Source organism: Kocuria sp. APC 4018 (genome assembly GCF_030407675.1).
Lineage (GTDB): Bacteria > Actinomycetota > Actinomycetes > Actinomycetales > Micrococcaceae > Kocuria > Kocuria rhizophila.
The window spans coordinates 17,122-113,067 of the sequence record NZ_JASDCY010000001.1 but is presented as its reverse complement, the minus strand read 5'-3'; the positions used below and the strand labels follow the sequence as shown (position 1 = coordinate 113,067).

The 95,946-nt window shown below is 68.6% G+C and carries 82 protein-coding genes and 2 pseudogenes; 40 read left to right on the top strand and 44 right to left on the bottom strand.

Annotation, left to right across the window (positions count from 1 at the left end):
- Window positions 1-8 precede the first annotated feature (8 nt).
- A complete protein-coding gene (locus QL985_RS00500) occupies window positions 9-500 on the bottom strand; it encodes a hypothetical protein (RefSeq protein WP_259905134.1) in 492 nt (163 codons plus the stop codon).
- A 492-nt stretch (window positions 501-992) separates the two neighbouring features.
- Between QL985_RS00500 and QL985_RS00495 the strand changes: the two genes are divergently transcribed.
- Window positions 993-1,751, top strand: coding sequence for an SDR family NAD(P)-dependent oxidoreductase (locus tag QL985_RS00495; protein ID WP_259905133.1), 759 nt, complete (start codon window positions 993-995; stop codon window positions 1,749-1,751).
- A 209-nt stretch (window positions 1,752-1,960) separates the two neighbouring features.
- Here the strand turns inward: QL985_RS00495 and QL985_RS00490 are convergent, their stop codons facing one another.
- The 3 genes from QL985_RS00490 to QL985_RS00480 form a co-directional block, all read right to left on the bottom strand.
- Window positions 1,961-2,881, bottom strand: coding sequence for an NADP-dependent oxidoreductase (locus QL985_RS00490; RefSeq protein WP_181950992.1), 921 nt, complete (start codon window positions 2,879-2,881; stop codon window positions 1,961-1,963).
- Window positions 2,882-3,072: 191 nt separating this feature from the next.
- Window positions 3,073-3,708 carry a DMT family transporter gene (locus QL985_RS00485; protein ID WP_223110055.1) on the bottom strand — a complete coding sequence of 212 codons (636 nt, stop codon included), beginning with the start codon at window positions 3,706-3,708 and terminating at the stop codon, window positions 3,073-3,075.
- Between the two features lie 101 nt (window positions 3,709-3,809).
- Window positions 3,810-4,403 (bottom strand): TetR family transcriptional regulator, encoded by a 594-nt coding sequence (locus tag QL985_RS00480; RefSeq protein ID WP_039102154.1) that lies wholly within the window; start codon window positions 4,401-4,403, stop codon window positions 3,810-3,812.
- A gap of 96 nt (window positions 4,404-4,499) precedes the next feature.
- On the opposite strand from QL985_RS00480, the gene QL985_RS00475 reads away from it, so the two are divergent.
- The 6 genes from QL985_RS00475 (at window position 4,500) to QL985_RS00450 (ending at window position 10,256) form a co-directional block, all read left to right on the top strand.
- Entirely contained in the window at window positions 4,500-5,732 is a 1,233-nt protein-coding gene (locus QL985_RS00475) for a multidrug effflux MFS transporter (protein ID WP_039102155.1), read from the top strand.
- Between the two features lie 236 nt (window positions 5,733-5,968).
- Window positions 5,969-6,811, top strand: coding sequence for a type II CAAX endopeptidase family protein (locus QL985_RS00470; RefSeq protein WP_019309816.1), 843 nt, complete (start codon window positions 5,969-5,971; stop codon window positions 6,809-6,811).
- A 179-nt stretch (window positions 6,812-6,990) separates the two neighbouring features.
- The gene (locus QL985_RS00465; protein ID WP_191550884.1) at window positions 6,991-8,361 is read left to right on the top strand and encodes an agmatine deiminase family protein; all 1,371 of its coding nucleotides are present in this window, start codon (window positions 6,991-6,993) and stop codon (window positions 8,359-8,361) included.
- 6 nt (window positions 8,362-8,367) lie between these two features.
- Complete coding sequence (locus QL985_RS00460) at window positions 8,368-8,991, top strand: thymidine kinase (protein WP_039102157.1); 624 nt, start codon at window positions 8,368-8,370, stop codon at window positions 8,989-8,991.
- A gap of 52 nt (window positions 8,992-9,043) precedes the next feature.
- Complete coding sequence (gene pyrE / locus QL985_RS00455) at window positions 9,044-9,625, top strand: orotate phosphoribosyltransferase (RefSeq protein ID WP_039102158.1); 582 nt, start codon at window positions 9,044-9,046, stop codon at window positions 9,623-9,625.
- The gene (locus QL985_RS00450) at window positions 9,618-10,256 is read left to right on the top strand and encodes an RNA methyltransferase (RefSeq protein ID WP_019309823.1); all 639 of its coding nucleotides are present in this window, start codon (window positions 9,618-9,620) and stop codon (window positions 10,254-10,256) included. Before pyrE ends, QL985_RS00450 begins: the two co-directional genes overlap by 8 nt.
- Here the strand turns inward: QL985_RS00450 and QL985_RS00445 are convergent.
- Window positions 10,241-11,149: a LysR family transcriptional regulator gene (locus QL985_RS00445; protein ID WP_019309824.1), complete on the bottom strand. Its 909-nt coding sequence runs from the start codon at window positions 11,147-11,149 to the stop codon at window positions 10,241-10,243. The genes QL985_RS00450 and QL985_RS00445 overlap by 16 nt on opposite strands.
- Window positions 11,150-11,296: 147 nt before the next feature.
- Window positions 11,297-12,433 (bottom strand): diaminopropionate ammonia-lyase, encoded by a 1,137-nt coding sequence (locus QL985_RS00440; protein ID WP_019309825.1) that lies wholly within the window; start codon window positions 12,431-12,433, stop codon window positions 11,297-11,299.
- Between the two features lie 343 nt (window positions 12,434-12,776).
- Between QL985_RS00440 and QL985_RS00435 the strand changes: the two genes are divergently transcribed.
- The 4 genes from QL985_RS00435 (at window position 12,777) to ald (ending at window position 17,180) form a co-directional block, all read left to right on the top strand.
- Window positions 12,777-14,093, top strand: coding sequence for a lipase family protein (locus QL985_RS00435; protein ID WP_019309826.1), 1,317 nt, complete (start codon window positions 12,777-12,779; stop codon window positions 14,091-14,093).
- A gap of 223 nt (window positions 14,094-14,316) precedes the next feature.
- Entirely contained in the window at window positions 14,317-15,339 is a 1,023-nt protein-coding gene (gene fbaA, locus QL985_RS00430) for a class II fructose-bisphosphate aldolase (protein ID WP_019309827.1), read from the top strand.
- Window positions 15,340-15,467: 128 nt separating this feature from the next.
- On the top strand, window positions 15,468-15,890 hold the full coding sequence (locus QL985_RS00425) for a DUF3151 domain-containing protein (protein ID WP_029603171.1): 423 nt from the start codon (window positions 15,468-15,470) through the stop codon (window positions 15,888-15,890).
- 201 nt (window positions 15,891-16,091) lie between these two features.
- Window positions 16,092-17,180 carry an alanine dehydrogenase gene (gene ald / locus QL985_RS00420; protein WP_019309829.1) on the top strand — a complete coding sequence of 363 codons (1,089 nt, stop codon included), beginning with the start codon at window positions 16,092-16,094 and terminating at the stop codon, window positions 17,178-17,180.
- 207 nt (window positions 17,181-17,387) lie between these two features.
- On the opposite strand, the gene QL985_RS00415 is transcribed toward ald, so the two are convergent.
- The gene (locus QL985_RS00415) at window positions 17,388-18,860 is read right to left on the bottom strand and encodes an amino acid permease (RefSeq protein ID WP_019309830.1); all 1,473 of its coding nucleotides are present in this window, start codon (window positions 18,858-18,860) and stop codon (window positions 17,388-17,390) included.
- Window positions 18,861-19,118: 258 nt separating this feature from the next.
- On the opposite strand from QL985_RS00415, the gene QL985_RS00410 reads away from it, so the two are divergent.
- Window positions 19,119-20,297 carry a polysaccharide pyruvyl transferase family protein gene (locus tag QL985_RS00410; protein WP_019309831.1) on the top strand — a complete coding sequence of 393 codons (1,179 nt, stop codon included), beginning with the start codon at window positions 19,119-19,121 and terminating at the stop codon, window positions 20,295-20,297.
- Window positions 20,298-20,469: 172 nt separating this feature from the next.
- Here QL985_RS00410 and QL985_RS00405 read toward each other — a convergent pair whose 3' ends face one another.
- The gene (locus tag QL985_RS00405) at window positions 20,470-24,330 is read right to left on the bottom strand and encodes a S8 family serine peptidase (protein WP_259906365.1); all 3,861 of its coding nucleotides are present in this window, start codon (window positions 24,328-24,330) and stop codon (window positions 20,470-20,472) included.
- A 263-nt stretch (window positions 24,331-24,593) separates the two neighbouring features.
- On the opposite strand from QL985_RS00405, the gene QL985_RS00400 reads away from it, so the two are divergent.
- On the top strand, window positions 24,594-25,883 hold the full coding sequence (locus tag QL985_RS00400; RefSeq protein WP_070637049.1) for an adenylosuccinate synthase: 1,290 nt from the start codon (window positions 24,594-24,596) through the stop codon (window positions 25,881-25,883).
- Window positions 25,884-26,054: 171 nt separating this feature from the next.
- On the opposite strand, the gene QL985_RS00395 is transcribed toward QL985_RS00400, so the two are convergent.
- The 3 genes from QL985_RS00395 to QL985_RS00385 form a co-directional block, all read right to left on the bottom strand.
- The gene (locus QL985_RS00395; protein WP_259906366.1) at window positions 26,055-27,446 is read right to left on the bottom strand and encodes an amino acid permease; all 1,392 of its coding nucleotides are present in this window, start codon (window positions 27,444-27,446) and stop codon (window positions 26,055-26,057) included.
- A 279-nt stretch (window positions 27,447-27,725) separates the two neighbouring features.
- The gene (locus tag QL985_RS00390) at window positions 27,726-28,067 is read right to left on the bottom strand and encodes a DUF202 domain-containing protein (RefSeq protein ID WP_249494118.1); all 342 of its coding nucleotides are present in this window, start codon (window positions 28,065-28,067) and stop codon (window positions 27,726-27,728) included.
- Window positions 28,064-28,456 (bottom strand): DUF202 domain-containing protein, encoded by a 393-nt coding sequence (locus QL985_RS00385; RefSeq protein ID WP_070637043.1) that lies wholly within the window; start codon window positions 28,454-28,456, stop codon window positions 28,064-28,066. The genes QL985_RS00390 and QL985_RS00385 overlap by 4 nt, the downstream gene beginning before the upstream one ends.
- A 150-nt stretch (window positions 28,457-28,606) precedes the next feature.
- On the opposite strand from QL985_RS00385, the gene QL985_RS00380 reads away from it, so the two are divergent.
- Window positions 28,607-29,062 (top strand): DUF4190 domain-containing protein, encoded by a 456-nt coding sequence (locus QL985_RS00380; protein WP_249494117.1) that lies wholly within the window; start codon window positions 28,607-28,609, stop codon window positions 29,060-29,062.
- A 196-nt stretch (window positions 29,063-29,258) separates the two neighbouring features.
- On the opposite strand, the gene QL985_RS00375 is transcribed toward QL985_RS00380, so the two are convergent.
- From QL985_RS00375 to paaA, 8 genes are all read right to left on the bottom strand, one after another.
- Window positions 29,259-31,253, bottom strand: a complete 1,995-nt coding sequence (locus tag QL985_RS00375; protein ID WP_259906170.1) for a M13-type metalloendopeptidase — start codon at window positions 31,251-31,253, stop codon at window positions 29,259-29,261.
- Between the two features lie 80 nt (window positions 31,254-31,333).
- Window positions 31,334-32,185: a formate/nitrite transporter family protein gene (locus QL985_RS00370; protein WP_259906171.1), complete on the bottom strand. Its 852-nt coding sequence runs from the start codon at window positions 32,183-32,185 to the stop codon at window positions 31,334-31,336.
- Between the two features lie 146 nt (window positions 32,186-32,331).
- Window positions 32,332-33,105 (bottom strand): enoyl-CoA hydratase-related protein, encoded by a 774-nt coding sequence (locus tag QL985_RS00365; protein ID WP_259906172.1) that lies wholly within the window; start codon window positions 33,103-33,105, stop codon window positions 32,332-32,334.
- A gap of 107 nt (window positions 33,106-33,212) precedes the next feature.
- The gene (paaE, locus tag QL985_RS00360; protein ID WP_047978396.1) at window positions 33,213-34,412 is read right to left on the bottom strand and encodes a 1,2-phenylacetyl-CoA epoxidase subunit PaaE; all 1,200 of its coding nucleotides are present in this window, start codon (window positions 34,410-34,412) and stop codon (window positions 33,213-33,215) included.
- A gap of 2 nt (window positions 34,413-34,414) precedes the next feature.
- Window positions 34,415-34,930, bottom strand: a complete 516-nt coding sequence (paaD, locus tag QL985_RS00355) for a 1,2-phenylacetyl-CoA epoxidase subunit PaaD (RefSeq protein WP_039101673.1) — start codon at window positions 34,928-34,930, stop codon at window positions 34,415-34,417.
- Between the two features lie 71 nt (window positions 34,931-35,001).
- Complete coding sequence (gene paaC, locus QL985_RS00350) at window positions 35,002-35,838, bottom strand: 1,2-phenylacetyl-CoA epoxidase subunit PaaC (RefSeq protein WP_012397287.1); 837 nt, start codon at window positions 35,836-35,838, stop codon at window positions 35,002-35,004.
- Window positions 35,835-36,131 carry a 1,2-phenylacetyl-CoA epoxidase subunit PaaB gene (paaB, locus tag QL985_RS00345; RefSeq protein WP_012397288.1) on the bottom strand — a complete coding sequence of 99 codons (297 nt, stop codon included), beginning with the start codon at window positions 36,129-36,131 and terminating at the stop codon, window positions 35,835-35,837. The genes paaC and paaB overlap by 4 nt, the downstream gene beginning before the upstream one ends.
- A 2-nt stretch (window positions 36,132-36,133) precedes the next feature.
- Window positions 36,134-37,186 (bottom strand): 1,2-phenylacetyl-CoA epoxidase subunit PaaA, encoded by a 1,053-nt coding sequence (paaA, locus tag QL985_RS00340; protein WP_070637033.1) that lies wholly within the window; start codon window positions 37,184-37,186, stop codon window positions 36,134-36,136.
- A gap of 244 nt (window positions 37,187-37,430) precedes the next feature.
- Here paaA and QL985_RS00335 point away from each other — a divergent pair, with 244 nt between their 5' ends.
- The 3 genes from QL985_RS00335 to QL985_RS00325 all read left to right on the top strand — a co-directional run bounded on the left by QL985_RS00335 (window position 37,431) and on the right by QL985_RS00325 (window position 39,908).
- Entirely contained in the window at window positions 37,431-37,841 is a 411-nt protein-coding gene (locus QL985_RS00335; RefSeq protein WP_144802046.1) for a hotdog fold thioesterase, read from the top strand.
- 5 nt (window positions 37,842-37,846) lie between these two features.
- On the top strand, window positions 37,847-39,184 hold the full coding sequence (locus QL985_RS00330; protein WP_259906173.1) for an AMP-binding protein: 1,338 nt from the start codon (window positions 37,847-37,849) through the stop codon (window positions 39,182-39,184).
- Window positions 39,185-39,281: 97 nt separating this feature from the next.
- On the top strand, window positions 39,282-39,908 hold the full coding sequence (locus QL985_RS00325) for a TetR/AcrR family transcriptional regulator (protein ID WP_047979482.1): 627 nt from the start codon (window positions 39,282-39,284) through the stop codon (window positions 39,906-39,908).
- Between the two features lie 355 nt (window positions 39,909-40,263).
- Here the strand turns inward: QL985_RS00325 and QL985_RS00320 are convergent, their stop codons facing one another.
- Window positions 40,264-41,601 (bottom strand): HEPN domain-containing protein, encoded by a 1,338-nt coding sequence (locus QL985_RS00320; RefSeq protein ID WP_186319711.1) that lies wholly within the window; start codon window positions 41,599-41,601, stop codon window positions 40,264-40,266.
- Window positions 41,602-41,871: 270 nt separating this feature from the next.
- Between QL985_RS00320 and QL985_RS00315 the strand changes: the two genes are divergently transcribed.
- Window positions 41,872-42,285, top strand: coding sequence for a GNAT family N-acetyltransferase (locus QL985_RS00315; RefSeq protein WP_144802043.1), 414 nt, complete (start codon window positions 41,872-41,874; stop codon window positions 42,283-42,285).
- A gap of 139 nt (window positions 42,286-42,424) precedes the next feature.
- Here the strand turns inward: QL985_RS00315 and paaZ are convergent, their stop codons facing one another.
- Window positions 42,425-44,539 (bottom strand): phenylacetic acid degradation bifunctional protein PaaZ, encoded by a 2,115-nt coding sequence (gene paaZ / locus QL985_RS00310; protein WP_144802040.1) that lies wholly within the window; start codon window positions 44,537-44,539, stop codon window positions 42,425-42,427.
- Window positions 44,540-44,796: 257 nt separating this feature from the next.
- On the opposite strand from paaZ, the gene QL985_RS00305 reads away from it, so the two are divergent.
- Window positions 44,797-45,282, top strand: coding sequence for a hotdog fold thioesterase (locus QL985_RS00305; protein WP_199717481.1), 486 nt, complete (start codon window positions 44,797-44,799; stop codon window positions 45,280-45,282).
- A 287-nt stretch (window positions 45,283-45,569) separates the two neighbouring features.
- On the opposite strand, the gene aceA is transcribed toward QL985_RS00305, so the two are convergent.
- On the bottom strand, window positions 45,570-46,856 hold the full coding sequence (aceA, locus tag QL985_RS00300) for an isocitrate lyase (protein WP_102614021.1): 1,287 nt from the start codon (window positions 46,854-46,856) through the stop codon (window positions 45,570-45,572).
- 161 nt (window positions 46,857-47,017) lie between these two features.
- Between aceA and QL985_RS00295 the strand changes: the two genes are divergently transcribed.
- Window positions 47,018-48,775, top strand: a complete 1,758-nt coding sequence (locus QL985_RS00295) for a helix-turn-helix domain-containing protein (protein ID WP_223246185.1) — start codon at window positions 47,018-47,020, stop codon at window positions 48,773-48,775.
- A 146-nt stretch (window positions 48,776-48,921) separates the two neighbouring features.
- Window positions 48,922-49,389 (top strand): ribonuclease E activity regulator RraA, encoded by a 468-nt coding sequence (gene rraA / locus QL985_RS00290; RefSeq protein WP_019309855.1) that lies wholly within the window; start codon window positions 48,922-48,924, stop codon window positions 49,387-49,389.
- A 129-nt stretch (window positions 49,390-49,518) separates the two neighbouring features.
- Here the strand turns inward: rraA and QL985_RS00285 are convergent, their stop codons facing one another.
- The 5 genes from QL985_RS00285 to QL985_RS00265 all read right to left on the bottom strand — a co-directional run bounded on the left by QL985_RS00285 (window position 49,519) and on the right by QL985_RS00265 (window position 55,493).
- Window positions 49,519-50,292, bottom strand: a complete 774-nt coding sequence (locus tag QL985_RS00285; RefSeq protein ID WP_259906371.1) for a hypothetical protein — start codon at window positions 50,290-50,292, stop codon at window positions 49,519-49,521.
- Between the two features lie 536 nt (window positions 50,293-50,828).
- Entirely contained in the window at window positions 50,829-51,695 is an 867-nt protein-coding gene (locus tag QL985_RS00280; protein WP_259906372.1) for a 3-hydroxyacyl-CoA dehydrogenase family protein, read from the bottom strand.
- Window positions 51,692-52,642, bottom strand: coding sequence for an enoyl-CoA hydratase/isomerase family protein (locus QL985_RS00275; protein ID WP_259273893.1), 951 nt, complete (start codon window positions 52,640-52,642; stop codon window positions 51,692-51,694). Before QL985_RS00275 ends, QL985_RS00280 begins: the two co-directional genes overlap by 4 nt.
- A 7-nt stretch (window positions 52,643-52,649) precedes the next feature.
- Window positions 52,650-53,873, bottom strand: coding sequence for a thiolase family protein (locus QL985_RS00270; RefSeq protein WP_039101615.1), 1,224 nt, complete (start codon window positions 53,871-53,873; stop codon window positions 52,650-52,652).
- 204 nt (window positions 53,874-54,077) lie between these two features.
- Window positions 54,078-55,493 (bottom strand): MFS transporter, encoded by a 1,416-nt coding sequence (locus QL985_RS00265; protein ID WP_124109744.1) that lies wholly within the window; start codon window positions 55,491-55,493, stop codon window positions 54,078-54,080.
- 282 nt (window positions 55,494-55,775) lie between these two features.
- On the opposite strand from QL985_RS00265, the gene QL985_RS00260 reads away from it, so the two are divergent.
- The 8 genes from QL985_RS00260 (at window position 55,776) to QL985_RS00225 (ending at window position 64,709) form a co-directional block, all read left to right on the top strand.
- A complete protein-coding gene (locus QL985_RS00260; protein WP_259905697.1) occupies window positions 55,776-56,528 on the top strand; it encodes a 3-hydroxybutyrate dehydrogenase in 753 nt (250 codons plus the stop codon).
- Window positions 56,529-56,637: 109 nt separating this feature from the next.
- Window positions 56,638-57,378 (top strand): CoA transferase subunit A, encoded by a 741-nt coding sequence (locus tag QL985_RS00255; protein ID WP_102614027.1) that lies wholly within the window; start codon window positions 56,638-56,640, stop codon window positions 57,376-57,378.
- On the top strand, window positions 57,375-58,052 hold the full coding sequence (locus QL985_RS00250) for a CoA transferase subunit B (protein ID WP_102614028.1): 678 nt from the start codon (window positions 57,375-57,377) through the stop codon (window positions 58,050-58,052). The genes QL985_RS00255 and QL985_RS00250 overlap by 4 nt, the downstream gene beginning before the upstream one ends.
- Window positions 58,049-59,239 carry an acetyl-CoA C-acetyltransferase gene (locus QL985_RS00245; protein WP_259905699.1) on the top strand — a complete coding sequence of 397 codons (1,191 nt, stop codon included), beginning with the start codon at window positions 58,049-58,051 and terminating at the stop codon, window positions 59,237-59,239. The genes QL985_RS00250 and QL985_RS00245 overlap by 4 nt, the downstream gene beginning before the upstream one ends.
- Before the next feature lie 347 nt (window positions 59,240-59,586).
- Window positions 59,587-60,081 (top strand): DUF2243 domain-containing protein, encoded by a 495-nt coding sequence (locus tag QL985_RS00240; RefSeq protein ID WP_259905701.1) that lies wholly within the window; start codon window positions 59,587-59,589, stop codon window positions 60,079-60,081.
- Window positions 60,081-61,019, top strand: coding sequence for a cytochrome c oxidase assembly protein (locus QL985_RS00235; protein ID WP_259905705.1), 939 nt, complete (start codon window positions 60,081-60,083; stop codon window positions 61,017-61,019). Before QL985_RS00240 ends, QL985_RS00235 begins: the two co-directional genes overlap by 1 nt.
- A gap of 205 nt (window positions 61,020-61,224) precedes the next feature.
- Entirely contained in the window at window positions 61,225-62,619 is a 1,395-nt protein-coding gene (locus tag QL985_RS00230; RefSeq protein ID WP_047979325.1) for a TIGR00366 family protein, read from the top strand.
- Window positions 62,620-62,915: 296 nt separating this feature from the next.
- Window positions 62,916-64,709, top strand: coding sequence for a DUF262 domain-containing protein (locus QL985_RS00225; RefSeq protein ID WP_144802023.1), 1,794 nt, complete (start codon window positions 62,916-62,918; stop codon window positions 64,707-64,709).
- 787 nt (window positions 64,710-65,496) lie between these two features.
- Here the strand turns inward: QL985_RS00225 and QL985_RS00220 are convergent.
- Both QL985_RS00220 and QL985_RS00215 read right to left on the bottom strand, forming a co-directional pair.
- Window positions 65,497-65,991 (bottom strand): GNAT family N-acetyltransferase, encoded by a 495-nt coding sequence (locus QL985_RS00220; protein WP_144802020.1) that lies wholly within the window; start codon window positions 65,989-65,991, stop codon window positions 65,497-65,499.
- A 193-nt stretch (window positions 65,992-66,184) separates the two neighbouring features.
- Complete coding sequence (locus QL985_RS00215; protein WP_144802017.1) at window positions 66,185-66,712, bottom strand: TetR family transcriptional regulator; 528 nt, start codon at window positions 66,710-66,712, stop codon at window positions 66,185-66,187.
- A gap of 263 nt (window positions 66,713-66,975) precedes the next feature.
- On the opposite strand from QL985_RS00215, the gene bioB reads away from it, so the two are divergent.
- The 4 genes from bioB to bioD all read left to right on the top strand — a co-directional run bounded on the left by bioB (window position 66,976) and on the right by bioD (window position 71,778).
- Entirely contained in the window at window positions 66,976-68,391 is a 1,416-nt protein-coding gene (bioB, locus tag QL985_RS00210) for a biotin synthase BioB (protein ID WP_135010703.1), read from the top strand.
- Window positions 68,384-69,745, top strand: a complete 1,362-nt coding sequence (gene bioA / locus QL985_RS00205; RefSeq protein WP_145000124.1) for an adenosylmethionine--8-amino-7-oxononanoate transaminase — start codon at window positions 68,384-68,386, stop codon at window positions 69,743-69,745. Before bioB ends, bioA begins: the two co-directional genes overlap by 8 nt.
- A complete protein-coding gene (locus tag QL985_RS00200) occupies window positions 69,742-70,920 on the top strand; it encodes an 8-amino-7-oxononanoate synthase (RefSeq protein WP_183085948.1) in 1,179 nt (392 codons plus the stop codon). Before bioA ends, QL985_RS00200 begins: the two co-directional genes overlap by 4 nt.
- Window positions 70,921-71,058: 138 nt before the next feature.
- On the top strand, window positions 71,059-71,778 hold the full coding sequence (gene bioD, locus QL985_RS00195) for a dethiobiotin synthase (RefSeq protein ID WP_102613974.1): 720 nt from the start codon (window positions 71,059-71,061) through the stop codon (window positions 71,776-71,778).
- 38 nt (window positions 71,779-71,816) lie between these two features.
- On the opposite strand, the gene QL985_RS00190 is transcribed toward bioD, so the two are convergent.
- A complete protein-coding gene (locus QL985_RS00190) occupies window positions 71,817-73,343 on the bottom strand; it encodes a gluconokinase (protein WP_259905710.1) in 1,527 nt (508 codons plus the stop codon).
- Between the two features lie 479 nt (window positions 73,344-73,822).
- Between QL985_RS00190 and ilvD the strand changes: the two genes are divergently transcribed.
- Together ilvD and QL985_RS00180 are read left to right on the top strand one after the other, a co-directional pair.
- Window positions 73,823-75,661 carry a dihydroxy-acid dehydratase gene (gene ilvD, locus QL985_RS00185; RefSeq protein ID WP_259905711.1) on the top strand — a complete coding sequence of 613 codons (1,839 nt, stop codon included), beginning with the start codon at window positions 73,823-73,825 and terminating at the stop codon, window positions 75,659-75,661.
- 154 nt (window positions 75,662-75,815) lie between these two features.
- Window positions 75,816-77,303 (top strand): alanine/glycine:cation symporter family protein, encoded by a 1,488-nt coding sequence (locus QL985_RS00180; RefSeq protein WP_191550905.1) that lies wholly within the window; start codon window positions 75,816-75,818, stop codon window positions 77,301-77,303.
- 159 nt (window positions 77,304-77,462) lie between these two features.
- On the opposite strand, the gene QL985_RS00175 is transcribed toward QL985_RS00180, so the two are convergent.
- Complete coding sequence (locus QL985_RS00175) at window positions 77,463-78,713, bottom strand: hypothetical protein (protein ID WP_191550906.1); 1,251 nt, start codon at window positions 78,711-78,713, stop codon at window positions 77,463-77,465.
- A gap of 222 nt (window positions 78,714-78,935) precedes the next feature.
- On the opposite strand from QL985_RS00175, the gene QL985_RS00170 reads away from it, so the two are divergent.
- The gene (locus tag QL985_RS00170; RefSeq protein WP_191550907.1) at window positions 78,936-79,175 is read left to right on the top strand and encodes a hypothetical protein; all 240 of its coding nucleotides are present in this window, start codon (window positions 78,936-78,938) and stop codon (window positions 79,173-79,175) included.
- Between the two features lie 3 nt (window positions 79,176-79,178).
- Here QL985_RS00170 and QL985_RS00165 read toward each other — a convergent pair.
- The 6 genes and pseudogenes from QL985_RS00165 to QL985_RS00140 form a co-directional block, all read right to left on the bottom strand.
- Window positions 79,179-80,088 (bottom strand): annotated as a pseudogene (locus tag QL985_RS00165) (leucine zipper domain-containing protein).
- 211 nt (window positions 80,089-80,299) lie between these two features.
- Window positions 80,300-80,971, bottom strand: coding sequence for an RNA ligase family protein (locus QL985_RS00160; protein WP_290147083.1), 672 nt, complete (start codon window positions 80,969-80,971; stop codon window positions 80,300-80,302).
- Window positions 80,968-81,486 carry a hypothetical protein gene (locus QL985_RS00155; RefSeq protein WP_191550909.1) on the bottom strand — a complete coding sequence of 173 codons (519 nt, stop codon included), beginning with the start codon at window positions 81,484-81,486 and terminating at the stop codon, window positions 80,968-80,970. Before QL985_RS00155 ends, QL985_RS00160 begins: the two co-directional genes overlap by 4 nt.
- A gap of 1 nt (window position 81,487) precedes the next feature.
- Window positions 81,488-82,855: a DUF3696 domain-containing protein gene (locus QL985_RS00150; RefSeq protein ID WP_191550910.1), complete on the bottom strand. Its 1,368-nt coding sequence runs from the start codon at window positions 82,853-82,855 to the stop codon at window positions 81,488-81,490.
- Between the two features lie 162 nt (window positions 82,856-83,017).
- Window positions 83,018-83,746 (bottom strand): succinate dehydrogenase/fumarate reductase iron-sulfur subunit, encoded by a 729-nt coding sequence (locus QL985_RS00145; protein WP_191550911.1) that lies wholly within the window; start codon window positions 83,744-83,746, stop codon window positions 83,018-83,020.
- Window positions 83,746-84,573 carry a hypothetical protein gene (locus tag QL985_RS00140; protein ID WP_290147081.1) on the bottom strand — a complete coding sequence of 276 codons (828 nt, stop codon included), beginning with the start codon at window positions 84,571-84,573 and terminating at the stop codon, window positions 83,746-83,748. Before QL985_RS00140 ends, QL985_RS00145 begins: the two co-directional genes overlap by 1 nt.
- Before the next feature lie 323 nt (window positions 84,574-84,896).
- On the opposite strand from QL985_RS00140, the gene QL985_RS00135 reads away from it, so the two are divergent.
- Entirely contained in the window at window positions 84,897-85,577 is a 681-nt protein-coding gene (locus QL985_RS00135) for a class I SAM-dependent methyltransferase (RefSeq protein WP_191550912.1), read from the top strand.
- 37 nt (window positions 85,578-85,614) lie between these two features.
- Window positions 85,615-86,061 (top strand): hypothetical protein, encoded by a 447-nt coding sequence (locus QL985_RS00130; protein ID WP_263596208.1) that lies wholly within the window; start codon window positions 85,615-85,617, stop codon window positions 86,059-86,061.
- Window positions 86,062-86,164: 103 nt separating this feature from the next.
- Here the strand turns inward: QL985_RS00130 and QL985_RS00125 are convergent, their stop codons facing one another.
- On the bottom strand, window positions 86,165-86,710 hold the full coding sequence (locus tag QL985_RS00125) for a DinB family protein (protein ID WP_259905713.1): 546 nt from the start codon (window positions 86,708-86,710) through the stop codon (window positions 86,165-86,167).
- Window positions 86,711-86,973: 263 nt separating this feature from the next.
- Between QL985_RS00125 and QL985_RS00120 the strand changes: the two genes are divergently transcribed.
- Complete coding sequence (locus tag QL985_RS00120; RefSeq protein ID WP_259905715.1) at window positions 86,974-88,038, top strand: alcohol dehydrogenase; 1,065 nt, start codon at window positions 86,974-86,976, stop codon at window positions 88,036-88,038.
- Window positions 88,039-88,278: 240 nt separating this feature from the next.
- Here QL985_RS00120 and cls read toward each other — a convergent pair whose 3' ends face one another.
- The 6 genes from cls to QL985_RS00090 all read right to left on the bottom strand — a co-directional run bounded on the left by cls (window position 88,279) and on the right by QL985_RS00090 (window position 95,411).
- Window positions 88,279-89,769, bottom strand: coding sequence for a cardiolipin synthase (cls, locus tag QL985_RS00115; RefSeq protein ID WP_259905609.1), 1,491 nt, complete (start codon window positions 89,767-89,769; stop codon window positions 88,279-88,281).
- 9 nt (window positions 89,770-89,778) lie between these two features.
- On the bottom strand, window positions 89,779-90,294 hold the full coding sequence (locus tag QL985_RS00110; RefSeq protein WP_052239310.1) for a GNAT family N-acetyltransferase: 516 nt from the start codon (window positions 90,292-90,294) through the stop codon (window positions 89,779-89,781).
- A gap of 47 nt (window positions 90,295-90,341) precedes the next feature.
- Window positions 90,342-92,639, bottom strand: coding sequence for a phosphoribosylformylglycinamidine synthase subunit PurL (gene purL / locus QL985_RS00105; RefSeq protein ID WP_101888247.1), 2,298 nt, complete (start codon window positions 92,637-92,639; stop codon window positions 90,342-90,344).
- Window positions 92,640-92,813: 174 nt separating this feature from the next.
- Window positions 92,814-93,605: a phosphoribosylformylglycinamidine synthase subunit PurQ gene (gene purQ, locus QL985_RS00100; RefSeq protein WP_259897447.1), complete on the bottom strand. Its 792-nt coding sequence runs from the start codon at window positions 93,603-93,605 to the stop codon at window positions 92,814-92,816.
- 2 nt (window positions 93,606-93,607) lie between these two features.
- On the bottom strand, window positions 93,608-93,865 hold the full coding sequence (gene purS / locus QL985_RS00095; RefSeq protein WP_019309891.1) for a phosphoribosylformylglycinamidine synthase subunit PurS: 258 nt from the start codon (window positions 93,863-93,865) through the stop codon (window positions 93,608-93,610).
- Between the two features lie 160 nt (window positions 93,866-94,025).
- Window positions 94,026-95,411, bottom strand: coding sequence for an SLC13 family permease (locus tag QL985_RS00090; RefSeq protein WP_070637009.1), 1,386 nt, complete (start codon window positions 95,409-95,411; stop codon window positions 94,026-94,028).
- Window positions 95,412-95,584: 173 nt separating this feature from the next.
- Between QL985_RS00090 and QL985_RS00085 the strand changes: the two are divergent.
- A pseudogene (locus QL985_RS00085) lies at window positions 95,585-95,946 on the top strand (histidine kinase); the annotation flags it as partial.

Genomic DNA, 95,946 nt, shown 5'->3' with positions numbered 1-95,946 from the left:
TGCGAGCCTCAGGTGCGCGTGTGCTCGGGGTGGCGGTCGTCGCTTGGGGCTGCTGAGCCTTGGGCGATGACGGCCATGAGAGAGACCCATACGGTCAAGGACAGCAGCGTCCCGCACCACAGGGCTGTGGCCGGTGGGTAGCTGACTGCCGCAGTGGCGAAACCTTGTGAGGCATCGGTGATGAAATGCAGGTAAGTCACAGCAATCGAGGCGACAACGGATACTGCGGCGATGAAGGCTGCGCCAGTGAGGGATATTCCCTGGACGGGGGTGTGGTGGTGTGAATCTTTTAGGTGCGATGACTCAAGGACAAGCAAAACCGCCCCGATGCCCAGCGCGCTCACCGACACCATCATCAGGAGCAGTCCTAACCCTATAGCTGTGCTCGTGGTGCGGCTGGCGACCCAGCTCAACCACAGGGAAATCCCGGTGGCACTAATGAGCAGATACCCGAAGACAACTCGGAACATTATCAAGGACTTGGGTGTCTGGGTGTGCATTCTAGGTGTTCTTTCCTGAGCCCTTATAGAACTTTCAGCCGACCGCACGAACTACTCCGTAAGATTGTGTGGCAATCTTACCGCACGCGGTTCTGCGAATGGCCACGTTGGGGTAGGCGCGGTTGCAGGTGACAACCGGTTGCCCGAACAGCAATGCGTCACAGTTCGTTTCCCACAACGGCCAAACGGCCAGACTTCGATGGTTCCCGGCACCTGAATACCGGGAACCATCACAACATGAGGAGGTAGGGGCTGTGAGCGCCGCTGGTCTCGGCGCCGGGTGGATCACGTACGGGGTGGGTGGAGGGCAGGTCCGCCCGCCACGGGCGGCTCGGTCCGGGTGGTTCCACCGCGGCCGGGAGTGTGACACGCCCCGACCCCACGAGCCCCGGAGCGGGTGTGACGTGAACTACCCCGCCCGGGCCCGTACGATCGGCCGGGACAGCAACCGGGCGGCGTCGTGCGCCGCGCACCACAACGGCAGGAGCGGACATGGACATCACGGGTACTTCGGCGATCGTCACGGGGGCGGCCTCGGGGCTGGGGGCGGCCACCGCCGCGCAGCTCATCGAGCGCGGGGCGAAGGTCGTGGGCATCGACCTGCCGGGCGGGATCGAGAAGGCGCCCCAGGTCGAGGGGCTCACCTACGTGGCTGCGGACGTGACCAACGAGGAGCAGGTGCGCGCCGCCGTCGCCACAGCTACGGAGATTGCCCCGCTGCGCACCGTGGTGAACTGCGCCGGCATCGGCCCGTCCGCGCGCGTGGTGGGCCGCAACGGCGTGCACGACCTCGCCCTGTTCGACCGCGTGGTGCGCATCAACCTGGTGGGAACGTTCACCGTGCTCGCGCTCGCGGCCGAGGTGATGACCGCGCAGGAGCCGGTGGACGAGGCGGGCCAGCGCGGCCTCGTGATCAACACCGCGTCCGTGGCGGCGTTCGAGGGCCAGATCGGGCAGGCGGCGTACGCGGCGTCCAAGGGCGGCGTGCACTCGCTGACCATCGCGGCCGCGCGCGACCTCTCCTCCCGCGGCGTGCGCGTCATGACCATCGCCCCCGGCATCGTGGACACCCCCATGCTCGGCAGCGTGGGTGAGGACTACCGCTCCGCCCTCGCCGAGTCCGTGCCGTTCCCGCACCGCCTGGCCCAGCCCGCGGAGTTCGCGCAGCTGGCCGGGATGATCGTGGAGCACGACTACCTCAACGGAGAGACCATCCGCATGGACGGTGCCCTGCGCATGGCGCCGCGCTGATCCTCGCTGCCGCGCGCCCGTCCCGTCCCGGCCACGCAGTCCCGGGCGACGACGCCGCACGGCCCCGCACATGACGATGCCTCGTCACGGTCCACCCGTGACGAGGCATCGTCATGAGGTGGCCGGAGCTGCGAGGCCCCGGCCTGCGCGGAAAACCCCGGGGGTCGTGCCGCTGAGGTCGGCGCGGCCCCCGGGGAGCACAGTGCGGATCAGTCGACCGTCAGCACCATCTTGCCCACGGCGTGGCCCTCCTGGCTGGCCGTGAACGCGTCCGGCAGCTGCTCGAGCGGGAAGGTGCGGTCCACGCGGACGGTGAGCTTGCCGTCGTCGGCCAGGCGGGCGAGCTCCGTGAGCTGCTCCGCGTCCGGGGAGACCCACATGTAGTGCCCGCCGTGCTTCTCCACCTCGGGGTCCGCGATGGAGCCGTGCTGGCCGCCGTCCGCGAGCACGGCCACGGTGTCCTCCACCACGCCGCCCACGAAGTCCGCGACGATGTCCACCCCGTTCGGCGCGAGTTCCTTCACGCGCTTCACGAGGCCGTCCCCGTACTCCACGGGCTCGGCGCCGAGCTCACGCACGTAGTCGTGGTTCTTGGCCGACGCGGTGCCGATCACCCGCGCGCCGAAGGCCTTGGCGATCTGCACGCCCATGCTCCCCACACCACCGGAGGCGGCGTGGATCAGCACGGTCTTGCCCTCCGCGAGACCCAGCCGGGTGAGCACCTGGTACGCGGTGAGTCCCGCGAGCGGCAGCCCGCCGGCCTGCTCCCAGCTCAGCGCCGCGGGCTTGGGGGCCAGTGTGCGCACCGGCACGGAGACGTACTGGGCGAACGTGCCGCCGTGGATCCAGTCCTTGCGGGCGTAGGCGATCACCTCGTCCCCCTCGGAGACGCCGGGGGTGTCGAAGCCCTTGCCCACGACGACGCCCGCGACGTCCCAGCCGGGGATCGCCGGGAACTGGGCGTTCATCATGGGATCGAGCCCGCCGGACATGACCTTCCAGTCCACCGGGTTGATGCCCGCGGCCTTGACCTGCACCAGGACCTCGCCGGGGCCCACCTTGGGCATGGGCTGGTCGGTGAGCTCCAGCACGGAGGTGTTGCCGTACTGCTGATATGTCTGCGCCTTCATCGTGGTCATGTCCGGTTCAACGGGACCGGGCGGGGGTCTTATTCCATGCCGCGGCAAGTTTTTTCGTGCGTGGGACGCGGTCCGCCTGACGACGCCGCACGGTCGTCCCGGTCTCGGTCCTTACGGCCCGTCCCGCCGCCGCCCGGCCCGCGCCGGTTCCGTCAGGGCGCGAAGACCCTGCCCTGTCCGGCTCACGCGCTGATCAGCGCAATGCCCGTGAGCACCGCGGCGCAGCCGATGAGCCTGGGCACCAGGCGGTTCTCCTTGTAGATCCACCACGCGAGCAGCGAGCCCACCACAATGCTCGACTCCCGCAGGGGAGCCACCAGCGCCACCGGGGTGGACTGCATGGCGAACAGCACCAGGATGTACGCGAGCGGGGACAGCAGGCCCACCGCGACGATCCGGTTGCGGTCCACGGCCCACGAGTGCGCCATCTCCTGCCGCTGCCGCCACGCCTTGGGGGTCAGGGTGAGCACCAGGACCACCGAGGTCAGCGCGAAGTACAGCACGGGCGGCAGGTCCAGGGTGGCCATGGAGTGGTCGTCCCACAGGGTGTAGCCCGCGATGCACGCGCCCACGGCGGCACCCCACAGCACGCCGGTCAGTGCGGAACCGCGGGTGGGCCCGGCGTCGTCCCGGGTGGAGGTGGGCGTGCCGAACGTGGCGACCACGGCCACGCCCACGAGCACGGCGATCGCCCCGGCGGCGGCCGTGAGGGAGAGCTGCTCGCCCAGGAACAGGACCGCCACCAGCATGGTGATCATGGGTCCGGTGCCGCGCGCCACGGCGGCCAGCAGGATCAGGGACACGCTGAGAGTGGACATCACCGTCCATTGGAGCGCACGCGGGGACGCGCGGGCGAATCGGAGGGCGCACTGTGTCGCCGCAGCACGCCCACCGCCCGGCGCGGAGAATCCGGGGCGGCTCAACCCCTCCGGTACGCGAGCAGCTCCGCCATGGCCGCCACGGTCTCCCGGGCGATGCCCGTGCGGTTCTCCACGTGCAGCTTGAACATGACGCCTTCGCCCAGGGAGATCACCAGTTCGGCGGGGACCCTCGTGTACCCGCTGAGCCGCAGCAGCTCGCGTGCCTGACCCTCGAGCCGTATGCGCTCCTCGGCCAGCACGGTGGCCAGCTCCGCGTTCTCCCGGGTGGTGTCCACGAGCCAGCACAGGGTGCCGCGCAGCTCCGCGTCCTCCAGCCCCCGGCCGGTGATGACCCGGAGCATGCGCTGCGCCGTGACCTCCGGGCCCGGGCGGGCGGAGTCCTCGGCCGCCTCGGCCAGCACTCGCCGGGCCTCGGCGTCCCGGCGGGACTCGATGTCCTCCACGCACGCCGTGAGCAGGGCGTCCCGCGTGGCGAAGTAGTAGCGGATGGATCCGTTGGGGACACCGGCCTTCTCGGCCACCTGGCGGTGGGTCACGGCGGCCGTCCCCCCGCGCGCCAGCAGCTCGCACGCCGCTGCGAGGATGTCGGCTCGGCGCTCCACGGCGCGGGCCTGTGTGCCTGCGATGACCATCACTCCTCAAAACTAGTACACGCGTACAACTATGCTATATCCTCGTCCAGTGCCACCCGCCGTGCGGGCAGAGACAGCAAGAAGGCAAGCTCAGCCATGACAGCAACCCTCAACACCTCCGAGGTGACGCCGGCCCCCGCGGGCCCGCCCCGTTCCTTCCTCCTCTCCCTGGCCGCCGTGCTGGGTGTGGGGCCCTTCGCGATCGACATGTACCTCGCGTCCCTGCCCGAGATCGGCGCCGACTTCGCCGCGCCGTCCTGGATGGTGCAGCTCACCCTCACCGGCTACCTCATCATGCTCGGTGCGGGGCAGCTGGTTGCGGGACCCGTCACGGACGCGTTCGGGCGGCGCCGCCCGCTGCTGCTGGGACTCACCATCTTCATCGCGGCCTGCCTGCTCGCCGCCGCGGCGCCCTCCATGGCAGTGCTCGTGGTGGCCCGCATGCTCCAGGGGGCGGGGGCGGCCATGGCGTTCGTGGTGATCAACAGCGCCGTGCGGGACCGTGTCTCCGGCGACGCCGCCACCCGCGCGTTCGCCGTGCTCGTCACCGTGACCTCGGTGATCCCCATGATCTCCCCGGCCGTGGGCGGCTGGGTGGGCGAGCTCTTCGGGTGGCGCCCGGTGTTCCTGGTGCTCGCGCTGATCGGGGCCGTGTCCCTGGGCATCGTGTTCCGCTGGCTGCCCGAGTCCCTGCCCGCGGAGCGGCGGGTCCCGCTGGCCTTCGCACCCGTGCTGCGCGCCTACGCCGGGCACCTGCGCTCCCGCCGGATGCTGGTGCCCCTGGGGGCGCTCGCGGGCACCTTCGTGTACCTCTTCTGCTACCTGGGTGGCGCGTCCTACGTGTACCAGGACCACTACGGCGTGGGGCAGGCGGACTTCGGCATGATCTTCGGTGTGACCGGCCTGGCCTCGGTGGGCGGCGCGGTCATGGGCCACCGTCTCGCGCACCGCATGACCACCGGCCAGCTGGGGGTCTTCGGCATGGCCGTCATGGTTGCCGGCGGTGTCCTGGCCACGTGCGCGGCCGTCTTCACGGACTCCCTGTTCCTGCTGGCACTGAGCGTGGGATTCGGCCTCCTGGGGTTGGGTGCGTGCGAGCCGGCGTTCATGTCCCTGTGCATGTCCTCGGCCACCAGCAACGTGGGGGCGGCCTCCGCACTGCTCGGCGCCACCCAGTTCCTCTCCGGCGCGCTCACGACGGCGCTGATCGCCTTCCCCGCGTCCCTCGCCCCGTGGGCGTGGGCCGCCACGATGCTCGGTGTTGCGGTGGTGTCCCTGGGGTTCGCCCTGGTGGCACTGCGCTGGACCGCCGCGGCGCAGCGGGTCTGAGGTCCCGTCCGCGCGGGAGCCGGGCGGGCGGCGTCGTCGGCCCACGCAGGACGGGGACGGCGCGCACGGCCGCAGCGAGCCGCGGGGTGGGCACGGTGCGGGGCAGCGTCTAGCGTGTGCGGAGGACCCGGGGCACCACCGCCCACCGGGCCTGGACACCGAGGAGCCCCGTGCCCGCACACCACCCCACTCCGGCACCCAGAAGCACGCCGGCTTCAGCTCACGCGCTGGACGGGATGGTGGAGGCCCGGCGCCCCACCGGACCCGTGCTGGGGATCATCGTCGCCCTGCTCATCATGGGGCTGGGTCAGCTCCCCGTGGCGCCCCTCGCCCTGATGCTGCCCACGGACTCCTTCGGGGGTCAGCTGCTGCTGACGGTCAGCTTCATCCTCCCCATGCTGCTGTTCTTCGCGTGGGTGCGGTTCAAGGAGAAGCGCCCCGTGGCGTCCCTCGGGTTCCGCGGGGGTGCCGGGCGGCACATCCTGATCGGAGCCGTCCTGGCGGTGGTCATGACCACCGTCACGGTGGGGCTCAACGTGGTGCTGGGCACCGCCTCCCTGGGTTCACCCACGTGGGGCATGCTGCCCCTGGCGCTCGTGCTGCTGATCGGCTTCGCCGTCCAGTCCTCCACCGAGGAGATCGCGGACCGCGGCTACCTGATGCAGGCCGTCTCGCCCCGCTGGGGGTTCGTGGCCGCCATGGTGGTCCAGACGATCGTCTTCGCCGCGCTGCACGGCGCCAACGGCGGCCTCACGTGGGTGGCCTGGGCGAACCTGTGCGGCGTGGCGGTCTTCCTGGGCCTGTGGGTGTGGGTCTCCGGGAGCCTGTGGGGTGCCTGTGCGTTCCACACGTTCTGGAACTGGAGCCAGGGCAACCTGTGGGGCGCTCCCGTGTCCCACACGACCATGGGCACCTCAGTGGGTCACTACACCCCCGGTGAGGGCAGTTCCGCGCTGCTCACGGGCGGATCCTTCGGGCTCGAGGGCTCCGTGATCCCGCTGGTCATGTTCGTCGTCGGATCAGCGGTCCTCGTGGTTCTGGGGCGGCGGCGTCGCGCCGTGGCGGGGCGCGTCCGCTGAGGGGCCGCAGCACTTCCGTGCGGCCTGGTGAGGTCGAGCCCTGGCCCCGCAGGGCGGCTTCCCTTCGGGCACGCGGAGGATCCCCAGCCTGCTGACGCTAGGGTGAAGGGTGCGCAGCACGCGGCCGGGGCAGGGGCCGTGACCTCCCAACGTCTGCCGGCATGGAAAGGCGCTCTCCCGTGAAGAAACGACTCGTCGCCGAATGGGAGCCCGCGCTCGGGGCCTTCGTCACGTGGCCCGCGGCCCTGCCGGGAGCCCTGCTGCGGGACCTCGCGCTGGACGAGCACCTCTGGGTCCTCGTCACGGACGCCGCCTCGGAGAACGACGCCGCCTCGTGGTTCGCGTCCCAGGGCGTCTCCCCGGACAGGGTCACGTTCGTGCGCGCCCCGCAGGGAGACGACGCCGTGTGGGTGCGCGACTGGGGTCCGCACCCCGTGATGGACGAGCACGGTCAGCTGTGGTGCGTGGGCCCGCGGTACGTCTACGCCACCCCGTTCACGGCCCACGAACCGGGCGCGCCTCTGGAGACCGCGGACCGTGAGCCCCTCGCCGCACTCGAGTACGAGCCCGTGGACCAGCGGGCCCAGCCCGCTCTCGCCCGGGCGCTGGGGCTGCCGTTCGAGAGGCTCCCGCACGCTTTCACCGGGGGCAACGTGCTCTCGGACGGCCACGACCTGCTCATCAGCACCCAGGTGCTCGTGGCGGAGAACGCGTTCGACGGCGCCACGTGGGACGAGGTGCGCCAGGACGCCTCCGCGGCCACGGGCATGAGTGAGCACGTGGTGCTGCCCGACTACGAGAACTGGGGCATCCAGCACGCGGACTGCCTGCTCAAGGTCCTGGACGAGGAGCGGCTGCTGGTGCTGCGCCCGCCCGCCGACCATCCCCTGCGGGAGCGCTATGACGCGATCGTCACGGAGCACCTGGAACCGCTGCTGACCCGCTGGGGACGGCCCTTCGAGATCCTGCGCATGGACACCGGCATCAGTCCCCACGGTGGGCTGGCGCCGTACGTGAACTCGGTGGTGCTCAACAAGGTGGTCTACGTGCCGCGCTACGGCATCCCCGAGGACGAGACCGCCCTGGAGCAGTGGCGCGCGGCCATGCCGGGCTACGAGGTCCGCGGGTACACGTTCTCCTTCGACAAGGAGCCCCACGCGGTGCGCAACCCCCGCAACACGGGCCCCACCGGCTGGCGGGACGGGGACGTGCTGCACTGCCGCGTCCGCGGGGTGTTCGATCCGAGGATGATGCACGTGTCCGTGCGCCGCCCCGGCCCGGAGGACCCCTCCCTGGTGCGCGTGCGCGCGGAGGGCTGCGGCGGCACCCGGGTGAAGGCGGTGACCCTGCTGAGCCGGCAGCCGGACGATGCGGAGACCACCCGCACGCCCATGCGGGAGACCGCGCTGAACGGCGAGTACACGGCCCACCTGCCTCAGGGCCCGGGCTCCGGGGAGATCGAGTACGCGGTGGAGGCCGTGTCCGAGGAGGGCCGGGTGCAGCGCTGGCCACGCCCGTCGAAGGCGTGGCTGCGGGCCTCGATAGACTGACCGACCGTGGCCAAGCTCTACTTCCGCTACGGCGCGATGAACTCCGGGAAATCCACGGCGCTGCTCCAGGCCGCCTACAACTACGAGGAGCGCGGGCAGCGTGTGCTGCTCGCCAAACCTCGCGTGGACACCAAGGGCGAGGACCAGATCCTCTCCCGCCTGGGCGTCACCCGGTCCGTGGACTTCCTCATCCCGCCGGGGGAGAGCGTCATGGGGCTGTTCAAGCGCCACGCTCTGGGCGACGACCCGGACGCTCTGCTCGAGCACGTGGAGGCCCAGCCCGTGGCGTGCCTGCTGGTGGACGAGGCGCAGTTCCTGGAGACCGAGCAGGTGGACGACCTGCTGCGCATCGCGGTGCTCTCCGAGGTTCCCGTGATGGCCTACGGGATCCGCACCGACTTCCGCACCCGTTCCTTCCCCGGCTCCGAGCGGCTCATGGAGCTCGCCCACTCGCTCGAGGAGCTCAAAACCATCTGCCGCTGCGGCCGCAAGGCGGTCTTCAACACGCGCAAGGTGGGGGAGGACTTCGTGTTCGAGGGGGACCAGGTGGCCATCGACGGCGTGGCCGTGACCTACGAGTCCCTGTGCGCGGCGTGCTACCTGCGCGAGTCCGGCGGCCGGCTGGGGTGACCGGGCGCCGTCGTCCCCGCTGCCGCGCCGCCCGGGCCCGTAAGCTGGGCGCATGAGTACCGACTTCTCTCCCGTGGACCTGGACACCGCCCGCGAGCGCCTGCGCGACCTCATCAAGGACCTCGCCGTGGTGCGGGGCAAGGTCACGCTGGCCAGCGGCATCGAGGCGGACTACTACGTGGACCTGCGGCGGGTGACGCTGCACCACGAGGCCTCCCGCTACGTGGGCCAGGTGATGCTGGGTCTGCTGGACGAGGCGGGCATCGAGTTCGACGCCGCCGGCGGCCTCACCATGGGCGCTGACCCGGTGGGCCACGCGATCATGCGCACCGCCGGGGACCAGGACCGCGCGATCGACACGTTCGTGGTGCGCAAGGCCCAGAAATCCTACGGCATGGGCCGCCAGGTGGAGGGCCCCAGCGTGAAGGGTCGCAACGTGGTGGTCGTGGAGGACACCTCCACGACCGGTGGCTCCGCGCTGACCGCGGTGGAGGCCCTGCAGAAGGCGGGCGCGAACGTGGTGGCCGTGGCCGTGATCGTGGACCGCCGCACCGGCGCCAAGGAGCGCATCGAGGAGACCGCGGGCGTGCCGTGCCTGTACGCCTATTCCAAGGACGAGCTGGGGCTTGACTGAGCCGGAGCTTCCCGCTGACCGCGTGGTCGGCGTGGGCCCCTGGCCCGGCGAGTGGCCCACTGGAGACCACTGGGACCCCGAGCTGCTGCGCAACGGCGACCGTCGCAACGTGGCGGACCCGTACCGCTACTGGCGCATGGACGCGATCATCGCGGACCTGGACTCCAGGCGCCACGCCTTCCACGTGGCGGTGGAGAACTGGGAGCACGACTTCAACATCGGCTCCGTGGTGCGCACCGCCAACGCGTTCCTGGCGCGCGAGGTCCACATCATCGGACGACGCCGCTGGAACCGTCGCGGGGCCATGGTCACCGACCGCTACCAGCACGTGCGCCATCACGCGAGCGTCGCGGAGTTCGTGGAGTGGGCGCGCGGCGAGGGGCTCGCGGTGCTGGCCATCGACAACGTCCCCGGCTCGCAGCTGATCGAGACGTTCGAGCTGCCCGAGCGCTGCGTCCTGGTGTTCGGCCAGGAGGGCCCGGGGGTCTCCGAGGAGCTCGTCGACCAGGCGGACGCGGTGCTGGCCATCGAGCAGTTCGGCTCCACGCGCTCGATCAACGCGGGGGCCGCGGCCGCGGTAACAATGCACGCCTGGATCCGCCGGCACGTGTTCGGTCAGCGGGTCGGCTGAACAACCTTCCCCAGCGCCTCCAGCACCGCCTGCGCCGCTCTGTGGTTCCGCGCGCTCTCCCGCCACGCCGCGGTGATCGTGCGGCACGGTGGGGGATAACCCAGGGGTAGGGTCACGATCCCCTCGGGAGCGGAGCCCAGTGCCAGTTCAGGCAGCACCGCCACCGCGTGCCCGCCCGCCACGAACGCCGCCTGCACCGAGAGGTCCTCGGAGACGCACGTGACGCGCGGTTCGAAGCCGCGGCGTCGGCACTGCTCACCCAGCCACGCGCGCGGCGGGGTGTGCTGCGGTTCGCCGGCCCACGCGGCGTCGGCCAGCTGGGCCAGGACGTCCTGGCCCGGGTCCAGCAGGGCCGCCCGCTCCGCGCTCATGGCCACCCGCAGCGGATCCTCGAGCAGCGGCACCAGCACCACCCCGGGCGTGGGCGGCGTGACCGCGCCGGGGTAGCTCTCAGCGATGACCACGTCCACGCCCGCTCCGGGCAGTGCGGCCAGGGCCTCGTCGGTCTCGCCCAGCCGGAAGACCACCTCGACCCCGGGGTGCTCGCGGCGCAGGATGCCCAGCGCGGCCGGCACCAGGGTGGTTGCGACCGTCTGGAACGCCGCCACCGTGACCGTGCCGCGCGGCTCGCTCGCGGCGGCGAGCACGTCCGCCTCCGCGCGCTCCAGGTCCGCGAGGATCGTGCGGGCGTGCCCGGCCAGGATGGTGCCCTGATCGGTCAGCACGAGCCGCCGCCCCACCCGTTCCACGAGCGCCGCACCCACGTCCTTCTCCAGCTGGTGCAACTGCTGGGACACCGCCGACGTGCTGTACGAGAGGGTCTCGGCCACCGCCGTGAGCGTGCCCAGGCGGCTGAGCTCGGCCAGGATCCTGAGCCGGTCCACGTTCAGCACGGGGTCTCCTCTCGGGCGGGTCCGGTCGGTACGGCGCTTCGGTGCGACGGCAGGGCGCGGGGTGACGACGCTGGGGCGTCGCCGTGCGCGCTACGCCCCCGTCAGAGGCGCTGCGGGGCCGAGGCCCCTGTCTCGTGGCTCAGTGTGTCACGCGGCGGGCAACGGGTTGGCGCCGAGCCCCTCCGTGCTGATGAGCAGCACCACGGAGTCCTTGTCCAGCCCCAGCTCGTCGCGCGCTCCCGGCGCGCCCAGCAGCTCGCGCACCCCGGCCAACGACGCCGCTCCGCACGGTCCCGAGTCCTGCCCCAGTCCCTGCAGGTCGCCCACCGCGCGGCGGCACTCGTCCTCGGTCACGGAGACGGCGGCGCTCACGCCGTCCCGGATGGTGGGCCACCCGATCCCGGACGGGGTGCCGCAGTTGAGTCCGGCCATCATGGTGGGGGCAGAGGTGTCCACGGTGACGGGCTCACCGGCCCGCAAGGACTGGGCCACGCAGTCCGCGGTGCGCGGTTCCACCGTGAGCAGGGCCGCCGTGCTGCGGGCCACGCCCCGGTAGTGGTCCACCATGGCGTGGGCCAGGGCGCCGACCCCCACGGGGCAGGCCACGAGGTCCGGGCCGTGGGCGCCCGCGGCGGCAAGCTGCTCGTCGGCCTCGGCGAACAGGGTCATGTAGCCCTCCACGATCCAGCGCGGCACCTCCTCGTATCCCGGCCACGAGGTGTCCTGGACCAGCAGCTCGTCCGGACCGGCGGCCGAGCGCGCGGCGGTGGCCACGGCGTCGTCGTAGGAGGGGCCGCCGAAGACGACCGGGGCGCCCTCGGCCTCGATGGCCCGCACGGCGGTGTCACCCACACCGCCCGGGATGTAGACGCGGGCGCGCAGGCCCAGCAGGGCGGCCATGCGGGCGACGGCGCGGCCGTGGTTGCCGTCCGTGGCGGTGACGATCGTGAGCTGGGGGGAGCCCGCAGCGCGCAGACCGTCCCGCAGGCTCTCCACGGTGATGTTCTCGGCGGGCAGCCCGATCCGCTGGGCCACGGTGCGGCACACGGCCCACGAGGCACCGAGGATCTTGAAGGCGGGCAGGCCCAGGCGGTCCGACTCGTCCTTGACGAACACCCGGCCCACGCCGAGCTCCGCGGCCAGGGCGGGCAGCTCGCGCAGGGCGGTGGGGGCGTAGCCGGTCATGCTGCGGTGCAGCTCGTGGGCAGAGGCCCGCCCGGGGGTGGTGCGCCACTGGGCGGCGCGGACGTTGAGATACGGGGAGGCGGTGTGTGAGGTGGTCATGTCTCCATGCTCCCGGCGTCTGATGCATAAGAAAAGCAGTAGTTTCTACACGTAATTTTCCTGTGCTGCTTCAAATTGACCGGAGGGTGCGACCCCCTCGGGTGGTCGGCACCGTGGTGTCTGAACGGGTGTGCTGCCCTCGAGGGCGGGAGTGGATGGCCCATACAAGCCCATGTCATTGCATGCAAATGAGGGGCAACACGTGGTCTTTCGGACCCTGGCCGGGGTTTCCAAGTTGCCGTACAGTTACGTGAGTCACGTCACATCACGGGAGGTTCACATGGCTCCCACTTCAACGACTGCACGGCCCATGCCCCTCCGACGCTCAGCGGGTGCTCTTGCCTTGGGGATCGGCCTGCTGCTGACGGGTCTGCAGTCCGCACATGCGGAGACTCCGGCGAGTCCGCCGCCGGTCGGGGGCTTCTCGGAGCTGCCACGCTCCGCCCAGGGCCAGGCACTGCAGGAGGAGGGTCTCACGTGGGAGGACGTGGCTCGGGGGCAGGCGCTGCAGAAGCTCTCCGCCACCACGGGCGGCGCGTTCTACGAGACCCCGGCCCAGTTGCCGGCCACGGACGGGGACGTGGTGCGCTCGGAGGCGTCCACGTTCTACCTGGACCCCGTCAAGCTGATCAAGCCCAACGCGTCCTCCACGCGCATCATGTACAAGACCACCAACAGCAAGAACCAGGCCGTGCCCACCACGGGCACCGTGCTGGAGTCCAAAGCGGCGTGGAAGAAGGCCAGCCCGCGCCCGCTCGTGGTGCTGTCTCCGGGCACGCAGGGCATGGGTGACCCGTGCGCCCCCTCCCGCCAGCTGGCCATGGGCATGAACTACGAGGGCACCAGCCTGGCCGGGCTGGTCAACGCCGGCTACAACGTGGTGGTTCCGGACTACATCGGCCTGGGCACCGAGGGCACCCACACCTACATGAACCGCGTGGACCAGGGCCACGCCGTGCTGGACGCGGTGCGTGCCGCGCAGCGCCTCGGCGTGAAAGGCATGGACGCCACCACGCCCGTGGCCGCCGTGGGCTACTCGCAGGGTGGCGGAGCCACCGCCTCCGCCGTGGAGATGGCACCCCAGTACGCCCCCGAGCTGAAGATCAAGAGCGCGTGGGTGGGCGCCCCGCCCGCGGACCTCGTGGCCACGGGCAAGAAGATCGACTCCAGCCTGTTCACGGGCCTGTCCTTCTACGTGATGGGCGCCGCCCAGGACTCCGGGGTGGACGTGCGGAGCAAGCTCAACGTGGAGGGACAGAAGCGCTACGACAAGGCCCAGGAGAGCTGCGTCATCGGGGGTGTCCTGGGTGAAGCCCTGGTGCCCTCCACGACCCTCACGGCGGACGGTCGCTCGTTCTCCCAGCTGCTCGAGGACCCTGAGCTGAAGGAGTATCTCAAGGCTCAGGACAACGGTGCCGCGGGCCGCCACCCCGCCGTGCCGGTGCGGGTCGCGCACGGGCTCGCGGACGACGTCGTGCCCTACCAGGCGGGGCGCAACCTCGCCAAGAGCTGGTGCACCTCCGGGACGAACGTGTCCCTGCAGACACTGGTGACTCCCACCCACCTGGGCGGCTACGTGGAGGGCATCCCCTCGATGCTCGCCTACCTGGACGCCCGCTTCAACGGCATCCCGCAGACCAGCTCGTGCTGGCGGCTGTAAGGCCGTGAGCTGAGCTGCCGCGCCCCGGTACCGCAAACACGCGGGACCGGGGCGCGGTGCTGGCGCGGCGGCGTCGTGCCCGCCGCGGACCTGCGAAAAGCATGTGACGGCGGCCGAATCATGATCCGCGCCACAGGAGCCAGGCCCCCGGTCGCCTAGACTGGGAACAGGCCTCAGGCCGCGGTCCAACCGTGCATCGGGAACCCAGAAGAAGGAGCACTCCATGCCCATCGCAACCCCTGACGTTTACTCCGAGATGATCGACCGGGCCAAGGAGAAGGGCTTCGCGTACCCGGCCATCAACGTGACCTCCTCGCAGACGCTGAACGCCGCGATCCGCGGTTTCGCCGAGGCCGGTTCGGACGGCATCATCCAGGCCTCCACCGGCGGTGCGGCGTACTGGTCCGGCTCCTCCGTGAAGGACATGGTCACGGGTTCGCTGGCCATGGCTGCGTTCGCCCGGGAGGTGGCCAAGAAGTACGACGTCAACATTGCCCTGCACACCGACCACTGCCCGCAGGACAAGCTCGAGGGCTTCGTGCTCCCGCTGCTCGCCGAGTCCGAGAAGGCCGTGGCACGCGGTGAGGACCCCATCTTCCAGTCGCACATGTGGGACGGCTCCGCGATCGCCCTGGACGAGAACCTGAAGATCGCCCAGGAGCTGCTGGAGCGCACCCACAAGGCGCACATCATCCTGGAGGTCGAGATCGGCGCCGTGGGCGGCGAGGAGGACGGCGTGGTCGGCGAGATCAACGACTCCCTCTACACCACCGTGGCGGACGGCATGAAGACCATCGAGGCGCTCGGCGCCGGCGAGAAGGGCCGCTACATCACCGCCCTGACCTTCGGCAACGTCCACGGCGTCTACAAGCCCGGCAACGTGCGTCTGCGCCCCGAGCTGCTCAAGGAGATCCAGGACGAGGTCGGGAAGAAGATCGGCAAGGACCGCCCGTTCGACCTCGTGTTCCACGGCGGCTCCGGCTCCACCGCCCAGGAGATCGCGGACGCCGTCTCCTACGGCGTGATCAAGATGAACGTGGACACCGACACCCAGTACGCGTTCACCCGCCCCGTGGCCGGCTTCATGCTGAGCAACTACGACGGCGTCCTGAAGATCGACGGCGAGGTCGGCAACAAGAAGAAGTACGACCCCCGAGTGTGGGGCGCCGAGGCCGAGACCGGCATGGCCGCCCGCGTGGTGGAGGCCTGCCAGAACCTCGGTTCCGCGGGCACGTCCATCAAGTAGCGCCACCCGCACGTTCCTCTCCGGCGCCCCGCACGTTCGCGTGCGGGGCGCCGCTGTGCTGTGGAGCGGCGTCGTGAACCGTGCGTACAGTGGCAGCGAACCCCGCACGACCGTGGAAAGGAACCACCGTGGCACTGCTCGGCAAGAACCTGCTGGACGAACCGGCGCCCACGCACCTGGAGGAGAACGAGGCGATGACCGCGCGCTTCGAGGCCGGTGACGAGGCCGAGGACCTCGCCGCCGCGTTCCCCAAGGAGCAGCTGCCGTGGGCGATCCTCGCGGAGGAGGCGCTCGCGGACGGGCGCACCCTGGAGGGCTACGCGTACGCCCGCGTGGGCTACCACCGCGGCCTGGACTCGCTGCGCGCCCACGGCTGGAAGGGCCACGGCGCGGTGCCGTACGCGCACGAGCCCAACCGCGGGTTCCTGCGGGCGCTCGCCGCGCTCGGCCAGGCCGCCGCGCAGATCGGTGAGTCGGACGAGGCCGCCCGGATCGAGAAGTTCCTGAACGACTCGGACCCCGAGGCGGCCGCGCAGATCCAGGCACGCTGACCTCTGTCTCCGCCGCGCCGTGCGGCTCCCGAGCGCCCGTTCCCGTGTGGGGGCGGGCGCTCGGTCACATTCGGGAGGGCCCCTGCTCCCTGTCAGTCCCGTGGGACACAATGGGGACACATCAGGGGCTCAGCGCGGAGTCCGAGCACATCCCCTCGTGCTGCGCGCCGCCCATGGACTTCCCACGAGGAGCGTGCCGTCATGAGAATCTCCGTCCCCCGCGAGATCAAGCCCGAAGAAGCCCGTGTGGGCCTCACCCCCACCATGGTCACCTCGCTGACCGCCCAGGGCCACGAGGTCTTCGTGGAGGAGGGCGCCGGTCTTGGGGCCGGGTTCTCCGACGACGACTACCGCGAGGCGGGCGCGCAGCTCACCTCCCAGGAAGAGGCGTGGGCCCAGGCCGAGCTGCTCGTGAAGGTCAAGGAGCCGATCCCCGCGGAGTACGGGTTCCTGCGCTCCGACCTCACCGTGTTCACGTACCTGCACCTCGCGGCCAGCCGTGAGCTGACCGAGGCCATGCTGGACAGCGGTGTCACCGGCATCGCCTACGAGACCGTGCGCGTGGGCAGGACCCTCCCGCTGCTGCGTCCGATGTCCGAGATCGCGGGGCGCCTGGCGATCGCCAACGCCGCGCACCACCTGCAGTTCCACGCCGGCGGTTCGGGCATCCTGCTGGGCCGCGTGCCCGGTGTGGTCCCCTCCACCGTGCTGGTGATCGGCGGCGGCACCGTGGGCGAGCACGCCGCACGCGCCGCCGTGGGCGCCGGCGCTGACGTCACCATCCTCGAGGCCAACGGGGACCGCATCCGCCAGCTGGACGCCCTGTTCCCCCACGCCCGCGTCCTGATGAGCGACGCCCACCGGATCGAGGAGGAGCTGCCCCGCGCGGACGTGGTGGTCGGCTCCGTGCTGATCCCGGGTGCCGCCGCCCCCAAGCTCGTGCGCCGCGAGCACCTGTCCCTGCTCAAGCCGCACGCCCTCATGGTGGACGTGGCCGTGGACCAGGGCGGCTGCTTCGAGACCACCCACCCCACCTCCTACCACGACCCCGTGTACGAGGTGGACGGCATCCGCCACTACTGCGTGGCCAACCTCCCGGGCGCGGTGCCCGTCACCGCCACTCAGGGCCTCACTCACGCCACCACGCCGTACGTCATGCGCCTCGCCGGCGGCATCGACGCCGCCCTGGAGTCCGACGCCGCTCTGGCCACCGGGCTCTCCACGCGTGACGGCAAGCTCCACACGCCGGGCGTGGCGGAGACCTTCCCGGACCTGCCCTCGGCGGTCTGAGGGCTGCAGTTCACAGCGCACCACGTGCGCGACGCCGCGCCGCGCACGACGCCGCACCGGCACCGGACGCCGCAGGGAACGTTCCCCGCGGCGGCCGGTGCCGTCGTCGTGAATGGGTCCGCGGTCGCGTCCGCCGCCTCTGCCACTGGTGGAGGCCGGTGCGGTGGTCGTAAGGGCTCGCCCCCTGGACAGGTTCCCGCGCCGCGGTCAGGAGGTGGGTGCGGGAGCGGGCCGGGCGTCGTCGTTGCGGATGAAGAGTTTGCACGCGAGGGCGATCAGGCAGACCAGCACGAACGTGGCGATGAACTGGATGCGCACGGCCGGGTCCAGCAGTCCGATGACCACGATGGCCGCGAGCAGGGCCAGCGCGAAGTAGGAGAGCCACGGGAAGGCCCACATCCGCAGCGGCGAGGACTCCCCGGCGCGGTCCATGCGCCGGCGCAGGATGATCTGCGAGACCAGGGCGATGCCCCACACCACCAGGCAGGTGGAACCCAGCAGGTTGAGCATCACGTTCAGCACGGTCTCCGGCCAGAGGTAGTTCAGCACCACCGCGATGAAGCCGAAGACCACCGAGGCGACGACCGCCGCACGCGGCACACCGCGCGGCGTCGTGTTCGCCAGCGCGCGCGGGGCCGAACCGCGGCGGGCCAGGGAGAACAGCATGCGGGAGCTGCCGTAGATGTTGGCGTTCAGCGCGGACAGCAGGGCCAGCACGATCACGATGTTCATGAGCACGTCCGCGCCGGGGATCCCGGCCTCGGTGAGCACGGCCACGAACGGGCTGGAGGACAGGCCCTCGTTGTCCCACGGCAGGACCAGCACCATGACGGACACGGAACCCACGTAGAAGATCAGGATCCGGATCAGGATGGTGCGGATGGCATCGGCCACGTTCTTCTGGGGGTCCTCGGTCTCGGCCGCGGCGATCGTGACCAGCTCGGTGCCACCGAAGGCGAAGACCACCACCAGCAGGGCGGAGGCCACACCCGTGAGGCCGTTGGGCATGAAGCCGCCGTGCTCGGTGAGGTTGGACAGTCCCGGGCTCGGCACGTCCAGGGCGCCGATCAGCAGCAGCACACCCACCACCAGGAACCCGACCACGGCCGCCACCTTCAGCAGTGCGAACCAGAACTCGGCCTCGCCCAGGGTCCCCACGCGCACCAGGTTGATCACCGTGAACACGGCCATGAAGATCAGCGCCCACGCCCACTGTGGCAGGGAGGGCCACATCTCGGTGACCAGCTGCGCGGCGGCGGTGGCCTCCGCGGCCACGACCACCACGATCTGCGCCCACCACAGCCAGCCGAGCGCGCGACCCATGGTGGGCCCGAGCGCCTTGCCGGCGTACGTGGAGAACGCCCCGGAGGAGGGGTCCGCCGCGGCCATCTCACCGAGGGCCCGCATCACGAGCACCAGCAGTGTGCACGCCACCAGGTAGGAGATCAGCACAGCGGGACCGGCCGTCTGGATCGCGGCACCCGTGCCCACGAACAGCCCCGTGCCAATGGCTGATCCGAGCGCCATCATCACCAGGTGGCGGGGCTTGAGGTAGCTGCCGTGCTCAGGGCCCGAGGGCACGTGCGGGGTGTGCTCCCGGTTGCCGCCGTGGATCACACTGCCCGAGCCGGTTCCCGGGGACTCGGCGGGAGAATCGTGGGGAGCGCGCGGGGAGGTCATGGGAGAAAAGATTACCCGGACGCCCAGGGGGCCGTTGTCGGCCACCGGCGGGGGCAGGGCGGAGGTGCCGACGCCGGTGGGGACAGCGTCGTCGGCACGACGGGCGGCGCACAGCCGCGGCCCGTTGACCGCGGCGGTGCCCCGGTTCTGGGGCGCCCGCGGGAGCCCCTGGCGCAGCCCTCTGCCCCGCCACCACTGCCGCCGGTCACACCGCCCTGACGTCGAGTGGAGGTGCCGGGCCGTCGGTAGTCTGCGGTCATGCGCAATCTTCTGCAGGACCACCGTCGCGTACCACCCGCCCGCAAACCCCCGATCTACCTGATCTCCTGGGCCGGGTACCCGAACTTCGGGGATGAACTCATCGCCGCGGCCTGGGTCAACCACCTCGCGAAGGTCGCGCCCACCACGGACGTGTGGCTGGACGTGCGCGAACCGGGGACCGTCACCGCTCTGCTCCGGGGCCTCCATCCGCGTCTGCACGTGGTCAACACCGTGTTCCGCGCCATGCACGAGAGGTTCCACGGTCTGGACCGCTCCATGCGCAGCCTGATCGAGGACCTCGGCTCCCCGAAGTACGACGCCGGTCTGCTCGCGCTGCGGGAAGCGGGCACGGTGCACCTGCTGGGTGGCGGGGTGCTGCACGCGAACTGGCCGGAGAACTTCCAGGTGGTCGAAGCCATGCGCACGGTCCGCGAACTCTCCGGAGCACGGCTGTTCGCCACGGGGCAGGGGCTGATGCCCTTCGCCGGTGACCCCCTCTCCGATCTTGACCACCTCAGCGTGCGGGACCGCCCCAGCGCCGAGGCCGCGGGCGTGCCCGTGGGATTCGACGATGCCTTCCTCCTCGCGGGGGACCCACGGCACGCACGAGCCCTCGGCCTCCTGGCCGACCAGCGCGGGGACGGAGCGGGAGCCGGATCGGGTGGCCCTTATGCGCCGCGGGAAGTGGTGGTGTGCATCCAGTCCGACACCCTGGCCGAGGGGTCCTTCGAGAAGATGCTGGACCACGCCCGGGCCCAGCTGCAGCGGTGGGGCCTGCCCCGCGAGTCCGTGCGCTACCTGGAGGCCATCCCCGGTGACGACTACCAGGGGTTCGACCGGTTGCGGGACGTGGTGGCACCGGACGGGTTCATCCCCTTCCAAGCCGCGTGGGACGGGGACTTCACCTTCGGCCCGCACCAGGTGTGGCTCACCACGCGGTTCCACCACCACCTGATCGCCGCGCTGCACGGGGCCAGGGGAGTCGCACTCAACGGCAAACCCGGGTACTACGACGTCAAGCACCAGTCCGTGGTGGAAGCAGGTTCCAACTGGACCGTGCGGCACGCCGACGGGCAGCTGGACACCGTGGGACTCGACGAACTCGCCGCGCCCGCAGGCTTTGCCGAGGCGGTCCGGGCCAAGCGGAACGAGGCCGCCCAGCTCTACGGGCGGTAGGCGGAGGTCATGGGGCCTGGGACCGGGGCGGGCTCCTGACCTTCGGGCGGCGTACACCCGCTGCGCACCTGGTGCCACTGCCACGCCAAGGGCCCCGTGACCTCCAGGAGTGGAGGTCACGGGGCCCTTGGCGTGCGGGGGGTTGGAGAGATCCCGACCCCGCTCCTCGCGGCTACTTCTGCTGGTCGTAGCGGTAGAGGAAGGCAGCCATCTGATCGCGCTTGACCGGCTGGTAGGGACGGAAGGTCCCATCAGGCCAGCCCTTGGCGATGCCCTGGCTGTTCATCCAGGCAATCTCCTTGTAGAAGACGTGGTTGGTGGGCACGTCCTTGAAGGGGGAAGCCTTCGGAGCCGTGTAGGCGGGGGATCCCGCCATGCGGTAGAAGAAGGCCGCCATCTGATCGCGGTTGATCTGCTGGGTCGGGCGGAAGGTTCCGTCAGGCCAGCCCTTGGTGATGCCCTGCTCGCTCATCCAGGCGATCTCCTTGTAGAAGACGTGGTTGGTGGGCACGTCCTTGAACGGAGACTTGGTGGGCGGGGTGTACTGCGGGGAACCGGCCATCCGGTACAGGAAGGCGGCCATCTGGTCGCGGTTCACGGACTGGGCCGGGCGGAAGGTGCCGTCCGGCCAACCCTTGGTGATGCCCTTGTTGGCCAGCCAGGAGATCTCGGAGTAGAACACGTGGCTCTTCGGGACGTCCTTGAACATCGGGTTCTGGGTCTCCGGCGGCGCCGCCGGAGACTGCACGGTCTTCACCTCGGCCTTGGAGCCGTCCTGACCGGCCTTGATCCCGGAGAGGTCCCCGGTGCCGTTGTGCAGGTGCAGGAACAGGGCCTCACCCTTGGTCGAGCTGGACGCGCGGTGCGCGGTCAGCTTCTTGCCGGGCTGGTCGTTGAACAGCGACGCGTTGAACTTCTCACCGCGGAAGGAGACCTTCGGGTTGACCGGGTTGTAGGTGATGGCACCTGAGCGGTCCACCGCGCCGTTGACGTTCGCGGAGTAGGTGTTCACCTGGTAGGTCAGCTTGGTGTCGGCCTTGGCGGGATCAATGCCCATCTTGGCGGCGCTGACCGGCATCACCATGGCGTTCGTGTCGAACGTGTTGGTGTCCACGTCACCCCAGGAACCGTTCAGCGGCTGGCTGTCGATCACCGTGAGTTCACCGTTGACGTAGCCGTACAGATTCACCACGGGGTAGTCCAGACCGTCCACGCGGCTCAGCGCCGCGTAGTAGTCGGGGCGGCCGTCACCGGAGGTGTCGATGGGGATCTCCACCTCCACGTCGGGTTTGATGGTGGAGGCGTTGCCCCAGCTGGAGATGCCGAAGTTGATGAGGCCGTCCTTGGCCACATCACCCTTCTCGGCCTTCAGCTGCGGGATGTTGGAGGACGTTCCCACGTACTGCAGGTCCGCGAACTGGGAGTTGCCGCCGGCAAGGTCGGTGGCGTCCATCCGAGCGGACTTCGCACCCAGCTCGAAGGCACCCACGGCCGACTTCCAGCCGCCCTGGTCCAGGCCGGTGCCGGCCAGGGAGACGCTGCTCGTGTTGTTCTTGTCCCACTGGTCCAGCTTGGCGTTGTCCACGCGCATGTCCGCGGACGGCTTCGGCGCGATCGACATGGGCAGGCGCATGTCCTTGCCGTTCTCGCTCAGCACCAGGCGGCCCGACTCGGTGGCCAGGAACTGACGCGCCTCTCCCAGCTGGGTCACGGCCTCCGAGGGGTCGTGGGTCTTCTTCATCTGGGCCCGGTCCACGGTGGCGGTCACCTTGATGGTGGCCTTGCCGCCCTTGGGGACGGTCACGGAGCTCGGAGCGGAGATGGTCACACCCGGAACGTCGGTGGAGGCGTCGAAGCGCACCTTGTAGGTGTGCGCGGCGCCGCCGGCGTTGTCCAGGACCAGCTCACGGGAGAAGCTCTGCTTGCCGTCCTTGATCTCGGTGACGCCGAAGGTCGAGGAGACCAGTGCGGGATCAGCCTTGTCGTAGACCATCACGTCCTGGTTCACGGCGCGCAGTGCATCCACACGGCCCGAACCCACGCGGTCCACCGCGGAGGTCGCACCGTTCGCGGCGTGCACGTCGTGGACGGCGGTGTTCATGATGGCGGACTTGAGCAGCTGCGGGCTGTAGTTCTGGTGCTTCTGCTGCACCAGAGCGGCGATGCCCGCCACGTGCGGGGTGGCCATCGAGGTGCCGGTCATGACCGCCACGCCGTTGCCCTGGGCCACACCGGCCGAGCCGATCGCGGTGCCGGGCGCGGCGACGTCGGGCTTGATGACGCCGTTGCTACCGTGCTGGCCGCGGGACGTGGAGTCGTTGACCTGGTCCTTGTGGCCGGTCTGCGCCTTGGCGGCACCGATCCACTCCGGGGACATCTTGATCTTGGCGCCGCCGGCCTGGGCCGCGGGCTTGATCTTGGCCACGGACTCCTTGCTCATGAGCAGACCGGGGATCTTGGCGTTGCCCGCAATGGCGGAGGGGTCCACCGAGTAGTCGGACTCCAGGACCACGCCCTTGCCGCCGGCAGCGGCCACGTTGTCGAAGCGGACCTTCGAGCCGCACGGGAACGGGCCGTTGTCCTCCCAGTCGAGCATGACCCACTTGCCCGCGAAGTCCTGCGAGAAGGGGCTGCAGCCGAACTTGTTGTCCTGAGGCGCCACGACCACGTTGCCCTCGAGCTGCTCGGGCTTGGCACCCGCGTAGTTGAAGCTGCCGCTGTACGAGCCGATCAGCTCACCCTTGGCGCTGTCCGGGGACAGGCCCTCGGCCTTGTCCTGCACGGCGGTGCTGCCCTGTGAGTTGGCCACGGTCAGGGCGGAACGCGCGCTGCCCGGTGAACCGGAGATCTCGTGGGAGTCGCCGGCGTTGCCCGCCGCGATGACGGAGAGGATGCCCTGTCGGGACAGGGCGTCGATCAGGTCGTTCTGGGGATCGTCGGCCGGGCCGAAGTCGGAGCCCAGGGACATGTTGATGATGTCCGCCTTGTCCGAGAAGTCCCCGTCCATGTTGGGATCGAGAGCACGGTCCATGGCGTCGATGACCAGGTTGGTGGAGCCCTCGCAGCCGAAGACCCGCAGACCGATCAGCTCGGCCCCGGGGGCGGTGCCCGGACCGATCCTCATCTTGCCCACCTGGTCCTTGGTGAGCTTGGTGTGGTCGCCCCGGAAGGTCTTGCCGTCCTCGCCCACACCGTAGCCGGCGGTGGTGCCGGAGACGTGCGTACCGTGACCGCCTGCTTCGCAGTCCAGCGGGTTGTTGTCCGGCTTTGCCACGCTGGTGGGGATCCGGGCGTCGTAGTCGTCACCGGCGAGGTCGTAGCCCCCCACGAACTTCTTGGGGTCGTAGAGCCCCGAGTCCTTGGACGGCAGGTCGTTCGACGCCTTGGCCTTCGCATAGGCCTCGGCGGTGCCCGGTCCGCCGAAGTCTGCGTGGGTGTAGTCGATGCCCGAGTCGATGATCGCGACCTTGACGCCCTTGCCGGTCTGCCCCGTCTGGGTCCAGGAGTCCAGGGTGGCGGTGTCCACGACCGAGCCCGCGTTGTTGCGGAACTTGGGGACGATTTTGGAGACCTTCACGACGTCGGAGCGCTTGGCGAGCTCGCGCAGCTTGGCGGCATCGCCCTGGAGGGCCACGCCCCGCATGGCGTTGGCCGTGGTGTAGAGCACCTCGGAGCCGGACTCGGAGGCCAGGGTGGTGCTGGCCTTGTCCACGGACTGGCGGATGGCCTGGACCTGGGCGGCGGCCTGGACCGGGTTCTGCCCCCCGGTGCGCACGCCTGCTGGCTGCGTGGCCTCGAAGGCGCTCTGGCCCTTGAGCTGGACGAAGACGGCTACCTGACCCTCGGCCTTCTTCAGCTCGGAGCTGATGAGGTTGTCGGGGTTCTGGGTGTTGAGGTCATCCGATTTGGGTGCCGGGGTCATGTCCACGGCGCTGGCGGGCAGCACCGTTCCCAGGGCCAGCGACAGGCCCAGGGCTGTAGCCAGGCAGGTCTTGGCGGCTCTGCCGCGACCTGCTCGTGTTTCGTGATTCATGTCTCGTCCTTTGACATTGGGGGCGATGCCGTGAGATGCATCACAGTGCCCCCAGGGTGCGCTGTTCTGCAGTGAAAAGCAACGATTTCGTAAAAATCACCTGTGTTACACCTGAAAATGAGCTGGGTACTGCGCGGTAGTAGCATCCCCGGCGCCGATCGGGTCGCGGCGCCCCGCCCACACGGGCCTCCCGGGCGCTCCGGGTAGACTGGGCCGTTGGTTCCTCCGGCCCCCGGGGCCGCACCCGCACAGAGAGTGATTCCATGCCAGCAATCGTGATCGTCGGCGCCCAGTGGGGCGATGAGGGCAAGGGTAAGGCCACGGATCTGCTCGGTGGTCGCGTGGACTACGTGGTCAAGCCGAACGGCGGCAACAACGCCGGGCACACCGTGGTGGTGGGCGGCGAGAAGTTCGAGCTCAAGCTCCTCCCCGCAGGCATCCTGAGCCCCAATGCCACGTCCGTGATCGGCAACGGCGTGGTGATCAACCCCCAGGCGCTCTTCGAGGAGATCGACGGTCTCGAGGCGCGCGGCGCGGACACCTCGCACCTGCGGATCTCCGCGAACGCGCACCTCGTGGCGCCGTACCACCAGACGCTGGACCAGGTCAGCGAGCGGTTCCTGGGCAAGCGCGCGATCGGCACCACCGGGCGCGGCATCGGCCCCACCTACATGGACAAGGTCGGGCGCCTGGGCATCCGGGTGCAGGACGTGCTGGACGAATCCATCCTGCGGCAGAAGATCGAGGGTGCGCTGCGTCAGAAGAACGAGCTGCTGGTCAAGCTCTACAACCGGCGGGCGTTCGAGGTGGACGAGATCGCGGAGTACTTCATGGGTTTCGCGGAGCGACTGTCCCCCATGATCGTGGACTCCACCCGGCTGCTCAACGAGGCCCTGGACCGCGACGAGGTGGTCCTGATGGAGGGTGGGCAGGCCACCTACCTGGACGTCGACCACGGAACCTACCCGTTCGTCACCTCCTCCAACCCCACGGCCGGCGGCGCCTCCGTGGGTTCAGGTGTGGGCCCCACGCGCATCGCCCGCGTGATCGGAATCCAGAAGGCCTACACCACCCGGGTGGGGGCAGGCCCGTTCCCCACCGAGCTTTTCGACGAGATGGGAGAGCGGCTGCGCACCACGGGCGGGGAGTTCGGCGTGAACACCGGCCGTCCCCGCCGCACCGGGTGGTACGACGCCGTCATGGCCCGCCAGGCCGCGCGGATCAACGGCTTCACGGACCTGTTCATCACCAAGCTGGACGTGCTCACCGGGATCACGGAGATCCCCGTGTGCGTCGCCTACGAGGTGGACGGTCAGCGCTTCGACGAGATGCCCATGACGCAGTCCGACTTCCACCACGCCAAGCCGGTCTACGAGACGTTCCCCGGGTGGACCGAGGACATCACGGGAGCACGGTCGCTCGAGGACCTGCCGAAGAACGCGCAGGACTACGTCCACGCGCTCGAGGCCATGTCCGGCTGCCGGATCTCGGCCATCGGCGTGGGGCCGGACCGCGACGACACCATCGTGGTGCGGGACCTGATCGCGGACTGACCCGTCCGCCCGCAGACACGGAACCGCCCCGCTCTCTCCAGAGAACGGGGCGGTTTTCCCGTTGCGGGACGGTTCCCGCGGGGCGGGTGGCCGGCCTGGGCGAGCGCGCGGGCGGCGTCGTACGACGACGCCCGCGCACCGAGCCGCGCCACGGAGCGCTGGGTGCCGAGGTCAGTGCCCGGGGGTCACGTCCGCAGTGCGCAGGTCCACCGGCTTGTCCTTGGTGACCAGCTTGTGGCCGAGCCACAGGGCCAGGAACACCGGCAGGCCCAGGTAGGAGGACAGCAGGCTCAGGGGGTTGACGTCCCCGGAGGTGAAGATGCTGTACCCCTGTCCCACGATCACGATGGCGCACATGACCAGTGCCACGATGGGCCCGATCGGGAAGAAGCGCGCCCGGTACGTGAGGTCCTTGGGATCTCCGCCCTGCAGGACGTAGGCCTTGCGGAACCGGTAGTGGCTCCACGCGATGCCCATCCACACGATGAACCCGGCCAGACCGGAGGCGTTGATCAGCCACACGTACGCCTCTCCCTCGCCGATCAGAGTGGTGAGGAAGCAGAACATGCCGATGAGCGTGGTGGCCAGCAGCGCGTACATGGGCACGCCGCGGCGGTTGACCGTGGCGAGGAAGCGCGGGGCCTTGCCGCTCTTCGCCAGGGCGTAGAGCATGCGCGTGGACGCATAGAGGCCGGAGTTGCCGGCCGAGAGGATCGCGGTGAGGATGACCGCGTTCATCACGGAGGCCGCGGCCAGAACACCCGCGTGCTCGAACACCAGCGTGAACGGGGAGATGGAGACGTCCTCCACGTCGCTCGCCAGCAGGCTGGGATCGGTGTAGGGGATCAGGAAGCCGATCACGGTGATCGCGCCGATGTAGAAGAGCAGGATGCGCAGGAACACCGTGCGGATGGCCTTGGGGACCGTCTCGCCGGGGTTCTCCGCCTCGCCGGCGGCCACGCCCACGAGCTCGGTGCCCTGGAAGGAGAAGCCGGCCACCATGAAGATGGACATGATGCCCGTGAACCCGTTCACGAAGGGCGCCTCGCCCGCGGTCCAGTTGTGGAACCCGGGGGAGGGGCCGCCCAGGATCCCCAGGATCATGAGGACGCCCAGGATCAGGAAGATCACCACGGTGATCACCTTCACCAGGGAGAACCAGAACTCGCCCTCGCCGTACGCGCGTGCGCTCAGGGCGTTGAGTGCGAACAGGATGACCAGGAAGACGGCGGACCAGATCCACGCGGGAACGTCCGGGAACCAGTAGCGCATCACCAGCGCGGCGGCCACGAGCTCTGCGGCCACCGTGATGGCCCAGTTGTACCAGTAGTTCCAGCCGATGGCGAAGCCGAACGAGCGGCTGATGTAGCGGGTGGAGTACTCCTCGAAAGAGCCTGCCACCGGCAGGTGCGTGGCCATCTCGCCCAGGGACTGCATGAGCAGGAACACCATCAGGCCGATGGCCGCGTACGCCACCAGCGCGCCGCCGGGGCCCGCGGTGTTGATGGAGTTGCCCGAGGCCACGAACAGGCCGGTGCCGATGGCACCGCCCATGGCGATCATGGTCAGGTGGCGGGACTTCAGGGTGCGCTGCAGCGAGCCGTCAGCGGGATCTCCCTGGCCGGGCTGCTGCGGATCGGGCTGGCGGTTGACAGTGGCGTGGGGTGGCGTGGTGGCCGCCCCGGCGTGTCCGCCGCCGGATGAAGATGAAGACACTGGGTCCTCCCAGGGATTGTGGATCCGGGGTCGCGCAGCGGTTCTGCGGCTGTCCGCCATTATGCGCGGCCCGTCCGGCTCGCGGGGCATTCCCACGCCCGGACCCGCCTAAGTGGTGACAACTCCTCAGAAAAACAGGATGGCCACGATACCCAGCAGTCCCAGGAGCACGCAGGCCGCGGCGGTCAGGAGGACAGAGGCGGCGTCGGGGGTGATCTCGTCAGTGGCAATACCGGTGACGGAGCGGCGATAGCGCATGCGCTGAGTGGCATAGATACCGGCCGCGAGGCTCAGGGCCACGATGAGCAGGCTGAGGACGAAGGCGCCGTGCGTCGCGAGCCACCGCAGGTGCAGAGCGGTCGCACCGCACAGTGACAGCAGCGTGCGGCCCCAGGACAGCACGGTGCGTTCGGGCTGCAGCCCCGGGTCGTCGTGCCCGCACACGTTCGCGGCCGGTGGGGAGGTCATCGCGCCAGGACCACGGCCACCAGGACGCCGGAGGCAATGGCCCCGCCGATTGCCACGAACGGGGCGATCAGCGGGAGCGGCAGGGGGGTCTTGTGCCGCATCGACCGCTCCACCTTGATCCACCGCACGGCGGCTCCGGCGCTGAGCAGCATGCCGAGCAGCAGCAGCACGATGGACAGCACCTTCCGCAGTGCCAGGTCGAAGATGTCGCCCGTGAACGCCTCCACGGCGATGCCCCCGGCCAGGAAGGCCAGGGAGGTGCGGATCCAGGCCAGGAAGGTCCGCTCGTTGGCCAGCGTGAACCGGGGGTCCGGCTCTGTCCCGCCGCGCAGCAGGCGGCGGCTCACGGGGTCACGACGGCGCGCGTCCGGGTCTTCGGGATGGCTCACGGTCCTCCTCGGGGTGCTCCTCCCCCGATGGTATGCCGTACGGCGGATCCGGAGCGGACGACCGGTGCCCAGTCCCGGCTCCTTGTTCCTGGGAGCAACCCGGGAGAGGATGGTCGCACTCGCAAATACCTACGTCCTGGAGGACGCACCATGAGTTCGAGCAACCAGCCGACCCGGGAACCCCGGAACCACGAGGACGTCCCTCGCGGCCCGCAGCGACACCACGGTTCCGTGGATCCGCAGGAAGCTCGGGGCGTGCCCGTGGACACCAACCAGTACCACCCCTACGCCCAGCCGGCGGGGCGCTGGGAGTACGTTCCCGGCTGCCCCCAGGACGCGCAGCGCTACGCGGAGGCCACCAGGAGCACGGACATGTCCCTGGTGCTCGGCATCCTGTCCGTCACCGTCCTCCCTCTCCTCGCGCCGTTCGCGCTGTGGCAGGCGAACAAGGCTGAGAAGCTGGGCGGCCGAGCCACCGCGGGCAAGGTGCTGGGCTGGGTGGGGCTGGTCATGCTGGTGCTCGTGATCCTCTGGCTCGTGTTCATCCTGGTGATGTGGGGAGTGTTCATCACCCAGATGCCGAGCGTGGCGGACTCCTCGGTCTGACGTTCCAGGGCGGAGCGCTGGGCAGGTTCGCGGCACCGCCGCACACACCCTGTCACTCGGCACCCACCCGTGAGGTGCCCCGCCTCCCGCCCGGGCGGTTTCGTGGGACACCGCAGGCCGGCTCCACGAGTCCGTGACGACGACGGCCGGTCCCCTCGAGCGCGAGGGAACCGGCCGTCGTCGTACCCGGGGAGGGTCACCAGATGGTGACGCGCTCCTCCTCGGGCAGCCACATGCCGTCGCCCTCCGTGACGTCGAACGCCTCGTAGAACGCGTCCACGTTGCGCGGGGTCTGCCCGGCGCGGAACTCGGCGGGGGAGTGGGGGTCCGTGGCGATGCGCGTGCGCAGGGCCTCGTCCCGGGACTTCTCCTGCCAGACGTAGCCCCACGAGATGAACAGCCGCTGCGCGGGGGTGTAGCCGTCGATGCTCTCCGTGTCCGGCGTCGGCCTCTTCTCCTGGGCGCGCTTCCATGCCTTGTAGGCGATGGACAGGCCCCCCAGGTCTCCGATGTTCTCGCCCAGGGTGAGCTCGCCGTTGACGTGCGGCGCGGCGTCGTCGTCACCGAACTGGGCGGGGGTGAGAGCCGCGTACTGGCCCACGAGGCGGGCGGTGCGCTCCTCGAAGGCCGCGCGGTCCTCGTCGGTCCACCAGTTGCGCAGCCGGCCCTCGCCGTCGCACGTGGAGCCCTTGTCGTCGAAGCCGTGCCCGATCTCGTGGCCGATCACCGAGCCGATGCCGCCGTAGTTCACGGCGTCGTCTGCGGTCTCGTCGAAGAACGGGGGCTGCAGGATGGCGGCGGGGAACACGATCTCGTTGCGCAGCGGGTGGTAGTAGGCGTTGACCGTCTGCGGGGTCATGAGCCACTCGTGCTTCTCCACGGGCTGCCCGGCCTTGCGCGCGAGCTCGTCCACCGCGAACTGGGTGGTGCGCACCACGTTGCCCACGAGGTCGTCCCCGCGGATCTCCAGGGCGGAGTAGTCCTTCCACTTCTCCGGGAAGCCGATCTTGGGGGTGAACCCGGAGAGCTTCTTGAGCGCCTCCGCGCGCGTGCCCTCGGTCATCCACTCGAGGTTCTCGATGGAGTCCCGGTACGCGTCCAGTAGGTTGGCCACCAGCTCGTCCATGCGGGCCTTAGCCGTGGGGGAGAAGTGCTCCGCCACGTAGAGCTTGCCCACGGCCTCGCCCAGCGCGCCGTTCACCAGCCCGACGCCGCGCTTCCACCGCTCGCGCAGCTGCGGGGTCCCGGACAGCACCGTGCCGTAGAACGCGAAGTTCCGGGCCACGAACGCCTCCGAGAGGTACGCGGCGCGGGAGGAGACCACGTGCCAGCGGGCCCAGGACTTCCACGCGTCCAGCTCGTCCGGGGTGAGCAGCTCGTCCAGGCCCGTGAAGAAGCTCGGCTGGGCGTTGACCACCGTGGCCAGGTGCTCCGGCGTGAGACCCATGCCCTCGAGGACCGCGTTCCAGTCGAGGTTCCGCGTCTGGCCCGTGAGCTCCTCGAAGCTCATGGGGTTGTACATCTTGGTGAGGTCCCGGACCGTGACCTTGTCCCAATGGTGGGAGGCGATGCGCGTCTCCAGGTCCACGACCGCGCGAGCCTGCCGTGCGGCGTCGTCGAACCCGGCGAGCTCGAGCATGGTCTGGACGTGCGTCACGTACTGCTCACGGATCTGCGCGTACTGCTCCTCGCGGTAGTACTCCTCGTCCGGCAGGCCCAGCCCGGACTGGCCCACGAACACGAGGTTGCGCTGCGGGTCCCCGGGGTCCGAGTCGAGGTCGATGTCCAGCGCTGCGCCGATGCCCCGCCGCATGGCCGTGCCGAACCAGCGGGACAGCGCGCGCGGCGAGTCGATCGCGGCCACGGCGTCGAGGTCCTCGCGCAGCGGTTCGGCGCCGAGCTGCTCGATGTGCTCGGTGTCCATGAAGGAGCGGTACAGCAGCGCGATCTTGGTCTCCGCGCTCTGCTCCGCCGCTGACGCAGCGTGCTCACCGTCCGCGCTCGCGCCCGTGATGATCTCGCGCACCGCCTGCTCGGCCTGGTCCCGCAGCTCCACGAAGGCACCGGTGCTGGCCTTGTCGTCCGGGATCTGTGCGGTGCGCAGCCACGTGCCGTTGACGTGGCGGAAGAGGTCGTCCTGGGGGCGGACCGAGCGGTCGAAGGCGTCGAGGTCGAACACAGAAGTCGTCATGGTCACACGCTAACCACCAGCGCTGTGCGGCTCCACGGGCGGCGGGGTGAATCTGCGGACGGCTAAACCCGTCCGGCCCGTCAGTCCTCCGTGGGCTCCGCGTCCGAGATCTTCTCGCCGCGTCGCTCGGCCATGAGCAGCTCCCACGTGCGGACCAGGCGGGGCAGGGAGATGATCACGAGTCCGCCCAGCATGTTGAACGGGATGACCCACGCGAACCACCCGAGCCAGTCCAGGTAGGAGTAGTTCCACCCGGCGTGCATGGCTCCGAAGATCACGATGGAGTTCAGTGCTCCGTGGAGCATGCCGAGGCCCACCACCAGGAAACCGCCGATCAGGGAGATGACGGCGGTCATCATGTCGCTGTTGGTGCCCTGCTGCATTCGCGTCATCAGGGTGATGGTGGAACCGGCCAGCAGGGCGAGGCACACGGTCTCCGTGCCGAACCCGTCCGAGACGTACCCGGTGGCCACCTCCACGAGCGTGGCGGAGAAGTCGGGGAACGCGGCAACCACCACCCACATGAACGCCCACCCGCCCACCAGGTTGGTCACCAGGGTCACGACCCACAGCCGCAGCAGCGCCCACCACGAGCCGTGACCGGCCACCACCGCGTTGATGGGCAGCAGGAAGTCCTCCGTGAACAGCTCCGAGTGGGCCAGGCGCAGGGCCAGCAGACCGATCCCGAACGCCGTTCCGGCCAGCAGCTTGGAGCCGGTGGCGTCCATGACGGCGAGCATGGCCATGATCCCGAGCCCCACGTCGATCCCGCCGAACAGCCCCGTGACGACCAGCGCCCGCCATGTGCGGTGCAACCGGTCCGTGCCCTCCTGGACGGTGTTCTTGAACTCCTCGACCAGCTCGTCCTCGAGGGGCTGGTCCGTGCGCCCCGAGGAACGCCGTGCGGTCTCACTGTCTCGGGTGGCGGCCATGGGGTTCAGCGTAGGGCACGGGGAAGACCCCGGTGCGCGCGCCCGCGCCACCGCGCACGGCGTGCATTAGCGGAGCAAACGCAGTATGGGCGCCGGATTTGTGCACTAGCGGAGCAAATGCAGCAGGGCGTCCACGGGTGCCCTGCTCAGCCCCTGCCGGTGAACTCGGGCTTTCGCTTCTCCTGGAACGCCTTGAAGCCCTCGCGGTAGTCGGACGTGGCGCACAGCGCGGTCTGCGCGGCGTTCTCCGCGGCCATGGACTCCCACAGCCCGATCCGCTGGTCCCGGATCTGTGCCACGAGTTCCTTGGACGCCACGAACGCCTGCGTGGCCCCGGCGGCGGCACGGCGCACCCGCGTGAGCGTGAAGTCCATGAGCTCCTCCGCGGGCACCGCGCGGGAGAACAGCCCGGACGCCACGGCCTCCGCGCCGCTCATGAGCTCCGCGGTGTAGATGAGGTCCAGCGTGCGGTGGGCGCCGAGCCGCTCGGTGAACAGTGCGTGCCCGCCGGAGTCCAGCGTGGCCCCCAGGTTCGCGAAAGGTGAGCCGATCTTGGCGTTCTCCGCCACGTAGACCACGTCCGTGGCGATCGCCAGACCCAGCCCCACGCCCAGGCACGCCCCCTGCACCGCCGCGAACGTGGGGGCGGGGAACGCGGACATCCGCTGCAGCAGCGGCTGGAGGGTCCCGGTGAGGTAGCCCTCGGTGTCGTCCGTGGCCGGATCCACCCCGGAGATGTCCCGGCCCGCGCAGAAGCCCCTGCCCTCACCCGTGAGCAGCAGCGCCCGCACACCGGCCGCCTCCGCCTCGGTGTAGGCATCCGTCAGCTCGTGCAGGGCGGACTCGTCCAGCGAGTTCATCTTCTGGGGTGCGTTGAGCACCACGTGGGCGATCTCGTCCTCGATGGTCAGGTGGATCACGGTGTTCTCCTGGGCGTTCTCGGGGTTCCCCACGCGTGGCGCGAGCTGGCAGGTACGGCGACGACGCCGCCTGGGGCCCAGCGCGGCGTCGTCGTCAGGGGAGCGGGTCAGGCGTCGAAGTCCACGCGCAGCTCGTCCGAGGTGGGGCGGGTCTGGCACGTGAGCACGTAGCCGGCGTCCACCTCGTCCTTCTCGAGCGCGAAGTTCTCCTCCATCTCGAACTCGCCCTTGGTGACCTTGGCGCGGCACGTGCCGCACACGCCGCCGGCGCACGCGAAGGGGACGTCCGGGCGCACCCGCAGCGCGGCGTTGAGCACGGTCTCCGCGGCGGACTTGGGGGACTCCACCTGGGCGGAGGTGCCGTCCAGGTTGAAGACGATTCTGTAGTTCTCGCCCTTGGGGTCGGCCACGACGGGGCGGCCCTGCTGGCCCTGAGGAGCGGTGGGCTTGCCCGTGGTGAACAGCTCGAAGCGCACGCGGGACTCGTCCACGCCGCGCTCCTTGAGGACGTCCCGGCACAGCTGCACGAGCTCGAACGGGCCGCACAGGAACCACTCGTCCGCAGAGTCCACCTGGATCACGCGGTCCAGCAGCTCCTCGAGCTTGTCGTGGTCGATCCGCCCGGACATCAGCGGCGAGATCCGCTGCTCGCGGGACAGCACGTGGTGCACGGCCAGGCGCGCGGGGTACTTGTCCTTGAGGTCGCCCAGCTCCTCGGCGAACATCACGTCCATGGAGGAGCGGTTCGCGTAGATCACGTCCATCTGGGCGGTGTCCGAGGCGCGCAGCAGGGCGCGGGCGATCGCCATGATGGGGGTGATCCCGGAACCGGCGGCGAAGGCCACCAGGTGCACGTTGCGCTTCTTGGTCACCTCCTTCTCGGCCAGCTTCTCGGGATCGTTCATGGAGGTGATGTTGACCTTGGAGGTGAACGCGCCCTGCGGGTTCATCACGTCCAGGGTGTCACCGGCGGCCAGCTGCTCGTTGGCCCACGTGGAGAACACGCCGCCCATGTCCTTCTTGATGGCCACGCGGATCTCCCCGGGGGTGGGGTCGGCGCAGATGGAGTAGGACCGGCGCACCTCGTGGCCGTTGATCTGCGCGCGGATGGCCACGTACTGACCCGGCAGGTAGTCGTAGTCCGCCACGAGGTCCTCGGGCACGTCGAACGTGACCTCCACGGAGTCGGAGGTCAGCTTGCGCACCTCGGACACCGTGAGGGTGTTGAACACGGCACGGCGCTTGCCGCCGCCCGCGCTGGCTTCGGTGGCTTCCTCCAGCGTGGAGGTGTCCGCGGTTTCGCTCATGATCAGTGCACCTTGAAGTAGTCGAAGGGTTCTTTGCAGTCGTCGCAGACCCACAGGGCCTTGCAGGACGTGGACCCGAAGCGGGTCATCTCGTGGGTGCGCAGGGACTCGCAGCGCGGGCACTTCACGGCCAGGCTCAACCGCACGGGCCCGGAGTTGTGACCGGCGGCGGTGCGCCCGGTGGGCGGTGCGATGCCGTACTCGTTGAGCTTGGCGCGGCCCTCGGCGGACATCCAGTCCGTGGTCCACGCCGGGCGCAGCACCTGCACCACGCGCACGTTCTCGTAGCCGGCGGCGGTCACGGCCGCCTCGAGGTCCGCGGCCATGGTGTCCATGGCGGGGCACCCGGAGTAGGTGGGGGTGATGACCACCACCGTCTCGTCCTCCCCGGCCACGGCGTCCCGCAGCACCCCGAGGTCCTCGAGCGTGAGCACGGGGATCTCGGGGTCGCACACGGTGGCCGCGACGTCCCACAGGGCGGCGTCGGCCGGGTCGTCCGGGCGCCGCGAGGGCCCCAGGGGGACTTCACGGGGCGCCACGCCACCGGTGGGCGGCAGGGAACGGGGCGGAACGCGGGAGAACACGGAACTCACCACGTGGCGCCGGGATGCTGGCGGGCGAGCCACTGCATCTCGGCGAGGATGTACCCGCGGTACTCGGAGTAGGCGCCGTCGCGGGGCTCCGCGGACAGCCGGGCCTGGGCCACGTTGGGGACCTCGAGCTCGGCCTCGGCCAGCAGCGCGGTCACGCGGTCCATGGTCCGCTCGCGCAGCGTGGAGGGGCGCACGGCCACGCCCTCGAGCTCGTCGTGCAGCGGCTCGTCCGCGAACAGCTCGTCCAGGTAGGGCCACATGTAGTAGAGCCCGTCCTGGATGCGCCGCTTGGACTCCTCGGTGCCGAGGCCCAGGCGGAGGATCCACTGGGCCGCGTGGTCCTGGTGGTACTCCACCTCCTTGAGGGCCTTGTCCGCGATCGCGGCCAGGGTCTGGTCCGTGGAGGACTGCAGCGCGGAGTAGAGCTCGTACTGGTAGAAGGAGAACAGCAGCTGACGCGCGATGGTCTGGCCGAAGTCCCCGTTCTCCTGCTCCACGAGGCGCACGGAGCGGAACTCCTCCTCGTTGCGGAAGTACGCGAGCTCGTCCTCGGTCTTGCCCCACGCGGAGCCCGCGTAGGTCAGCAGGAAGCGCGCGTGGCCGATGAGGTCCAGGGCGATGTTGCCCAGCGCGATGTCCTCCTCGAGCTCGGGTGCCCGCGAGATCCACCAGCCCAGACGCTGGGACAGCATCAGGGCGTCGTCGCCGAGCCGCAGCGCGTACTGGGCCACGGCCTCGGGAGCCCTGCCGCCGGTCTCCGCAATGTCCTCGGCGGTGATGGCGACGCCCGCGGACTGCTTGGTGGCGGAGTCGTGGGAGGCGAAGGCGCTCACAGGTGCTTCACCCCTTCGCTCTTGGTGTAGTACGTGGCGTGGCGGTAGCTCTTGCCCTGCGCGGACTCGAAGTAGCCGCCCTTGGAGTCCGGGTCCGAGGCGGTGATGGCGTCTGCGGGGACCACCCACACGCTCGTGCCCTCGTTGCGCCGGGTGTAGAGGTCACGCGCGTTGCGCACGGCCATGGTGGCGTCCGGGGCGTGCAGCGAGCCCGCGTGCACGTGGGACAGCCCGCGCGAGGAGCGCACGAAGACCTCCCACAGGGGCCAGTTGCCGTTCTGGTTCTCGCTCATGCTCACGCTCCGATCAGCTCGGCGGAGCCGCGCCCCGCCATGACGGTGAAGTCCTCGTTCGCCTCGGCCGACGACGCCGCTGCCGCAGCCTCCGCGGTCTCGCGGGCCTGCCGCTGGGCGTAGGCCTCGGCGGCCTCGCGCACCCACGCGCCGTTGGCGTGCGCCTCGCGGCGGCGCTTCATGCGCTGGACGTTGCAGGGCCCGGAGCCCTTGATCACAGACATGAACTCGTTCCAGTCCAGCTGGCCGTAGTCGTAGTGCCCGCGCTCCTCGTTCCACTTCAGGTCCGGGTCCGGCAGGGTCAGGCCCAGGGCCTCGGCCTGCGGGACGATCATGTCCACGAAGCGCTGGCGCAGCTCGTCGTTGGAGAAGCGCTTGATGTTCCACTCCATGGACTGCTGGGAGTTGGGGGAGTCGGCGTCCGGGGGGCCGAACATCTGGAGAGCGGGGCCGTAGAAGCGGTTCACGGCGTCCTGCGCCATCTGCTTCTGGGCCTCGGTGCCGTGGGAGAGCTCGTAGAGGATCTCCCAGCCCTGGCGCTGGTGGAAGGACTCCTCCTTGCAGATGCGCACCATCGCGCGGCCGTACGGCCCATAGGAGGCGCGGCACAGCGGGACCTGGTTGCAGATCGCGGCGCCGTCCACGAGCCAGCCGATCGCACCCATGTCGGCCCACGTGCGGGCCGGGTAGTTGAAGATCGAGGAGTACTTGGCCTTGCCGCTGAGCAGCTGCTCGTTGAGCACGGAGCGCGGGGTGCCCAGGGTCTCCGCGGCGGAGTAGAGGTACAGCCCGTGGCCGGCCTCGTCCTGGACCTTGGCCATCAGCACGGCCTTGCGCTTGAGGCTCGGGGCGCGGGTGATCCAGTTGGCCTCCGGCTGCATGCCGATGATCTCGGAGTGCGCGTGCTGGGAGACCTGGCGGGTCAGGCTCTTCCGGTAGGCCTCGGGCATCCAGTCGCGGGGCTCCACGCGGGAGTCCTCGCTGATGAGGTGGTCGAAGTGCTGCTGCTCGGCGGTGGTGGCCGCCTGGTCCGCAGTGGTGGTCTGCTCAGTCATGGTGTGTCCTCGGTTCACGGGTGAGATGGGAGCGGAGGATGAACTCTGTACGCTGCCGACGATAATAACTGACCGCTCGTTCAGAATATAGACCCCCGGTGTGGCCGTCAACACATTTTCCGCCTCCGGCCAGGGGGTGCGTCAACGGTCGAGGTGCTGCAACGAAGCGGGAACTTGTTGACACACGTCACATTTCGCGATTGTCTACTGACCGATCGTTCTGAAAATCGGAAGGAGCTCCCCCGTGCCACATCATCCGGTGCTCACGGGAGATCGTGCCTCCGAGTGGCTGGGCATCACCGTGCAGCGCGCCGACCCTGGCCACTGTGTGATCTCCATGCTCGTGCGTGACGAGATGCGCAACGGCTTCGGGATCGCCCACGGCGGCATGATCTTTGCCCTGGCCGACACGTGCTTCGCCATGACCTGCAACGACCCCACCCCGGACGGTACCTCCATGACGGTGGCACAGGGCGTGGACATCAACTTCCTCAGTTCCGCTCAACCCGGTCAGACCCTGGTGGCGGAGGGCCGCCAGATCGCCAGCACCGGGCGCAGCGGCCTGTGCGACATCACCGTCACCACCCAGGACGGGGACGTGATCGCCCAGTTCCGCGGCCGCAGCCGCACCGTGCCCCTTCGCCAGAAAGCGTGAATCCCATGACGTCGTGCTCCGTTGCCAACCCGTACCGCCCCGAGGCTTCGCAGGATCCGTCCCAGCCGGATGCCGAGGAGCTGATGAGCCGGGACCAGATCGAGGCCCTGCAGACCGAGCGGCTGAACTGGACCCTGCACTACGCGTACGAGAACGTCCCGTCCTACAAGGAGCTCTTCGACGAGCACGGAGTGCACCCGGACGACTTCCGGGAGCTCGAGGACCTCGCCAAGTTCCCGTACACGGACAAGGAGTTCCTGCGGAAGGCCTACCCGTTCAAGTCCTTCGCCACGCCCATGTCCGAGATCCGCCGGATCCACGCGTCCTCGGGCACCACCGGCCAGCCCACCGTGGTGGCCTACACCGAGGAGGACCTCCTCACGTGGGGTTCCCTGGTGGCCCGCTGCTTCCGGATGTCCGGGATCACGCCCGGGGACAAGGTGCACAACGCGTACGGCTACGGCCTGTTCACCGGCGGCCTGGGCGCCCACTACGGCGCCGAGCGCCTGGGGTGCGCCGTGATCCCGGTGTCCGGCGGGCAGACCGAGAAACAGGTGCAGCTGATCCGGGACTTCGAGCCCGAGGCGATCCTCTCCACGCCCACCTACCTGCTCACGATCGCGGACGGGTTCCGCAAGCTGGGCCTCGACCCGCGGGAGACCTCGCTCAAGCACGCCGTGCTGGGGGCGGAGCCGTGGACCGAGGAGATGCGCCACGAGATCGAGAAGACCTTCGGCATCACCGCGTGCGACATCTACGGGCTCTCCGAGGTCATGGGCCCCGGTGTGGCCGGCGAGTCCTGCGAGTCCCAGGACGGCTCGCACATCTGGGAGGACCACTTCCGCCCGGAGATCATCGACCCGTTCGACGACACCGTGCTGCCCACAGGCCGCCCCGGTGAGCTGGTGTTCACGGCGCTGACCAAGCAGGCGCTGCCGATCATCCGCTACCGCACGCACGACCTCACCCGCCTGCTGCCCGGCACCGCCCGTCCGGGGCACCGGCGCATGGGCCGCATCACCGGCCGCTCGGACGACATGATCATCCTGCGCGGCGTGAACCTGTTCCCCTCGCAGATCGAGGAGCTCGCGCTGAAGATCCCCGCGCTGTCCCCGCACTTCACGCTGGAGATCACCCGGCCGAACCGCATGGACCAGATGACCATCCACATCGAGCGCCGGGAGGACGCCACGGTGGAGGAGGCCCAGGAGGCCGGCCGCGCGCTGCAGCACGAGATCAAGACCAAGATCGGTTCCAGCGCGGCCATCGACATCGCGGAGCCCGGCACGCTGGAGCGCTCCTCGGGCAAGCTGCGCCGCGTGTACGACCGCCGCGACAAGTAGCTCCCCGCCCTGCCGCCGGTCCTCCGTGGGAGCGGGAGCCAGGTGACGAGCCGGTAACCTGAACATCCCGTCCCCCGGAAGATCGAGGCCCACGCCCATGTCCCCCGAGCGCACCACCGCCACCGCCGACGACGCCGCTGCCGCACCTCGGCGCGGCCGTCCCGGCTACGACCGCGAGACCCTGCTGTCCGTGTGCGTGGACGTGTTCAACCGCTACGGCTACGACGCCACGTCCATGGGGATGCTGTCCAAGCACCTGGGGATCTCCAAGTCCGCGATCTACCACCACGTGGAGTCCAAGGAGGAGATCCTGGGGCAGGCCTTGGACCGCGCCCTGGACGCCCTCGAGGCGGTCTTCGCGGAGGTGCTCGCGAGCGACAGCGGGCCCGTGGTCAAGCTCGAGCGGATCCTTGACGGCTCCGTGCGGGTGCTCGTGGCGCAGATGCCCTACGTGACGCTGCTGCTGCGGCTGCGCGGGAACTCGGAGGTCGAGGAGGCGGCGCTGCAGCGGCGTCGTACCCTGACGCGCAACCTGGAGGACCTGGTGCGCGAGGCCCAGGAGCTGGGCGAGCTGCGCACCGACATCTCGGGGAAGTCCGCGCCGCGCCTGATGCTGGGGATGGTCAACTCGATCGTGGACTGGTACCAGCCCGGGCGCTCCGGCACGGTGGACCAGCTGGCCGCGACCGTGGTGACCATGGTCTTCGCGGGCCTGCGGGCGTAGTCGGCGACAGGAAGCCGCCGAGAAGCACGAGTCTGGCGTGACAACCGAGTTTAGTTGACCACGACGGATTCAGGGCAGGATGCGGTCCATGAACTCATCGATGGAATGGTGGGTGGCACCTCGTAGGGGCTAGTTGCCTGCTGATCGATGAGATTCTCTGGTCCCTGTTCTCCTTCGTGGTCGCCAGAGCAGTAAAGGATAGGAGTCAGAGATTGGTTTCGTCTGATCGATGGTAAGTGCCAGCATCTTCTGTGGGTGCGGCTTTCATGCTGTGGACTTCGAGAGCTTACACCCTGCGTAAATACAAGGGAACCTACCCATAGTAGGTTATCCGCCCCCTCACGTGCGGGCCAAATTAGTAAATCTCATCGAATTCGTTCGCGAGCGGATCCGTACGGAGCCCCTGGCGAAGTGATTTGGCAGTGACTCCGAGTCGCTGAGCGATCCAATATCGTATAATGAGCAGGTTTTCCTGAAGGGTATTTAGCATAGTCAGCGAGTCGGGCTCGGGGCGATCGGGGTGCTTAGATCCCATATACACTGCATTGGCCCTGTTGATCCAATCACCTGCATCGGTGAATGGTAGTTCCGTAAGGTCATCGAGGACCACCTGAAGCGCTGTTTTGAATTTAATCTGTTTGCGGGAGTTGAGGTTAACGCCAGCGTTTTTCGTCGTATCGATCAAATACCCGAGTGCCTCAAGGGCGACACCGCTTTGTACTACACTCGCGTGGCTCCACATGCGGTCGGAACGGAGCACATTGAGGACGGGGCTGACGGCCTGGTAGTAGTCCGCACGAAGCTTCAGCCATCGTGCGATTCCGCGGGGGCCGATTTCAGCCCAAGGGAACAGGAAGCGGGGCTCTTTCATCCAGGGCTCATGTCGAGGTAATCGATGTGTCGCCACGGACGACCACTTTTCGGACAGAACGGTGCCGTCGGCGCTCACGATGGGGTCGTCGGTGCGGATAACCTCGACTGAGCTGAATCCGAAAGGCTTCCATGCCGCGAGGGAAACGAGGTCGAGTACGGCGCCATGGAGGTGGAGATGGTCACCCCATCCTCGCGGCTTTGCGACGCGCGTCTCTACCTTTACGCCCTCGTAGGCAAGGAAACTCCCCCGTGGTTGTTCCGTCCTCCATGTTGATTTCATCTTTAAGTTGAGTGGTCGTGCGAGTTTTACTTCGGGGGCATTCGTGAGGGTCATCTGCACGGATTCCACCCGATTTAATTCGTTCCTCTTGACGGCGACCTCCATGCTGCTGAGTCGTGTCCAAGCAGCGAGTGCCGGCACCTCGGCACGGAGGCCGTTGATCTTGTCATAGTTTAAAGATCCCCCGCCGAGGACCGCGTAGTTAGCGATGAGCCGGCCCTGGCCGACGCGGAAGTTATTGTTTGACCCGCTGGCTCTGCAGCCGACAAGTGCGACATCTCCGGCGTGGTCGTACATGAGTAGTACGTTTGGGGGGTTGTAGGTGTGCTTTGAGCGGTCCGGATCATCGTCGAATACCGCTCCCTGAGACCACCAGCGGTCGTATGGATCATTCGGTCCGAACATTCCCTGTAGCGGGACAGAAAGTTCAATGGTCGTACCGGTGTCGCGAAGCATGACCGAGATCGAATCGGTATCTTCGTTGCCATCAATGAACCATCCGAGACGCGGCTCCCCAACTATGAGCTCATTTTTGGTCATTGTTCCTCCTAGTATAACTGTAGTTCTATTCTCTTCCATGAATGTGGACACGAAAGGCTGGAGTGTCTATCAAAATACGTGAATGAAATCCTGGGCCGTCACAGGGGGCCTCAAGAGCGTTGACGTGTTTTGCATCATAGGCCCCGGCGATCCGTCTCCGTGCGGATCGTCGCAGTGAGGTTGTGCTCGAACTGCTCGCTGCTCTTCTACCGCGCACGTGCCTCGACCTGCGTTAACAACGTCGCGCCCTCCTGCAGTTAAAGTACGTCCTTGCAGATCTCACGGTCTCGAGTGATCGATAGGTCCGCGCTCATCGGTCTGTACGACGCCGTGGGGTGGAGCTCCTACACGCGGCGGCCCGAGGACTTCGGGCCCATGGTCCAGAACGCGTGGCTGGTGCTCTCCGCGTGGGACGCGGACGACCTCGTGGGACTCGTGCGCGTGGTCGGTGACGGTGTGACGGTCGCCTACATCCAGGACCTGCTGGTGGACCCGGCGCACCAGGGCCAGGGCATCGGGCGCGCGCTGCTCACGGAGGTGCTGACCGAGACAGCGCACATCCGTCAGATCTGCATCACCACGGACGACGCCCCCGGAAACAGGCATGTGGTCGCGTTCTACCGCTCCCTGGGCTTCCGCCCCACCCCGGACCTGGACTGCACCACGCTCGCGATCATGCGCTGAGCGGGCCAGCCCGCCGGGAACGCTGCCCGGCAGTGCACGCGCGACGGCCGTCGGCACACACCGAGGCCCCGCGACGCGTCGTCGCGGGGCCTCAACGTTCAGGTGCGGTCCGGGGTGTCGGCGGAACCTGCGCCGGGGCTCAGCCCTTCGGCACCGGCCACTGCTTGGCCACCAGGGTCAGGACGTCGTAGGTGGCCACGATCTCGTCGTTCTGGTTGGTCAGGCGGGCATCCCACGCCACCTCGCCGTACTCGTCCGTGACACGCGGGGTGATCTTCTTGGCGGTCAGGGTCACGCGGATGGCGTCGTCGTAGGTCACCGGGGTGATGAAGCGCAGGTTCTCCAGCCCGTAGTTGGCGAGCACGGGCCCCGGGGCGGGTTCCACGAACAGCCCGGCGGCCCAGGAGACCAGCAGGTAGCCGTGGGCCACGCGGCGCGGGAAGAACGGGTTGGCCGTAGCGGCCTCCTCGTCCGTGTGCGCGTAGAAGGTGTCCCCGGTCTTCTCCGCGAACTCCAGGATGTCGTCGAGCTTCACGGTGCGCAGGTCCGAGACGAACTGGTCCCCGATCCGCAGGGTCTCCAGCGACTTGCGGAAGGGGTGCTCGCCCGTGCCGTTCGCCACGTCCTCGCGGGTCACGGTGTTGGCGCTCGCACCCCAGTGCCACTGGCCGGTGATCCCGGTCAGCAGGTCCGGGGAGCCCTGCACGGCGGTGCGCTGCATGTAGTGCTTCACAGCCCGCACGCCGCCCAGCTCCTCGCCGCCACCCGCGCGGCCCGGGCCGCCGTGGACCAGGTGCGGCACGGGGGAGCCGTGACCGGTGGAGGTCTTCGCGTCGTCGCGGTCCAGGAAGAGCACGCGCCCGTGGTACGCGCCGATCCCGGACGCGAACTGCGCGGCGAGCTCGGGGGAGTGGGTGCACACGGTGGCCACCAGGGAACCCCCGCCCAGGGCGGCGATCTCCACAGCGTCCGCCACGTCACCCGAGTAGCCGAGCACGGAGGTGACCGGGCCGAACGCCTCGACCTCGTGCACCGCCGGCGTGCGGGCGTCGTCGAAGGATAGGACGGTGACGGGGAAGAACGCGCCGTCCTGGGGCACCGAGGACAGCTCCTCGGGTCCACCCAGCTCCACCGTGGCGCCGGCGTCGATCAGGGTGCGCACGGAGCGCAGCACCTCGGACGCCTGGTCCTCGGACGCGAGCGGTCCCACGGTGGTCGCGGGATTCCGGGGATCGCCCACGACGGCGCGCTGCGCGGCGCGCTCTTTCAACGCGGCAACCACGGCGGGCTTGATGGCCTGGGGCACGATCACGCGGCGGACGGCCGTGCACTTCTGCCCGGCCTTGGCGGTGATCTCCAGGACCACGGACTTCACGAACGCCCCGAACTCGGGGGAGCCCTCAGTGACGTCCGGCGCCATGATGGCGGCGTTGAGGGAGTCCGTCTCCGCGGTGAAGCGCACGCCCTTCTCCTGGACGTTCGAGTGCGCCCGCAGGGACTGCGCGGTGGCGGCGGATCCGGTGAACGCCACGTGGTCGCGGGCGTCCAGGTGGTCCAGCAGGTCCCGGGCGGAGCCGGAGACCAGCTGCAGGGAGCCCTCGGGCAGCAGCCCGGAGTCCAGCATGAGCCGCACGCACGCCTCGGTCACGTACCCCGTGGGGGTCGCGGGCTTCACGATGGTGGGCACTCCCGCGATGAACGCGGGCGCGAACTTCTCGAGCATGCCCCACACGGGGAAGTTGAACGCGTTGATCTGCACGGCCACACCGGGCAGCCGCGTGTACACGTGCTCGCCCAGGAACGAGCCGTCCCGGGAGAGCTGCTCCACGGCACCGTCCACGATCACGTTCGCATTGGGCAGCTCGCGGCGGCCCTTGGAGGAGAAGGTGAACAGGGTGCCGATGCCGCCGTCGATGTCGATCAGGTGGTCCTTGGCCGTGGCACCCGTGGCGTAGGAGATCTCGTACAGCTCCTCCTTGTGCTCCCCGAGGTACTGGGCCAGCTGCTTGAGGATCAGCGCGCGGTCGTGGATCCGCAGGGTCCCCAGGGAGGCCTGGCCCACGGTGCGGGCGTACTCCACGGCACCGGCGGTGTCGATCCCGTCCGTGCTCACGCGCGCCACGAGCTCGCCGGTGGCGGCGTTGCGCACGTCCGCGACCTTCTGCGGGTCCTCCGGGCGCCACCACTCACCCTTGACGAAGCTGGGCAGGATCTGCGGCTGCGAGGTGTCGGTTGCCTGGTTCTGGGTGCTCACGCGGGGTCCTCCGGACTGTCGCGGCCGTTAGCCGAACGATCGGTCAGTATTGCCCCCAGGATAACCTAGGTCACACAGGCACACCATGGCCGTCACCCGGGCCCACGCCTCACGGCACCACGGGACCGCCGGTTCAGGACCGCACTGGGCCGCCGCCCGCGGCAGCACGGGCCCGCCCGGCCCACGACGCCGCTCGGCCGCCGTGCGCAGCGAGCGCACCCGGACGGCGTCGTGCCCCCACGACACGAGGAGCAGACATGCACGAGGACCCCACCCCCGCGGACGCACGCGTGGAGAACGAGCGGCGCGCGGCGTCGTCGGACGGGCAGAAGGGCAGGGCGTTCGACCCCTGGAGCATCGAGCTGGGCGAGCTGGACCGGAAGATGGGCGTGGAGGTGGAGGAGCAGTCCGCCGAGCGGATCGTGGCCACCATGCCCGTGGAGGGCAACCGGCAGTCGCTGGGGCTGCTGCACGGCGGTGCGTCCGTGGCGCTCGGGGAGATGCTGGGCTCGTGGGCCGCGGTGATCCACGGCTCCACCATGGGCAAGGTGGCCGTGGGTGTGGACATCAACGCCACCCACCACGCCTCCGCCACGAGCGGCCGTGTGCGCGGGGTGGCCACGGCCATTCGCCTGGGCCGCACCATGACCAGCCACGAGGTGGTCATCACGCACATCGACACCGGCCGCCGGCTGTGCACGGTGCGGATCACCAACTTCCTCAAGGACGCGCCGAGCTCCTGAGCTGTGGCTCAGAGTGCGCGCGGGACCTGGGGCGGCCGGCGGGTCACCGTGGGCAGTTCCCGGCCGCAGCCGGTCGTCGCCGCCGGCCCGGGGCGGCGCGCCTGCACGCACAGAGCCGCCCCGGCGCCGCAGGGTTGCGGTGCCGGGGCGGTTCGTCGTCCGCGGGAGGGCTGAGGAGCCCCTCGGTGCGGACGGGGTGAACGCGGGGGTCGGGGTGCGAAGTCAAAGGCCCCAATGACCTGCTGCGACCCCCGCGGGTCCGGTTCAGTCCGTGGCCGCTGGGCGGCTCAGAACTGGGCGCTCTCGGTGGAGCCCTTGAGAGCGATGGTCGAGGAGTTCGGGTTGACCACCTGGGACACCAGGTCGAAGTAGCCGGTGCCCACCTCGCGCTGGTGCTTGGTGGCGGTGTAGCCGCGCTCCTCGGCGGCGAACTCGCGCTCCTGCAGGTCCACGTAGGCGCTCATCTGGTTGCGGGCGTAGCCGTGGGCCAGGTCGAACATGGAGTAGTTCAGGGCGTGGAAGCCCGCCAGGGTGATGAACTGGAAGCGGTAGCCCATGGCGGCGAGCTCGCGCTGGAACTTGGCGATGGTGTCGTCGTCCAGGTGCTTCTTCCAGTTGAAGGACGGCGAGCAGTTGTACGCCAGCATCTGGTCCGGGAACTCCTCGTGGACGGCCTCCGCGAACTGCTTGGCGAGCTCGAGGTCGGGCGTGCCGGTCTCCATCCAGATGAGGTCCGAGTACGGGGCGTACGCCTTGGCGCGGGCGATGCAGGGCTCGATGCCGTTGCGGACCTTGTAGAAGCCCTCCGCGGTGCGCTCGCCGGTGATGAACTCGGCGTCCTGCTCGTCCACGTCCGAGGTGATCAGCGTGGCGGCCTCGGCGTCCGTGCGGGCGATGATGATGCTGGGGACGTCCTCCACGTCCGCCGCCAGGCGTGCCGCGTTGAGGGTGCGCACATGCTGCTGGGTGGGGATCAGCACCTTGCCGCCCAGGTGGCCGCACTTCTTCTCGGAGGCCAGCTGGTCCTCCCAGTGCACGCCGGCCGCGCCCGCATCGATCATGGACTTCATGAGCTCGAACGCGTTGAGCGGTCCGCCGAAGCCGGCCTCCGCGTCCGCGACGATCGGCGCCATCCAGTTCTCCACGGTGTGGACGTCCTCGGCGTGCTCGATCTGGTCCGCGCGCTTGAGCGCGTTGTTGATCCGGCGCACCACCTGCGGAACGGAGTTCGCGGGGTAGAGGGACTGGTCCGGGTAGGTCTGGCCCGCCAGGTTGGCGTCACCGGCCACCTGCCAGCCGGAGAGATAGATGGCCTTGAGCCCGGCCTTGACCTGCTGGACCGCCTGGTTGCCGGTCAGAGCGCCCAGAGCATTGATGTAATCCTCCGAGTTGAGCAGGTTCCAGAGTCGCTCCGCGCCGCGCCGGGCGTTGGTGTGCTCTTCTCGAAAGGAGCCCTGCAGACGCAGGACCTCCTCGGGGGCGTAGTCACGGGTCACGCCCGCCCAGCGGGGGTTCTCCTCCCAGTCGCGGGCCAGCTCGGCGGCGCTGCGGAGGTTGCTGTTCTCGGTGCTCATCTCGGTCTCCTTCGATCGGTCGTCCGGGCGGTACGGGGAAGTTTCGCCCGGGTAACTTGATGAGTTCTACTTTTGCCGCGATCTGCACCCCTGAAAAGGGGTTTTCCGAGTGAAGAACCGCATTTCTTCACGCCTGAGAAAATTGGTTCTAAACTCGGGGTATGACCCCGACCACAGGCCCCCGCAGGCGGCGCCGCACCGTCGACGCCGCTCCCTCCCCCTCCGCCACCGGTCGCACCCCCGCGGACACCGCCGGGGGGACGACCCCCGCCGCGCGCGGCACCGCGGGGTCGCGGACCCCCTCGGCGGCCGCTGCCGGCCGTGACGGCAGCGGTGCCGGACGCGCGGTACCCGGCGCGGCGGCGTCGTCCTCCGGGGGCCGCGACGCCCTGCGGGGCTCACGCACCGGAGCGGGAACCGGTGCGGGCGCCCGGACGCCGTCCCCGGTGCCGCCGGAGGAGGCGGGGGACCCCACGGACCCGATCGTGCTGGGGCGCCGGATCCGGTACCGCCGCAAGCGGCTGCGGATCACCCTGGAGGAGCTCGCGCGCACCGTGGGAATGGCACCCAGTGCGCTGTCCCTGATCGAGAACGGCAAGCGCGAGCCCAAGCTCAGCACCCTCTCGGCCCTGGCCGGTGCGCTGGACATGGGTGTGGAGCAGCTGCTCGGGTCCAAGGCGCCGTCCCGCCGCATGGAGCTGGAGATCCAGGTGGAGCGGGTGCAGCGCGGGCCCATGTACGCGGCCCTCGGGCTGCCCACCGTGCGCGTGGGTCCGGGGATGAGTACCGAGACCCTCGAGGCGCTCGCGGCCCTGCAGCAGCAGCTCGGCCAGCGCCTGGAGGAGCAGGCCGCCACCCCGGAGGAGGCCCGGCGCGCCAACACCCAGCTGCGCGCGCGGATGCAGGGCGTGAACAACTACTTCGAGCGCATCGAGACCATGGCCGCGGAGCTGCTGGCCGCGATCAAGCACACGGGCGGGCCGCTGTCCGAGCACCACATCTCCCGGCTCGTGGAGCACGTGGGCTTCGAGATCCACCAGGTCCCGGACCTGCCGCACTCCACGCGCTCCGTGACGGACCTGCGCAACCGGCGGTTCTACCTGCCCACCTCCGCGGGGGCGGGCTCTCCGTGGTCCGTGCTGCTGCAGGCTGTGGGGCACCACCTGCTGGAGCACCGCCGGCCCGCGGACTACGGCGAGTTCCTGGAGCAGCGCGTTGAGACCAACTACTTTGCCGCGGCGCTGATGATTCCTGAGGCCTCGGCGGTGGACCTGCTGGCCCGCGCCAAGTCCCAGCGGGAGCTGTCCGTGGACGACCTCCGGGACGCGTTCGCGGTGTCCCACGAGACCGCCGCGCACCGGATGACCAACCTGATGACCCACCACTTCGACATCCCCACGCACTTCGAGAAGGTGCACTCCTCCGGGATCATCCACAAGGCGTGGCAGAACGACGGCCTGCAGTTCCCCACGGACCACAGCGGAGCCGTTGAGGGTCAGCGCGCGTGCCGGTTCTTCTCCGCCCGCCAGGCGTTCTCGGGCACCAACAGGTTGCTGTCCCACTTCCAGTACACGGACACCCCGCACGGCACGTACTGGTGCTCGGCGCGCGTGGAGGGCTCCGAGCACGGCGAGTTCTCCATCTCCTTCGGGGTGCCCTACGAGCACGTCAAGTGGTTCCGCGGCCGCGCCACCTCCTACCGGCGCACCTCCACGTGCCCGGACCCCGCGTGCTGCCAGCAGCCCTCCCCGGCGCTCGCGGACCAGTGGGAGGGGCAGGCCTGGCCCTCGGCGCGTCCGGCCACCCACATGCTCGCGGCCATGCCCGCCGGAGCGTTCCCCGGAGTGGACGAGACGGAGGTCTTTCGGTTCCTGCAGCGCCACGCGCCCGCCGTTGAACTGGACGAAGACCTCGCGTAACCTCCATCACATTCCTACTGCCGCGTAGCCTGCCGTCCGCGGGCCCGTGCGTGTTCCGTTCCGGGGCGCCGTCGGGTCCATCGCACCCGGGCCACTCCGGGGGCGACGACGCCGCGCGGCCCCGTCCGCGACGAAAGGCCAGTCCCATGACCATCTCCACGTGCGACCTCTACGACGAGCGCGGTGACGAGCTGCAGTCCGTGACCACCCAGTTCATCTCGGTGGGCGGTGTGCACCAGTTCACCGGCCCCATCCGCACGGTGCGGTGCTTCGAGTCCAACGTGGACGTCAAGGAGCTGGTGGCCACCCCGGGTGAGGGCGCGGTGCTCGTGGTGGACGGGCAGGGCTCCATGAACTGTGCGCTGCTGGGGGACAACGTGGCCCGCACCGCCATGCAGAACGGCTGGGCCGGACTGGTGATCAACGCCCCCGTGCGGGACCGTGTGGAGCTCGGCACCCTGGAGATCGGCGTCAAGGCGCTCGGCACCAACCCCCGCAAGTCCTCGCCCAACGACTTCGGGGAGACGGACGTGATCCTCAACTTCGGCGGCGTCACCTTCCGGCCCGGCAAGACCCTGTGGGCGGACGAGGACGGGATCCTCGTGGAGCGCTGAGGTGCGCGTCCCCGTGCGGGCGCAGGGGGCGGCCACCGGGGATCCGGCAGACGAGAGGAGCGGACCCGCCGCAGCGGGACCGCTCCTCTCCTGTCGCTGGTCAGGCGTTGCCTGCCAGGGGTGTGAGCGCTACTTCTGGGCCACGAACGCGGACCCGTTCCACGTCCACTGCACCGTCTCCCCGGTGAGAACGCCGTCCGAGCCCACGACCTTCTGGGTCACAGTGGGTTCCCCGGCGGCATCGATCGTCACGCCCGCCTGCTCGAACGGGTACTGCGACTTGTCCGACCCAGGCAGCGTGCCGTGGGAGTCGTAGCCCTTCTCGGTGGGGCTGATCACCGTGACGCCCATGCTGTCCGAGAAGTAGACGTTGCCGTACTTGTCCACGGGATTCTTGGGGTCCACCTCCCACAGCTGGTCGCCGATCATGGGTTCGGCGCCGAACGAGACGGCGGTGGTCTTCTCCGGGGAGGAGGCGTATCCCACGGGCTGGCCGTTCTGGTAGACGGCGTAGCTGGGTCGCTTCCCCTGCGGAGCGGTGTCCGGCACGGTGGTCAGCGTGTAGGACACGATCTCCATGGGGCCGAACGTGGGGTGCTGGACCTTGACGCGTGCGGTCTCCTCGCAGACGCCGGCGCACGGATCCTTCACGGCCGGCAGGGCGGAACCGGAGCCGGGTGCTCCGCTCGCGGAGGTCGCGGCGCTGGCCGCGGGCGAGTCGGCGGCGTCGCCCCCGCCGGTCGTGGCGGCGGGACTGGCCGGTGCGGACGACGCCGTTGCGGCCCGGGTCTGCGACGCGGCCGGGCTGCTCGCCTCGGCGGACTCCCCGCCCTGCCCGCACCCCACGAGGAGCGGGACGGCCACGGCGGCTGCGGTCACGATCTTGAGCTTATGGCTGTTCATGGTTCTCACCTTTCGGATGGATCACCTGCGATTGCCAACACCTCCACCCTGCGACGTGGTGTTTGCAATAGCAACACCTGTGATGCAATCGTGACCGTCGCCCGCCTCGCTCCTGCTCCGTGCGCCCGCGCCCGATCGTCCCGGCACCCTCGGGCGGGAGTCCAAGGCCTGCAGCTCGGGTGTCCTGGTGGGTGACGCAGCGCGGGCGGCCCTGGAGGTGGGCGGCCCGGGATCGAGAACGAGCGGCCCACGCACTGCTGTGCGAGCCGCTCGTCTTCGTCCCCTCCGGGTCCCAACCCCGGTTCTCCCCCCATCTCCCCGCGCCGGTTCCCAACACCGGCGCCGGCCCCTTTCTCCCCTCCGGGTGGGGGCCCGGATCCTTCAGGTGGGACATGATCCACCCTGAAGAATCCGATTTGCATGTGCAACCGTTCGTGATCGAATCGTGACCGGAAGAAGCCCGCCACCCGGGGTCTCCGGGTGGCGGGCTGCGGTGCACAACATGTCTCTGACCTAGTCAGACGGCGGTCACGGCGTCAGGAGTAGTCGTAGAAGCCCTTCCCGGACTTCTTGCCCAGTTCACCGCGCTCCACCATGTCCCGCATGAGCTGCGGCGGAGCGAAGCGGGGGCCGAGCTCCTTCTCCAGGTACTCGGCGATCCCCAGCCGGACGTCCAGACCCACGATGTCCGTGAGCGCGAGCGGACCCACGGGGTGCTTGTAGCCGAGCACCATGGCGTTGTCGATGTCCTCGGGGGAGGCCACGCCCTCCTCGACCATGCGGATGGCCTCCAGGCCCAGCGCCACTCCCAGGCGGGAGGACGCGAAGCCGGGGGCGTCCTTGACGGTCACGGGGGTCTTTCCGAGCCCCGCGACCCACTGCGCGGTGAGATCCTGCATGTCCTGCCCGGTGCGCTCGCCCACCACGATCTCCACGAGCTTGGAGGCCGGAACCGGGTTGAAGAAGTGCATGCCGCAGAAGCGCTCGGGGCGCTGCAGCTCGGCGGCGAGCCCGTCGATGGACAGTGACGAGGTGTTGGAGGCGAGCCACGCGTCCTCGCGCAGGTTGGCCTCCACGTTCTGCAGGGAGGAGACCTTGAGGTCCCAGAGCTCGGGAACGGCCTCGACCACCAGCTCGCACTGTGCGAAGTCCGCGTAGTCCACGCTGACCGCGAAGTCCTCGGTCCACACGTCCAGGTTGCCGTCGATCTTCCCGCGCTCCAGGGACTTGGCGAGGTCGGACTCCACGCGCTCCTTCGCCGCCTCCGCGGCGGGGGCGTCCACCTCCACCACGGTCACGCGGGATCCTGCGATCAGGAACGCGTGCGCGATGCCCGCGCCCATGCGGCCACCACCCAGCACACCCACGGTGGCGGGAACAGCGGACTCGGTCTTCTCGGTCATTTCTTGGGCTCCTTCTTGCGGTCCAGGAACGCTTGCATGCGGTCGAACTTGGCCTGCGACTCGAACAGGACGGCCTGCGCGAGCTCGTCCACGTGGGGGTGCGCCTCGCGCGGCATGGCGAACACCCGCTTGGAGATCCGCACGGCCAGCGGGTCCTGCGCGGCGATCCGGTCCGCGAGCGCGTCTGCGGCGGTCAGCAGCTCGTCCGGCTCGTGGATCTCGGTGATCAGGCGGGCCTCCAGGGCCTCGTCCGCGGAGAGGATGCGCCCGGCCATCAGGATGTCCTTGGCCAGGGCCTCCCCCGCGAGCTCCTTGAGCCGCCACAGGGCACCGGCCGCTGCGATGATGCCCAGCCCGGTCTCCGGTTGGCCCACCTTCAGGCGCGGCGTGCCGATCCGGAAGTCCGCGGCCCACGCGAGCTCCGCGCCGCCGCCCAGGGCGTAGCCGTCCAGGGCAGCGACCACGGGCATGGGCAGCTTGGCGATCCGGTCGAAGATCTGCGAGTTCACTCCGCGCAGGGCGTCCTCACGACGCCGCTCGCGCAGCTGGGCGATGTCCGCACCGGAGGCGAAGATCCCCTTGCCGTTCACGCGGGTGCCGCTGAGCACCATGATCTTCGGCTCGCGCTCCAGGTGCCCGCACACCGTGTGCAGCTCGTCCACCATGACCTGGTCGATCGCGTTGCGCACGTCCGGGCGGTCCAGGGCCACGTGCAGGCGGTCCGGGCGCTCGCTCACGCGCAGCGCCTCGAAGTCCGCGGCCCACGCGGGCGTTCCGCCCGCTGCCTGCTCCTCCGAGGTGGCTGCCGCGGGGGAGTCGCCGGTGGCCGTGGTGCCGGGGGCGGCGGCCCCCGCCGTGTTCCCGTTCTCCGAGGACGACGCCGCGGCGGCGCCGTCCGCGCGGGGGTCGCGTGCGGCGTCGTCGTGCGTGGTGTTCGAGTCCGTCACGGCCGGATCACACCCGCTCGATCAGCAGGGCGGCGCCCTGGCCCACGCCGATGCACATGGTGGCCAGGCCCTTGGCGGTGCGCTCGCGCTCCATGCGGCCCATCAGGGTGATCACGATGCGCGAGCCGGAGGAGCCCAGCGGGTGACCGAGGGCAATGGCGCCGCCGTCCCGGTTGACGATCTCGGGATCCAGGCCCAGGCGGCGGATGGAGCCGAGGGACTGCGTGGCGAAGGCCTCGTTGATCTCCACGGAGCCGAGGTCCCCCACGGACCAGCCCGCGCGCTCGAGGACCTTCTCGGACGCGGGCACCGGGCCCAGGCCCATGATCTCGGGCGCGAGACCGGCGGAGGCGCCGTCCACCACCCGGGCCCGGGCGGTGAGACCGTACTTGGTCACGGCACGCTCGCTGGCCACGATCACGGCGGATGCGCCGTCGTTGAGCGAGGACGAGTTGCCGGCGGTGACCACGGAGCCGCCCTTCACCACGGGGCGCAGCTTGGCGAGCACCTCGGTGGTGGAGCCCTCGCGGGGGCCCTCGTCCGTGTCCACCACGGTGACCGCACCCTTGCGGCCCCTGACCTCCACCGGGACGATCTCGTCCGTGAAGTGCCCCGCCGCGATGGCCGCGAGCGCCTTGCGGTGGGACTCCGCCGCGAACTCGTCCGCGTCCTCGCGGGAGATGCCGTCCACGCGGGCGACCTCCTCCGCGGTCTCCGGCATGGAGTAGGTCATCTTGCCGTCCCGGGAGAGCGGGCCGTCCACGAACGCGGGATTGGGGAAGCGCCAGCCGATCGAGGTGTCGTAGACCTCGCCGGGCTTGGCGAACGCGGTGGTGGGCTTCTCCATGACCCACGGGGCGCGGGACATGGACTCCACGCCGCCGGCCACCACGATGTCCGCAGCACCGGACTTGACCATCTGCGAGGCGATCGTGATCGCGGACATGCCCGAGGCGCACAGCCGGTTCACGGTGATCCCGGGAACGGTGTCCGGGTAGCCGTTGAGCAGCCACGCCATGCGGGCCACGTTGCGGTTCTCCTCACCGGCGCCGTTGGCGTTGCCCAGGATGACCTCGTCCACCAGGGAGGGGTCGATCCCGGAGTCCTCCACCACGGAGCGGATGCACAGGGCGGCGAGGTCGTCCGGACGCACCGAGGACAGGGCCCCTCCGTAGCGGCCCACGGGAGTGCGGGCTCCTCCGACGAGAAAGGCGTGGGGCATCTCGGACATGGCATCTCCTCAGGGGCGCAATAACTGACCGTTCGTTCTAGTTCAGGTTCCCCGATCGTGTGAGCCACGTCAATCGGTGACCGTGCATGTCAGCTTCTGTCCGGACAGACCGCGGGCCCGGCATCCTGGGCGGATGCCGGGCCCGCGGTGGGGAACCGGTCAGCCCCCGAGTGCACACCGACCGGGAGCTGTGGAGCGCGAGGCTCAGTGGCGCGCGGTGTCCGTGCCCGTCTCGGGCTCGCCGGCCACCGGGGCCACGGTCTCGCCCGGGTGGGAGCGCACGTACTCCTCGTGCACCTCGGCCACGTGCAGGTCCTTGCCCTGGTCCGACTTCTTCACGAAGCACACCGCGATGAAGGACACCAGGGACAGCAGGGCGATGTAGAGCCCGATGGTCCAGGCCTGACCCGTGCGGCCCAGCAGCAGCTCCGCGATCATGGGGGCGAAGGCGCCGCCGATGATCGAGCCGAGGGCGTAGCCGATCGAGACGCCCGAGTAGCGGACGCGGGCCGGGAACATCTCCGCGTACATCGCGGACTGCGGACCGTAGGACGGGCCCAGGCCCATGGTGAGGATGAAGATGGCCAGCGCGAACAGCGGCAGGGACGCCGTGTTGAGCATCCACCACATGGGGATGGCCCACAGGATGATGATGCCGTAGCCGATCTGGAACGTGAGCTTGCGCCCGATCCGGTCCGACATCCACCCGCCGAGCATGGTGAAGATGAGCCAGCCCACGCCGCCCACGATGGAGGCGATCAGCGTCTCGGGGCGGGACATGCCCAGTGCCTTGGTGCCGTAGGACGCGAAGAACGCGATCACCAGGTAGCCCGCGGCGTTGTTGCCCGCGAAGATCAGCGCGGCCAGGAGCACCTCGCGCGGGTTCTTGCGGAACAGCTGGCCCAGGGGTGCGGAGGACTCCTTGGCGCGCTGCTGCATCTCCAGGAACACCGGGGACTCGTCCACGGAGCGGCGGATGATCCAGCCCACGAAGATCAGCACGATGGAGAAGAGGAACGGCACGCGCCAGCCCCAGGACTCGAACTGCTCGGGGGTCAGTGTGGTGGTCAGCGTGAACATGAACAGGGTGGCCATGAGCATGCCGATCGGCACGCCGATCTGCGGGTAGGCGCCGAACAGACCGCGCTTGTTCACGGGCGCGTGCTCCACGGACATCAGGGCCGCCCCGCCCCACTCGCCGCCGGCGGAGAAGCCCTGCAGGATGCGCAGCAGGATCAGCAGGATGGGTGCCGCGATGCCGATCTGCTCGTACGTGGGCAGCAGGCCGATCAGCGTGGTGGCCGCACCCATGCCGAACAGGGTCATCACCAGGGTCACCTTGCGGCCGAACCGGTCGCCGATGTGCCCGGCCACGATGGCCCCGAGCGGGCGGAACAGGAAGCTGATGCCCAGGGACGCCCAGGAGACCACCTGCGCGAGCTGCGCGTTCTCCGCACCCAGGGGGTTGAAGAAGTGGGCGGCCAGGATGAAGGCGGCCGCCTGCGCGTAGATGAAGAAGTCGTACCACTCGATGGTGGTGCCCACGAGGGTTCCCGCAAGGACCTTGCGCTCTTCTCGTGACATGGTGCGGCCCTGAGCGGGCGCTGCTGTGGTTGCCATGTGGGGTCTCCAGGATCGTCGGACCGGAGTCCGTGGGGTGCCAGTGGCGGATGGGTCACGCATTAACCGACCAAATGGTCGTGAAGTGAGTGTAGAGCTGGGTGTGAACCGCGTCACCCGCTTCGTGTATCAAATCGTATATGTTACGTCGAGTGCAAGGGGCTCGGCGTCTCGACCCCTCGCCCGGTCCTGACATGGTCGGCCGCGCGGACCGCACCGTTCCGGGCGGGGGCGGGCCTGCGTACCCTGGAGCAAAGACCACCGCGAGTGAGGACACCCGACATGACCGAGACCACTCTCCATGGCAAGAAGGCGCTCGTGACCGGCGGTGCCAGCGGCATCGGAGCCGCCGCGGTCCGGGCGCTCGCCGCGCGCGGCGCCCACGTGGTGGTCGCGGACATCGACCACGACGCCGCCCAGCGCCTCGTGGACGAGGTGGGCGGTGAGGCGTGGGCCGTGGACCTCACGGACACCGCCGCGCTCGCGGAGCTGCGCCTGGACGTGGACGTGCTGGTCAACAACGCGGGCATCCAGAAGGTCTCGCCCGTCCAGGACTTCGACCCCGCGGACCTGCACCGGATCCTCACCCTCATGCTGGAGTCCCCGTTCCTGCTGATCCGCGCCGCCGTCCCCCACATGTACGAGCAGGGGTGGGGTCGGATCGTCAACGTGTCCTCGGTGCACGGGCTGCGGGCGTCCGCGTTCAAGTCCGCGTACGTGGCGGCCAAGCACGGACTCGAGGGGCTCTCCAAGGCCGTGGCCCTGGAGGGTGCGCCGCACGGTGTCACGAGCAACTGCGTGAACCCCAGCTACGTGCGCACCCCGCTGGTGGACAAGCAGATCACGGACCAGGCGGCCACGCACGGCATCCCGGAGGAGCAGGTGGTCGAGAAGATCATGCTCACCGAGTCCGCGATCAAGCGCCTCGTGGAGCCCGAGGAGGTGGGCGAGCTGATCGCCTTCCTGGCCGGGCCGTCCGCGGGTATGGTCACGGGCTCCTCCTACGCCATGGACGGCGGCTGGATGGCCTCCTGAGCCGACGACGCCGCCCGCGCGCCTGCCGCGCCACGCGTTCGGCGGCCGGGACGCGGACCGTCTACGCTGAGATGCGGATCACACGTGCACACAATGCGAAAGGGTGGCCATGTCCAAACTCAGAGACAGCGCGGCGGAGCTGCTGGCCGAGACCCTGCGGGACGGCATGACGCTCGCGGTGGGCGGTTTCGGGCTCTCCGGTGTCCCGCGGGATCTCATCGAGGCGGTGCGGGAGAGCGGGGTCAAGGACCTCACGGTGGTCTCCAACAACATGGGCGTGGACGGCAAGGGTCTGGGGCTGCTGCTCGAGAACCGCCAGGTCTCCAAGGTGCTGGCCTCCTACGTGGGGGAGAACAAGGAGTTCGCGCGCCAGTTCCTGGAGGGTGAGCTGGAGGTGGAGTTCAACCCCCAGGGCACCCTCGCGGAGCGGCTGCGGGCCGGCGGCGCGGGAATCCCCGCGTTCTACACCGCCACCGGTGTGGGCACACCCGTGGCGGAGGGCAAACCCACCGCCGAGTTCGACGGCCGCACGTACGTGCAGGAGCGCGGGATCGTGGCGGACGTGGCCCTGGTGCACGCGTGGCGCGGAGACACGGACGGAAACCTGGTCTACCGGCGCACGTCCCGCAACTTCAACCCGGTGTGCGCGGCGTCCGGGAGGGTCACCTTCGCGGAGGTCGAGGAGATCATGGCCCCCGGCGAGCTGGACCCGGACCACATCGTGACCCCGGGGGTGTACGTGCAGCACGTGGTGCAGTACTCGGGAGCGCCCAAGGAGATCGAGCAGCGCACCACCCGGCCTCGGCCAGACGCGCAGGGCGCGGGCGGCGTCGAGGGAGGAGCGGCATGAGCTGGACACGCGACGAGATGGCGGCCATCGCGGCGTCGGAACTGGCGGACGGCGACTACGTGAACCTGGGGATCGGCATCCCCACGCTCGTGGCCAACAACCTGCCGCCGGGCGTGAGCGTGGTGCTGCAGTCCGAGAACGGCGTGCTGGGCATGGGCCCGTTCCCGTACGAGGGGGACGAGGACCCGGACCTCATCAACGCCGGGAAGCAGACCATCACGCTGCAGCCGGGGGCGGCGATCTTCGACTCCGCCACGTCCTTCGGGATGATCCGCGGCGGGCACGTGAAGATGGCCATCCTGGGCGCCATGCAGGTCTCCGAGACCGGGGACCTGGCCAACTGGATGATCCCGGGCAAGATGGTCAAGGGCATGGGCGGCGCCATGGACCTCGTGGCCGGAACCCCTCGCGTGCTGGTGCTCACCGAGCACGTGGCCAAGGACGGCTCCGCGAAGCTCAAGCGCGAGTGCGACCTCCCGCTCACCGGGGTGGGCGTGGTGGACCGCATCATCACGGACCTGTGCGTGTTCGACGTCGAGGAGGCCGGACTGGTGCTGCGCACCCTGGCCCCCGGCGTGACCGAGGCCGAGGTGGCCGAGAAGACCGAAGCGAACTACCGGGTGGATCTGGTGGACGTGACCCCCGATTCCGTACCCGTTCAGGAGGAACAGTGACAGAGAACGCCAATGACATCGTGATCGTCAACGGGGCGCGCACCCCGCAGGGCAAGCTGCTGGGGGCCCTCGCGTCCCAGAGCGCCGTGGACCTGGGGGCGCACGCCATCAAGCACGCCCTCCAGCGCGCGGGTGTGGCCCCGGAGGACGTGGACTACGTCTACATGGGCAACGTGGTGCAGGCCGGCGGCGGGCAGAACCCCGCCAAGCAGGCCGCCGTGGCCGCGGGGCTTCCCATGACCGTGCCCGCCATGAGCCTGAACAAGGTGTGCCTGTCCGGGCTGGTGGCCGTGACCGAGGCCGCGCGGATGATCCGCGCGGGCGAGGCGGACGTCGTCGTCGCCGGCGGCATGGAGTCCATGACCAACGCCCCGCACCTGGCGCTGGGGGCTCGCAAGGGGACGTCCTACGGGGACATGACCCTCGCCGACTCACTGGCCCACGACGGCCTCGTGGACGTGGAGCTGCAGGTCCCCATGGGAGAGCTGACCGAGACCGGCAACTCCGAGCGCTCCATCACGCGTGAGGAGCAGGACCGGGTGGCCGCGCGCAGCCACCAGCTGGCCGGCAAGGCGCAGCAGAGCGGCGTCTTCGCGGACGAGATCGCGCCGATCGAGATCCCGCAGCGCAAGGGCGATCCCGTGACGGTCTCCGAGGACCAGGGCGTGCGCCCGGACTCCACCGCCGAGGGGCTGGGCAAGCTCCGGGCCGCCTTCACCAAGGACGGCACCATCACCGCGGGCAACTCCTCCCCGATCTCCGACGGCGCCGCCGCCCTCGTGCTGACCACGCGCGGCTACGCGGAGGAGCACGGCCTGGACTGGCTCGCCGTGGTGGGCAAGCCGGGGCAGGTGGCCGGGCCGGACACGTCCCTGCACTCGCAGCCCTCGCGCGCGATCGAGCACGCCCTGTCCCGCTCGGAGTGGAGCGCGGCCGATCTGGACTTCATCGAGATCAACGAGGCGTTCGCCGCGGTCTCCGTGCAGTCCGTCCGGGACCTCGGCGTGGACATGGACAAGGTCAACATCCACGGCGGCGCGATCGCCCTGGGCCACCCCATCGGTGCGTCCGGTGCCCGCCTGGCGCTGCACGCGGCCATGGAGCTCGCGCGCCGCGGCTCCGGCAAGGCTGCGGTCTCGCTGTGCGGTGGCGGCGGTCAGGGCGAGGCCCTGCTGCTGAGCCGCTGAGACGGGCGGTGCCGCTGAGCGGCGCCGCGTGACCTACGGGGTGTCCCGCTCACCAGAGCGGGGCACCCCGTTCTCGTGGCCCGGGGCGTGGGCGGAGGGTCGGGTCCGGGCGGGGTGGTGGCCCCGCAGGTCCTGGCGGGCACGTCATGTTGGCCGTTGCGGGTGTGAGACCCGTGCCACGGAGCACACACGTCAGTAGGCTGATGACGGCAAGCGGTCCGAGGGTGGGCGGCGGTGCGGTTCCCGATCGGGGCGCGCGCTTCGCGTCCGACCTCGGGCCACCGCGCGACCCGGGAGGGAACATGGCACATCCGGAATCCACACCCGCTGCCCCGTCCGCAGGATCGGTGAGGAGCGAGAAGACGGCCGACCGGGCGGAGTCGGGCCCGGACGTCACCCGCACCCGGAAGCGGGCGGCGCTGTCCGGGTTCCTGTTCGGCTGCGGGATCGCGGCGGCCATGATCGACCTGTTCATCTTCCACCTGGGCCTGCAGTGGCACCACTTCTACGACCTCTCCACGCACGAGGTCGCTCTCGTGACCGACGGCTTCTTCCATGCTTTCGCATGGTTCATCACGGTGTGGGGTCTGTTCATGCTGGCCGACGTGCGCCGCAGTGGCGGGGTGCACTGGCCCCACTGGGTGGGTGCGGTGATCCTGGGCGTCGGCTCCTTCCAGCTCTTCGACGGGATCGTGGACCACAAGCTGCTGGGCATCCACCAGATCCGCTACGGCGTGGACCTGCTGCCGTACGACCTGGTGTGGAACGGCACGGCCGTGGTTCTCATGCTCGTGGGGTACCTGGTGATGCGGCGCGGCGCCCGGGCGTACCGGGCGGCGTAATGGGCTCGGGGACTCTGATCCTCCCCGGGTTCCTGACGCTCTCCGCGCCCCCGGGGCTTCTCGCGGCTGCGGTGGGCGCGGGGGAGCAGGGGCACGGGGGCCACGGGCAGCACGGTGGTGGTGCCGCTGGGCACGCGGACGCCGCGGTGGCCGCCCCGTGGCCGCTCTTCGAGTGGTTGGTCCTCGCGCTCGTGCTGCTCGCCGCAGTGGCGTACTGCTGGTGCCTGTGGGCCGGGCGCGGGCGACGCGGCGTGGCCACCTGGCGCCCGGTCAGCTTCCTCGCGGGACTGGCGTGCGTGGGTGCCGGGCTGGTGGGGCCCGTGGCCCAGGCCGGTCACGCAAGCTTCACGATGCACATGGTGGGGCACCTGCTGGTGGGGATGATCGGGCCGCTGCTCCTGGTGCTGGGCGCCCCGGTGCGGGTGCTGCTGCGCGGGCTGCCCACGGCCGGGGCCCGGAGGGTCACGCGGGTGCTGCGGTTCCCGTGGATCAGGTTCGTGATGCACCCCGCGGTGGCCGCCGTGCTCAACGTGGGCGGGCTGTGGCTGCTCTACACCACCGGGCTGTTCCACTGGATGCACGCCTCGGCGCTCGGCCACGCGGTGGTGCACACGCACATCTTCCTGGCCGGGTACGTGTTCACCGCCTCGATCGCTGGGCCGGACCCGGATCCGCACCGCTCGTCCTTCCGGGTGCGTGCGGCCGTCCTGGTGCTGTTCATCGCAGCCCACTCCATCCTGGCCAAGTGGCTGTTCGCCCATCCGCCCGCGGGGGTGGCGCCCGCGGACGCGGAGGTCGGAGCGCAGCTCATGTACTACGGCGGGGACGTGGTGGACGTGGCCCTCATCGTGCTGCTGTTCCTCGGCCACCACCGGGCCACGGCGCCGCGAGAGCCCGGCGCCCGGCACCCGGAGGTCACGGCGCGCGACCGGGCGTGAGCGGACAGGCCGGGAGCGGGGCCTCGTGGGCCTGCGCCGCGTCGTCGTGGGCACGTGGCACGAGGCGGGGGACGGGCGGGACTGCGGATGCGCACGAGGCGGGGAGATGCGCGGGGCCGTCACACTGCGCGCACAGCATGTAACGCATGTCACTGTCTCTAGGATCGGGGCGGTACCTGATCCGAGCCACCCCTGAGGAACCCCCATGAGCTCCCCGCAGCACTCCCCGGCCCGAGCGGCCTCCTCTGAACCGGTCCTGGCCCGCGCCATGCGCCCCGTCAACTACGTGGTGGAGCGGTTCATTCCCTCCGCGCTGATCTTCGCGATTTTGCTGACCGCGGTGGTCGGCGTCATGGCGCTGCTCCTCACGGACGCGAGCCCCGTGACCGTGATCGAGGGGTGGGGTGCCGGGCTCTCCGGACTGCTCGCGTTCATGACCCAGATGGCCCTGGTGCTTCTGCTGGGCCACGCCCTGGCGAGCACCCGGCCCGTGCGGGCGCTGCTCGGGCGGCTCGCGGCCATGCCGCAGACCGCGCTGGCCGCTTACGTGTTCGTGTTCGTGGTGGCCGCGGTGGCGTGCCTCATCACGTGGGGCTTCGGCCTGGTGGTGGGCGGGCTGCTTGCGCGCGAGGTGGCCGCCGAGTTCTCCCGGCGCGGCACCCCCGTGAGCTTCCCGATGCTCGTGGCCGCCGGCTTCTCCGGCATGGTCGTGTGGCACATGGGGTACTCGGGCTCGGGTCCGCTCACCGCGGCCACCCCCGGCTCCTTCATCGAGAAGCAGGTGGGTCACGTCATCCCCGTCTCCGAGACCACGTTCTCCTGGTGGAACATGACCGCCGCGGTGGTCACCGTGGTCCTCGTGGCGCTGGCCCTGTGGCTCGTGGCCCCGCGTGCCGTCCCGGAGTCCCACAGCATCACCGCGGAGGCGCTCGCGCAGTCCGAGCAGCAGATCCCCGAGCCCGCCATCGAGGCCCCCGCCGACCGCCTGGACGCCTCCCGGATCCCCACCCTGCTGGTGGGTCTCGCCCTCGTGGCCTATCTGATCATCCACTTCACGGGCGGCGGCAGCGTCACCCTGGACATCGTGAACTGGATGTTCCTGGCCCTGATCTTCCTGCTGTCCCGCAACGCGTTCGAGGTCATGGCCCTGGTGAAGAACGCCGCCGCGAACGTGGGCGACATCCTGCTGCAGTTCCCGCTGTACGCCGGGATCATGGGCATCATGACCGCCACGGGGCTGATCCAGGTGCTCTCCGACTCCATCGTGGCGGTCGCCACCCCGGAGACCTTGGGCCTGCTGGCTTTTCTCTCCGCGGGCCTGGTCAACTTCTTCGTCCCGTCCGGCGGCGGTCAGGTGGCCATCCAGGCACCCATCCTGCTCGACGCCGCCGCCCGCCTGGGCGTGGACCCGTCCGTGATCATCATGTCCGTGGCGTACGGCGACCAGTGGACCAACATGATCCAGCCGTTCTGGGCCCTGCCCCTGCTCGCGATCGCCGGGCTGAAGATCCGCGACATCCTGAGCTACACCACCGTGGTGCTCATCGTCTCCGGTCTGGTCTTCGGGGCCACCATGCTGGTGGTGGGTTCGGGGGATTAGCGCACTCGTCTAGCGTTCTAAAAATTCCCAACGCGACACGCTCCCGTAGCGCGGTTTCGAAGCGGCAGCCCCTATAAGTTCGTAGAACCGATGGGCCCAGCTATTGCCCCGACCGATGGGTGAAGGTGCTTTCCAAAAAACTATTTGCATTTTATTTCGCTAGAAAAATTGCGAAACCGGATACCAGTAAGATAATTATTAACATTGGAAAATACTGGAATGGGCTGAATTTCATGATTAAAAACTGACCATTTCAAATAATATGAAATCAACTGCAAATCTGAAGAGGTGACGACGTGGCGCCGTCAAACGCAACTGAACTGACCGTTCTAGGTCAAAGTTTACAAAATCTCTATACGCAATACGCGCAGAACAACTTTGTTGTAAACCGGAGGTACCAGCGCAAACTGGTATGGGGTGTCGAAGAAAAACAGGCGCTTATTGACTCAATTCGCAGTAACTTACCTATTCCGCTGGTTTTGCTTGCAGAAAATTCGATCAAAAACTTGCCCCAGCTCGAAATTATAGATGGTCTACAACGCCTAAACTCAATATTTTCGTTTATCGAAAATGAATTCCCTTATAACGGGAAATATTTTGATCTCGACACCCTGGCTGACACGAAGTTGAGACGCGACGAGGGAGATTTCATCCAGCGTGAGCCGCTCCTCGATAGAAAAACTTGCGTAGATATCGTTAATTATCAACTCCCGGTTTCCACCTATCGCTCTGCTACAGAAGACTCCGTAGACGAAGTCTTTAGGCGTATCAACTCATCGGGGCGCAAATTAAGCTTGCAGGAAATTCGTCAGGCGGGCGTTACGTCCGAGCTGGCGGGCCTCGTGAGACGAATCAGCGCTAGCATTCGGGGAGATGCTACGCTTTCTGAAATGTTACCCCTCGCGGAGATGCCTAAAATTAGTATTACAAACAGAGACCTGCCCTACGGGATCCCAAGCGAAGATGTCTTCTGGGTAAAAAACGGAATCCTCGACAAAGATGCAGTTCGCGAGTCCCGAGACGAAGAACTGGTTCTTGATATTCTTCTTGATATTATTCTCGATCCACTGGCTGTTAGTGGAAGTGCCTACCGAAACTCTGCATATGGACGAGATGGTAACGCATCAACCTCCGAAGGTGCGGTTGCTCAGCGCATAAATTCTCTTGGGACAAAAAATATTGAGAAGAGCTTTACTTTAACTCTCGATATAATAAAAAACACTATTATTGAATCGGGAGAACCGTGGGCGTCTTGGGTAATAACCCAAAGGAATCCTCGGGGAATCCCTCGTTATTTCCATGCAGTTTTTGTTTCCCTCCATGAACTCCTTGTTCAAGGAAATGAATTATCTGACCTGCCGGGATTGACTAGAGAGTTAGAGGGGTTCTGGGACAGGGATCTCACTGTGCCGGCTGGCGGAGGTAATTGGGGGGCAAACAGAAAGCGCCCATTGTTCGATTCTATCAAGGCAGTACTTCAACAGTACTTTGCACAAAGCAACGATCCGATCGCTCAGCGTACGCGGCAGAGTGCAACAGAGTTCGAAATTCAAATGCAGATGGCGCTCACCGAGCATTCTTTGTTTGAGTTAAAGCAGGGTTTTACACGTCTAGATGAATCCAAGATATTTGATGAGGACGCTTTTGAGGCAGTTCTCCGTACGGCATCGGCCATGGCAAACCATTCCACTGATGCAGAGGGCTTTATATTTTTTGGAGTTGCGGACCGTCCTCAGCATGCAAAGAGAATAGTTAGCCTCTACAAGATCAACCCGCTTGAAGTGGGTGAGTTTATTGTCACGGGTACTGAGCATGAACTAGCGGCTCTTGGGCGGAACAGGGACCAACATATGCAGTGGCTAGTTCAACGAATCAAAAAATCTAAATTAGATGGGGCTTTTGCATCTCAGCTTGCAAGCACGCTTTCCGTATTTGACTACATGGGTTACGCCATTTGGGCCCTCCGTCCAAAATCGATGTCCCTTCCTGTATCTTGGGATGGAAATTTTTATATAAGGCAGGGTAATTCCACCCACCAACTTAAAGGTACTGAAATTCTCGAGCTAGTCGCTCGTTTTAGTCGAAAATAAGGAGGTGTAGGTACCTAATTTCAGCCTGTACCATAGCGGGGTGAAAATACCTGCATTTTATTTTGAGATGCGAATTATGTCAACGAGAATAGTACCCCTATGTGTTTATGCGGGGCCCGTATTGTTGGGTAAGCTACGAGGGTAGTTATTTTAGGCGTGCGGGCGGCTCGCTTTCGACTGCGGGTAGGGTTGCGAAGCTCGCCGCAGAAAATTTGAAAGGGCGACTGGTTTTGCTGTCGGGCAGGCAGGGTACAGTCCGTGACGGGACTATACCCGCCTGCCGCCACTACCTATATCGAACCTGTCGTCAGAGTGCCCGAACATGGTGCCGCCTAGCGGATGTTAGGTTGTTTTCACGTGGAGACCAGGGAGTTTTGAGGATCTCGTTCGGGGATACTGTTGGTGGCCACTACGACCAGGAGGCCGAAGACTAAGCTAGAGGCTTTGGTGAATAGAAACAATTAATGTCCTCCCATGGCTGCGATGACCCGTTAGAGACCGTGTATATCTCTCCGTGGTTGATTTTAGTCAGATCGTCTGATGGGTGGCCGTGCCTGTCGTCGGGCCATCGCGGCAGCGTGCAGGCACATGTCATGTCCGGCAGGACGACGCACGGTCCGGGGGTGGGCGGTTGGTGGTGCTGGCCCGGCTGGCGAGGTCGGCGGGCTGGAGTGGTACGTCTATGGCCTCAGACGGTGGTCCCGGTCCTCTTCCCGGTTCTGAGCCCGGCGGCCGAGACATGGTCGCGGGGGCGCGGTGCTGTTCCAACCTTGCGGGGGTTCGCGCCTCAGCGCACCATGCGGATCTCGCGGAGGTCCTCCAGAGTGGGCTCGGTCAAAGAGGCTCCATCCGCGCGGAAGCCGTTGCGCTCGTAGAAGCGGATTGCGCGGGGATTGGCCTCGGCCACCCACAGCTGCGCGGGCTCCTCGCCAAGAACGGCGTCGAGCAGTGCCTGCCCCGCCCCGCTGCCGTGGTGGTCCCGCAGCACGTAGAGCATGCGCAGGGCCAGCTCCCGTGCAGGGTCCTCCTCCTCGGGGCGGCCCGCACCCGCGAACCCCACGATCGTCCCGCCTACCTCGGCCACACGCAGCCGGTCACGGACGGCGGGGTCAGCAAGCATCCGGGACCACATCTTCCGGCGCGCCTGCCGGGCGGCGTCCCCGAAGAAGTGCTCCGGCACGAGTCCCGTGTAGGTCTCCCGCCAGGACTGCACGTGGACCTCAGCAATCCTCGGGGCGTCCTCGGGCGAAGGCACTCGCAGAGTGAAAGAGGTCGTCGTCATGCGGGCATTCTTCCCCGTCCTGCTCGCGCACGACAGCGGGGCGCCGCCGCTGCACCAGGACCATGCGGACGTCCGCCTCTCAACGCCTGCAATAACGGAGCAGATGCAGATTCGCGGCCGCGATGCTGCATTTACTCCACCTCACAGCGTCCTGCTTGCCGGGCCACGCCTCGCACGGCCCACGACGCCGCCGCTACGCCAGGATCGCGCGCACGCCCGCCTCGAACTCGGCGTCCATGGTGGCGGTGGGCAGGTCCATCGACTCGCGGGTCTGCTGGGCGGTCACGGATCCCAGGGTGAAGCGGGTGAGCGTGAGGGCCAGCGTCTCGGCGTCCTCCGGGGTCATGCCCCGGTCCGTCAGCGCCGTGATGAGCAGCGGAACGGGCTGCATCCCCAATGGATCCAGGGCGTGCGCCACACTCACCACGTCCGCGCCGTCCCGCACGGCGAGCACCGCGGAACGGAACCGGGCGATGAGAAGGCGCGCGGCGGCGTCGTCGTCCGCGGTGTGCGCGGGGCGGACCGAGGGGGTCTCGAGCGGGGCGACCATGCGCTGCGCGAGGACCGCGAGGAGCTCCTGCTTGTTGGCCACGTGCCAGTAGAGCGCCCCGGGCTGGACGCCCAGCTCCCTGGCCAGGCGGCGCATGGAGAGGTCGCCGAGACCGTAGGTCTGCAGGATGTGCCACGCGGCATCCACCACCTGGCTGCGGTCCAGTGCCACGGCGTGCCTCCCTGCTCTCGTGCCCGGGTGCGGGCTCCGCAGAAACTCTACCGAGTAGGGGTCGGTGGGCTGTGTGCTGTGAGGGCGCCGTCGTTCGGGGCCCTGCCGGCCCAGGGGAGGCTCGGACGCCCGGTCTGCTCGCGATGGTGCGTTCTGCGAGGCCAGACCGTCCGAAAGGGGCGTCGTCGCCGGGGCGAGTCCTGGTGGGCGTGCGTGCTCCCGTCACGAATTGACTTTCCTGAACACCGTTCAATAATTGAACAATGTTCAAGAACCCCGCAGAGCTGGCCGAGCGCGTTCTCGCCGGCACCCCCGTGACCCCGGACGAAGCCCTCGACCTGCTGCGCACCGACGATCCCGGCATGCTGGATCTCGTGGCGGCCGCCGCACGCCTGCGCCGCGAGCACTTCGGCATGACCGTGAAGGTGAACTACCTGGTCAACCTGAAGTCCGGGCTGTGCGCGGAGGACTGCGGCTACTGCTCCCAGCGCTTGAATGCCGGGACGGACATCCTCAAGTACTCGTGGCTGAGTCCCGAGCAGGCCGTGGAGCAGGCCGAGTACGGCATCAAGGGCGGGGCCAGCCGCGTGTGCCTTGTGGCCAGCGGTCGCGGGCCCTCCAACCGCGAGGTGGGCACGGTGACCCGCACGGTGGAGGCGCTCAAGGAGCAGCACCCGGACGTGGAGGTCTGCGCGTGCCTGGGCCTGCTCAAGGACGGCCAGGCGGAGTCCCTCAGCGGCGCGGGCGTGGACGCCTACAACCACAACCTCAACACCGCCGAGTCCCACTACGAGTCCATCTGCTCCACCCACACCTACCAGGACCGCGTGGACACCGTGGAGCGCGCCAAGGACGCGGGCCTGTCCCCGTGCTCGGGGCTGATCGTGGGCATGCGCGAGACGGACGAGCAGCTCGTCGAGGCGGTGTTCGCGCTGCGGGACCTGGGCTCGGACTCCGTGCCCGTCAACTTCCTCATGCCGTTCGAGGGCACGCCCCTGGCCGGCACGTGGCAGCTCAGCCCGCAGAAGTGCCTCAAGATCCTCGCCGCGGTGCGCTTCGTGTGCCCGGACAAGGAGATCCGGATGGCCGGCGGGCGTGAGATGCACCTGCGCTCGCTGCAGCCCCTTGCCCTGCACGTGGTCAACTCGCTGTTCCTGGGCGACTACCTCACGTCCGAGGGCCAGGCGGCCGAGGCGGACCTGGCCATGATCGCCGACGCCGGGTTCACCGTCCTCGGGGCCGGTCCGGATCCGTCCCGGGACCGTCACGTCGGCCCGGCGGCGGCCCAGGGGAGCGGTGCGGAGCAGGGCTCGGGGGAGCGGACGACGACGCCGTGCGGGTCCGTGTGCGGATCGGCCGCTGGTTCCGGGGCCGCGTCCGGTGACGGTTCTGAGCCCGAGGGTGCGAGTGTCCCCGCTGACGTGTCCCGGGGCGGGCCGGTCGAGGCGGTCGACAGCTCCCGCGAGGCCGGTTCCCGAAACACTGGCGACCGGGCGCGGGCCCGCGACACCGCGGCGTCGTCCGCGCCGACCGGCACCGGGATGTCTCCGGCTCTGGCGGCGCTGCTGGGCTCGGGGGACGGCCCGGAGCGGGACGAGGACGACACCAGGGTGCGGGTGGAGCTGAGCCCGACCGTGCGGCGTCGTGGTGCGGGCACGTCGGTGGCGCCGAATGCCTGAGCCCGGCCCCGTGGGAGATATGCCTCCCGGGGAAAGTCTTGCCGCGCGGGACCGCGGGCTGCTGTGGCACCCGTACGCCGCGCTGGACGGCCCCGCCCCGTACACCGTGGAGGCGGCGGAGGGCGTGACCCTCACGCTCGTGAGCCCCGAGGGTGAGCGCATCGAGGCGATCGACGGCATGGCCTCGTGGTGGTGCGCGGTGCACGGATACCGGAATCCGGAGCTGGACCGCGCGGTCGTGGACCAGGTCACCGAGTTCTCCCACGTGATGTTCGGCGGCCTCACGCACCGGCCCGCCGTGGAGCTCGCCGAGCTGCTGGTGGAGGTGACCCCGCCCGAGCTGCAGCACGTGTTCTTCGCGGACTCCGGATCGGTGAGCGTGGAGGTGGCCCTCAAGCTGGCCGTGCAGTACCAGGCGGCCCGCGGGCGCCCGGAGCGCCGCCGCATCCTCACGGTCCGCGGCGGCTACCACGGGGACACCACCGGGGCCATGAGCGTGTGCGACCCCGAGGGCGGGATGCATGCCGAGTTCTCGGGGCTGGTGGCGGAACAGCTGTTCGTGGCGCCCCCGCCGGCGGCCACCACGCCCGACGGCACCGTGTGGCACGCGGACGAGGGCAGCGTGACGCAGTGGATCGAGGACGTTCGGGCCACCGCGCGGAAGCACCGGGGTGAGCTCGCGGGGATCATCGTGGAGCCCGTGCTGCAGGGCGCGGGCGGAATGCGCACCTACCACCCCACGTGCCTGCGGGCGCTGCGGGACCTGGCGGACGAGCTGGACCTGGTGTTCATCGTGGACGAGATTGCCACCGGCTTCGGGCGCACCGGCAAGTGGTTCGCGAGCGAGTGGGCGGATGTGGTCCCGGACGTGATGTGTGTGGGCAAGGCCCTGACGGGCGGGTACATGACCCTGGCGGCGGTGCTCGTCTCCGCAGTCGTGGGGGAGGTGATCACCGCGTCCGAGCAGCGCGCGCTCATGCACGGGCCCACGTTCATGGGCAACCCGCTCGCGTGCGCCGTGGCCTTGCAGTCAGTTCGTATGCTCCGCGAGACATGGTCGGAGGACGTGGCACGCCTGTCCGCGGCCTTCAGCGAGATCCTTCCTGTGGCGGCTGAGCTGTCGGTGGTCAAGGACGTGCGGGTGATCGGCGGGGTGGGGGTCGTGGAGTTCCACGAAGCACCCGATCCGGCGGCCCTCACCCGCACGGCGCTGGAGCAGGGGGTGTGGTTCCGCCCCTTCGGCACGCTGCTCTACACCATGCCGCCGTACGTGTGCACGGACGAGGAGGTCCGCACGATCTCCTACGCCCTGCTCCGAGCCGCCCAGCACGTGGAACTGCAGGCCGGGTCATGACTGCTGCTGCTTCCGCACGCACAGTGGATGCCGCAGGACCGCTCGACGACTGGCTCTGCGACCGACGCGAGCAGCGGGAGAAGGCGGGACTGCGGCGTCGGCTGCGGTGCCTCCCCGGCGGTTGCGTGGATCTGGCGTCGAACGACTACCTGGGGCTCTCCCGGGACCCGCGCGTCGTGGCCGCGGCCCGTGCGGCGCTGGAGGAGTTCGGCACCGGATCACGCGCCTCGCGCCTGGTCACGGGCACGCTGGGGATCCACGAGTGGCTGGAACGGGAGCTGTGCGCGCTCACCGGCCAGCCCGCGGCGCTGGCGTTCTCGAGCGGGTACGCCGCCAACACCGGCGTGCTCACTGCGCTGGGAGACGCGGACACGCTCATCGTCTCGGACACCCACGCGCACGCATCGCTGGTTGACGGGGCCCGGCTGTCCCGCTCGCCGGTGCGGATCGCGCGGCACTCGGACGTCGCGCACGTGGCGGAACTGCTGGCCGAGCGCTCTGAGACACGCGCGATCGTGGTCGTGGAATCGGTCTACTCGGTGTGGGGTGATCATGCACCGCTCAGGGAGCTCGCGGAGACGTGCAAGCGGCAGAATGCGCTCCTGCTCGTGGACGAGGCGCACGGCATCGGCGTGGCCGGCGGAGGGCGGGGGCTCGTGCACGAGCTCGGGCTTGCGGGATCCCCGCACGTGGCGCTGACGCTCACGCTGTCCAAGGCGCTGGGCGCGCAGGGCGGGGCGGTGCTCGGCTCACCCGCCCTGCGGGAGCACCTGGTCAACACGGCTCGCCCGTTCATCTTCGACACGGCCCTGGCACCGACGTCCGCGGCGGCCGCGACTGAGGCCGCGCGGATCATCGGGGAAGCCCCCGAGCTGGCGGCCCGGTTGCACGAGCGGGCGCGATTCGTGGCGTCCGCGCTGAACATCCCGCACGCCAGGGCGGCGGTGCAGTCCGTGCCCATGGTCACTCCGGAGTCTGCGGTTCGGGCCGCGGAGCAGCTGGGGGCCCGGGGTGTCGCGGTGGGCTGTTTCCGTCCGCCCTCGGTGCCGGACGGCATCAGCCGCCTGCGCATCACGGCGCCAGGAAACATGGAATTACAGGAATTGTCGGGAGCGCTGGATCACGTCCGGGAGGTGCTGGCGGACGTGTCCGGGGGTGACCCGGTCACCCCGTGAGCGGTCCCGGGCTACGAGTCCACGCGCTCTGTTCCAGCGGTGGCCCAGGGGGAGCACGTCCCCGGGCGCGGCACGCAGGGCGTGGGCGGTCCTCGCTACGGTCCTTCGCCACCACATCAGCAACGGGCAGGAGACACCATGAAAAATCCTTTGAACGGCATCTTTTTGTCGCTCCCGCGCACCGTGGTGGTGACGGGAACGGACACCGACGTGGGCAAGACCTACGCCACGGCTGCTCTCGCGGTGGCCGGCTGGTACGCGGGGCGCCGCCGGATCGCCGTCTACAAGCCTCAGCAAACCGGCATGCGCGGTGACGACCCGGGGGACGTGCACGACGTCGCCCGGCTGGCCCGCGCCGCCGGCGTCCCGTCAGAGGCGCTCACCATTGCGGAGGGGCAGCGGCTGACCGAACCCATGGCGCCCCCTCCCGCCGCGGCCATCGACGGGGTGGAGCTGCTGCCGATCACGGCCCACGTGGCGAAAATCCTGGAACTACAAGAATCCCACGACCTCGTGCTGGTGGAGGGCAGCGGCGGCGTTCTCGTGGAGCTGGATGGAGACCGGCGCACGATTGCCGATCTGGCGGCAGCGTTGCAGCAGGAGGAGGCGCTCGGTGCGCAGACCGTCCTGGTGGCCCGCCCGGACCTTGGCACCCTCAACCACACCCTGCTGAGCCTGGAGGCCCTGCTGCACCGTGGGGTGCGGGTGGCCGGTGTGGTGCTGGGCAGCTGGCCCCACGAACCCGACCGCCTGCACACCTCCAACCGTGAGTACCTGGCGGACCTCCCGGCGCTCGACGGGCAGCGCATCCCGCTGCTGGGTGCCGTCCCGCAAGGATGGGGGCACGGGAGCCGCTGATTGCTGGAAAGGCGGGGGCCGGCGTCGTCGTGCCGCTCTCAGCCCCCCGCCACCGTGGCCCCGTAGAGGCGCTCGAACCGTTCGTGGACCAGGCGGTAGTGCTCCTGCGCCGCCTCACGCGGGTAGTACGTGGCCGCGGGCTCCGGCGAGGACCGCTCCACGTTTGGCGCCAGCGACTCCAGCATCAGCAGGGCGTTGCCCCGGCACGTGGAGCGCTTTATTGTCTGGTGGATCACGGGAGTGCCCAGGTAGTCGCCCAGGATCTGCAGCCACGAGGGCAGCTCCTGGGTGACCCGCCCGGCGGCCACGATCCGTTCCACGCCCGTGGAAGCGCTCTCCAGCTCGTCGGAGACCCGGCGGTAGGACCCTGCGATTCCCTCGAGCATCCCGCGGGCCATGGCGGGTGCGTCCGTGGTGGCGGAGACATCTGAGAACACCGCTCGCGCGCTGCCCGCCCACCCCGTGGAGCGCTCACCCGTGAGGAACGGCAGCACGCCGGGGGTCTCGGAGCTCACGGGAGCGGCGGCGATCCCGTTCAGCACCTCGGTGTCCAGGGCGAAGGTGTCCTGCAACCAGCTCACGGCGCGCCCCACGTCGTTGAGCGCCCCGCCCAGCAGGCACCGGGAGGAGTCGATGCGGTAGCACCACAGTCCCGGCGGGATGTCCTGCGGGCGGTGGTGCAGCAGCACGCGCATGGCCCCGGAGGTGGCCGCGGACGCCACGATGGTGCTCTCGTCCGTGCCACCCACCCCGATGTTCGCGCACAGCCCGTCCGCGACCGGCGCGAACCACCGCGCCTCCGAGAGCCCTCGCCACCGCTGCACGCGTGAGGGGTCCACGTCCGGCAGGGGCTCGTGGGGTTCCAGGATCGGGGACAGCTTCTCCTCGGTGATCCCCGCAATCCGGAGCATGCGCTGGTCCCAGTTGCCCGAGCGCCGGTTCAGCAGCCCCGTCCACGCTGCGGTCGCAGTGCCGGCGGCGGTGGTCCCGAGCAGCCGCAGCCACACGTACTCGCCAATGCTCAGCCACCGCTCCGCGGCTTCGAAGTCCTCCGGCCGGGTCTCCCGCAGCCACCGGAAGCGCGGCGCCAGGTAGCTCGTGTGCAGCCGCGCGCCCATCTTCTGCTGCACCTCGCGCTCGTCCAGCTCCTCCCGCAGCCGCGCGAGCTGCGGCGCGCACCGGGAGTCCGCGTACGTGAAGCACTCGGTCACGGCCTCGCCGTCGGCGTCCACGCCCACCAGGGAGGATGCGAAGGAGTCCAGCCCGACGCCGCCCACGCGCCCCGCGAGCTCCGGCCGGTCGCACACGCGGTCCAGGATCTCCGTGATCTCCCCGACCACCTGGTCCGGGTCCATCACGGACGTGCCGTCGGACGCGGTGGTGAACTCGTGCGGAACCTTGTCCCGGTAGTGGCGCACGGGCGTGCCGGTGGCGTCGTAGAGGGAGCCGCGGGTCGCGGTGGAACCGATGTCCAGCGTCATCACCAGCGGATCCCGCGCGTCCTCCAGGTCCACCGCGAAGTCGGCGCCGTCGTGCGGGCGGGGTGTCCTCTTGTGCTTGCCCATGTCTCTCCTGATCCCGCGTCCGCCGCGGGCTCTCGGGTTTCGGTGGTCTGCGCCCCAGTCTAGGAACCGCCGCCGGGGTCGCCGCACCACGGGGCACGACGCCGCTCGGAGGCTCCCGCGGGCGGGGCGCCTTCGCAGCCCCTGGGGCGGGAACGCCTGAGGTGCGGTTCTGCCCCGGATTTCGCGGAAATTCCGGGTAGAACTGCACCTCAGACGCTGCGGATCGCGGCACAGGGGAGCAAGCCCGCTCAGCGGGGCGGTTGCACGGCGGAGAACGGTGAGGCGGGGCGGGGAGCTGGCCGTGCGGCGTCGTCGGCGGGAGGAGCGGTGCCTGCAACCAAAGTCCGGGATGTGAGATCCGTGACCGCGATGTGAAACCCGCCCCGGGGCCGCGCGTAGGCTGGGACGCAACACGTGTGCCGGGGCGGGGTTGGAGAGCGACGGCCCGCCCCGGCACTGTCTTTCGGGAAGGAACCACAGTGCCGCAGCTGCGTTCAGCAACGTCCACCACCGGCCGCAACATGGCGGGAGCGCGCGCCCTCTGGCGGGCCACGGGCATGGGGAGCGAGGACTTCGGGAAGCCGATCGTGGCGATTGCGAACTCGTTCACGCAGTTCGTCCCCGGCCACGTGCACCTCAAGAACATGGGTGACCTGGTGGCGTCCGCGGTCCAGGAGGCCGGGGGCGTGGCCAAGGAGTTCAACACCATCGCGGTGGACGACGGCATCGCCATGGGCCACGACGGCATGCTGTACTCGCTGCCTTCGCGGGACATCATCGCGGACTCCGTGGAGTACATGGTCAACGCCCACTGCGCGGACGCGCTGGTGTGCATCTCCAACTGCGACAAAATCACCCCGGGCATGCTCATGGCGGCGCTGCGGCTGAACATCCCCGTGGTGTTCGTCTCCGGCGGACCCATGGAGTCCGGCGAGGGTGTGGAGGGCGTGGTGGAGCACCGCGTGGACCTGGTGGATGCCATGTCCCTGGCCGTGGACGAGTCCGTCACGGACGCGCAGCTCGCGCAGATCGAGGAGAACGCGTGCCCCACGTGCGGCTCGTGCTCCGGGATGTTCACCGCCAACTCCATGAACTGCCTCACCGAGGCGCTGGGGCTCTCCCTGCCCGGCAACGGCACCACGCTGGCCACCCACGTCAACCGCAAGCGGCTGTTCCTGGAGGCCGGTCGCCGAGCGGTGGAGTCCGCCAAGAAGTACTACGAGCAGGACGACGAGTCCGTGCTGCCGCGGAACATCGCCACGAAGGCCGCGTTCGAGAACGCCATGGCCCTGGACATCGCCATGGGCGGCTCCACCAACACCGTGCTGCACATCCTGGCCGCCGCGCAGGAGGCCGAGGTGGACTTCACCCTCTCGGACATCGACGCCCTCTCCCGCCGCGTGCCGTGCTTGGCGAAGGTGGCGCCGAACTCCACAAAGTTCCACATCGAGCACGTGCACCGCGCCGGCGGCATCCCCGCGATCCTCGGCGAGCTGCGCCGCGGGGGGCTGCTCAACGAGGACGTCCACACCGTGCACTCCCAGACCATGGGCGAGTGGCTGGACGAGTGGGACATCCGCTCGGGCAAGGCGTCCGACGCCGCCCGCGACTTCTTCCTCGCGGCTCCCGGCGGGGTGCGCACCACCCAGGCGTTCTCGCAGGCCAACGAGTACGAGGACCACGACGTGGACGCCGCCGAGGGCTGCATCCGCTCCGTGGAGCACGCCTACACCGCGGAGGGTGGGCTGTGCGTGCTGTTCGGCAACATCGCGGAGGACGGCGCGGTCATCAAGACCGCGGGCATCGACCCCGAGCTGTTCCACTTCACGGGCCGGGCGTTCGTGGTGGAGTCCCAGGACGAGGCCGTGCACGAGATCCTCTCCAAGAACGTGACGGAGGGGGACATCGTCGTCATCGCGTACGAGGGCCCCAAGGGCGGCCCCGGGATGCAGGAAATGCTCTACCCCACCAGCTACCTCAAGGGTCTGGGCTTGGGCAAGACGTGCGCGCTCATCACGGACGGCCGCTTCTCGGGCGGCACGTCCGGGCTGTCGATCGGGCACATCTCCCCGGAGGCCGCCGCGGGCGGGGCCATCGGCCTCGTGGAGCACGGGGACGAGATCGAGATCGACGTGGAGAACCGCGTGCTGCGGGTCAACGTGGATGACGCCGAGCTCGCGCGCCGTCGCCAGGAGAAGGGGAATGCCCCCTGGAAGCCCACCAAGCCGCGCGAGCGCCGGGTGTCCAAGGCGCTGAAGGCGTACGCGTCCATGGTGACCAGTGCGGACAAGGGTGCGGTGCGCGTCGTGGAGGACTGACCCCGCGCGGCACCCCGGATGGTCTCGGCCCGGGTGGGAATCGGATAATCTGTGCTGAATTGGTGTGGCAGCACACATTCTTTTCCCGCCCGGGCCCTCGCGCGACTGGAACAGTCCCACGGTCCGGGCATCCCCGAAGATCCCGGAGTTTTCCATGGAAGCACTGACCGAACTCGTCGGAACGGTGGGCGAGTACGTCTGGTACGTCGTCTTCGCCGTCCTCATCGGCGTGGGCCTGTACCTGACCGTCCGCACCAAGGCCATCCAGCTGCGCGGCATCCCCGAGATGTTCCGCGTGCTCACCGATCCGGCCGGTGAGGAGGACGGGCGCAAGGGCATCTCCTCGTTCCGCGCATTCACGGTCTCCGCAGCGGCTCGCGTGGGCACGGGCAACATCGCCGGCGTGGCCATCGCCATCACCCTGGGCGGACCCGGTGCCGTGTTCTGGATGTGGATCATCGCCGCGATCGGCGCGGCCAGCGCGTTCGTGGAGTCCCTGCTGGGCCAGCTCTACAAGGTCAAGACGTCGGACGGCTACGTGGGCGGCCCGGCGTACTACATGGAGCGCGGGCTCAACAAGCGCTGGATGGGCGTGCTCTTCGCGGTCATCATCACCGTGACCTACGGCTTCGTGTTCAACTCCGTGCAGTCCAACTCGATCGTGGACGCCGTGGCCGGCTCCTTCAACGTGGACGTCACCGAGGGCCAGAACATGTGGCTGCGCGTGGTGCTGGGCCTGGCCCTGGTGGTCATCACGGCACTGGTGATCTTCGGTGGCATCCGCTCCATCTCCGCGGTGACCCAGATCCTCGTGCCCGTGATGGCCGTGCTGTACCTGGTGCTGGGGCTGCTCGTGGTGGTCCTGAACATCACCGAGATCCCCGCCATGTTCGGCATGATCATCGAGGGGGCGTTCGGCATTCGCGAGTTCATCACGGGTGGTCTGATCGGCGTGATCATCCAGGGCATGAAGCGCGGTCTGTTCTCCAACGAGGCCGGCATGGGCTCCGCCCCGAACGCCGGCGCCACCGCGTCCATCTCCCACCCGGCAAAGCAGGGCTTCGTGCAGTCCCTGGGCGTCTTCTTCGACACCATGCTGGTGTGCTCCATCACCGCGTTCATCGTGCTGCTGTCCAACCCCACCTACGGGGACCAGCGCCAGGGTGCGTCCCTCACGCAGACCGCGCTGGGCATGCAGCTGGGCGAGTGGGCCGTGCACTTCCTGACCGTGGCGATCTTCCTCTTCGGCTGGTCCTCCGTGATCGGCAACTACTACTACGGCGAGTCCAACATCCGCTTCATGACCCGCTCCCGCGTGACCATGGGCGTCTACCGCTTCGCCGTGCTGGTGTGCGTGTTCATGGGCGCGGTGCTGGCCCTGGACCTCGTGTGGTCGCTCGCGGACCTGTTCATGGCGATCATGGCCACACTGAACCTCATTGCGCTGGTGATGCTCGCAGGTGTGGCGGCCAAGGTGCTGCAGAACTACATGGAGCAGCGCAAGGCTGGCGTGGAGCCCGTGTTCAAGGCGGGAGACATTCCCGGCATCCACGGCCTGTCCGCGTGGGACGGCACGGACACCGTGACCCTGCCGATCTTCTGGGAGCAGCGCACGCAGGAGAAGAACACCGCCCGCGGCTGAACCCTCCCGCGGGCGCACGGCGGATCCGTCCGCACCGGATCACGACGCCGCCCGCTCCCGTCCATGACGAAACCCCCGGTCGCTGCCGGGGGTTTCGTCATGTCCTGCAGGGTGTGCAGGGCGGGTCGCGGTGCTGTGGGAGGCCACCCAGCGGCGTCGTCAGGAGGAGGACTTGTCCTCGCCGAGCTCCCGCTTGACCTGGACCTCCATGGCGCCGGTGAGGGCCTCGTTGTCCGCGGGGGACTCCTCGGTGGCGTCGCGCAGCTGGTTCTCGTTGTACTCGGTGAACTCCTTGGTCTCGTCACCGCGCTTGGTCATGAGTGCGCGGATGCGGGTGCGGCGCCCGGCCTCCACACCGATGGCCTCGCGGTTGCGGAACCACCAGATGAACATGACGACCACCAGCACCATGCCCACGTAGCCGATCACCGGGTACACCACGCTCATCAGCGTGCCGAAGCCCACCAGGCTGATCACGTAGCCCAGGACGCAGATGCCCAGGAACACCGGGACGTAGCGCTTGCGGTGGTTGACCGTCATGCGGCGGCCCAGCGCGTAGAACATGCTGATGGTGGTGTTGTAGATCATCAGGAAGGTCACGAACACCATGGCCAGCGAGGCCACCGGGTGCATGCTCTCGAAGAGCTTGAGCATGGGCACGTCCGCGTCCCCCACAGCGTCGAAGTTCACGAGCAGCGCGAACGCGTTCATCACCAGCAGGATGGTGTACACCACGCCGCCCAGCAGGCCGCCGCGCCCGGCGTCGCGCGGATCCAGGGTGTTGCCGCCGATCATCAGGGACATGGACACGCCCAGCATCAGCGCCATGCAGGTGTAGTTGATCGCGGAGAGCCACCACGGGCTCACGGGGGAGTCGGCCTGCACGGCCAGATCGCTCATGGCGCTGAGGTCCACGGGAAGCTGCATGAGGGTGTAGACGAACGCGACGATCACGGCCACGAAGATCACCGGGGTCACGGCGGAGATGATGTTGGTGACCTTGTTGACGTCCAGCAGACCGGTGAGCATCACGATGGCCACCATGATCGCGGAGCCGATCCACGCCGGGAGCCCGAACTGCTGCTCCAGGGTGGAGCCCGCGCCGGCGAGCATCACGATGCCCATGGCCAGCAGGGTGAGGGACACAGAGATGTCCAGGAAGCGGGAGACCACGGGCGCGGAGACGGAACGGAACACCCCAAGGTGCTCGTCGGCCAGGAAGTAGCTGCCGATGTTGATGATCACCGCTCCCGCCGTGATCATCAGGATGCCCGCGACGACGGCCCCCGCGAGCCCCCAGAGACCGAACGAGACGAAGTACTGGATGACTTCCTGTCCCGTGGCGAAGCCGGCGCCCACCATGAGGCCGATGAAGGCCAGGGCGACTTGAAGGGTTTTCTTGGCGGACACGAGAGCATCTCCTCAAGGGGTGGGTGAATGTCGTGGTGCGCACGCCGCAGCGTGACAACCTGTCGGGCCAAGCATAGAGAATGCGCCGGAGCCGGACCGCCCGGGCCCCGCGGCGGTGCCGCCCGCGAAGCCCCTGCGGGATCTGCGAGATTCCGCGCGAAGGGCTGCCTCCGGGAGCGGCGCTCCACCGGTGCCCGGGTTTCCCCGGGGAAGGAGCAGCTCATGACGCAGCAGTGGCAATCGGATCTCGAGTCTTGGGCAGGCGGCTGGGCCGCCATCCGCGAGAACGAGACCCCGCAGAGCGTTCAGGCATGGAACGGTTCCCTCCAACGGGACAGCGTGAGCGCCGAGGAGCTGGTCCTGGTGTGCAAGCCTTCGGAGGCGGACGCGGTCCGGGAGGCGGTGGCCGCGGCAGGCCGCGAGGTGTTCTCCTCGCGGGTACTGCTCTTTGGCGCGGTGTAGGACCTAGATGTATGAGGTCATGACGTTGGCTACACGGGTGCGGACTCTGGTGGCCGGGGGGCTGATCAGAACACGCGGTGTGGGGCCGATGATAGTTGTAGTGATTCACCTACGCCTCGATCGCTGCCCGGCGGGCGCGCTGATGCCGGGAGGCGTGTGAGGTCACGGTGCGGTGGAAGTCCTTGGCCCGATAGTTGGCTCTGTTGTCCGTGACCACCCGGATGATGCGGATGATGCGGTGGGCGGCGAAGAACGCCCGTGCCCGGGCGAAGAATCCGATCGTGGTTGCTCTGCTCTCATCGTCGTGGGCTTCGATGTAGGCCAAGCGGGAGAACCCGTCCACGGCGCAGTCACAGGTAGGTGTAGCCCACCCGCCGGCCAGGACCGCGTTTGGAGGCGCGTCCGGCCGCGGAATCGCGTTCGTGGGCCCACCAGCCGCCACCGTTGGGGATTTTCCCTAGTATCTTCACATCCAGGTGGATCATGTGCCCTGGGAAGGCCGCGGTGTTCGGGCCGGTGCGGCGGTTGTTCTCCCCGCTGGGGTCCAGGTCTCTGCGGCGGGTGATCCCCAACCGGTGCAACCAGCGCGAGACTGTCCTGACCGCGCAGGTGTGCCTCTGGATGGCCAGTTCGTGGGTGATCCTGCACGCGGAGCATTTGTTCTGCCGCCGCCAGGTATCGATCAGCTCGATCACCTCCACCGGCAGCCGGGTGGGTCGGGTGGTCGGGACGCTGGAGTGGTCTTCTAGGGCGTGGGGCCACCGTGGTGGTAGCGGGCCACCCATTTCGTGAGAGGGGACCGGGCGACACTAGCTTCGACGGGTACGTGGGCTTTGGGTCTGCCTCCGCTGATGACACGGGTGACGAGGCGGTGTCTTCCGGCCGAAGTCAGTGGGGCGTTAGCGTGGGTCACGAAACGGGTCTTCTGCTGGACGAGGTTGGTTGCTAGACACCTCCATCCTGGCCAGAAGAGGCCCGTTTTCTTCATCCCCGCCCCAGCAACCACAACGTCATGACCCACAACATCTAGGCCGCTCGGGATGGACCGTCTATTGTCGAGTGCGCAACGGTTAATCTGCAACTGGCTTTGTACCTTAATTCCCCTACGATATCGATGAAGCCAATCACGTAGCCAAGCGATTAGTTTCCAATGGACCTGACATCCAATGGCCCTCAATGGATTGAACAAAATCTGGCCTAACCAGCTTTGCGCACAACTGCCCGGAACCGGGATTAATAGATTTTGCTACAATACCTTCCATTTTACTAGAACCAAATCTTGATTTTCCGATCATACCGAACAATTCATCCAATGAAAACTCGTCGATTCCTAAAACCGGTGGAGAGGAGAGGGATAAATCATCCGCCAATGCCTCGGCTAACTGCGGAGCCCAAAATTCACCTTCGAGTTTATCGTATACCGCAAAAAGAATGAACCAATCTGGAAGCGAATCATAAAATACGGTGTGTTTAATACGGCACCATTCGCCAAATAGAACTAACCGATCCCCGCAGGCGGATAAAATCCGGGTGGCGCGGGGCTTAATCCAGCCCTCAAGACCGCGGAAATGACGCCCGCCCAATTCTACGAAGCTACCCCGCCCCTGATACGAGAGGGTTTCTCCGTCAATGGAGGATATTCCTAAATTCTGACCATCTATTTTTTCTTCAATCCGTAATGGATGGTCAAAAAAAATTGTTCTTTCACAGGAGGATAAAACTTTGTCGTTTCGAATTGACGTATTGCGAGGCGCAACCAAGTGGGGTATTGAAGGAAAGGGGGTAAAGTCTCTCATGGCGCCTCTCGACCAAACTTCTCTTTATACATTGTTCGAAGGGATTGCTCGTGCGCATATTCGACTTTCACGTTGTGACGGGTAAGAATTTCTTTCCAGTCGAGCCATTTGGTGTCCCTAGCTTGCACAATCGAGGCTCCGCTCACTTTAGCAACCGCCACGAATTTCCGGTCAGAAGGATCAATTTGAACGTCGTCGCCCCCTAGAACTCCGTAGGAGTTTTCTGCAACACCATCCGGTTCAATGTCAGGCATATACTTCTCCCCCCACTGCCACCGGAAATCATGCACATATTTAGCAAATAAGTCCGCTAGGGAATTCTCTGCATGACTCATCTTGTGGAAGTATTCTTCGATTATTTCGCCCGCCAAGTCAGTCACGACAGGAAGTTCCTCCGTCATAATTTTCATTATAATATCTTCACAGGCATCCACAAGTTCCCCGGGGCTGTCGGCCCGAAACTTGACTACCAGGGGAACATTCGTATCGATCACTCGAGTGCCAGGGTTCAGCATTTCAACGCCTCCTCCGGGCTGCTCGGGTTTGCTCTATGATGTCAAAATTTGGGTCACCAAAGAAATTTTTAGGCCAATTATGAACATTCCCCAATTCGTCAACCTGTAAGGGGGAGATAACCGACCCCGAGTCAGAATTGTCGACTATATAACAGCGAACGTCCTTGCTTGAAATGCGATCCCCTTCAGCAATTCGGCGCAATAACCGACGCAAAAGATACTCGGAATGAGACTCGATAATGAACTGCGTCTTTCGTTCTTTCCCGTTTTCACGGGAAAGAGCAGCATCTATCAGCAAATCTGCGAGCCCGGCTTGCACCGAGGGGTGCAGGTGAATCTCGGGCTGTTCCATAATTACGGTTGACCCGGGTTCAGCATAAAAACTCTCGACAATCACAGGTAGTACCTGCGAAACCCCAAACCCGACATCCGTGAGAAGAACTGAGCGTCCACCTTTAGTGACTGTAACTCGGACCTCGTATTCATCTCGCCCCTCACCGATAGGCTCAACGCTAAAACTTTCCACCACGCCCAAGCGAGTAAGCCAATATGCCACCGTCTCTGGAAGAGTGCGCGTTCTTTCTTTTGGTTTACTGTTATAGCGCCTCTGGGCGCCTGCAAGCAGTGCATCAATCGTTTTTTCTCCGCTCCACCCTACGTCACTGACCTCTTCCCCGGACCACCTGTATAGCCGATTAGGCTTTTGGCGAAGGGGTCCTAGGTAGTTGAGATGTGAAAGCTGCTCTTCGAGAGAGAGCGTTAGGTCTGCAGTGAAGTCCACACCCTGATAGCGAGTGAAAATGTCATCCGGAAAAGCGTGGAACTGAGACGGCGCAGAGAGAGGCCATTTGCGACCTAGGGATCGTTTGAGTTCGATTCCCGTAGCCGTAAGATTGTACTTTTCTTTTTCCCGAGCGCTTTCTATTGACAAAGCGAGCTGCCCGGTAGGGCTAAAAAGGTCGTAGCCGTATTCGTCGACTCGTACCCTAGGGGGAAGTCCTTCGCGGGAACTTATGCTGGCATGAAAGCTGAGCTGCGTGCCTGTGAAACGCGAAGAATTAATTGGGTAAATTAATTCGAGAGGGCTGTCCCTTTTCCAATCAATTTTAAATTTTAGGGGTTGCTCGGTGGCACCATTGTGAATTAGCTGCGAGTAACTTCCTAGGTCAACCGGCGTACTGCTATCACCAGTATGGAGAACTCGCTTTCTGTCCGGGGACTCGACTGTCTGGCGAAGCAACATGAGAAATTGATGTAGACTTGATTTGCCGGAAGAATTTGAACCAAACAAGATAGTCAAGGGTGCAAATTCAATGTCTTGGGTGTCTTCCCAGGCTTTAAAGTTTTCCAAACGCATTTTAGTCAGCATTGCCGATTCTCCTTTTATGGAAAGTTATCTAGTAAAAATAATAAATTGCAATGTCATAATTGGCTAACCTATCTTGTCGCACCGTTAAGGATTCTACAGTTGTGCTGTTTTAAGGAAAGATACATGCGCGTCTTATTCAATGATCTGGATACTCTGGCAGGCTCACTTACCGTCAGTGTCCTCTGGGTCCCCGGGCGCCGGGTACCGGTCCGGGAAGCTGCGGTGCAGGTTCTCCCGCGCCACGGACGTGAGGTTCTCCAGCGGCAGCCCCGCGGGGCACACCTCTGTGCAGTCCCCCAGCAGGGAGCACGGGCCGAACTCCCGGTCCGCGGCGTCCAGCACCTTGGCGGCGCGCTCGTCACGCTCCTCGGGGGTTTTGGCCAGCGGCGGCAGGTGCTTGAGCATGGTGCCCACGAACAGCTGCCCGGAACCGTTGGGGCACGCGGCGATGCACGCGCCGCAGCTGATGCAGCCCGCGGTGTTCAGCGCCTTCATGGCCACCGGGAACTTGGCCTCCTTGGACACGCGCCGCAGGGACTTCTTGTCCACGGCGAGGTCCTTCGTGACGGGCAGTGCCCCGGCGCGCAGGGGCTCGATGAAGACCTCGTCCCCGTCCCGGTAGGCGTTCAGGGACTGCATGCACGAGGCCCTGTTGCGGTCCGGGCCGTGCGGCACGCCGTCCACGGTCACACCGCACTTGCCGCAGATGCCCTCGCGGCAGCCGTCGTCGAAGCTCACGGGCTCGTCCCCCTGGCGTTCGAGGGTCTCGTTGACGGCGTCCAGCAGCTCGAGGACGCTCATGTCCTCGCGCGCCTCCACGGGGTGGACGGTTTCGAAGCCCCCGGGGGTGCTGGCGTCCGCCTGGCGCCACACGTGCACGGTCAGCAGCATCAGCGCACCACCTTGAAGGATACGGCCAGGGGAATACTTGCGTTGCCCACGGCGACGACGGCGCCCGCGGCCTTCGCGGCGACATCCACCCGGTGCACGCGCCGGGCCGTGGTCGTGAGCCCGGTGTCCAGTGCGGCCGTGCGCAGCCCGTGGACCATGTGCCCGGCCAGCGCCGCCATGGAGGTCGTGTAGAACACCGCCACCACGGGCCGGGAGAGGCTGCCCACCAGGTTCCCGTAGGCGTCCCCGTGCTCGAAGGACCGTGACGCCGCCGGGCGGGTGCCCGTGGTCAGGTCCAGCACGTGGTAGGTCACGAACAGACCGAGCACGGCGCCCGTGGAGCGCATGGAGCGGGCGATGATCCGGGGGACCGAGCGGCGTCGTCCCCGAGGGCGCCTGCGGGGGGCGTCGGCGTCGAAGCGGCCCGGGAGGAGGGCACCGTCGAACGGGGCTTCGCGGTACATGGCCACGTGGCCCCTGCTGCGGGGGCTGGGCGAGAGGTGCATGCGGGGGAGGCGGTCGGTGGCGCGCCGCAGCAGCTGCGCGGCGTTGCGGGCGCCCTGTTGGGCCACGTCACCGGCGGTGCGTCCCTCGGCGCGCCAGGCCCGCAGGGTCAGCTCCGTGCCGGCGGCCACGTGGGTGGCCGTGCTCGCGAGCAGCCCGATCCGCGCCGCCCACAGCAGGGTGTTCGCGGGCAGGACCGGCGCGCCCGCGTGGCGCAGCAGCAGCGCGTAGCGGTTGTACCGCTCCCGCCCCAGGTAGACCTGCATGTTGCCCGCCATGTGTCCCACGGTGAACACGCTCAGCACGGTCCCGGAAGCGGCCATCGCGAGTTTCAGGTCTGCGTTCGACGCCGCCCCGGCGCCCACGGGCGCGTCGGCGGCGCAGCGGTCGGTGCGGTGCCCTGGCGCGAGGGAGGGGTGGCGGGGTTCATCACTGAGCCATCTTAGAAGCTCCCCGGGAGGGCCATCAGTTCCCGGGGTCACACGCGGTCATGCCCGTTCCGCCCGGGCACGGCACCCACCCCGGGGGCGCACGACGCCGCTGCAGTGCGTTCCGAGCCCATGTCCCCCCCCCGGGCGTCTTGCTCAGGGGCGGCTGCTTGGCGCCGCCCTTGAGGCGCCAGCCGTGGTGTGTGAGCGTGGAGCCCATGCAACCCGGATACGACCACCTCGCCGCGGAGTACGAGCGCGCGTTTCCCGAGGCCTTCCGCTCGCCCCTGGAACGCGGAGTCGTGGCCGCGTTCGCCGAGCAGGTGAAGGAGTGCGCGGCGGAGGGCTCCGTGGTCGACGTGGGGTGCGGGACGGGTCACGTGACGGCGGCGCTCGCGGCGGCCGGTGTCCCGGTGGTGGGCGTGGACCCCTCGCAAGCCATGCTGGAGATCGCACGGGCGGCGCATCCGGAACTGCGGTTCGTGCGCGGCACCTGCGATCCCGTCACCTGGACGCAGGCCCTGGGTGCTGACGAGCCGCCGGCCGCCGTGCTGGCGCGGTTCAGCCTGATTCACGTGGCCCCGGACCGTGTGCCCGGGATCCTGCGCTCGTGGGCGGAGCGCCTGCCGATCGGCGGGGTGGTCATGCTCGCGTTCCAGGCCGTGGACGGCGGTCGCGCCGTGGTCTCCTTCGACCACGCGGTGGCTCCCGCGTGGCGCTGGCACCCGAACGTCATGATGGACCATCTTCTGTACGCGGGCCTCACGGAGCGGTGGCGGACGGTGAGCCGCCCGGACGCGGACCACCGGTTCCCGGAGTGCCACCTGCTCGCGGTCAAGGAGACGTCCGAGCCACCGGCTGTGCCGGTGAGCAGGGGGTGCTCAGTGGACGGGTGCTGAGCGGTCCCGGCGGATGCGTGGGGTTGAACAGGAGACCGTGAAAACCGGACGATCGGCGGAGGGCGTGGGAATGAGCAGCAAGGCCAAGGAGTGGGGCACGCTGGTGGAGATGTGCCTGGTGCTGGCGGGATTCCCGCTGGCGGTGCTGGCGCCCCAGGTGCTGTGGCATGTATTCGGGGAGGGCCAGGACGTGGGCCCGGGAAGGCTGCTTGTGCAGTTCCTGGCGGTGTGCGTGGTCGTGGTAGCCCTCATGCTGGTCGACACCCTGCTGGACGCACTGCTTCTCGCGCTGACCCGGAGCCGGGTAGCCACTCAGGTCTGCTCCGCCGCCGTGTTCGTGCTCGTGATTGCCGCGCTGTTCTCCGTGTGGGTGCCGTGGTCCGTGGGGCTCGTGCTCGCGAGCGCCGCGTCGGCCCTGCTGGTGTTGCTGTTCTCGAAGCTCACGACCGAGCGGTACAAGGGCTTGCTGGAGCGGGACGGCTGAGTGCGGGGCCCCGGTGTGAACATCCGCCGGGATGTGCGGGCGGCCCGGCAGACAACGTCCCGATAGACGTTCCCATCAGCACCAGGGGCAGGGATGCCTCCCCTCATTCCCCCGTGACCCCGTCGAGAGCCTCGCGCAGCAGGTCCGTGTGGCCGCAGTGGCGGGCGTACTCCTCGATCATGTGGGTGATCACCCAGCGCGCGCTCGTGTCTCCGCCGACGGGCCGTTCCACCGGGGCGTCCAGCGGGTTGGCGTGCTCCGCGGCGAAGACGACCCACCGCTGCCGGGACTTCTCCACGGCTGAGGACCAGAGGGACCGCAGCTGCGCGGCGTCGTCGTCCGGGGCCGAATTCCAGTCCCAGTCGGGGTCCTTCTGCCACTCCACCGCATCCCACGGTGCGCACGGTTCACGCCCGCCGAGCACGTGGCAGAACCAGTGGTCCTCCACGTAGGCGAGGTGTTTGAGCATCCCGCCCAGTGTCATGGAGGTGGGCAGCGGACTGCTGTGCAGCTGCTCCGTGCTCAGTCCCTCCGTCTTCCAGCGGATCGTCGCACGCAGGAAGTCCAGGAACCCGAACAGGGTGGTGGTCTCGTCCCCGCGCTGGGGCGGTTCCGGGCGGCCGTGCTCGTCCACGGTGAGTCGTGTCATGCGGCTCACACTAGGTCTCGCGGCACCCGACCACCGTGCGCCACACCGGCGGACGACGCCGCCCGGTCCAGGTCGTCTCGTCGGTCGCGCCAGCCCGCGGCGATGTTGCGCCCCGGTGCGGCGTCTCGGCCGCCGCGCGCGGATGTTACTCCCGAGTTGAAATGGTCCCGCGAGCCGGTGTTCTCCCCGTGTGACGCGGCCTACAGTGACAGTGCAGCCCACATGTGAAGTGCACATCCGAACACGCTGCAAAGGAGTCAGCCATGAAGGTTTTCGGTCACGCAGAACCCGGTGCGCCGGCGGAGGAGATCGAGCTGGAGAAGCCCCAGCTCAAGGGTTCCGAGGTGCTGGTCCGCGTCACGAACTCGGGGGTGTGCCACTCGGACGTCCACTGCCAGGACGGGTACTTCGACCTGGGCAGCGCGGGGCGTCGCGAGCTGACCGCCTCGGGCGCACAGTACCCGGTGGTGCTGGGCCACGAGATCGTGGGAGAGGTGGTGGAAGTGGGCCCGGAGGCCACGGTGCAGCCGGGGGACACCAAGTACATCGTCTACCCCTGGGTCGGCTGCGGTGAGTGCCAGGCCTGCCAGGAGGACCGCGAGAACTACTGCAGCGGCGCCAAGCGCAACCTCTCGGTGGCACTGAACGGCGGCTACGCGGAGGAGGTCCTGGTTCCCGGGGACCGCTACCTGGTGCCACTGGGGGACATCGACCCGTCCTTCGGCGCCACGCTGGCCTGCTCCGGGCTGACGTCCTACTCGGCCATCCAGAAGATCATGCCGGTCCCCGCGGACAAGCCGGTCGCGGTCATCGGCGCCGGTGGCGTGGGGCTCATGACCATTGCGCTGCTGAAGGCCCTGGGCCACGAGAACATCGTGGCGGTGGACATGAGCGAGAAGGCACTGGAGAACGCCACCGCAATGGGTGCCACGGCCACCGTGGTCGCGGGTGGCGAGGCACCCCACAAGGACATCGTCGCGGCCGGCGGCGAGAAGATCGCCGCGGCGATCGACCTGGTCAACAACGGGGACACCTCCAACGCCGCACTGTTCGCCATGGCCAACGGCGGCACCCTGGTGAGCGTGGGCCTGTTCGGCGGCCAGTACCAGTTCCCCACCGCGCTCGCCGCGTTCAACCTGCTGAACATCCGCGGCAACTTCGTGGGCAGTCTCCCGGAGCTCAAGGAGCTCGTGAAGCTCGCCCAGGACGTGGAGCTGCCCCGGCCGCCCATCGTGGAGGTTCCGCTCAGCGCAGAGCAGGTCAACGCGTCCCTGGACGGCCTGCGCAACCGCACGCTCAACGGCCGCGCGGTGCTCGTCGCGGACTGACCCCGGCCCCAGGCACAGAGCCGTGCCGCACGACGACGCCGTCGCCGCCCCGATCTCACGGGTCGGCGACGGCGTTCGCGCACCCGGGCGCGGAACGCGCACGCGGGCACACCCCAGCGCGGCCCGGCCCCCCATGCCGCACCCGGGCCGCCCGGCTCCGAGTGGGCGGCACGGAGTGGGCGGCGCCGAGGGGACGGACGGTGCCCACCCGGCCGTGCGGCGTCGTCGTCCGGGGTGGTGTCAGAGCAGGCCGGAGGCGAGGCGGCAGATGTTCTCCACGTACTTGCGCCCCAGGGAGCGCTGCTCCCACGCGGCCACGTCCAGGAGCATGGAGCACGCCGTGAAGTCCTCGACCACGCGCTCCATGCGGGCGCGGAACTCCCGGTCCACGATCATCACGGAGACCTCGAGGTCCAGGGCGAAGGAACGCTCGTCCATGTTGGAGGAGCCGATCACGGAGACGATGTCGTCCACGAGCACGAACTTGGCGTGCAGCACCGTGGGGGAGCTGTAGCGGTAGATCTCCACACCGGCGCGCGCCAGCTCGGAGTAGTACGAGTTCTGGGCGTGCTGCGCGAGGAACTGGTCCGAGGTCTCTCCCACGAACAGCTGGATCTGCACCCCGGCCTGCGCCTCCGTGGTGAGGGCGTGGAGCAGGGACTCGTCCGGCACGAAGTACGGGCTGGAGATCACCACCCGGCGGTTGGCGTTGTAGATCAGGTGGTTGAACAGCCGCAGGTTGTTCTCGGTCTCGAAGCCGGGCCCGGAGGGGACCACCTGCGCGTACGCGGGCCCGGGGCTCGGCTCCAGGGCGGAGGGGGACTCGTCCAGCAGCAGGTCGTCCGTCTCGGAGTACCAGTCGGAGACGAACACGGCGTTGAGCTCCGTGACCACGGCGCCGGTGCAGCGGATCATGAGGTCACGCCACTGGCGGCCCTTCCGGATGTTCTTCCGCTTGTTGTACGAGCGGTGGATGATGTTCTGCGAGCCCGTGTGGGCCACCCGCCCGTCCACCACCAGGATCTTGCGGTGGTTGCGCAGGTCCGGGCGCTGCCACTCCCCGCGCCACGGGCGGATGGGCAGCATGCGGCGCCACGGCACACCGGAGCGGTCGAACTCCTTGACCAGCTCGGCGTAGCCCGGGTAGCCCAGGGAGCCCACATGGTCGATGAGGATGCGCACGCGCACGCCACGCTCGTGGGCCCGGATCAGGGCGTTGAGCAGGTCCCGGGAGACCTGGTCCACGGCCACGATGTAGAACTCGAAGTGGACGTAGTCCGTGGCGGCGTCCACGTCCGCGGCCATCCGCGCCATGTTCTCGTGGTTGTCCGGGAGGATCTCGAAGTCGTTGCCACCCACCATGGGCAGCGCACCCAGGTTCTGGTTGAGCTCCGCCGTGGTGCGCACCCACTGGGGGTAGCGCTCCAGCTCGCGGCCCACGGCCACCCCCGGGGGAGTGTTCTCCTGGATCACGTGGTTCATCCGAGCCTGCTGCTCCATGCGCTTGCGCGGCAGGCGGGCGGAGCCGAGCACCAGGAACAGCACGATCCCCGCGTACGGCACCAGGAAGATGGCCAGCAGCCACGCGAGCGCCACGGAGGGGCGGCGCCGGTGCGGGATCCAGCCCAGGGCCACGATCTTGAGCAGCAGGTCCAGCCCCGCGAGGGCCACCAGGATCCACTCGGGCAGGGTGTCCGCGGGCAGCAGGTTGAAGGGTATCCAGGGGCTCACGGGAGTGGCTCAGGGGCGCGGCAGGCGGTAGGAGTCCTCCGAGCCGTCGGAGGGCAGGGGCTGGAACCCGCACCGCGCGAGGACGTGGTGTGCGGGGTGCTCGCCCGTGGGCACCGAGGCCTGGACCGCGCGCACGTCGGGATCCTCGAAGGCTTCCTCCAGCAGGGCGCGCAACCCCTCGGTGGCGAGCCCCTGGCCCCGGTGCTGCGGCACCAGGGACCCCTCGACCTCGAGCTCGTGGTCCATGGCGGGACCGGTGAACCCTGCCGCGCCGATGACCTGGCCCGAGGAGCGCTCCACCACGGCGCGCTGGGCGCACCGTGACTCGGTGAAGAAGTGCTCCCCGGCGGCCAGGGCGTCCCGCGCCCAGTCCTGGTTCTGCGCGGAGGGGAAACCCCGCGCGAAGTGGGGCAGGGAGGTGCCCGAGGCGACGGCCTCCAGCTCGTCCGGCGTGAACGGCCGCAGCTCCAGCCGTCGTGTGACTATCGGGGCCGGGGGCTCGGCGCCCGGCAGCTCGTCCAGCATGCCCATACCTTCCGGGGTCTCTCGTGCCGCCCGCGTGCTCGCGGGGATCAGCCGAAGTGCCGCGGCAGCGTGGCCTCGTGGGCCGTCCGCAGCTCGTCCAGCGGCACCGCGAACTCGCCCTGGACGTCCAGGGAGCCGTTCTCGGTGTCCACCACGCCGATCCTTGCGAAAGGATAGTTGCGCACGGTGCACATGTCCCGGAAGCGGACCTCCTCGGAGCGGGGCACGCTCACGACGGCGCGCGCCTGGGTCTCGGAGAACAGCAGCGTGAACAGGTCCAGGCCGTCACGCTCGGCCACCTCGCCGAGGCCGATGCGGGCGCCCACGCCGAAGCGCAGGGCCATCTCGGCGAGCGTGGCGGCGAGCCCGCCCTCGGCGACGTCGTGCGCGGCGTCGATCATGCCGTCCCGGGACATGTTGATCAGCATGTCCGCGAGCACGCGCTCCTGGTCCAGGTCCACGCGCGGGGGCGTGCCGCCCAGGTGGCCGCGGATGCGCGCCCACTCGGAGCCGTCCAGCTCGTCCGCGGTCTCTCCCATGAGGTAGACCGCCTGGCCGTCCTCGCGCCAGCCCGAGGGAGTGCGGCGCGTGACGTCGTCGAACACGCCCATCATGGCCACCACCGGGGTGGGGTTGATGGCCACACCGCCCGTCTGGTTGTAGAGGGACACGTTGCCGCCCGTGACGGGCACGCCGATGGCCTGGCAGCCGTCCGCGAGACCGCGCACGGCCTCCGCGAACTGCCACATCACGTCCGGGTCCTCGGGGGAGCCGAAGTTCAGGCAGTCGGAGACCGCCACGGGGCGGGCGCCCGCGGTTGCCACGTTGCGGTACGCCTGCGCAAGGGCGAGCTGCGCGCCGTGGTACGGGTCCAGGCGGGTGTAGCGGCCGTTGGAGTCCGTGGACAGGGCCACGCCCAGGTTGCTGCGCTCGTCCACGCGGACCACGCCGGCGTCGTCGGGCATGGCCAAGGCCGTGTTGCCCTGCACGTAGCGGTCGTACTGGCTGGTGACCCACTCCTTGGAGCACAGGTTGGGGGAGGCCATCAGCTCGAGCAGCGCGGGGCCGAGCTCCGCGCCGGAGGGTCGCGCGGCGTCCTCGGGGGAGCCGGTGAAGTGCGCTTCCTGCAGGGCGTCCTGGGACGCGGGGCGGTCATAGGGGCGCTCGTAGACGGGGCCGTCGTGGGCCACGGTGCGCGGATCCACGTCCACGATCACCTCGCCCTGGTAGTCGATGACCAGCCGGCCGGTGTCCGTGACCTCGCCGATCCACGAGTACTCGACGTCCCACTTGGCCATGACCGCCTCGAAGGCCTCGACCTTCTCCGGGGTGACCACGGCCATCATCCGCTCCTGGGACTCGGACATGAGGATCTCACCCGGGGTCAGCGAGGGATCGCGCAGCAGCACCTCGTCCAGGTTCACCCGCATCCCGCCGTCCCCGTTGGAGGCCAGCTCGGAGGTGGCGCAGGAGATCCCCGCCGCCCCGAGGTCCTGGATGCCCTCCACCAGGGAGGACTTGAACAGCTCCAGGCAGCACTCGATGAGCACCTTCTCCGCGAAGGGGTCACCCACCTGCACGGCGGGGCGCTTGGAGGGCTTGGAGTCGTCGAAGGACTCCGACGCCAGCACGGACGCGCCGCCGATGCCGTCACCGCCGGTGCGCGCTCCGAAGAGCACCACCCTGTTGCCCGTGCCGGAGGCGTTGGCCAGGCGGATGTCCTCGTGGCGCATCACGCCCACGGCCAGCGCGTTGACCAGCGGGTTGCCCTGGTAGCAGGGGTCGAACTCCACCTCGCCGCCGATGTTCGGCAGCCCCAGCGAGTTGCCGTAGCCGCCCACTCCGGCCACGATCCCGTGCACCACGCGCTGGGTGTCCGGGTGGTCGATCGCGCCGAAGCGCAGCGGGTCCATCACGGCCACGGGGCGGGCGCCCATGGAGATGATGTCCCGCACGATCCCGCCCACGCCCGTGGCCGCGCCCTGGTAGGGCTCCACGTAGGAGGGGTGGTTGTGGGACTCGATCTTGAACGTCACGGCCCAGCCGTCCCCGATGTCCGTGACACCGGCGTTCTCCCCGATGCCCACCATGAGGTGCTGGCGCATCTCGTCCGTGACCTTCTCGCCGAACTGGCGCAGGTGCACCTTGGAGGACTTGTAGGAGCAGTGCTCGGACCACATCACGGAGTACATGGCCAGTTCCGCGGCGGTGGGACGGCGGCCCAGGATCTCCTTGATGCGCTCGAACTCCGCCTCGTTCAGGCCCAGCTCGGCCCAGGGCAGCTCGGTGTCCGGGGTGGAGGTGGCGTGCTCCACGGTGTCCAGGTTGAAGTGCGTTTCACTCATGACGTCTGCGGGTCCCTTACGTGAACGAGGTGGGGCGTGAGGTGCGCTCACGCCGGTTCGTGGTGGCTGGTGGGTGTTGCGCGGCGGCGGTGGCCCGCTCGCGGAGGAGGGGCGGTTGACTGGCGGCACGGTGCGGCACGACGACGCCGCCCAGGCACGCGGCGTCGTCGCCCGTCAGCTGGTCAGGCGCTCCAGGACGGAGACGAACACGTCCAGCCCGTCCGTGCCCTCGCGCATCCCCACGGCGCCGGCCCCGGAGAGGTCCGCGCCGAAACCGGGCTCCACGGCGTGCTCGGGGTGCGGCATGAGCCCCACCACGTTGCCCTGCGCGTTGGTGATCCCGGCGATGTCGTTGCGGGAGCCGTTCGGGTTGCCGCCCGTGTAGCGGAAAACCACGCGGTGCTCGGCCTCGAGCTCGTCCAGGGTGCGCTGGTCCGCCACGTACTGCCCGTCCTGGTTCTTCAGCGGCACCACGATCTCCTGACCGGCCGTGAAGCGACCGGTCCACGCGGTGTCCGCGTTCTCCACGCGCAGGCGCTGGTCCCGGCAGATGAACTTCAGCTGCTCGTTCTTGATCATGGACCCGGGCAGCAGGTGCGCCTCGGTGAGCACCTGGAAGCCGTTGCAGATGCCCAGCACGGGCATCCCGCCGTCCGCGCTCGCCGCGTCCACGATCTTGTCCATGAGCGGGGCGAAGCGCGCGATCGCACCGGCCCGGAGGTAGTCGCCGTAGGAGAAGCCGCCGGGCAGAACCACGGCGTCCACGCCCTGCAGGTCCTCGTCCGCGTACCACAGCGGCACGGCGGTGCCGCCGGCGATCTCCACGGCGCGGGCGGCGTCGCGGTCGTCCAGGGTGCCGGGAAAGGTCACCACGCCCACGCGCACGGCCGCGAGGCGGGAGTCCGCGGCGGGCTGGGAGAGGTCCGCCACCAGGGGCGTCTGCTCGGGGCTCAGGTTCTGGGCCACGCTCAGTGCTCCTCGGGCAGTGCGCTGACGTTGACCACGTCCTCGATCACCGGGTTGGAGAGCAGCTTCTCCGCTGCCTCGCGGGCCTGCGCGAGCACCTGCTCGGTGGCCTCGCCCTCCACGGTGAGCTCGAAGCGGCGGCCCTGGCGGACCTCGGTGAAGCCGCTGAGACCGATGCGGGGCAGCTCGTTCGCAATGGCCTTGCCCTGCGGGTCGAGGATCTCCGGCTTGGGCATGACGTCGACGACGATTCGGGCCATGGAACGCTCCTGTACGCGGTGTGGGAACTGTGGGGCGCGCGGAGTCGGTGCCGTCTCACGTCTGGCGCGTCCGGGGCCGTTCCCCGGGCGACGACGACGCTCCGCGAGCTTGCGCTCCCCACTCTAGTGGGTGCCCGCGCACCCGGGCGCCGTGCCGCGCTCAGCCGATGCCGACCGCGCCCACCAGCAGGCCCACCACGAGCATCACCAGGGAGACCACCAGGGCCCGCCACAGCACCTTCTTGTGGTGGTCGCCGAGCTCCACGCCCGCGAGGGAGACCAGCAGCAGGATCGCGGGCACCAGCGGGGACTGCATGTGCACCGGCTGGCCCGTGATGGAGGCCCGGGCCATGTCCACCGCGGGGATCCCGTAGTGCGCGCCCGTCTCGGTGAGCACGGGGAGCACGCCGAAGTAGAACGCGTCGTTGCTCATGAAGAACGTGGCGGGGATGCTGATCAGACCCGTCAGGACGGCCAGGTACGGGCCCATGCTGGAGGGGATCACGTCCACGAGCCACTGGGACATGGCATCCACCATGCCCGTGCCGGACAGGATGCCCGTGAGCACCGCCGCCGCCATGACCATGGAGACCACCGCGATGATCGAGGAGGAGTGGGAGGCCAGCATCTTGCCCTGGTCCGACATCCTGGGGAAGTTCACCACCATGGCGATCGCGCTGGCCACCATGAACAGGTACGGCAGGGGCACCACGTCCGCCACGAGCAGCACCATGACAAGCACCGTGAGGGACAGGTTGAACCAGAACAGCTGCGGTCGCAGGGACTCACGGTTCGGGTCCAGGGCGGTGTTCGTGAGGCCCTCGCCGGTCAGCAGCGGGGAAGGGGTCCTGGCGGTTCGGGCACCCGGAGTGCCGGCACCCGGGGCGCCGGAGCCCACGGCCGCTCCGCGGCCCCAGCGGGCGGGATCGGCGGCGGCCAGGCGGCGTCGTTCGGAGCGGCCCAGGAGCACGGCGAAGACGAAGATGACCACCAGCCCGGCGGCCAGGGAGGGGAGCATGGGCAGGAAGATGTCCGTGGCCTCCACGTGCAGCGCGGCGGCCGCACGGGCGGTGGGCCCGCCCCACGGGACGATGTTCAGGGCGCCGTTGGTCAGGCCCGCGATGCACGTGAGCACCACGGGGCTCAGGCCCAGGCGCTGGTACACGGGCAGCATGGCCGCGGTGACCACGATGTACGTGGTGGAGCCGTCCCCGTCCAGGGAGACCAGGGCGGTGAGGATCATGGTGCCCACCACCACCTTGGCGGGGTCGTGACCGGTGGCGCGCACGATGAGGTTCACGAGCCGGTCGAACAGGCCCACGTCGATCATCAGGCCGAAGTAGATGATCGCGAACATCAGCAGCGCGGCCGTGGAGGACATGTCCTTGACCGCCTCCATGACCATGTCCCCGATGCCCAGTCCGGCGCCCGCGAAGAGGCCGAAGACGGTGGGGACGATGATCAGTGCGAGCAGCGGGGTGAGGCGCTTGGTCATGATGAGGCCCATGAACGTGGCGATCATCAGGAACCCGAGCAGAACCAGCATCAGTGACTCCTGGGTGGTGGGAAGGGGACGGGGCACGGCGGGCGTGCGGCTCATCACACCGTAGGAGTGAGAGGCGCATCACGTCCCTGTTGTGCTCATTGCGGGACGTTGTGCTCGTTGACCCCTTTGTGCTCTTTCTGCTCGGTGACGTGGCGCACCCCTAGGATGAGCGCATGAGCAGCGAGCGCACCCCCGCGGGAACGTTCACCACCCGCATGATGGTGGTGCTCTTCGCGATCGTGGCCGGGATCGTGGCGCTGTGCCTCGCGGCCGTGGTGGTGCTGACCGTGGAACGGGTGTACGACCAGGCGGAGCAGGAGGCCCTGGGGATCGCACGCACCCTGGCCGTGGACCCGGTGGTCGTCTCCGAGACCGCGGCGCGGGCCGGGGCCACCGCCCTGGACTCCGCCGCGCTCGCGGAGGGGCCGGTGCAGCGGCGCGGCGAGGCCGTCCGGCAGAGCACGGGTGCCCTGTTCGTGGTGGTCACGAACGACCAGGGGATCCGCATGTCCCACCCCAACCCCGACTCTCTCGG

What these genes read in the sequence shown, in the direction of transcription:
- QL985_RS00180 (WP_191550905.1), top strand. Translation starts at nt 75,816, where the DNA reads ATGGAAGCACTGACCGAACTCGTCGGAACGGTGGGCGAGTACGTCTGG.
- QL985_RS00380 (WP_249494117.1), top strand. Translation starts at nt 28,607, where the DNA reads ATGAGTTCGAGCAACCAGCCGACCCGGGAACCCCGGAACCACGAGGAC.
- fbaA (WP_019309827.1), top strand. Translation starts at nt 14,317, where the DNA reads ATGCCCATCGCAACCCCTGACGTTTACTCCGAGATGATCGACCGGGCC.
- bioB (WP_135010703.1), top strand. Translation starts at nt 66,976, where the DNA reads ATGTTCAAGAACCCCGCAGAGCTGGCCGAGCGCGTTCTCGCCGGCACC.
- QL985_RS00090 (WP_070637009.1), bottom strand. Translation starts at nt 95,411, where the DNA reads ATGCTGGTTCTGCTCGGGTTCCTGATGATCGCCACGTTCATGGGCCTC.
- QL985_RS00390 (WP_249494118.1), bottom strand. Translation starts at nt 28,067, where the DNA reads ATGACCTCCCCACCGGCCGCGAACGTGTGCGGGCACGACGACCCGGGG.
- QL985_RS00485 (WP_223110055.1), bottom strand. Translation starts at nt 3,708, where the DNA reads ATGTCCACTCTCAGCGTGTCCCTGATCCTGCTGGCCGCCGTGGCGCGC.
- purL (WP_101888247.1), bottom strand. Translation starts at nt 92,639, where the DNA reads ATGAGTGAAACGCACTTCAACCTGGACACCGTGGAGCACGCCACCTCC.
- QL985_RS00285 (WP_259906371.1), bottom strand. Translation starts at nt 50,292, where the DNA reads ATGAACAGCCATAAGCTCAAGATCGTGACCGCAGCCGCCGTGGCCGTC.
- QL985_RS00255 (WP_102614027.1), top strand. Translation starts at nt 56,638, where the DNA reads ATGTCCAAACTCAGAGACAGCGCGGCGGAGCTGCTGGCCGAGACCCTG.
- QL985_RS00375 (WP_259906170.1), bottom strand. Translation starts at nt 31,253, where the DNA reads ATGACGACTTCTGTGTTCGACCTCGACGCCTTCGACCGCTCGGTCCGC.
- rraA (WP_019309855.1), top strand. Translation starts at nt 48,922, where the DNA reads ATGACCATCTCCACGTGCGACCTCTACGACGAGCGCGGTGACGAGCTG.
- QL985_RS00150 (WP_191550910.1), bottom strand. Translation starts at nt 82,855, where the DNA reads ATGCTGACTAAAATGCGTTTGGAAAACTTTAAAGCCTGGGAAGACACC.
- QL985_RS00250 (WP_102614028.1), top strand. Translation starts at nt 57,375, where the DNA reads ATGAGCTGGACACGCGACGAGATGGCGGCCATCGCGGCGTCGGAACTG.
- QL985_RS00170 (WP_191550907.1), top strand. Translation starts at nt 78,936, where the DNA reads ATGACGCAGCAGTGGCAATCGGATCTCGAGTCTTGGGCAGGCGGCTGG.
- QL985_RS00265 (WP_124109744.1), bottom strand. Translation starts at nt 55,493, where the DNA reads ATGGCAACCACAGCAGCGCCCGCTCAGGGCCGCACCATGTCACGAGAA.
- QL985_RS00125 (WP_259905713.1), bottom strand. Translation starts at nt 86,710, where the DNA reads ATGACACGACTCACCGTGGACGAGCACGGCCGCCCGGAACCGCCCCAG.
- QL985_RS00120 (WP_259905715.1), top strand. Translation starts at nt 86,974, where the DNA reads ATGAAGGTTTTCGGTCACGCAGAACCCGGTGCGCCGGCGGAGGAGATC.
- QL985_RS00490 (WP_181950992.1), bottom strand. Translation starts at nt 2,881, where the DNA reads ATGAAGGCGCAGACATATCAGCAGTACGGCAACACCTCCGTGCTGGAG.
- QL985_RS00295 (WP_223246185.1), top strand. Translation starts at nt 47,018, where the DNA reads ATGACCCCGACCACAGGCCCCCGCAGGCGGCGCCGCACCGTCGACGCC.
- QL985_RS00110 (WP_052239310.1), bottom strand. Translation starts at nt 90,294, where the DNA reads ATGCTGGACGAGCTGCCGGGCGCCGAGCCCCCGGCCCCGATAGTCACA.
- paaB (WP_012397288.1), bottom strand. Translation starts at nt 36,131, where the DNA reads ATGAGCGAGAACCAGAACGGCAACTGGCCCCTGTGGGAGGTCTTCGTG.
- QL985_RS00280 (WP_259906372.1), bottom strand. Translation starts at nt 51,695, where the DNA reads ATGACCGAGAAGACCGAGTCCGCTGTTCCCGCCACCGTGGGTGTGCTG.
- QL985_RS00405 (WP_259906365.1), bottom strand. Translation starts at nt 24,330, where the DNA reads ATGAATCACGAAACACGAGCAGGTCGCGGCAGAGCCGCCAAGACCTGC.
- QL985_RS00270 (WP_039101615.1), bottom strand. Translation starts at nt 53,873, where the DNA reads ATGTCCGAGATGCCCCACGCCTTTCTCGTCGGAGGAGCCCGCACTCCC.
- QL985_RS00140 (WP_290147081.1), bottom strand. Translation starts at nt 84,573, where the DNA reads ATGGCCGCTTCCGGGACCGTGCTGAGCGTGTTCACCGTGGGACACATG.
- bioD (WP_102613974.1), top strand. Translation starts at nt 71,059, where the DNA reads ATGAAAAATCCTTTGAACGGCATCTTTTTGTCGCTCCCGCGCACCGTG.
- QL985_RS00305 (WP_199717481.1), top strand. Translation starts at nt 44,797, where the DNA reads ATGCACGAGGACCCCACCCCCGCGGACGCACGCGTGGAGAACGAGCGG.
- QL985_RS00220 (WP_144802020.1), bottom strand. Translation starts at nt 65,991, where the DNA reads ATGACGACGACCTCTTTCACTCTGCGAGTGCCTTCGCCCGAGGACGCC.
- QL985_RS00155 (WP_191550909.1), bottom strand. Translation starts at nt 81,486, where the DNA reads ATGCTGAACCCTGGCACTCGAGTGATCGATACGAATGTTCCCCTGGTA.
- QL985_RS00190 (WP_259905710.1), bottom strand. Translation starts at nt 73,343, where the DNA reads ATGGGCAAGCACAAGAGGACACCCCGCCCGCACGACGGCGCCGACTTC.
- QL985_RS00135 (WP_191550912.1), top strand. Translation starts at nt 84,897, where the DNA reads ATGCAACCCGGATACGACCACCTCGCCGCGGAGTACGAGCGCGCGTTT.
- QL985_RS00145 (WP_191550911.1), bottom strand. Translation starts at nt 83,746, where the DNA reads ATGCTGCTGACCGTGCACGTGTGGCGCCAGGCGGACGCCAGCACCCCC.
- QL985_RS00400 (WP_070637049.1), top strand. Translation starts at nt 24,594, where the DNA reads ATGCCAGCAATCGTGATCGTCGGCGCCCAGTGGGGCGATGAGGGCAAG.
- QL985_RS00330 (WP_259906173.1), top strand. Translation starts at nt 37,847, where the DNA reads ATGACGTCGTGCTCCGTTGCCAACCCGTACCGCCCCGAGGCTTCGCAG.
- aceA (WP_102614021.1), bottom strand. Translation starts at nt 46,856, where the DNA reads ATGAGCACCGAGAACAGCAACCTCCGCAGCGCCGCCGAGCTGGCCCGC.
- ald (WP_019309829.1), top strand. Translation starts at nt 16,092, where the DNA reads ATGAGAATCTCCGTCCCCCGCGAGATCAAGCCCGAAGAAGCCCGTGTG.
- QL985_RS00415 (WP_019309830.1), bottom strand. Translation starts at nt 18,860, where the DNA reads ATGACCTCCCCGCGCGCTCCCCACGATTCTCCCGCCGAGTCCCCGGGA.
- pyrE (WP_039102158.1), top strand. Translation starts at nt 9,044, where the DNA reads ATGAGTACCGACTTCTCTCCCGTGGACCTGGACACCGCCCGCGAGCGC.
- QL985_RS00480 (WP_039102154.1), bottom strand. Translation starts at nt 4,403, where the DNA reads ATGGTCATCGCAGGCACACAGGCCCGCGCCGTGGAGCGCCGAGCCGAC.
- QL985_RS00495 (WP_259905133.1), top strand. Translation starts at nt 993, where the DNA reads ATGGACATCACGGGTACTTCGGCGATCGTCACGGGGGCGGCCTCGGGG.
- paaA (WP_070637033.1), bottom strand. Translation starts at nt 37,186, where the DNA reads ATGACTGAGCAGACCACCACTGCGGACCAGGCGGCCACCACCGCCGAG.
- QL985_RS00160 (WP_290147083.1), bottom strand. Translation starts at nt 80,971, where the DNA reads ATGAGAGACTTTACCCCCTTTCCTTCAATACCCCACTTGGTTGCGCCT.
- paaE (WP_047978396.1), bottom strand. Translation starts at nt 34,412, where the DNA reads ATGAGCGAAACCGCGGACACCTCCACGCTGGAGGAAGCCACCGAAGCC.
- QL985_RS00500 (WP_259905134.1), bottom strand. Translation starts at nt 500, where the DNA reads ATGCACACCCAGACACCCAAGTCCTTGATAATGTTCCGAGTTGTCTTC.
- QL985_RS00320 (WP_186319711.1), bottom strand. Translation starts at nt 41,601, where the DNA reads ATGACCAAAAATGAGCTCATAGTTGGGGAGCCGCGTCTCGGATGGTTC.
- QL985_RS00325 (WP_047979482.1), top strand. Translation starts at nt 39,282, where the DNA reads ATGTCCCCCGAGCGCACCACCGCCACCGCCGACGACGCCGCTGCCGCA.
- QL985_RS00410 (WP_019309831.1), top strand. Translation starts at nt 19,119, where the DNA reads ATGCGCAATCTTCTGCAGGACCACCGTCGCGTACCACCCGCCCGCAAA.
- QL985_RS00475 (WP_039102155.1), top strand. Translation starts at nt 4,500, where the DNA reads ATGACAGCAACCCTCAACACCTCCGAGGTGACGCCGGCCCCCGCGGGC.
- QL985_RS00200 (WP_183085948.1), top strand. Translation starts at nt 69,742, where the DNA reads ATGACTGCTGCTGCTTCCGCACGCACAGTGGATGCCGCAGGACCGCTC.
- QL985_RS00470 (WP_019309816.1), top strand. Translation starts at nt 5,969, where the DNA reads ATGGTGGAGGCCCGGCGCCCCACCGGACCCGTGCTGGGGATCATCGTC.
- QL985_RS00230 (WP_047979325.1), top strand. Translation starts at nt 61,225, where the DNA reads ATGAGCTCCCCGCAGCACTCCCCGGCCCGAGCGGCCTCCTCTGAACCG.
- QL985_RS00395 (WP_259906366.1), bottom strand. Translation starts at nt 27,446, where the DNA reads ATGATCGCCATGGGCGGTGCCATCGGCACCGGCCTGTTCGTGGCCTCG.
- purS (WP_019309891.1), bottom strand. Translation starts at nt 93,865, where the DNA reads ATGGCCCGAATCGTCGTCGACGTCATGCCCAAGCCGGAGATCCTCGAC.
- bioA (WP_145000124.1), top strand. Translation starts at nt 68,384, where the DNA reads ATGCCTGAGCCCGGCCCCGTGGGAGATATGCCTCCCGGGGAAAGTCTT.
- QL985_RS00370 (WP_259906171.1), bottom strand. Translation starts at nt 32,185, where the DNA reads ATGGCCGCCACCCGAGACAGTGAGACCGCACGGCGTTCCTCGGGGCGC.
- QL985_RS00440 (WP_019309825.1), bottom strand. Translation starts at nt 12,433, where the DNA reads ATGACCACCTCACACACCGCCTCCCCGTATCTCAACGTCCGCGCCGCC.
- QL985_RS00260 (WP_259905697.1), top strand. Translation starts at nt 55,776, where the DNA reads ATGACCGAGACCACTCTCCATGGCAAGAAGGCGCTCGTGACCGGCGGT.
- QL985_RS00235 (WP_259905705.1), top strand. Translation starts at nt 60,081, where the DNA reads ATGGGCTCGGGGACTCTGATCCTCCCCGGGTTCCTGACGCTCTCCGCG.